The organism is Wenjunlia tyrosinilytica (genome assembly GCF_014646055.1).
GTDB lineage: Bacteria > Actinomycetota > Actinomycetes > Streptomycetales > Streptomycetaceae > Wenjunlia > Wenjunlia tyrosinilytica.
Genome location: NZ_BMMS01000008.1, coordinates 114,179 through 229,521, shown reverse-complemented (window position 1 = coordinate 229,521; position 115,343 = coordinate 114,179). Strand labels below are relative to the sequence as shown.

General features: G+C 70.4%; 98 protein-coding genes, 3 tRNA genes, 4 pseudogenes and 1 riboswitch (2 of these 106 running past the window's edge). Of the genes and pseudogenes, 53 read left to right on the top strand and 52 right to left on the bottom strand.

The window, feature by feature from the left end; all coding sequences use genetic code 11:
* The 4 genes and pseudogenes from IEY86_RS11585 to IEY86_RS11570 all read left to right on the top strand — a co-directional run.
* Positions 1-1,446, top strand: a pseudogene (locus IEY86_RS11585) (MDR family MFS transporter) (its annotated part extends 177 nt beyond the left edge of the window); the annotation flags it as partial.
* Between the two features lie 242 nt (positions 1,447-1,688).
* Positions 1,689-2,159, top strand: a complete 471-nt coding sequence (locus IEY86_RS11580) for a PPOX class F420-dependent oxidoreductase (RefSeq protein WP_189131488.1) — start codon at positions 1,689-1,691, stop codon at positions 2,157-2,159.
* A gap of 159 nt (positions 2,160-2,318) precedes the next feature.
* Positions 2,319-3,560 carry a hypothetical protein gene (locus IEY86_RS11575; protein ID WP_189131487.1) on the top strand — a complete coding sequence of 414 codons (1,242 nt, stop codon included), beginning with the start codon at positions 2,319-2,321 and terminating at the stop codon, positions 3,558-3,560.
* A 129-nt stretch (positions 3,561-3,689) separates the two neighbouring features.
* Positions 3,690-4,460 carry a hypothetical protein gene (locus IEY86_RS11570; RefSeq protein ID WP_189131486.1) on the top strand — a complete coding sequence of 257 codons (771 nt, stop codon included), beginning with the start codon at positions 3,690-3,692 and terminating at the stop codon, positions 4,458-4,460.
* Positions 4,461-4,523: 63 nt separating this feature from the next.
* Here IEY86_RS11570 and IEY86_RS11565 read toward each other — a convergent pair whose 3' ends face one another.
* The 3 genes from IEY86_RS11565 to IEY86_RS11555 form a co-directional block, all read right to left on the bottom strand.
* Positions 4,524-5,276 (bottom strand): TetR/AcrR family transcriptional regulator C-terminal domain-containing protein, encoded by a 753-nt coding sequence (locus tag IEY86_RS11565; protein ID WP_189131485.1) that lies wholly within the window; start codon positions 5,274-5,276, stop codon positions 4,524-4,526.
* Positions 5,277-5,523: 247 nt separating this feature from the next.
* A complete protein-coding gene (locus IEY86_RS11560) occupies positions 5,524-6,135 on the bottom strand; it encodes an ANTAR domain-containing protein (RefSeq protein WP_229698334.1) in 612 nt (203 codons plus the stop codon).
* Between the two features lie 270 nt (positions 6,136-6,405).
* Complete coding sequence (locus tag IEY86_RS11555; RefSeq protein WP_189131484.1) at positions 6,406-10,143, bottom strand: LamG-like jellyroll fold domain-containing protein; 3,738 nt, start codon at positions 10,141-10,143, stop codon at positions 6,406-6,408.
* A gap of 216 nt (positions 10,144-10,359) precedes the next feature.
* On the opposite strand from IEY86_RS11555, the gene IEY86_RS11550 reads away from it, so the two are divergent.
* Both IEY86_RS11550 and IEY86_RS11545 read left to right on the top strand, forming a co-directional pair.
* Positions 10,360-11,115: an RNA polymerase sigma factor gene (locus IEY86_RS11550; protein ID WP_229698333.1), complete on the top strand. Its 756-nt coding sequence runs from the start codon at positions 10,360-10,362 to the stop codon at positions 11,113-11,115.
* Between the two features lie 356 nt (positions 11,116-11,471).
* Positions 11,472-11,936, top strand: coding sequence for a hypothetical protein (locus tag IEY86_RS11545; protein ID WP_189131482.1), 465 nt, complete (start codon positions 11,472-11,474; stop codon positions 11,934-11,936).
* On the opposite strand, the gene IEY86_RS11540 is transcribed toward IEY86_RS11545, so the two are convergent.
* Positions 11,920-13,131 carry a L,D-transpeptidase gene (locus IEY86_RS11540; RefSeq protein ID WP_189131481.1) on the bottom strand — a complete coding sequence of 404 codons (1,212 nt, stop codon included), beginning with the start codon at positions 13,129-13,131 and terminating at the stop codon, positions 11,920-11,922. The two genes, IEY86_RS11545 and IEY86_RS11540, sit on opposite strands and share 17 nt — an antisense overlap.
* A gap of 263 nt (positions 13,132-13,394) precedes the next feature.
* On the opposite strand from IEY86_RS11540, the gene IEY86_RS11535 reads away from it, so the two are divergent.
* Positions 13,395-13,859, top strand: a complete 465-nt coding sequence (locus IEY86_RS11535) for a GNAT family N-acetyltransferase (protein ID WP_189131480.1) — start codon at positions 13,395-13,397, stop codon at positions 13,857-13,859.
* A 130-nt stretch (positions 13,860-13,989) separates the two neighbouring features.
* Here IEY86_RS11535 and IEY86_RS11530 read toward each other — a convergent pair whose 3' ends face one another.
* Positions 13,990-15,735 carry an acetate--CoA ligase gene (locus IEY86_RS11530; RefSeq protein ID WP_229698332.1) on the bottom strand — a complete coding sequence of 582 codons (1,746 nt, stop codon included), beginning with the start codon at positions 15,733-15,735 and terminating at the stop codon, positions 13,990-13,992.
* A 333-nt stretch (positions 15,736-16,068) separates the two neighbouring features.
* Between IEY86_RS11530 and IEY86_RS11525 the strand changes: the two genes are divergently transcribed.
* Positions 16,069-16,308 (top strand): hypothetical protein, encoded by a 240-nt coding sequence (locus IEY86_RS11525; protein WP_189131479.1) that lies wholly within the window; start codon positions 16,069-16,071, stop codon positions 16,306-16,308.
* Positions 16,309-16,387: 79 nt separating this feature from the next.
* On the opposite strand, the gene IEY86_RS11520 is transcribed toward IEY86_RS11525, so the two are convergent.
* Positions 16,388-16,903, bottom strand: a complete 516-nt coding sequence (locus IEY86_RS11520; RefSeq protein ID WP_189131478.1) for a hypothetical protein — start codon at positions 16,901-16,903, stop codon at positions 16,388-16,390.
* Between the two features lie 232 nt (positions 16,904-17,135).
* On the bottom strand, positions 17,136-17,300 hold the full coding sequence (locus tag IEY86_RS11515; protein WP_189131477.1) for a hypothetical protein: 165 nt from the start codon (positions 17,298-17,300) through the stop codon (positions 17,136-17,138).
* A gap of 601 nt (positions 17,301-17,901) precedes the next feature.
* On the opposite strand from IEY86_RS11515, the gene IEY86_RS36370 reads away from it, so the two are divergent.
* Positions 17,902-18,180, top strand: a complete 279-nt coding sequence (locus tag IEY86_RS36370; RefSeq protein WP_265804255.1) for a tyrosine-type recombinase/integrase — start codon at positions 17,902-17,904, stop codon at positions 18,178-18,180.
* A gap of 84 nt (positions 18,181-18,264) precedes the next feature.
* Here the strand turns inward: IEY86_RS36370 and IEY86_RS11505 are convergent.
* A tRNA-Arg gene (locus IEY86_RS11505) sits at positions 18,265-18,337 on the bottom strand.
* A 263-nt stretch (positions 18,338-18,600) separates the two neighbouring features.
* A tRNA-Ser gene (locus IEY86_RS11500) sits at positions 18,601-18,690 on the bottom strand.
* A gap of 270 nt (positions 18,691-18,960) precedes the next feature.
* Here IEY86_RS11500 and IEY86_RS11495 point away from each other — a divergent pair.
* Entirely contained in the window at positions 18,961-22,239 is a 3,279-nt protein-coding gene (locus IEY86_RS11495; RefSeq protein ID WP_189131475.1) for a PAS domain-containing protein, read from the top strand.
* 176 nt (positions 22,240-22,415) lie between these two features.
* Here the strand turns inward: IEY86_RS11495 and IEY86_RS11490 are convergent, their stop codons facing one another.
* From IEY86_RS11490 to IEY86_RS11480, 3 genes are all read right to left on the bottom strand, one after another.
* A complete protein-coding gene (locus IEY86_RS11490; RefSeq protein WP_189131474.1) occupies positions 22,416-24,059 on the bottom strand; it encodes a long-chain fatty acid--CoA ligase in 1,644 nt (547 codons plus the stop codon).
* A gap of 62 nt (positions 24,060-24,121) precedes the next feature.
* On the bottom strand, positions 24,122-24,697 hold the full coding sequence (locus IEY86_RS11485) for a SigE family RNA polymerase sigma factor (protein WP_189131473.1): 576 nt from the start codon (positions 24,695-24,697) through the stop codon (positions 24,122-24,124).
* Positions 24,698-25,039: 342 nt separating this feature from the next.
* A complete protein-coding gene (locus tag IEY86_RS11480) occupies positions 25,040-25,969 on the bottom strand; it encodes a DUF1906 domain-containing protein (protein WP_229698331.1) in 930 nt (309 codons plus the stop codon).
* 211 nt (positions 25,970-26,180) lie between these two features.
* Here IEY86_RS11480 and IEY86_RS11475 point away from each other — a divergent pair, with 211 nt between their 5' ends.
* The gene (locus IEY86_RS11475; RefSeq protein ID WP_189131472.1) at positions 26,181-27,089 is read left to right on the top strand and encodes an EamA family transporter; all 909 of its coding nucleotides are present in this window, start codon (positions 26,181-26,183) and stop codon (positions 27,087-27,089) included.
* On the opposite strand, the gene IEY86_RS11470 is transcribed toward IEY86_RS11475, so the two are convergent.
* The 12 genes from IEY86_RS11470 to IEY86_RS11415 all read right to left on the bottom strand — a co-directional run bounded on the left by IEY86_RS11470 (position 27,073) and on the right by IEY86_RS11415 (position 38,321).
* Positions 27,073-28,233 (bottom strand): lipid-transfer protein, encoded by a 1,161-nt coding sequence (locus IEY86_RS11470; protein ID WP_189131471.1) that lies wholly within the window; start codon positions 28,231-28,233, stop codon positions 27,073-27,075. The genes IEY86_RS11475 and IEY86_RS11470 overlap by 17 nt on opposite strands.
* Positions 28,230-28,673: a MaoC family dehydratase gene (locus tag IEY86_RS11465; RefSeq protein ID WP_229698330.1), complete on the bottom strand. Its 444-nt coding sequence runs from the start codon at positions 28,671-28,673 to the stop codon at positions 28,230-28,232. Before IEY86_RS11465 ends, IEY86_RS11470 begins: the two co-directional genes overlap by 4 nt.
* On the bottom strand, positions 28,670-29,641 hold the full coding sequence (locus IEY86_RS11460) for a bifunctional MaoC family dehydratase N-terminal/OB-fold nucleic acid binding domain-containing protein (protein WP_189131470.1): 972 nt from the start codon (positions 29,639-29,641) through the stop codon (positions 28,670-28,672). The genes IEY86_RS11465 and IEY86_RS11460 overlap by 4 nt, the downstream gene beginning before the upstream one ends.
* 179 nt (positions 29,642-29,820) lie before the next feature.
* Positions 29,821-30,852 (bottom strand): ribokinase, encoded by a 1,032-nt coding sequence (locus IEY86_RS11455; RefSeq protein ID WP_229698329.1) that lies wholly within the window; start codon positions 30,850-30,852, stop codon positions 29,821-29,823.
* Between the two features lie 130 nt (positions 30,853-30,982).
* Entirely contained in the window at positions 30,983-31,306 is a 324-nt protein-coding gene (locus tag IEY86_RS11450) for a hypothetical protein (protein ID WP_189131468.1), read from the bottom strand.
* A 175-nt stretch (positions 31,307-31,481) separates the two neighbouring features.
* On the bottom strand, positions 31,482-31,829 hold the full coding sequence (locus IEY86_RS11445; RefSeq protein WP_189131467.1) for a hypothetical protein: 348 nt from the start codon (positions 31,827-31,829) through the stop codon (positions 31,482-31,484).
* An 82-nt stretch (positions 31,830-31,911) separates the two neighbouring features.
* Positions 31,912-32,391 (bottom strand): hypothetical protein, encoded by a 480-nt coding sequence (locus IEY86_RS11440; protein ID WP_189131466.1) that lies wholly within the window; start codon positions 32,389-32,391, stop codon positions 31,912-31,914.
* A gap of 642 nt (positions 32,392-33,033) precedes the next feature.
* Positions 33,034-33,735 (bottom strand): histone deacetylase, encoded by a 702-nt coding sequence (locus IEY86_RS11435; RefSeq protein ID WP_308425129.1) that lies wholly within the window; start codon positions 33,733-33,735, stop codon positions 33,034-33,036.
* Between the two features lie 43 nt (positions 33,736-33,778).
* A complete protein-coding gene (locus IEY86_RS11430; protein WP_189131465.1) occupies positions 33,779-34,213 on the bottom strand; it encodes a nitroreductase family deazaflavin-dependent oxidoreductase in 435 nt (144 codons plus the stop codon).
* A gap of 565 nt (positions 34,214-34,778) precedes the next feature.
* On the bottom strand, positions 34,779-35,918 hold the full coding sequence (locus tag IEY86_RS11425) for an HTTM domain-containing protein (protein ID WP_189131464.1): 1,140 nt from the start codon (positions 35,916-35,918) through the stop codon (positions 34,779-34,781).
* Complete coding sequence (locus IEY86_RS11420) at positions 35,908-36,498, bottom strand: DUF5819 family protein (protein ID WP_229698328.1); 591 nt, start codon at positions 36,496-36,498, stop codon at positions 35,908-35,910. Before IEY86_RS11420 ends, IEY86_RS11425 begins: the two co-directional genes overlap by 11 nt.
* Before the next feature lie 305 nt (positions 36,499-36,803).
* Positions 36,804-38,321 (bottom strand): ice-binding family protein, encoded by a 1,518-nt coding sequence (locus IEY86_RS11415; protein WP_189131463.1) that lies wholly within the window; start codon positions 38,319-38,321, stop codon positions 36,804-36,806.
* A gap of 388 nt (positions 38,322-38,709) precedes the next feature.
* On the opposite strand from IEY86_RS11415, the pseudogene IEY86_RS36365 reads away from it, so the two are divergent.
* From IEY86_RS36365 to IEY86_RS11405, 3 genes and pseudogenes are all read left to right on the top strand, one after another.
* Positions 38,710-38,820: pseudogene (locus IEY86_RS36365) on the top strand (haloacid dehalogenase); the annotation flags it as partial.
* Positions 38,821-39,831: 1,011 nt separating this feature from the next.
* Positions 39,832-39,993 (top strand): hypothetical protein, encoded by a 162-nt coding sequence (locus IEY86_RS11410; protein ID WP_189131462.1) that lies wholly within the window; start codon positions 39,832-39,834, stop codon positions 39,991-39,993.
* Positions 39,994-40,515: 522 nt separating this feature from the next.
* The gene (locus IEY86_RS11405) at positions 40,516-41,175 is read left to right on the top strand and encodes an HAD family hydrolase (RefSeq protein ID WP_189131461.1); all 660 of its coding nucleotides are present in this window, start codon (positions 40,516-40,518) and stop codon (positions 41,173-41,175) included.
* Here the strand turns inward: IEY86_RS11405 and IEY86_RS11400 are convergent.
* Positions 41,156-42,442, bottom strand: a complete 1,287-nt coding sequence (locus tag IEY86_RS11400; RefSeq protein WP_189131460.1) for a helix-turn-helix domain-containing protein — start codon at positions 42,440-42,442, stop codon at positions 41,156-41,158. The two genes, IEY86_RS11405 and IEY86_RS11400, sit on opposite strands and share 20 nt — an antisense overlap.
* Before the next feature lie 292 nt (positions 42,443-42,734).
* Here IEY86_RS11400 and IEY86_RS11395 point away from each other — a divergent pair, with 292 nt between their 5' ends.
* Complete coding sequence (locus IEY86_RS11395) at positions 42,735-43,202, top strand: ATP-binding protein (RefSeq protein WP_189131459.1); 468 nt, start codon at positions 42,735-42,737, stop codon at positions 43,200-43,202.
* Between the two features lie 1,184 nt (positions 43,203-44,386).
* Here the strand turns inward: IEY86_RS11395 and IEY86_RS11390 are convergent.
* Complete coding sequence (locus IEY86_RS11390; RefSeq protein ID WP_189131458.1) at positions 44,387-44,815, bottom strand: GntR family transcriptional regulator; 429 nt, start codon at positions 44,813-44,815, stop codon at positions 44,387-44,389.
* A 143-nt stretch (positions 44,816-44,958) separates the two neighbouring features.
* Here IEY86_RS11390 and IEY86_RS11385 point away from each other — a divergent pair, with 143 nt between their 5' ends.
* The 7 genes from IEY86_RS11385 (at position 44,959) to IEY86_RS11355 (ending at position 50,790) form a co-directional block, all read left to right on the top strand.
* Positions 44,959-45,294 carry an SCO3933 family regulatory protein gene (locus IEY86_RS11385; RefSeq protein ID WP_229698327.1) on the top strand — a complete coding sequence of 112 codons (336 nt, stop codon included), beginning with the start codon at positions 44,959-44,961 and terminating at the stop codon, positions 45,292-45,294.
* Between the two features lie 77 nt (positions 45,295-45,371).
* A complete protein-coding gene (locus tag IEY86_RS37535; RefSeq protein WP_265804248.1) occupies positions 45,372-45,494 on the top strand; it encodes a hypothetical protein in 123 nt (40 codons plus the stop codon).
* Entirely contained in the window at positions 45,491-46,876 is a 1,386-nt protein-coding gene (locus IEY86_RS11375) for a zonular occludens toxin domain-containing protein (protein ID WP_189131456.1), read from the top strand. Before IEY86_RS37535 ends, IEY86_RS11375 begins: the two co-directional genes overlap by 4 nt.
* Before the next feature lie 35 nt (positions 46,877-46,911).
* Positions 46,912-47,607 (top strand): DUF2637 domain-containing protein, encoded by a 696-nt coding sequence (locus IEY86_RS11370; RefSeq protein ID WP_229698326.1) that lies wholly within the window; start codon positions 46,912-46,914, stop codon positions 47,605-47,607.
* A 137-nt stretch (positions 47,608-47,744) separates the two neighbouring features.
* Positions 47,745-49,202 (top strand): replication initiator, encoded by a 1,458-nt coding sequence (locus IEY86_RS11365; RefSeq protein ID WP_189131455.1) that lies wholly within the window; start codon positions 47,745-47,747, stop codon positions 49,200-49,202.
* Positions 49,199-49,396, top strand: a complete 198-nt coding sequence (locus tag IEY86_RS11360) for a helix-turn-helix transcriptional regulator (RefSeq protein ID WP_189131531.1) — start codon at positions 49,199-49,201, stop codon at positions 49,394-49,396. The genes IEY86_RS11365 and IEY86_RS11360 overlap by 4 nt, the downstream gene beginning before the upstream one ends.
* Positions 49,390-50,790, top strand: a complete 1,401-nt coding sequence (locus IEY86_RS11355; RefSeq protein WP_189131454.1) for a tyrosine-type recombinase/integrase — start codon at positions 49,390-49,392, stop codon at positions 50,788-50,790. The genes IEY86_RS11360 and IEY86_RS11355 overlap by 7 nt, the downstream gene beginning before the upstream one ends.
* Before the next feature lie 77 nt (positions 50,791-50,867).
* Here IEY86_RS11355 and IEY86_RS11350 read toward each other — a convergent pair whose 3' ends face one another.
* On the bottom strand, positions 50,868-51,080 hold the full coding sequence (locus IEY86_RS11350) for a hypothetical protein (protein WP_189131453.1): 213 nt from the start codon (positions 51,078-51,080) through the stop codon (positions 50,868-50,870).
* A gap of 139 nt (positions 51,081-51,219) precedes the next feature.
* Here IEY86_RS11350 and IEY86_RS11345 point away from each other — a divergent pair, with 139 nt between their 5' ends.
* Entirely contained in the window at positions 51,220-51,690 is a 471-nt protein-coding gene (locus IEY86_RS11345) for a hypothetical protein (RefSeq protein WP_189131452.1), read from the top strand.
* A gap of 219 nt (positions 51,691-51,909) precedes the next feature.
* Here IEY86_RS11345 and IEY86_RS11340 read toward each other — a convergent pair.
* Positions 51,910-51,996 (bottom strand) — tRNA-Ser (locus IEY86_RS11340).
* A 50-nt stretch (positions 51,997-52,046) separates the two neighbouring features.
* A complete protein-coding gene (locus IEY86_RS11335) occupies positions 52,047-53,543 on the bottom strand; it encodes a S1C family serine protease (RefSeq protein ID WP_229698325.1) in 1,497 nt (498 codons plus the stop codon).
* A gap of 271 nt (positions 53,544-53,814) precedes the next feature.
* A riboswitch (TPP riboswitch) is annotated at positions 53,815-53,926 on the top strand.
* On the opposite strand from IEY86_RS11335, the gene IEY86_RS11330 reads away from it, so the two are divergent.
* From IEY86_RS11330 to IEY86_RS11310, 4 genes are all read left to right on the top strand, one after another.
* On the top strand, positions 53,920-55,302 hold the full coding sequence (locus tag IEY86_RS11330; protein ID WP_189131450.1) for a purine-cytosine permease family protein: 1,383 nt from the start codon (positions 53,920-53,922) through the stop codon (positions 55,300-55,302). Its footprint overlaps the riboswitch before it by 7 nt.
* 4 nt (positions 55,303-55,306) lie before the next feature.
* Positions 55,307-56,146 carry a glycerophosphodiester phosphodiesterase family protein gene (locus IEY86_RS11325; RefSeq protein ID WP_229698324.1) on the top strand — a complete coding sequence of 280 codons (840 nt, stop codon included), beginning with the start codon at positions 55,307-55,309 and terminating at the stop codon, positions 56,144-56,146.
* 202 nt (positions 56,147-56,348) lie between these two features.
* Positions 56,349-57,158, top strand: coding sequence for an ATP-binding protein (locus IEY86_RS36360; protein WP_229698323.1), 810 nt, complete (start codon positions 56,349-56,351; stop codon positions 57,156-57,158).
* 64 nt (positions 57,159-57,222) lie between these two features.
* On the top strand, positions 57,223-58,200 hold the full coding sequence (locus IEY86_RS11310; RefSeq protein WP_189131449.1) for a DUF5926 family protein: 978 nt from the start codon (positions 57,223-57,225) through the stop codon (positions 58,198-58,200).
* A 448-nt stretch (positions 58,201-58,648) separates the two neighbouring features.
* On the opposite strand, the gene IEY86_RS11305 is transcribed toward IEY86_RS11310, so the two are convergent.
* Positions 58,649-59,431, bottom strand: a complete 783-nt coding sequence (locus IEY86_RS11305; RefSeq protein WP_189131448.1) for a hypothetical protein — start codon at positions 59,429-59,431, stop codon at positions 58,649-58,651.
* 225 nt (positions 59,432-59,656) lie between these two features.
* Positions 59,657-60,403 carry a bifunctional DNA primase/polymerase gene (locus tag IEY86_RS11300; RefSeq protein ID WP_189131447.1) on the bottom strand — a complete coding sequence of 249 codons (747 nt, stop codon included), beginning with the start codon at positions 60,401-60,403 and terminating at the stop codon, positions 59,657-59,659.
* 646 nt (positions 60,404-61,049) lie between these two features.
* Between IEY86_RS11300 and IEY86_RS11295 the strand changes: the two genes are divergently transcribed.
* Together IEY86_RS11295 and IEY86_RS11290 are read left to right on the top strand one after the other, a co-directional pair.
* A complete protein-coding gene (locus IEY86_RS11295; protein ID WP_189131446.1) occupies positions 61,050-62,471 on the top strand; it encodes a PP2C family protein-serine/threonine phosphatase in 1,422 nt (473 codons plus the stop codon).
* Positions 62,472-62,676: 205 nt separating this feature from the next.
* On the top strand, positions 62,677-64,182 hold the full coding sequence (locus tag IEY86_RS11290; protein WP_189131445.1) for an aminopeptidase P family protein: 1,506 nt from the start codon (positions 62,677-62,679) through the stop codon (positions 64,180-64,182).
* Between the two features lie 69 nt (positions 64,183-64,251).
* Here the strand turns inward: IEY86_RS11290 and IEY86_RS38485 are convergent.
* A pseudogene (locus IEY86_RS38485) lies at positions 64,252-64,395 on the bottom strand (ATP-binding protein); the annotation flags it as partial.
* Between the two features lie 413 nt (positions 64,396-64,808).
* Positions 64,809-65,082, bottom strand: a pseudogene (locus tag IEY86_RS11280) (ATP-binding protein); the annotation flags it as partial.
* A 193-nt stretch (positions 65,083-65,275) separates the two neighbouring features.
* On the opposite strand from IEY86_RS11280, the gene IEY86_RS11275 reads away from it, so the two are divergent.
* The 9 genes from IEY86_RS11275 to IEY86_RS11235 all read left to right on the top strand — a co-directional run bounded on the left by IEY86_RS11275 (position 65,276) and on the right by IEY86_RS11235 (position 75,210).
* Positions 65,276-66,061 (top strand): hypothetical protein, encoded by a 786-nt coding sequence (locus IEY86_RS11275; RefSeq protein WP_189131444.1) that lies wholly within the window; start codon positions 65,276-65,278, stop codon positions 66,059-66,061.
* A 123-nt stretch (positions 66,062-66,184) separates the two neighbouring features.
* Positions 66,185-66,958, top strand: a complete 774-nt coding sequence (locus IEY86_RS11270) for a YcnI family copper-binding membrane protein (protein WP_189131443.1) — start codon at positions 66,185-66,187, stop codon at positions 66,956-66,958.
* Positions 66,959-67,045: 87 nt separating this feature from the next.
* Positions 67,046-67,723 carry an SCO family protein gene (locus tag IEY86_RS11265; protein WP_189131442.1) on the top strand — a complete coding sequence of 226 codons (678 nt, stop codon included), beginning with the start codon at positions 67,046-67,048 and terminating at the stop codon, positions 67,721-67,723.
* Positions 67,720-68,289, top strand: coding sequence for a copper chaperone PCu(A)C (locus IEY86_RS11260; protein WP_308425128.1), 570 nt, complete (start codon positions 67,720-67,722; stop codon positions 68,287-68,289). Before IEY86_RS11265 ends, IEY86_RS11260 begins: the two co-directional genes overlap by 4 nt.
* Before the next feature lie 11 nt (positions 68,290-68,300).
* On the top strand, positions 68,301-70,196 hold the full coding sequence (locus IEY86_RS11255; RefSeq protein ID WP_189131441.1) for a copper resistance CopC/CopD family protein: 1,896 nt from the start codon (positions 68,301-68,303) through the stop codon (positions 70,194-70,196).
* Positions 70,197-70,421: 225 nt separating this feature from the next.
* Entirely contained in the window at positions 70,422-71,711 is a 1,290-nt protein-coding gene (efeB, locus tag IEY86_RS11250) for an iron uptake transporter deferrochelatase/peroxidase subunit (RefSeq protein WP_189131528.1), read from the top strand.
* A gap of 66 nt (positions 71,712-71,777) precedes the next feature.
* A complete protein-coding gene (gene pheA, locus IEY86_RS11245; protein WP_189131440.1) occupies positions 71,778-72,707 on the top strand; it encodes a prephenate dehydratase in 930 nt (309 codons plus the stop codon).
* A 416-nt stretch (positions 72,708-73,123) separates the two neighbouring features.
* Complete coding sequence (serS, locus tag IEY86_RS11240) at positions 73,124-74,401, top strand: serine--tRNA ligase (RefSeq protein ID WP_189131439.1); 1,278 nt, start codon at positions 73,124-73,126, stop codon at positions 74,399-74,401.
* The gene (locus IEY86_RS11235; protein ID WP_373286995.1) at positions 74,398-75,210 is read left to right on the top strand and encodes an HAD family hydrolase; all 813 of its coding nucleotides are present in this window, start codon (positions 74,398-74,400) and stop codon (positions 75,208-75,210) included. The genes serS and IEY86_RS11235 overlap by 4 nt, the downstream gene beginning before the upstream one ends.
* Positions 75,211-75,517: 307 nt before the next feature.
* Here IEY86_RS11235 and IEY86_RS11230 read toward each other — a convergent pair whose 3' ends face one another.
* The 4 genes from IEY86_RS11230 to IEY86_RS11215 are packed head-to-tail and all read right to left on the bottom strand — an operon-like array spanning position 75,518 to position 79,081.
* Complete coding sequence (locus IEY86_RS11230; RefSeq protein WP_189131526.1) at positions 75,518-76,237, bottom strand: ABC transporter permease; 720 nt, start codon at positions 76,235-76,237, stop codon at positions 75,518-75,520.
* Positions 76,238-76,243: 6 nt separating this feature from the next.
* A complete protein-coding gene (locus IEY86_RS11225; RefSeq protein ID WP_189131438.1) occupies positions 76,244-77,161 on the bottom strand; it encodes an ABC transporter ATP-binding protein in 918 nt (305 codons plus the stop codon).
* Positions 77,158-78,069, bottom strand: a complete 912-nt coding sequence (locus tag IEY86_RS11220; protein ID WP_189131437.1) for an ABC transporter permease subunit — start codon at positions 78,067-78,069, stop codon at positions 77,158-77,160. Before IEY86_RS11220 ends, IEY86_RS11225 begins: the two co-directional genes overlap by 4 nt.
* Complete coding sequence (locus IEY86_RS11215; protein WP_189131525.1) at positions 78,047-79,081, bottom strand: ABC transporter ATP-binding protein; 1,035 nt, start codon at positions 79,079-79,081, stop codon at positions 78,047-78,049. Before IEY86_RS11215 ends, IEY86_RS11220 begins: the two co-directional genes overlap by 23 nt.
* Positions 79,082-79,313: 232 nt before the next feature.
* On the opposite strand from IEY86_RS11215, the gene IEY86_RS11210 reads away from it, so the two are divergent.
* The 4 genes from IEY86_RS11210 to IEY86_RS11195 all read left to right on the top strand — a co-directional run bounded on the left by IEY86_RS11210 (position 79,314) and on the right by IEY86_RS11195 (position 83,946).
* Complete coding sequence (locus IEY86_RS11210; RefSeq protein WP_189131436.1) at positions 79,314-80,120, top strand: M24 family metallopeptidase; 807 nt, start codon at positions 79,314-79,316, stop codon at positions 80,118-80,120.
* Entirely contained in the window at positions 80,117-81,907 is a 1,791-nt protein-coding gene (locus IEY86_RS11205; protein WP_189131435.1) for an SDR family oxidoreductase, read from the top strand. Before IEY86_RS11210 ends, IEY86_RS11205 begins: the two co-directional genes overlap by 4 nt.
* Before the next feature lie 174 nt (positions 81,908-82,081).
* Positions 82,082-83,002 (top strand): metal-dependent hydrolase, encoded by a 921-nt coding sequence (locus tag IEY86_RS11200; protein WP_373286997.1) that lies wholly within the window; start codon positions 82,082-82,084, stop codon positions 83,000-83,002.
* Positions 83,003-83,028: 26 nt separating this feature from the next.
* Positions 83,029-83,946 carry a MerR family transcriptional regulator gene (locus IEY86_RS11195; RefSeq protein WP_229698320.1) on the top strand — a complete coding sequence of 306 codons (918 nt, stop codon included), beginning with the start codon at positions 83,029-83,031 and terminating at the stop codon, positions 83,944-83,946.
* Between the two features lie 85 nt (positions 83,947-84,031).
* On the opposite strand, the gene IEY86_RS11190 is transcribed toward IEY86_RS11195, so the two are convergent.
* A complete protein-coding gene (locus tag IEY86_RS11190; RefSeq protein WP_189131433.1) occupies positions 84,032-84,922 on the bottom strand; it encodes an LLM class flavin-dependent oxidoreductase in 891 nt (296 codons plus the stop codon).
* Positions 84,923-84,998: 76 nt separating this feature from the next.
* Between IEY86_RS11190 and IEY86_RS11185 the strand changes: the two genes are divergently transcribed.
* Positions 84,999-85,967, top strand: coding sequence for an HAD family hydrolase (locus IEY86_RS11185; RefSeq protein ID WP_189131432.1), 969 nt, complete (start codon positions 84,999-85,001; stop codon positions 85,965-85,967).
* Positions 85,968-85,979: 12 nt separating this feature from the next.
* On the opposite strand, the gene IEY86_RS11180 is transcribed toward IEY86_RS11185, so the two are convergent.
* The 5 genes from IEY86_RS11180 to hisC all read right to left on the bottom strand — a co-directional run bounded on the left by IEY86_RS11180 (position 85,980) and on the right by hisC (position 96,077).
* Positions 85,980-87,641 (bottom strand): sensor histidine kinase, encoded by a 1,662-nt coding sequence (locus IEY86_RS11180; protein ID WP_373286994.1) that lies wholly within the window; start codon positions 87,639-87,641, stop codon positions 85,980-85,982.
* Between the two features lie 547 nt (positions 87,642-88,188).
* Entirely contained in the window at positions 88,189-91,974 is a 3,786-nt protein-coding gene (cydD, locus tag IEY86_RS11175; protein WP_189131430.1) for a thiol reductant ABC exporter subunit CydD, read from the bottom strand.
* A 21-nt stretch (positions 91,975-91,995) separates the two neighbouring features.
* On the bottom strand, positions 91,996-93,123 hold the full coding sequence (gene cydB / locus IEY86_RS11170; protein ID WP_189131429.1) for a cytochrome d ubiquinol oxidase subunit II: 1,128 nt from the start codon (positions 93,121-93,123) through the stop codon (positions 91,996-91,998).
* Between the two features lie 20 nt (positions 93,124-93,143).
* A complete protein-coding gene (locus IEY86_RS11165) occupies positions 93,144-94,694 on the bottom strand; it encodes a cytochrome ubiquinol oxidase subunit I (protein ID WP_189131428.1) in 1,551 nt (516 codons plus the stop codon).
* A 297-nt stretch (positions 94,695-94,991) separates the two neighbouring features.
* On the bottom strand, positions 94,992-96,077 hold the full coding sequence (hisC, locus tag IEY86_RS11160; RefSeq protein WP_189131427.1) for a histidinol-phosphate transaminase: 1,086 nt from the start codon (positions 96,075-96,077) through the stop codon (positions 94,992-94,994).
* A gap of 322 nt (positions 96,078-96,399) precedes the next feature.
* Here hisC and IEY86_RS11155 point away from each other — a divergent pair, with 322 nt between their 5' ends.
* The 3 genes from IEY86_RS11155 to IEY86_RS11145 all read left to right on the top strand — a co-directional run bounded on the left by IEY86_RS11155 (position 96,400) and on the right by IEY86_RS11145 (position 99,976).
* On the top strand, positions 96,400-97,497 hold the full coding sequence (locus tag IEY86_RS11155) for a LacI family DNA-binding transcriptional regulator (protein WP_189131426.1): 1,098 nt from the start codon (positions 96,400-96,402) through the stop codon (positions 97,495-97,497).
* A gap of 256 nt (positions 97,498-97,753) precedes the next feature.
* Positions 97,754-98,917, top strand: a complete 1,164-nt coding sequence (locus tag IEY86_RS11150) for a metallophosphoesterase (protein WP_189131425.1) — start codon at positions 97,754-97,756, stop codon at positions 98,915-98,917.
* 174 nt (positions 98,918-99,091) lie between these two features.
* Complete coding sequence (locus IEY86_RS11145) at positions 99,092-99,976, top strand: hypothetical protein (RefSeq protein WP_189131424.1); 885 nt, start codon at positions 99,092-99,094, stop codon at positions 99,974-99,976.
* A gap of 75 nt (positions 99,977-100,051) precedes the next feature.
* Here IEY86_RS11145 and IEY86_RS11140 read toward each other — a convergent pair whose 3' ends face one another.
* The 3 genes from IEY86_RS11140 to IEY86_RS11130 all read right to left on the bottom strand — a co-directional run bounded on the left by IEY86_RS11140 (position 100,052) and on the right by IEY86_RS11130 (position 102,657).
* On the bottom strand, positions 100,052-100,525 hold the full coding sequence (locus tag IEY86_RS11140) for a hypothetical protein (protein WP_189131423.1): 474 nt from the start codon (positions 100,523-100,525) through the stop codon (positions 100,052-100,054).
* Between the two features lie 426 nt (positions 100,526-100,951).
* Positions 100,952-101,152, bottom strand: coding sequence for an NfeD C-terminal domain-containing protein (locus tag IEY86_RS11135; RefSeq protein ID WP_189131422.1), 201 nt, complete (start codon positions 101,150-101,152; stop codon positions 100,952-100,954).
* 23 nt (positions 101,153-101,175) lie between these two features.
* Positions 101,176-102,657 (bottom strand): YibE/F family protein, encoded by a 1,482-nt coding sequence (locus tag IEY86_RS11130; protein ID WP_189131421.1) that lies wholly within the window; start codon positions 102,655-102,657, stop codon positions 101,176-101,178.
* Between the two features lie 205 nt (positions 102,658-102,862).
* Between IEY86_RS11130 and thiC the strand changes: the two genes are divergently transcribed.
* Both thiC and IEY86_RS11120 read left to right on the top strand, forming a co-directional pair.
* Positions 102,863-104,692 (top strand): phosphomethylpyrimidine synthase ThiC, encoded by a 1,830-nt coding sequence (thiC, locus tag IEY86_RS11125; protein WP_229698319.1) that lies wholly within the window; start codon positions 102,863-102,865, stop codon positions 104,690-104,692.
* Positions 104,693-105,052: 360 nt separating this feature from the next.
* A complete protein-coding gene (locus tag IEY86_RS11120; protein WP_189131420.1) occupies positions 105,053-106,465 on the top strand; it encodes a flotillin family protein in 1,413 nt (470 codons plus the stop codon).
* Positions 106,466-106,528: 63 nt separating this feature from the next.
* On the opposite strand, the gene IEY86_RS11115 is transcribed toward IEY86_RS11120, so the two are convergent.
* The 3 genes from IEY86_RS11115 to IEY86_RS11105 all read right to left on the bottom strand — a co-directional run bounded on the left by IEY86_RS11115 (position 106,529) and on the right by IEY86_RS11105 (position 107,877).
* On the bottom strand, positions 106,529-106,723 hold the full coding sequence (locus IEY86_RS11115; protein ID WP_189131419.1) for a DUF5326 family protein: 195 nt from the start codon (positions 106,721-106,723) through the stop codon (positions 106,529-106,531).
* A 101-nt stretch (positions 106,724-106,824) separates the two neighbouring features.
* Complete coding sequence (gene tenA, locus IEY86_RS11110) at positions 106,825-107,484, bottom strand: thiaminase II (RefSeq protein WP_189131418.1); 660 nt, start codon at positions 107,482-107,484, stop codon at positions 106,825-106,827.
* Positions 107,485-107,559: 75 nt separating this feature from the next.
* Positions 107,560-107,877: a cupin domain-containing protein gene (locus tag IEY86_RS11105; protein ID WP_189131417.1), complete on the bottom strand. Its 318-nt coding sequence runs from the start codon at positions 107,875-107,877 to the stop codon at positions 107,560-107,562.
* Between the two features lie 129 nt (positions 107,878-108,006).
* Here IEY86_RS11105 and IEY86_RS11100 point away from each other — a divergent pair, with 129 nt between their 5' ends.
* The 5 genes from IEY86_RS11100 (at position 108,007) to IEY86_RS11080 (ending at position 112,419) form a co-directional block, all read left to right on the top strand.
* Positions 108,007-108,384, top strand: coding sequence for a phage holin family protein (locus IEY86_RS11100; protein WP_189131416.1), 378 nt, complete (start codon positions 108,007-108,009; stop codon positions 108,382-108,384).
* 259 nt (positions 108,385-108,643) lie between these two features.
* Positions 108,644-109,150 carry a low molecular weight protein-tyrosine-phosphatase gene (locus tag IEY86_RS11095; RefSeq protein WP_265804292.1) on the top strand — a complete coding sequence of 169 codons (507 nt, stop codon included), beginning with the start codon at positions 108,644-108,646 and terminating at the stop codon, positions 109,148-109,150.
* A gap of 322 nt (positions 109,151-109,472) precedes the next feature.
* The gene (locus IEY86_RS11090; protein ID WP_189131522.1) at positions 109,473-110,627 is read left to right on the top strand and encodes a cystathionine gamma-lyase; all 1,155 of its coding nucleotides are present in this window, start codon (positions 109,473-109,475) and stop codon (positions 110,625-110,627) included.
* A gap of 266 nt (positions 110,628-110,893) precedes the next feature.
* Positions 110,894-111,781: a LysR family transcriptional regulator gene (locus tag IEY86_RS11085; RefSeq protein WP_189131414.1), complete on the top strand. Its 888-nt coding sequence runs from the start codon at positions 110,894-110,896 to the stop codon at positions 111,779-111,781.
* Positions 111,782-111,945: 164 nt separating this feature from the next.
* Positions 111,946-112,419: an NUDIX domain-containing protein gene (locus IEY86_RS11080; protein ID WP_189131521.1), complete on the top strand. Its 474-nt coding sequence runs from the start codon at positions 111,946-111,948 to the stop codon at positions 112,417-112,419.
* A 188-nt stretch (positions 112,420-112,607) separates the two neighbouring features.
* Here the strand turns inward: IEY86_RS11080 and IEY86_RS11075 are convergent, their stop codons facing one another.
* The 3 genes from IEY86_RS11075 to IEY86_RS11065 all read right to left on the bottom strand — a co-directional run.
* Positions 112,608-113,306: a pyridoxamine 5'-phosphate oxidase family protein gene (locus IEY86_RS11075; protein ID WP_229698318.1), complete on the bottom strand. Its 699-nt coding sequence runs from the start codon at positions 113,304-113,306 to the stop codon at positions 112,608-112,610.
* Positions 113,307-113,398: 92 nt separating this feature from the next.
* Positions 113,399-114,982 carry a globin domain-containing protein gene (locus IEY86_RS11070; protein WP_373286996.1) on the bottom strand — a complete coding sequence of 528 codons (1,584 nt, stop codon included), beginning with the start codon at positions 114,980-114,982 and terminating at the stop codon, positions 113,399-113,401.
* 354 nt (positions 114,983-115,336) lie between these two features.
* On the bottom strand, positions 115,337-115,343 hold the 3' portion of the coding sequence (locus tag IEY86_RS11065; protein ID WP_189131412.1) for an HAD family hydrolase. Its footprint extends 620 nt past the window's final position; the window shows 7 of its 627 coding nt (coding positions 621-627); its start codon lies off the right edge, out of view; it ends in the stop codon at positions 115,337-115,339.

Sequence of the window (115,343 nt, the reverse complement as noted above, 5' to 3'; positions counted from 1 at the left end):
ACCCCGCTGTGGGGCAAGCTCGCCGACCTGACCAGCAAGAAGATGCTGGTTCAAATAGCGCTGATCGTCTATGTGCTGGGCTCGGCGGTCGCCGGGCTGTCCGACAACACCTCGATGCTGATCGGCGCCCGTGTCGTCCAGGGTGTCGGCGTCGGCGGTCTCACCGCCCTCGCACAGGTGATCATGGCGGCGATGATCTCGCCGCGGGAGCGGGGACGCTACAGCGGCTACCTCGGCGCGGTCTTCGCCCTGGGCACCATCGGCGGCCCGCTCGTCGGAGGCGTCATCGTGGACACCTCCTGGCTCGGCTGGCGCTGGTGCTTCTACGTCGGTGTGCCGTTCGCGGTCATCGCGCTGATCGTGCTGCAGAAGACCCTCAAGCTCCCCGTGGTCAAGCGCAAGGTCAAGGTCGACTGGGCCGGTGCCACGCTGATCACCGCCGCTGTCTCCCTGCTCCTGCTCTGGGTGTCGTTCGCCGGTGACCGGTACGACTGGATCTCCTGGCAGACCTGGACCATGACCGGTGGCGCCGTCGCCCTCGGCCTGCTCTTCGTCCTGGTGGAGTCCATGGCGAGCGAGCCGATCGTTCCGCTGCACCTGTTCCGCAACCGGACCGTCTCCCTGGCGACCTTCGCCAGCCTCATGGTCGGCGTGGCGATGTTCGGCTCCACCATCTTCCTCAGCCAGTACTTCCAGCTGTCCCGGGGCGAGTCCCCGACGATGGCCGGTGTCATGACGATGCCGATGATCCTCGGCCTCTTCCTCGCCTCCACCGTCTCGGGGCAGATCATCACCCGCACCGGCCGCTGGAAGGTCTTCCTGGTCACCGGCGGAGTGCTCCTGACCGCGGGCTTCGGGATGATGGGCACCCTGCGCCACGACACCGGCTACTGGGTGCTGGCGGCCTACATGTTCACCGCGGGCCTCGGCCTCGGCCTGACGATGCAGAACCTGGTGCTGTCCGTGCAGAACCAGGTGGCCCCCCACGAGCTCGGCGCGGCCAGCTCCGTCGTGGCGTTCTTCCGCTCCCTGGGCGGCGCGGTCGGAGTCTCGGCGCTGGGCGCGGTGCTGGCCAACAAGGTCACCGACTACACCGAGGACGGCTTCGCCGCCAAGCACATCGAGCTGCCCTCGGGCGGCTCGGGTGACGGCATCCCCGACCTGAACAAGCTGCCCGCCCCGATCCGCGGTGTGATCGAGGACGCCTACGGGCACGGCATCGGCGACGTGTTCCTCTACGCCGCGCCGTTCGCCCTGCTGGCGCTGCTCGGAATGCTGTTCATCAAGGAGGTGCCGCTGCGCACCCACCACGGACACCACCGGGCCGGCGGAACCGGGGAACCCGACTGGAGTGGGGAGAAGGCCGCACCCGCACCCGCACCCGCACCCGAGGCCGCACCCGAGGCCGCCGCCACCCGCGGAGGCAAGCGTGCCGCCGAGGCCGGTCTGCCCGCCGGCCACCCGGACGCCTGAGTCCGGGACGGCGAGTCTGCCGGACGGGCGACCAGCGGAGGCGCCCGTCCGGTGGGAGGAAACGATGCCCGGCCGCCTTGCTGGGGACAAGGGACACTCCCCGGGGCGGCCGGGCATCGGCCGGCAACGGCCGCGCTCCGCGTGGCGTTGCGCGTCCCAGCGGTCCAGGCAGAACCGCCTGTCGCACGAGCGCGGGACAGACGTAGGCTCGCCGCATGGCACCGAACATCGCGACGTCCCGGACCGTTTCCCTCACCGAACTGCTCGAGTTCGTCCGCCCCCGCCACCGCGCGATCCTGCTGACCACCCGCTCCGACGGCAGCCCTCAGGGCTCCCCGGTTGCCTGCGGGGTAGACGATTCCGGCCGGATCGTGGTCTCCACCTACCCCGACCGCGCCAAGGCCCGCAACGCGCGCCGTGACCCGTCCGCCTCCGTGATCGTCCTGTCCGACGACTGGAACGGGCCCTGGGTGCAGATCGACGGCATCGCCGAGGTCGTCGACCCACCGGAGTCGGTCGAGCCGCTGGTCGAGTACTACCGCAACATCGCGGGCGAGCACCCGGACTGGGACGAGTACCGGGCCGCGATGCTCAAGCAGGGCAAGTCCCTGGTCCGCGTCACCCCCCAGCGGTGGGGCCCGGTGGCCACGGGCGGCTTCCCGGCCCGCGTTCTCAACGAGGGATAGACCGCCGGCTCGGGACGCCTCTCGGCGGGACACCGCAGGTCAGGGCTTGGGGTTGTCCCGGGACGGGCGGAAGTGATTGCGGGACGCTCCCGTGTGCCGCCAGTCTCGCTCCCGGTGCGGGTGACCGCTCGCACGGGACCGAGACAGGAAGAACTCCGGATGCTGGGGATACACAGCAAGGTCAACAAGGGTGACGCGCAGGACCGGGCACTCGACGGTGGGACGGGGTCGGGGACGAAGGCCGGGCCGCGTCGGCTCCGGTCGGCAACGCCCATGGTCCTCGCCGCGGCGCTCGTCGCGGGAATGGCGCTCGGAGCGGTGGCCGTGACCCACCGAGGCGACGCCCCGCGTTCCCGGGGCACTGCGGACACCTCGGCCCGTGCGGCCGCCGACCGCTCGTCCGGCCACGCTCCCGCGACGCGGCAACTGGCCGCCGCCTCCGCCGCATCGGCCGCCAAGGGCAGGCTGGTGCGCAATCTCTTCCTCCGGTACCGCACCAAGGCCCAGTGCGACGTGTACCTCAACTTCCCCAAGAGCGGGGTGCTCGGGAATGCCCAGCCGGGATTCTCCGTGCCGTCCGGGGAGTTGCTGGTGTGGCGCTACAACGCGGACGGGGAATGGGCGGTGGTCACCCTGCCGGCCAGGAAGCGGGCGGGCACCTATCCGTGGTGGGGTTTCACCCGGCGCGGCTGCATCGGCACATCCGTCCGGCAGACCGATGTGTGGCGGGTGACGGGCAAGAAGCCGAACGAGAAGCGCACCACCGTGAAGTGGTACCCGGCGGGCCGACCGGTTTCGGACCGGATCAAGCAGGGGCGCAGCAACCAGACGCAGTCGCACTGGCGGGGCGTCGTCTTCAATGAGACCACCGCACCGATCGTGCGGCACCGGGTGCGCACCTGCGCGAACGCCACCCTGCGGGACCGGGCGAACTTCGTCATCGGCAATGTCCCTTCCGGGTGGCGGATCCATGTGACCGGCGAGCACCGCTCCAACGGGCACTGGGTGAAGGTGAACGTGCCCAACGCCAAGCGGTGGGGCTGGGTCGAGAAGCGGGTCATCACCTGCCGCCCGGCGGCCGACGCGGCGCAGGCCCCCCGCACGGCGCCCCCCGCCGCCACGCCGACGCCCACGCCGCCCGCGGCTCCGGCTCCGGCTCCGACTCCCGAGAACGGCGGGACGATGTGCCACTGGAAGGTGGTGTGGCCGGCGGCCGGTGTCTACGACGACCCCTCGCGCAGTGCGCCGTTGCTCAAGACCAAGCACAGCGGTGACGTGGTCGGGCCGTTCTGCGTCACGCAGGTCAACGCGTCCGAGAACGAGACCTTTGTGCAGGTGCAGACGGAGGCCGCGCCCGATGGGATCGGCTGGATGAGGATGCCTGCCCTGCGCCAGGTCTGACGACCGACTCCTGACAGCGGCTCCCGGGTCTGCCGACCCGGGAGCCGCTCTTGTGCTTCGGCACACGGGGCAGCCTTGTTGTCGTTAATCTGCCGGGGCGAACAGCTACTCGCTACCGGGAGGGCTCGGATGGCACAGGGCGACGCCCTGTCTCGGGAGGAGACCGCCGCGCTCGTGCGGCAGTTGATCAAGGCGACCGGCCTGCCCCTCAGGCAGCTGGCCAAGTCGACGGCCTACTCCGCCCAGTCGTGGTCGGCGTTCCAGCGCGATGAACGGCCTGTACCGGCCGAGGCGCTGGAGGCACTGGTGACGGTGCCGAGCACCTCGCCGGCGCTCCTCGAAGAGGCCGAACGGGTTCTGGAGCGGATGCGCGCCAAGCCCACTGCCGAGTCCGCGCCTGCGCCCCCGGCGACCGAACCGTTGTCCCCGCCGACCGATCCGGTCCCGCGGGCCGCACCGGCCGATCCGGTCCCGCAGGCCGCACCGGCCGATCCGGTCCCGCGGGCCGCACGGGCCGCCCGGTCCGTTGCTCGCCCCCCGCGCCGTGGCGTTCGGCCCCGCACCGCCGGTGTCGCCGTCGCCGTCGCCGTCGTGGCAGCGTGCGCTGCCGGGGTGTTCGCTCTCACGCAGATGCGGGAGGACAAGGCCGACGACCGCCGGACGCCGTCCCCTGCCGCGGGCCACCCCACATGCCAGGGCGTCCACTACACCGTTGACAGGCCGGGCAATGTGCTCGACGCGAACGGGCGCACCATTGGGCGGGTGGTACCGGGCGACCGGTTCACCCGGGACGACTCCCCGGCCCATCCCTTCCGGCAGTACCGCTACTACGGCACGGTCCCGGACCGCCACGTCGCCGGTTACGTCATGCAGGAAAAGCTCACGCTGACGTGCACATGAACGCCTTCGTGCTCGCGGGTCGAGCGTCGTGATCGCGGTCCTCGGCCGCACTTCGGCGAAGGACTAGCGGTGGCCTCCGTACCGTTCGGCCATGACCTCGATGCCGGCGATGACGCAGTCGAGGCCGAAGAGGAAGTCGCGTTCGCGGCCTTCCTCGAAGCCGACCGAGGCGCGTTCGCGCATGATGGCTTCTCGCTCCTCGAAGCCGGGGCGGCCGACGAGGCAGTCGGTGATCCTGCGGAAGAACTCGTCCTCGGTCAGGCCCGCGTCGCGGCAGCGTTCCACGTAGCGGCCTTCCATGGTGGCGTAGCCGTAGGCGAACTGGTAGACGGCGGACAGCGCGCCCGGGGCCTTCGGGCGGGGCAGACCGGAGTTGTCCATCACCCGTAGCGCCGTGGTGGACAACTCCATCGAGTTGGGGCCCACGTTGAGGTATTCACCGATCAGGCGCGAGGCCCAGGGGTGGGCGACCAGCACCCGGCGGAACTCGACGGCGAGCTGCCGCACGTCGTCCTGCCAGGGCGTGCCGGAGCCGGGGTCGGGCAGCCGCACCTCGCCGCTGACCGCGTCGAGGGCCATCTCCAGCAGGTCGTCCTTGTTGTCCACGTACCAGTACACGGACATCGCGCTCACGCCCAGCTCGGCGGCGAGGCGGCGCATGGAGAACTTGGCCAGGCCGTCCGCGTCCAGCAACCGTATGGCCGCGGCCACGATCCGGTCCCGGTCCCGTCCCGCCGGAGCCGCCTTGCGCGCCGGTTGGGCGCGTTCGTGAAGCCAGACGCTGGTCTGCGGCTCGTTGCTTCGGCTGCTAGCCACGCCCCACTCCTTCGTCGGCGGTGGGGCACCCGTCCCCAGGGTGCCCCACCGCCCATTGTCTTCCGCTCAATGTACGCAGGCCATGGATCAGGACTTCGCGGGGACGCCTTCGTGGCCAGGGGCGGGGCAGCGGCCCGGTCGGCGCGGTGGAGCGGGCCGGCGGCGACCATGCCGACGACGAGGACCGCCGCCGTGCCTCTGAAGGCGTGCCGTGAAGGAGGGGGTCCGGCACCGTCCGGGTGACGGGTCAGTTCGGGGAGCTGTTCGGGCTCCAGCCGTCCAGCCCGGTCAGCCGCCGGGCGATGTCCCGCAGCTTCACATTCTCCTGCTGCGAGGTGCGCACGAGTGTGGCGAACGCCTCCCGGGCGTCGAGCCGGAGCCGTTCCATCAGCACACCCGTGGCCTGCCCGATCACATCGCGGGTGCGCATCGCCTCGGTGAGCTGTTCTATCGTTCGGGCCACTTCCAGAGCCATCCGGACATGTGCCGCCACCAGCCGCCCCACCTCGAGGGCGGTGGCGTCGAACTCACCGCCGGCCTCGGAGTAGACCGTCAGGGTGCACTGCACCCGGGCGGCGGTCGGGAAGACGTAGGCCAGCGAGGACCGCTCGTCCTTGCGGGCCTGGCACTGGTAGTCGTCGGCCTCGGCCTCGCCGCCGCCGGTCCACGCGATGTCGGCGGTCTGCCCCTTGCGGTCCACGACGCGGATCTCCGCCTGCTCGGCGCCGGGGACAAGGTCGCGGGCCAGCCGCGCCCCGGTGTGCATCGTCGCGTTGAGCCCATTGGCCCTGTGCAGGACATCGGCCGCATCGGCCAGGTCTGCGGCCAGCTCGAGCTGGCCCGACTCAACGGTCGACATTTCGGGCATATTGGACGAATTCACCACGAACCTCACCGCATGCATGGCGCCATGGCCATACGAAGGAGAGCTCCGCAGCACATTCCCGACCGCGAGCACGTATCACCCGCCACTCTAGCCGCCCCAAGCCACGACGCCGAGGGCGGTCACCCTCCCCGGGGACCATCCGAGGGGAAGAACGAGCGCCACGACACAGCGGCCCCGTCCAGCGATGCGACGCCGGACGGGGCCGCCCCTGCCTCGGGGCTGGTTCGGGTGTCCGACTCCGGGCTAGCTCTCGGGACCGAAGTCGATGACCAGACTCGGCCTGCTCGCAGCCGCCGCGCCGTTGGAGCCGAACCACAGGTTGTCCGTCCCTGTGCCGGCCACCGCGAACGTCGCGTCACCGTCGAGGAGCGCCTGGACCTGTGCCGCGTCCAGTTCCACCGAGTACGCCGTCGACGGCTGCGTGGCCCCCGTCAGCGTGCCCAGCAGAGCACCCGTCGCCGACGGACGGTTCGTCCAGTTGACGGTCGACTCCGTCCAGCCGTTCCCGGCCACCCGCACGGTGTGCGGATCCGCCGAGCCCGCGAAGGTCTCGGACGTCGTGCTGATCCTCAGCCGTGCCGCCTTCACCTCGGTGCCCGGCGGAGCGGCGGGGACGGGGAAGCGCAGATAGGAGACATAGCCGGGCGTGCCGCGCGAGGCCAGGGACCCGGTCGAGCCGTAGTTGGTGCTCGCCGCGTTCTGGTTGACATACGCGTCCGCCGAGGGCACCACCGTCAAGGAGACCGGATCGGCGACCACGGTGGCCGACGCCTGCGCCGAAGGGTCGCTCGCGTTGTCCTCGGCGTCCCGGGCGACCACCCGGTAGTGCCAGGCACCGGGCGGGCGGCCCGAGTCGGTGTAGCCGGGGGACGTCGTGGTGGCGATCTTCGTGGCGGCCGACGGAGTGAAGCCGGACGTGGCCGAACGGTGCACGTCGTAAGCGGTCACCCCGACGTTGTCCGTCGAGGCCGTCCACGACAGGGCGACATCGCCGCCCGTGGCGTCCGCCGACAGGCCCGTGGGCGTGCTCGGCGCCTGGGTGTCCGCCGTCGAGTTGCCCAGGGCGTAGTGGGCTGCGATCCGGATCGCGCTCAGCCGCGTGGAGTAGACCGCGGCCTCGTCGACCGTTCCCTTGAAGAACGCGCTGGAGGGCTGGTTGGGCCAGCCGTTCAGGTTGTCCCCGCCGACCCGCCAGTAGCCGGAGTACGGCTGGTGGGTGCTGACCGGGTTGGTGCCGGCCTCGGCCCCGTCGACGTAGAGCGCCATGCCGCCGGAGCCCTGCGTGGCGACCACGTGGTGCCAGGCGTTGTCGTTGTAGGAGCCCGCCGTGGTGATCACGTCGGCCCGCCCGTTCCAGACCCCGAAGACGAGGCGGCCGCTGTCCGACATGTAGACGTGCTTGTCGTAATTACTGCTGTAGCCCGTCTTGTTTCCGCCAAAGCCGATCAGCTTGCCGCCGGTCGTGGTGTTCGTCTTGAACCACAGCTCGGCCGAGTACGCGGACCCGACCGAAGAAGTGTCGGACGCCGAGACGAGCCCGTTGGTGGTTCCGTCCAGGCCCACCGCGTGGTCGGAGGTCCCCTTGATCGCACCGGCGGCGCCGAGGGTCGCACCCGAGGAGTAGTCCGCCTTCGCCGAGTTGCCCGAGGCGTCCTGAGCGGTGGTGCCGCTCGCCTCTCCCAGACGCCAGTAGCTGTCGGGACCGTCGTTGAACACGGCCTGCCCGTAGGCGTCGGAGGGAGGGTTCGGCACGTCCGGGGTGCGCCCGGACAGCCGGTAGTGGTCGGCGATCTGCGTGGACGTGAGCGCCGTCGGGTACACGGCGGTCTCGTCCAGGGTGCCGCCGAAGAACGCGCTGGTGGGCTGGTTGGGCCAGCCGTTCAGGTTGTCCCCGCCGACCCGCCAGAAGCCGGAGTAGTCCTGGCTGTCCGCGACGGAGTTGCGTCCGACCCGCACCCCGTCCACGTACAGCGCCATGCCGCCTGAGCCCTGCGAGGCGGCCACATGGTGCCACTGGCCGTCGTTGTAGGCGTTCGCGGTCGTGAGGGTGTCCGGATGGCCGTTCCACACACCGAAGACGAGGCGCCCGCCGTTGGTCATGTAGACGTGCTTGTCGTAGGAGCCGCTGGTCCTGGTCTGGCCGTCACCGAAGCCGATGAGCTTGCCACCGGTGGTCGAGGTGGTCTTGAACCAGGTCTCCGCCGTGAAGGCGGACGGCCGGTCGTGCCGGCGCTCGGTGTAGACGTAGCCGGTCGAGCCGTCGGTGCCGAGGCCCGGGCTGGAGTCACCGGTGATCGCTCCGGGCGCCACCCGGCGGGTCAGCCCGCCGACGTAGAGGCCGTTGTCGTCGCCGGAGGAGTTGTCCCCCGCGAAGTTGCCGGATGCCTCGTCGTAGCGCCAGTACAGCTTGGCGCCGTCCGCCAGGACACGGCTCGGGTACGCCGAGGTCGTGGTGGCGACCTGCACCGATGCCGCCGCCGACAGGGCACTGGTGTTGGGACCGTCGCTCGCGGCCACCCGGTACGAATGGGTGCTGCCCGGAGTCAGCCCCGAGTCGGTGAACGACACCTGCGGACGCGACCACCAGCGGGAGTCCGCCGTGCCCGTCCACACCGGGGTGCTGCCGCCGTCGCGGTAGACCTTGTATGTCAGTGTGCCGTCGTCGGTGTCCGTGCTCGCGCGCCAGCGCACCTGCGCCTTGCCCGCCTCGAAGCTTGAGGCGCTCGCGACCGGGATCGTGGGGGCGGTCAGGTCCGGGCCCTGGCCGAAGCGGGTCAGCCCCTGCTGGGCGGTGCCGTTGACGGTGGTGAACTCGCCCGAGATCCAGAGGTAGTCGCTCGACCCGTCCCCGGACACGACGATGTCGCGTGGCCCGATCTGCTCGCCGATGCCGTCGTTGGTGTCCGGGAACCACGGCAGGAGTTCCGGGTCCTGGGTGCTCTGCGCGAGCAGGTGCTGGCGGCGCCCGTCCGGGTACTCGCCCATGCTCGAGCAGTCGTGTGCGTGCGAACCGCTGTAGAGGACGCCGTGGTGGACGGCGACGGCCTGGGTGGCCCCCAGGCAGGTGTCCCTCCAGCGCTGGTCGTACGTGCTGAAGTCGACGGCGATACGGCCGTCGAAGACGCCGCCGCCCGTGCCCTCGTTGCCCGTGTAGAAGCCGGTGGCGTCGGTCGTGATGTCCTTGACGACGGAGTTCTGCTCGATGAAGCCGAGCGGATAGGTGCGGTAGTTGTCGCCCGTCCCCGCGTCCACGACGGCCAGAGCGTGCGAGTCGGCGCCGTTGACCGTGAAGAAGTCGCCGCCGACGATCACCTTGTCCTTGCCTGGCGACAGCCCGAGCGCGCGAACGGACTTCTCGGCCGTCGGCGCCCAGGACTTGACGGCCCCGGAGGTGCTGACTGCGGCCAGGCGCTGACGGGCCTGCCCGCCGACGGTGGTGAAGTCGCCGCCGAAGTAGACCGTGTCGTCGGTGGACTGGATGGCCCGCACCGTCGCCGAGACCGCCGGGCGGAAGCCGGAGACCGGAGTGCAGGTGTCGATGTCGATCGCGGCCAGGCTGTTCACGGACGTTCCATTGACCGCGCTGAAGTAGCCGCCCGCGTAAAGGGTCTTCCCGTCCGGGGAGACATCCAGCGAGCGCACGGTCGCCGTTCCCCCACCGCCGAGGGTGAAGGAGAGCTCGCAGGAGGTGGGCGAGCCCGTCGCCGCGTCGAACGCTGCGAAGTTCGTGGCCGTCTGCTCGTTGGAACCGCTGGGCGAGCCGGGCGGTCTCACATGTGCGAAGGTGCCGCCCGCGAAGACCGTGCCCGCGTGCTGCGCCAGGGTCCACACGATGCCGTCGGTCTGCCACGTGGACAGAGCGTTGGAAGTGAAGGCCACCGTCGGTGCCGCAGCGGGTTCGGCCGCGTGTGCCGCTGAACCCACCGTCGGCGCGGTGGCCAGCGTGATCGCCGCCACCGCGATCATGCCGGTTCTGCGCATGGTTCCCCCCATGTGCTGTACCTCAGGCCTGATGCCTTCGGCGAAGCGTAGGGGAACTGGTTGCCCATTGAAATAGTCATATCCGATTCGCAAGGTACCGGGCGATACGGGCGAGACGATGACTTTGGCCGATCATGGTCGGGCCCGTCGTCCGTACCGGCCAGTGTCCTGCCCCGACCTTCCGCCCTGCTCAGCGGATGCTTCATCATGTCCTGGGTGTACGAGACACGTGCCGGGACCGTGGGCGACGACGACGACCTCGCCGCCGCCGTCCACGCAGCACGCGAAGGCGACGAGGACGGCTTCCGAGTGGTCTACCGGGCGCTGCAACCGGGCATTCTGCGGTACTTACGCACGCTCGTGGGCGAGGAGGCCGAGGACGTGGCCTCGGACAGCTGGGTGCAGATCGTGCGCGGGATGGGCTCGTTCAGCGGCGGAGCCGACGACTTCCGCGCCTGGACGACGACGATCGCCCGCAACCGCGCCATCGACCACCTGCGCAAGGTGCAGCGGCGGCCGGTCGCCGACACCCGCGTGGAGGACCTCGTCGGCACCCGGGCCGCGGTGGAGAACACCGCCGAGGCGGTACTGGAGTCCATAGGAACGGACGAGGCCGTGGCGCTGCTCGCGCGGCTGCCGCGCGACCAGGCCGAGGCGCTGGTGCTGCGCATAGTGCTCGACCTCGATGTCGAGACCACCGCACGGATACTGGGGAAGCGGACCGGCGCGGTGCGGTCGGCGGCCCACCGGGGGCTGCGCAGGCTCGCCAAGCTGCTGGGGGCGCCGAGCGCGTCGGGGGCTTCGGCGTCGGGGGCCAAGGGAACGGGGGCTTCGGGGTCAGGGGCCAACTCATCAGGATCTGCCGCGGGTGGACGGCGTGGCGCAGGATCTCCCGCAGTTGAAGGGAATTCAGGAAGTCCTGCGGAAGACGTGACAGGAACTGGTTCTAGAACGCTTAATGACTTGAGATGAGCGCACACCGTCCCCGGCGGCTCGAGCGGCGCCGAGCGTCAGCACAGGAGTTGCTGCGTGAAGCACGGCTCGACGGTCAGGCCGGCATGGATGCCCTCGCCGCGGTCCTCGCCGCAGCCGCAGGTCCGGGCCGCGAGAGCGAGTTGTCCGGCGAGAGTGCGGCGCTTGCCGAGTTCCGGCAGGTGCGGCGGGAGCGTGCGGCGGGCCGGTCGCCGGGGAAACGCTCGGTCGTCGGGTCCCGGTGGGTACGGGCAGCGGGGCGGTACCGGGGGAAAGGAGCCCAGGGCCGGTCCTGTAGTGCCCTTGCCGGGCGCCGGTCCCGGAGGCAGGCCCTGGAGCAGGGCCTTTCCGAGCCGGTGCGCACTGGCCGAAGACGGTCTCGAGGAACCGTCGGCGCCATCGCGCTGGCCTTCGCCTGCGCCGCCTCGATCGGGGTCGTCCTCGCCGGGTGGATGGGCGGCGGCCAGGCGCGGACCGCCATACCCGCGAGCGGCCATGCCTCAGCGCCAGGAGACCCGTCCCGACCGGTCCGCCCTCTGCTGGACCCGGTGACGCCCACGGGCCCCGGGACCACCGACGCCCGCGTCACTCCCGACGCCCGCGTCACTCCCGACGACCGCGGCGGTCCGGGCAGCGCCACCGGCACCCCACCGCCCTCACTCGCCGAGCTGTGCGGCTCGTATCTGCGCCTGACACCACCGCGCACCCTCCCCCGTGCCGACCTGGACCGGTTGATCCGGGCGGCCGGGGAAGAGCGGCGCGTCACCCGCTACTGCGAGGGGGTGGTCGGGGACAAGGGCCGGGTCACTTCAGGGCGCTGAGCGCGCTCCACTCCTCGAAGGTCGGGTTCCAGTCGCCGAAGCCGTTCCCCGTGGAGACGGTGGCCCTGATCGAGCCGGTGACCTCCACGACGTCACCGCGCACGGCCCGCTCGAAGAACCACTTGCCGTTGGCGCCCGACATCCCGACGCAGCCATGGCTCATGTTCACGCGGCCGAAGTAGCCCAGCGGCTCGTTCCACGGCGCCGCGTGCGCATACGTCCCGGAGGTCGTGAGGTGGACCGCCCACGGCACATTCTTGTCGTACGTGTCGGTGATGTTGACCGACTGGGAGGTCATATGGACCATCGACGCCTTGTCGAGGACGACCATCGTGCCGTTCCAGGTCGGGTAGCGGTCCTGGCCGCCGGAGACGGGGATGGTGCGGATCTTCGTACCGTCCTCGAAGATCTCCAGGGTGTGCTTCTTCAGGTCCACCTTGGAGACGCGGGCGGTACCGATGGTGAACGTGGTCGTGACATCACGGCGCAGATAGCGGCCCCCGCCGGTGTTCACACCGCTGAGGTGGGCGCGCATGGTCACCTTCGTGCCCTTGGCCCAGTACTCCTTGGGCCGCCAGTCCACCCGCTCGACACCCGTCAGCGGATCGCGCACCCAGCCCCAGGAGCCCTCGACCTTGGGGGAGGTGGTGACCGACAGGCTGCGCTCGACCGCCGCCCTGTCCTTCACGGGCTGCTCGAACGCAATGGAGACGGGCTGGCCGACGCCCACCACCGCGCCGTTGGACGGGACGACATTGACGCTGTTGAACAGCTGCGGCGTCCTGGTGGTGAAGGTCTTGCGGGCCTTGGTGCGGTCACCGGCCGCGTTGGTCGCGACGACATTGACGACGTAGGTGGTGCCGGGCGTCATCGTGCGGTTCGAGTGCCAGCTCTGCCGGCCCTTGCCCCACGCCCCGGTCACCTCGGCGCCCTCACCCTTGGCCGGGGCGACCTCGACCGACGTCAGGGAGCCGTGCTCGACGGCCACCTTCACCGTCTGCCCCGGGTCGACGTCCTTGGACTTGGCGCCGCCCGGTGTGACGGTCACCTGCGCCGCGGTCCCCTTGCCGGCGTTGACCGACTTCGCCTTGCCGTCCCCCGAACCGGACCCGGACGAGCACCCGGCCAGCAACGCGACACCGACGAACGAAGCCGCGAGGACGCGCGCGCCGCGCCCCGAATCCTTGAAGATCAACAGACTTTCCTTCCCCCGAACCCCCCAGTTGGGTCTTGCTCCCGTACTGACGCCAACGGGTGGGGAAAGGTTGCAGCCGCCGCGGTCCTACGACATGCGCGGTACGAGGTCCGGGAAGAGGGCCCGCGGGGCGCGCTGGACCTCGTCGCTCCTGGGATCGGCGCGCCTCGCCGACTGCTACGAGCACCCGGTCGCGATCAACGCGGTGCAGGACGGGGACAAAGGTAGGTGGAAGCGGGAGTTCCCCGAATTAGCCTGCGCCCATGTCCGCGAACCCTTTCGTACCCGACGGCTTCACCGCCCCCCGCGAGCTGGCGACCGACCGTTTCCGCCTCGAGCCCCTGGGCGGGCAGCACAACGAGGCAGACCATGCCGCATGGACCTCGAGCATCGACCACATCCGCTCGACCCCGGGCTTCGAGAGCCGGGACTGGCCCCCGGCCGAGGGGATGCCGCTCGAGCGGAACCTCGACGACCTGGTGCGGCACGCCGATGACTTCGAGCGGCGCACCGGCTTCACCTACACCGTCCTGGAGCCCGGCAGTGGTGACGTCATCGGCTGCCTCTACATCTACCCCTCCAGGAAGAAGGAGGGCGAGGTCGATGTGCGCTCCTGGGTGCGGGCGGACCACGCGGAACTGGACGCGCCTTTGTACGAGGCGGTCAGCGACTGGCTGGTGAGGGAGTGGCCCTTCCCGGCCGACGCGGTCGTGTACGCCGGCCGCTGAAGCGGCGCGCCGTCGCCGGGGCGCGGTGGCAAGGGCGCGGTGGCGGGCATGCGGTGGCGGGCATGCGGTGGCGGGCATGCGGTGGCGGGCGTGTGCGGTGGGTGGCCGCCGCCGCCCGGGCTTGAGACCGTTACAACGCGGACCGCATCCGGTACTCGGGGCCTCCCCGGGTTCGGGGTGCGGCCCGCAGCGCCGACCGGCGCACCTTGCCCGTCGCCGTCCGGGGGAGCGCCCCCATGAACTCCACCACCCGCACCCACTTCTCCGGGGACAGCTCCCGCCTGACCAGGTCGAAGACGTCGGCCGCCAGCTCCTGGTCCGCCGACCGCCCCTCCTCCAGGACGAGGAACGCCTTGGGAGTCCAGCCCGCGACCGAATCGGGGAAGGCCACCACCGCCGCTTCCACCACCGCCGGGTGACGGACCAGCACATCCTCGAGCTCCAGCGGAATGATCAGCTGATCGGACGACCGGAACACATCCTCCGCCCGCCCCGCGTACCGCCAGCTCCCGTCATCGGCAGGGACGGCCAGGTCCCCCGTCCGGTACCGCCCGCCGGACCGCGCCCGGGCCGTCCGCTCGAGGTCTCCGGCGTACCCGGACATCAGGCCGAGCGAACCCTCCCGCAGCTCGACGACGATCTCCCCCGGCTCCCCCGGCTCCCCCGTCTCACCTGGCTCGCCCGAAGACTCACCCGGCTCTCCGAACAGCGAGGACGGCGAATCGAGCAGCCCCACCGGGCATCCCGGCAGGGGCCAGCCCATCGACCGCAGCGCCGGGTCGGGGGACCGCCCCGGTGGCACACCCACCTGCACCACCGTCTCCGTTTGCCCGTAGCCCTCACGGACCCGCACATCCCAGGCCTCCAGGACGGCCTCGACCAGCCGAGGGTCGAGCCGTTCCCCGGTCGAGACCGCCTCGCGCAGCCACTCGGGGCGCTTGCCCAGACGTTCACGGCCGATGGCGTGCCAGACGGAGGGTGGCGCACAGCACGTGGTCACCTCGCGCGTGCGCAGCACATCGAGCACATCCCGCGCGTCGAGGATCCGGTCCGGCAAGGTGACGCCCACGACGGTGGCCCCGGCGTTCCACGGCGCCAGGATCGAGCCCCAGACATGCTCGGCGGTGCCGGGCACGGCGGCGTTGAGATGCCGGTCGCCCGGCCGCAGCCCGTTCCAGTACATGGTGGTCAGCTGTCCGACGGGGTAGCCGCCGTGGGTGTGGACGACCATCTTGGGGCGGCCCGTGGTGCCGGAGGTGAGGAAGCACACGAGGGGGGCGTCGGAGGGGGTCGGCCCGTCCGGCTGGAAGGTCTCCTCGATGGCCCGGCAGTCCTCGTAGCGCTCCCAGCCGCGCACCTCGCCGCCCACGGCCACGCGCGTCCACGGCCCGTTTCCGAAGCGGGGCGCCGAGTCGGCGGCGGCCACGACGTGCCGCACCCCGGCCCGGGCGATCCTTTCCGCGAACTCGGCGGCGCTCGCGTCGACGCGCGCGGGCACGGCGACGGCCCCGAGCTTGATGACAGCGAGGGTGGCTTCCCAGACCGCCGGGCCCGACCCGGGAGCGAGCAGCACCGGATCGCCGCGGCGGACACCGAGAGAGCGCAGATGGCAGGCGACTTGACCCGAGCGCTCGGCGAGCCGGGTGAACGACACCGTCTCGTCCCCGTGCTCACCGACGAGGTGCAGGGCCGTCGCCCGGCCCTTCCCCTCGGCGAGGCGGTCGAACCAGTCGAGCGCCCAGTTGAACTCCGTCAGGGCGGCCAGCTCCCGGCACGGAAACGCCGACCGCGCGGCGTCCAAGTCCTCGGGATGCGCCAGCAGCACATCGCGCGCTCCCCGGAACACCGCGGCGGCGCCCCCGTTCCCCCGTTTCACTGCCGTCCCCCGACCGGCAGCGCGTCTTCGGTGGCCAAGGCTCCTCCGCTCTGCGGCCGTCCGCCCCGTGGTCCTGTCACGGATGGGGTGGCGGCGCGGTTCAAGGGCTTCTAGGGCTCAACGGCTCAACGGCTCAACCGCCTGACGGCTGGACGGCTCGACGGCTTCCACGGCGTCAGGGGCGGAGCGGGGCGCCGGCGAAGCGGCGACGCTCGGACGGGTTCTCGCCGAACCAGCGGCCGAGCTGGTGGACGGCCTCCTCGAACACGAGGTGCGCGAAGTCCGACGGGCACTGAGGCCCCGGGCGACACTCAGCTCACCGGTGCTGTCACCGTGCCGGGAGAAGTCGAAGGCGAAGGCGCGGCAACCGTCGGCGACGAGATCCTCCATGGGCTCGACGAGCCGTTCCTCGCTTCCCTTGCCGGCCCCATGGAGCACCAGTGCGCTCCTTGGCGCGCCGCCCTCAACTGCTTCGCCTCGTACTTCTCCTCGGTCCGGTTCCGCGGCAAGGCAGCTGAGCCTCTGGCCGTCGCATTCGAAGAAGAACCGCCGTCGCATCCGCACCCCCCGTAGGCGCCTTGCATTCTAGGTCGAACGACGACCGGGCGGCCCCACAACCGTGGGACCGCCCGTTGTCAGGATGCGGAAGCGATCAGAGGTTCAGCGCTCCGGCCGACGGCAGCGCGGGAAGGGCGGGAAGGGCGGCGGGCAGATCGCCTGCGGAGGGGACCGCGCTCTGCGAGGCGTGACCACTGGCGGGGGCGAACCGGGTATCGGCTGGAGCCTGGGCCCGGGCGCTGTCCCGGGTGCCCTGCTCGACTGTGTGGTGGATCGGTGCCTGGTCGGCCGTGCCCACCTGGTGGATGGGAGCCGGGACCGCGTGCGCCTCGTCACCGGCCGGGGCCGACTGCTCGGCGTGACCGGGATGCTCGGGCCGGGGGTGGTGCGGCGTCGGCCGAGTGCCGCCGTCGCCCGAACCCCCGTGGGACGGGAGGGGGACGGACACGCCGGTCACCTCGTGGACGAGCCCGGTGACCTGACGCGGGCCCTTGTCCGCGTTCTCGACGACGGGCTTGAGCGTCCGTTTCGCCGCCTCCCGGACCGGCCGCTTGCGCGCGGGCTCGTGAACCGCGTGGTGCCGCACCTCGTCGACTGTCCTGTGCAGCACATCGGACGCCGACTTGCTCGGTGCTGCCGCCCGGGTGATCTCCGTGGGGACTTCGACCTGGGGTGCGCCTCGGCAGGATTCGAACCTGCAACGTTCGGATCCGTGACTCGGAGTAGATCGGTCATCGACGGCCGCTGGTCGTCGCCTGGCCTCCGACGGCGGCAGCGCTCGTGATTGGTTGCCGTCGTTGCCGTAATTCGCCGCTGTACTGCGGGTCAGGTCTGGCGCCGACTCATCGGATGTCGCGGTCCGCTCGCTGGTCGGCGATCGCTGCTGCGAGTGCGAGAAGCGCCTCGACTTGAGCAGCCGCAATGGCCCACTCCGGGTGGGCACGGCTGTACTTCATTCCTTCGAGCAGCTCTCGAGCGTTGTTCGCATGCGTGTCGTAGTCCGCCATGCTGACCCCAGTGTCCGTGGTCCGTACGTACCGTAGCCGAACAGCTCTGTGGAGTCGGCATGAGGCGAGACTAAATGGCCCAAGCCAGCACGGGGTCGCAAGACACACGGCTCCGAGGGCCTCTTCAAGGCCCCACGGCGATGCGATTTCTTACCGTTTCTGGTGATGTTGGCCGGTCGAAGACCTGCTCATGATCTACGACCGAGACCTAAGACGGCGAGCACGCCCGTCAGGAGACCGCCGAGCGAACCAGCCGTACTGCCGCTGTCCTGGTTTCCGATCACGACGAGCACGACGTGGGCGGCCACGGCGATGGATATCAGCAACACGATGGCCCACCAGGGGGCTGGTGGGCCTCCGGGCGACGACTGAGGCTCGGACGAGTTGGGTGCGGGACTCGATGACATCCGTGTGACCCTCCGTTCCATCGGGGCCGCCCTGCGCGTGGCGATCCCAGCATTCTCCTCTCGACAGTAATAAATGACTAGCCCATTCTGACTATTGACAATTCGACAGTTGACGTTCCAGCAGGCTCTTGTCACTCCTGGACCCCCCAACTCCATGCCCACGCCGTTCATCCGACAAGGCGGGGTCGAGTGGAGTGCTGCCGTTACGGTGCCGCCGGTGGCGTCGCCTCGGATGCTCAGGCCGAAGGCAAGCGTGGCGCGTCTTCAACGGGCAGACCGGCGCACGGGTGATCCGGCCGCACGACACCCGGCACACATGCAGCTCGCTCCTCGTCGCCCTGGAGGTGCATCCCAAGGTCGCCCAGAAGATCCTTCGCCACTCCAAGATCGCCATGGCGCTGGAGGTCTACGCCCACGCCACCGACGAGCAGACCCGCGAGGCACCGCGGAAGCTCGGTGACCTCTTCGGCTGATCATCAGCGGTTGCCGTACTTCGCTGCCGTCACGGCACGAAGAAGCCCCCTCGGAGTGATCTCCATGGGGGCTTTGACCTGGGGTGCGCTCGGCAGGATTCGAACCTGCAACCTTCTGATCCGTAGTCAGATGCTCTATCCGTTGAGCTACGAGCGCTTGCTCTGCCTCGCTGCGGTTTCTCGCCACGCGGCGTTGCGGGGACAACATTACATGAGGGGCGCCCCGACATGAAATCGAGTATTCGAGGGGCCGGGGGCCGGGTCGCAGGCCGAAAGGGCAGGGGAGGTGTTCGCTCTGAGCGAACAGAGGGCCTTCGCTCGATGGAGGGAACCTCGGGTCGGCACCGGCCCCACGAGCGGGCATGCCCGGACATGCCAGCAGCCCCGGACGGAGTACCGACCGGGGCTGCTGGCAGAGCGCGGAGGCTCCGGGATTTGAACCCGGGATGGGCGGTTAGCCCAAACCGCATTAGCAGTGCGGCGCCATAGACCAGACTAGGCGAAGCCTCCAGCACGCGGCCGCTCGCGCGGCGCGTGTCCAGATGATGGCACAGCCACTTGGGCCGCTACCAATCAGGACCCTACGGTACTAGGCAGGCCATAGGCTCGGCAAAATAGTTGTGCATGCCGGGAAAGATCCCATGAGGGCTTCGAAGAGGTCCCGGGGATCTACGGCCGCCCGGCGGCGCATCCGCCGTACACTCCCCTAGTGACATGCCTGGGGGGAACGGCACGATGAGCCGTCGGCGCAGTGGTCAGAGCTAGAGAGGACGCGTCTTCGTGAGCAGCAGGCCATCCCGAGGCGCTGCTCGCCTCGCAGCCATACTCGATGCCCTCCCGGACGCGTTGTTGCTGGTCAACTGCAACGGCACCGTGGTCAACGCCAACGCGATAGCCCTCGAGAGCTTCGAGGCTCCGGGGACCGCGCTGGTCGGGCGAGGGCTGCTGGATCTGCTGCCGTCGTTCGACAGCAAGCGGATTCCAGGGTCCATGCGGCGAGCCGACGAGCAGCCGGCGGGGCGTACCCGGCCGACGCGGATGATCGCGCGCCGGACCGACGGGGTCGAATTCCTGGTCGAGGTGACCAGCGCGAACCTCGAGGACGGACGCACCCCCTACGCACAGCCCGACCACTACACCGGCGACGAGTTGTTGATGCTCGTTGTCCGCGATCTGACCGGCACGCTCGACACCGAGGCGGAACTGGCCAGGCAGCAGCGGCAGACCGAGATGATCCTTCGGGCCGCCGCCGAGGGTGTCGTCGGCGTGGACACCGAGGGCAGGGTCGTGCTCGTCAACCCCTCCGCCGCGCAGATCCTCGGCTACCGGGCGAGCGACCTCGGCGGGCAGGAGCTGCACCCGCTGATCCAGCACTCGCGCCCCGACGGCACCCCGCTGCCCGTGGACGAGTCGCCGCTGAGCGACACGCTGCGCTCGGGCCGCAAGCACCGGGTCCGGGGTGTGGTGCTGTGGCGCAAGGACGGCCGGTCCGTGCCCGTCGACCTGACCACCGCGCCGGTGAGGGACGGGGACCAGCTCGTCGGAGCGGTCATGACGTTCACCGACCGGACGCAGCTGGACGCGGTCGCGCGCAGGAACGACCAGCTCCAGGCGGTCCTGGACTCCTCCTTGCGCGGGCCGTTGGAGGAGCTGCGTTCCGAGCTGGCCGGGCTCGCCGCCGATCCCGCGGGGCAGCTGTGGCCGGAGGCCAACCAGATCCTGCACCACCTCGCCGCCGGCTACGCGCGCATCACGACGCTGATCGACAATGTCTCCTCGTTCCAGAAGCTGGAGAGCGGCGCCGAGCCGCTGAAGCGGCAGACCGTCGGCCTCGACGAGGTCGTCGCCGCCGGTGTCGAGGGCGCCATCGAGCTCATCGGCCCCGGCCGTGCCCAGTACGCGGTGCACGCGCCGCCCGTGGAGGTCTCGCTCGACGGCCAGCGGATGGCTCAGGCGCTGGCGCACCTGATCGCCGACACGATCGGGGTGGACGCGACCGGGACCGCCGGGACGGGTGACTCCACGATCGTCGTCGCGGCGGCGCAACGCGGGGATGTGGCACGGATCGAGGTGCGCGGCCCGCAGAACGGCGGCCACCCCGTCCACCTGCCCCTGGCTCGCGGGGTCGTGGAGCGGCACGGTGGTGTGCTCCAGGTCCACGAGGTGCCGGGCGGCCAGGGCAGTGCCTATGTGCTCGAAGTGCCCATCGGGGTCGAGGGTGACGGCGGTGGCGGTCCGGGCGGCGGCGGCCCGGGCGGGGGCGACGGGAACGGCCAGGGCGGCGACGGGACGAACGGCGGCAACGCCATGTCGCCCGGCAATGAGACCACCGTCATGCCCGTGCCGTCCGAGCCCATGCGCGGAATGGCCCGCAACGAGGACTCGGCAGCCGGGACGCCGCAGGAGATCACGCCGCAGCGCCCGCCCAGGCAGCGCCAGGCGTCGCCGGAGTCGGCACTCGCTCTTCCCGCCGGACCGCTTCCGGCCGGACCGCTTCCCGCCGGACCACTTCCCGCCGGACCAGCCGGTCGGCTGATGCCGGTGGCGGCCCCGGCGCTGTCGGCGGCGGCCAATGCCCAGCACGCTCGGCGCAATCAGCAGCCCCAGACGGGGCAGCCCCTCGAGCAGTCGGACCAGCCGACCGGGCGTCGGCGCGCGCTGCGCCGCACCGGGGAGAACCCCGGCCAGGGTCCCGGGCAGGGGCAGAGCGCGCTACCGGAGCTGCCGCCCGCCGGCGGCTCCGCCTCCGAGGTCGAGCACGCACGGGCCGACGCCGGGAACGCGGCGCAGCTTCAGCCCGCGTCCCCAGGTGGGACCGGTCGGCGGGCGCGGCGTGCACTGCCGGAGGCGGCGGAGCCCGCGGTGTTCCCGCAACAGCAGTCGTACGAGGGGGACATGAGCTCCCTCGGGCAGGGTGTGGCCTTCCCACAGCCCAATGACGGCTCGAACGGCGGGCAGAACTCACTCGTTCCCGCGCCCTCGGGCAGGCGCCGCAAGCTGGCGGCTCCGGGGGAGCGGCCGGAGGCTGCCGCCCGGCTGAGGCAGGCGCAGGCCCAGGCGGCGCAGGCCCAGGCCCGGCCGGAGGCTCCGGCGGCGCCTGCGGCGCCTGCGGCTGCGAACCCCGGGGGCCACGCGTCCGTTCCGGCGCCGAGGGAGAGCGACACCAACGGGCGTGGCTTCGCCGAGCCCTCGGGAGAGCGGGGCGGCGCGAGTGACAGCCAGGGGCGCGCTTTCACGATAGGAGCGCCCGCGGAGGGCGCCGAAGGGCCGGAGCACCTGGACGAGTTGGCCTCGTGCGCCGAGGACGAGCCGGACCCGCGCAACCCGCGGCGTCTGCTGGTCTGGCCCGAGCCCGACGCGTCGACGCACCGGGCGCTGGTCCACCGCGGCTACGACCCGGTGGTCGTGCGCTCCCGCGAAGAGGTGGCCACGCACTCCAACGACTCGCAGGCGGCCGCCGCTGCGGGGCCGGCGGCGCTGTTCGTGGACCCGCTGACCGGGCCGATCACCCGGACCGCGCTGCAGTCGCTGCGTACGGCGGCGGTGGCGGCCGAGGTTCCGGTGCTGGTGACCGCAGGGCTGGGGCAGGCGACGCGGGAGGCGGCCTACGGGGCGGATCCGGCGGTGCTGCTGAAGGCTCTGGCGCCGCGCGACAGCCAGCGGCACCCACCGCGGGTCCTGCTCGTCGAGGGGCACCAGGACATCGCGGCCGCGTTCACGGCGACGCTGGAGCGGCGGGGCATGCAGGTGGCCCGAGCGGCTTCCGACGCCGAGGCCGTGACCGTGGCCGATCAGGTGCAGCCCAACCTTGTCGTCATGGACCTGATGCTGATCCGCCGCCGCAGGGTGGGGATCGTGGACTGGATGCGCGCCAACGGGCAGCTCAACCGCACCCCGCTGGTCGTCTACACCTCCGTCGACATCGACCCGGCGGAGCTGCCGCGTCTGCGTTCCGGTGAGACGGTGCTCTTCCTCGCCGAACGCTCCACCAGCGGTGAGGTCCAGGGGCGGATCGTGGACCTGCTGGGCAAGATCGGGGCTCGTCGGCCGGGGCGGTAGGCCCGGGAGAGTAAGCCCGGGAGAGACGGAGACAACGGCGAGGCGGGCGCGAACGGGGTCGGCGCGCCGGAGCGCCGCAGACAGAGGCGAGGCGGTGACGCGACGGGGGAAGTCCCGTCACCGCGTCCCGTGACCGATGTCGTGACTGCCTTCCGCGACCGCCTTCCGTGACCGCCCTACAGCTTGGTGACGTCCAGCGCGCCGTCCGCGTACTGCTTGCGGATCACCTTCTTGTCGAACTTGCCCACCGAGGTCTTCGGCACCGACTCGATGATCGTCCAGCGCTCGGGCACCTGCCAGGCCGCGACCCGCTCGGCCAGGAACGCGCGCAGCGCGGTGAAGTCGGCCGTGGCGCCCTCCTTGAGGACGACGGTGGCCAGCGGCCGCTCGTCCCAGCGGTCGTCCGGCACCGCCACCACGGCGGCCTCGACGATGTCGGGGTGCGCCATGAGGTGGTTCTCCAGCTCGACCGAGGAGATCCACTCGCCACCGGACTTGATGACGTCCTTGGCCCGGTCGGTGAGGGTCAGATAGCCGTCGGGGCTTATCGTGCCGACGTCGCCCGTGCGCAGCCAGCCGTCGCGGAACTTGTCCTCGGGCTGGTCGTGCTCCCCGCCCGCTCCGCCGTAGTAGGCCGCGGCGATCCACGGCCCGCGCACCTCCAGCTCACCGGCCGCCTGCCCGTCGTGCGGCATGACCTCGCCGCCGGGGCCGACGAGCCGGGCCTGGACGGAGGCGGGGAAGCGGCCCTGGGTCTGCCGGTACTCCCACTCGGTCTCGACGTCGAGCCCGGAGGGCGGGTGCGCGACACAGCCCAGGGGAGAGGTCTCCGTCATCCCCCAGGCGTGGATGATCCGCACACCATGACGCTCCTCGAACGCCCTCATCAGCGAGGGCGGGCACGCCGATCCGCCGACGATGACGCGCTTGAAGGAGGTCATGTCGCGGGGCTTCGCGTCGATCTCGGCGAGCAGCCCGTTCCAGATCGTGGGGACGGCACCGGCGATGGTGGGGCGTTCGGCCTCGATCATCTCCGCGAGCGGGCCGGGCTGCAGGAACCGGTCCGGCATGAGCAGGGAGGCACCTGCCATGAACGCGGCATGCGGCAGCCCCCAGGCGTCCACGTGGAACATCGGGACGACCGGCAGCACCTTGTCCTGCCAGCTCAGCCCGAAGGACTCGGCGGAGTTGACCTGCATCGAGTGCAGATAGATCGAGCGGTGGCTGTAGGCCACACCCTTGGGGTCGCCCGTGGTGCCGGAGGTGTAGCAGAGGGCGCCCGCGGTCCGCTCGTCGATGTCCGGCCAGGGGTAGCTGGTCGGACGGCCCTCGATGAGCTCCTCGTAGTCGTGGACGCGCGGGCGGCAGCCCTCCAGGACCGAGCGGTCGCCGGGGCCGACCACCACGATGTGCTCGACGGAGTCCAGCTGGGGCAGGACCGCCGCGAGGATCGGCAGGATCGTTCCATTGACGAGGATGACGTGGTCGGCGGCGTGGTTGACTATCCAGGCGAGCTGGGCGGAGGGCAGGCGCAGGTTGAGGGTGTGCAGGACGGCGCCCATGGAGGGGACGGCCAGGTACGCCTCAAGGTGCTCGGCGTTGTTCCACATCAGCGTGGCGACCCGGTGGTCTCCGGTGACACCGAGGTCGTCGCGGAGGGCGTGGGCGAGCTGTGCGGAGCGGGTGCCCACCTCGCCGAAGGTGCGGCGCCGCGGCCCGGACTCGGTCCAGGTCGCCACCTCGGCGCCGGCATGTACGGTCGATCCGTGCTGGAGGATTCGGGTGACCGTGAGCGAAACGTCCTGCATGGTGCTCAGCACGGGTTCTCCTTCGAGTGGGGAGCTGCTCGTGCCGTGATTCTTGCCGCCGGGGGACCGGCTTGTCAGCAAGCCGCTCGATCCAGGCCCGTGTCCCTCTCGAATCCGGGGCGCAGGCCGGCGTCGCAGCGCAGTTTCGCCAGGGCACGGGAGACCGCGCTCTTGACCGTGCCGACCGTCGTGCCCATGACCTCGGCCGTCTGGGCCTCGGTGAGGTCCTCGTAGTAGCGGAGCACGACCATGGCCTGCTGGCGCGGAGGGAGCCTGCGGACGGCACGCCACATGGCATCGCGCAGCGCCTGCTGTTCAGCCTCGTCGGGTCCGGGGTGCGGGACCTCGGGCAGTTCGTCGGTGGCGTACTCGTCTATTCGTCTGCGGCGCCACTGCGAGGTGCGGGTGTTGACCAGGACCCGGCGCACGTATCCCTCTATCGCGCGCTTGTCGTCTATGCGGTCCCACGCCTGGAACGTCTTGGTGAGCGCGGTCTGGAGCAGATCCTCGGCATCGGCGGGATTCGGAGTGAGGGAACGGGCCGTGCGCAGCAGGACGGGGCTGCGGGCCTGCACGTAGTCGCTGAACGCCATGGCTTCCCCGACCTGGGAGGGAGCCGGGGAAGCGCTGGTGAGCGTCGCGTTTGGCATACCCCAACGCTAGGAGCGGGGCTTACCTTCGCGGATCGCCCGGAGGTGCCGAACGGGAGTCAGCCTCAAGTCGTACCCCACGGCGTGTCCCATGCACCCGGGTAGGAGACGAGCCCTCGCCCTCTCGGGGTCGGTGGCAGGGTCGCGGCCGGGCTCGGGGTCGGGGTCGGCTCAGGGTGCGCCGGTTCTTCTCGGTGCGCCGTTTCTCCTCGATGTGCTGTTTCTCCTCGGTGTGCCGGTATTGGTGGTCACTTGGAGGTGTCGCTTTCTTCGGGCTGTCGCTCCTTCGGGGTGTCGCTCCTGCGGGCTGCCACTTCTTTGGGCTGTCACTTCTTTGGGCTGTCACTTCTTCTTGACGATGGCGACGGGGGCGTCGACACGGTTGCGGTCGATCAGGAGGGTGCGGCCGCCGTGGCGCTCCTTGACGTTGCCCTTGTACTGGTGGACGCGCCGGTGGGGGATCCAGCGCGACCGGCTCACCAGCGGTTCGGTGAGGGTGGCGAGGCTGTTCCAGCGGGCGAACCAGAGGACGTCCGGCAGGTTGCCCTTCCCCGCCGCCAGGGCAGCCGCCATGTGCATCACTCCGGCGCTCGCGCTGCTGTAGAAGCCGGTGAAGTAGCCCTTGGACCGCACGGTCTTGTTCCACGCCTGGGTGTAGGAGAGCACTTTGCGCGCGCAGGTGAGCTTGGTGACGCCATAGCCCTCGATGTCGAGGTAGAGCGGGCTACGGCGGTCGATGCCGAGGGCGCGGGCACGGCTGACGGCGTCGAGGGCCTCACGGCGTCCGTCCCGGGAGGGGTGGGTGATGGGGTACTTGCGCTTCTTCGACGACCAGGCGCACGGCGGCTGCGACCCCATGTAGAGGGGAAGGATCCTCCAGCCCAGGCGGTCCGCCGAGCGGACCCAGGCACGGGTGAGGCGGGGCTGTGCGCAAGCTCTGGCGCGGCCGCCGAAATAGATGCCGACGGCCCGGTACGGGGAACTGCGGCGCCAGGCGGTGAGAACGCCGAGGGAGGGGGCGGTGCAGGTGTCGAAGCCGCGGCCGCTGTAGATACGGGCGCCCTTGGCCCTCAGATCGCCGGTGGTGCGGGCCGGCTTGGGCCCTTGGCGTGCATCGAGAGTTCGGCTGGCGTCGAGAGCTTGACGGACGTGGAGAGCTTGGCCGGCTGGGGTGGCGTCGATTGTGGTGGGTGGGGCGGTGCTGGGAGTGGCGGTGAGAAGGCAGGCCATCGCCGCGAGAATCAAAGCGGCACGGGCCGTGAATCTACGCATCCTGGTCATAACGGTCAGTTAATAACACTACGCGAAGCGTAACGCGGAGGCTCGCCCAGCAGCGCTCGGCGCACCCCTCGTGTGCCCAGCCGACGGCGTTCACGGCGTTCAGCTCCCTCCCGGCGCCTGCCGCACGGCCGCACCAACCGCCCCTGTCTCACCCCTCGTAACGCCTTTGCAGCACTTACGCTCCTTACCTCACACTGGCCAGATGTCCACGCCCAACTCCGCCGCACTCCCCCGGTCCGTCCAGCACAGCTTCCGGTTCGGGATCCCCGCGCCGGTGCTCTGCCTGGTCTCGATGCTGGTGGTGCAGCTGGGTGTGGCCCTTTCGCAGCCCCTGTTCCGGCCGCTGGGTGTCGAGGGCGTGACATTCATGCGGCTGGCCTTCGCCGGGCTGGTGCTCACGGTTGTCACCCGCCCCAGGCTGCGCGGCAAGAGTCGGCGCGACCTGGCCGCCGTGGCACTGCTCGGTACGGCCAGCGGTGGGATGGCTCTGCTCTTCGCCGCCGCCATCGACCGGATCCCCATGGGGACGGCCGCGACCATCGAGTTCCTCGGCCCGCTGTCGGTCGCGCTCGCGCTGTCACGGCGGCTGCTCGATGTGGTGTGGGCGGTCCTCGCGGGCGGTGGAGTGGTGCTGCTCGCGCTGATCGGCGAGGGTGCGGGCGGTGAGGCGCTGGACCCGGTGGGGCTGCTCTTCGCCTTCGCCGCCGCGGCGTGCTTCTGCCTCTACATCGTGCTGACGCCGAGGGTGGGCAAGGTCTTCGACGGCTTCGAGGGGCTGGCCGTGTCAATGGCGGTGGGTGCGCTGGTCATGCTGCCGTTCGGCATAGGTCCGGCGATGCACGGGCTGACCACCGAGCCCTCGCCCGTCATGCTCGTCGCCGCGGCCTGCGGGCTGGCGCTGCTGTTCCCCGTCATTCCCTACGCGCTGGAGATGGTGGCGCTGCGGAAGATGCCGCGCAAGGTGTTCAGCGTGCTGGTCAGCCTCGAGCCGGGCATCAGCGCGTGCGTCGGCGTGGTGGTGCTCGGCCAGATCCTCGGTGGGGCGGAGCTCGTCGGTATCGCCTGCGTGGTCGCGGCGAGCATGGGCGCGACGTTCACCGCCCGCGACTGAGCACCAGCGCCGAGGTGGGCACCCCCGTTCCCGCCGTCACCAGGACCCTTTCGGCGTCCGGCACCTGGTTGACGGACGTGCCCCGCAGGAGCCGGACGGCTTCCGCGATCCCGTTCATCCCGTGCAGGTACGCCTCACCGAGCTGTCCGCCATGGGTGTTGAGCGGCAACGCGTCCTCCGCCACGAACCCGGCCGCCTCCCCCCTCCCGCAGAAGCCGAACTCCTCCAGCTGCATCAGCACGAACGGCGTGAAGTGGTCGTACAGGATCGCCGCGTCCAGGTCGGACGGCGACAGCCCGCTGGAGCACCACAGCTGCCGCGCGACCACGCCCATCTCGGGCAGCCCGGTCAGATCGTCCCGGTAGAAGCTCGTCATCTGCTCCTGCCCCCGTGCGGCCCCCTGGGCGGCGGCCGTGACGACGGCCGGCGGATGGGGCAGGTCGCGGGCGCGGTCGACCGAGGTGACCACGAGGGCCTGACCGCCGTCCGTCTCCTGACAGCAGTCGAGCAGGCGCAGCGGCTCGACGATCCAGCGCGAGGCGGCGTGATCGGCGAGCGTGATCGGCTTGCCGTGGAAGTGGGCGGCGGGGTTGTTGGCGGCATGGCGCCGGTCGGTGACGGCGACGTGGCCGAACGCCTCGGGAGTGAGGTTGTAGGTGTGGAGGTAGCGCTGGGCGGCCATCGCCACCCAGGACGCGGGCGTGAGCAGGCCGAACGGCAGGCCCCAGCCGAGCGCCACCCCTTCGGCCGACGGCTCGCGCCGTTGGACGCCGGACCCGAATCTGCGCCCGGAACGCTCATTGAACGCCCGGTAGCAGACCACGACGTCGGCGACTCCCGCCGCCACCGCCAGCGCCGCCTGCTGGACGGTCGCGCAGGCCGCGCCGCCGCCGTAGTGCACACGGGAGAAGAACGACAGGTCGCCGATCCCGGACGCCTGCGCGACGGTGATCTCCGGGCTGGTGTCCATCGCGAACGTCACCATGCCGTCCACATCGCCCGGCGTCATCCCGGCGTCGCCCAGTGCCGCGTGGACGGCCCGCACCGCGAGCTCGAGCTCGCTGACGCCCGAGTCCTTGGAGAACGCCGTCGCCCCGATCCCGACGATCGCGGCCTTGCCGCCGAGGCTGTTGCGCTCGCTCACGCTCCTTCCCCCGCCCGTTCCCCGACGGTTTGCCGGACGCCCTGTCCAAGATCGACTCGAGCCGTGCCCGTGACGTGGTTCCCGAGGCGGTTCCTTCCGGTGAACTCGATGTCGGCGGCTGTTCCTCGTACTCCGGTCACCCGTCCGGTGAGCACCATCTCGTCGCCGGGGTGGTTGGGGGCTCCGAGCCGGATGGAGAGCTTGAGGATCTGGGCGTCGGGGCCCGCCCAGTCGGTGATGAAGCGGCCGACCAGACCATTGGTGGTCAGGATGTTCATGAAGATGTCGGGCGAGCCCTTCGCCCGGGCCAGCTCGGTGTCGTGGTGCACGTCCTGGTAGTCGCGCGAGGCTATGGCGCCCGCGACGATGAGCGTGCGCGTGATGGGTATGCGGAGCTCCGGCAGCTCCTGGCCGACGACGACACCCACGGCGGCGCTCACCGGGCTTTTTCCGGCTCGCTCGGCCCGAACACCGGAAGCGTCAGCTCATCGCCGTAGCCGCGGAACTCGACCGCGACCGGCATACCGATACGTACCTCGTCGTGCGGCACGCCGACCACATTGCTGACGATGCGGACGCCCTCGGTGAGCTCGATGAGCGCGACCGCGTAGGGGGGATCGAAGGCAGGAAACGGTGGATGGTGCATGACCACGAACGAGTACACGACGCCCGTGCCGGCCGCCTCGACCGCCTCCCACTCCATTGAGCCGCAGGCGTTGCAGCCGGGGAGCCAGGGGAATCGGAGTGTGTCGCAGTCGCGGCACCTCTGGACGAGCAGCTTGTGCTCGGCGACGCCGGCCCAGAAGCCCTCATTGTCCCGGTTGATCACCGGGCGGGGGCGCCCGGCCTGCTGTTCCTTTTCCCGTTGCGGCCTCTTCTCCTTTCTCTGCTCGGGTCGGTACTTCAGGATGCGGAAGCGGTGGGTGCCGACAAGCTCGGCCCCGACACGGACGTTCATACAGGTGGTGACGAAGTGCCCCGCACCGAGCGCCGTCCGCTTCCGCGACGAGACGGACTCGATGACCGCGTCGAACCGGATGCGTTCTCCGGGGCGCAGCGGTCGTAGGTACTCCTGCTCGCAGTTGGTGGCGACGACCGCGGAGAAGCCCTCGTCGTCGAGCAGGCCGAGGAGTTCGTCATAGGCGCCGGTGCGGGTGCCCCGGGGACCGGACAGCCCGGCCATGGTCCACGCCTGGAGCATGGCGGGTGGGGCGATCAATCCTCCGAAGCGGGTGGCCTCGGCGGCTACGGGGTCGGTGTAGACGGGATTGGTGTCGCCCATGGCCTCGCACCAGTGGCGGATCATGGGCTCATTCACGGGGTCGGGCCCATACGCCTCGGAGGCGGCGGGCTCGCCCACATAGGCCTGGAGCTTCTCGTCGAGGCCGCGCGGGGACGACTGCTGCATTACCTGACTGTCCGTCAGATCTGTGGCGGGTGTCAAGGTCGGGATCCTTTATCCACAGGCTGTGGATAAAGGATCGGCATGCGGGATTCCGGCTCGCCGGGTGGGGGCCGTGGGAACCCGTGCCCACTCGGTGGGGCCGGACAGGGGGCGGGCAGGGGGACAGGGTTTGCTCGGCGAGGTCAGGGCGCACCTGGGGCGTCGCCGGGTTCGTGCGGCAGCTCCTCGGCCCTCGGGTAGGAGCTCTGCGCGCCATGACCGAGCACCGCGGCCGCGCCCACCCGCACCGCCCAGTGGGCAGCGGCGACCAGGTCGGGGGCGAGGCACAGCCGCCAAGCGAGCGCCCCGGTGAACGCGTCCCCCGCCCCCGTGGTGTCGACGGCCCGCACGGGTACCCCGGGGATGCGCACTCGACGGTCCCCCTCGGCCACGAGTGCTCCACGCTCCCCTAGCGTCACCACCGCGGACCGGACCCCGAGCCCCAGCAGCCTTCCCGCCAGGTCTTGCACACCTGCCTCCGGCGGCTCCTGCGCACCTGCCTCCGGCGGCTCTTGCACACCTGCCTCCGGCGGCCCTTGGCCGCCCTCCGCCGCGGACCCCTGCCGGCTTCCCCTCGCCAGGAGTCGCGCCTCGTGCTCGTTGACGACCAGCGGATCGCAGAAGGGAAGCACCTCGCGCGCGAAGTCCTCGTCGAGGAGACCTTCGGGCGGCGAGGGGTTGAGCAGGAACCGCGCCCCCACACCCTCCGCCGCCCTCGCCGCCGCCAGGACCGCTTCCATGGGGATCTCCAGTTGCGCCGAGACCACACCCGCCTCCGGGATCCGCCGCACCGCCTCCCCCGCCTCGGGCCCGGTGACCCGTGAGTTCGCCCCGGGCGAGACCACGATCGCGTTCTCCCCCTTGCCTCCCACCACGATCAGCGCGACCCCGGTGGGCGCGCCTTGCTCCCGCCCCAGCTCGGAGCAGTCCACCCCCTCCCGCTCCAGCGTGCCCACCAGCAGATCCCCATGAGCATCCCGACCCACTCGCCCGACGAACGCGACCCGGGCTCCCAACCGAGCCGCGGCGACGGCCTGATTGGCCCCCTTCCCACCCGGGTGCACCTCCAGGTCGGAACCGAGCACCGTCTCCCCCGGCGCCGGGTGGCGGCTCACCCGGACCACCAGGTCGGCATTGGCCGAGCCCACCACCACGACGCCCTTGTCCGCGCTCACCGCATCCTCTGCATTCCTATGTGCCTCCCACATTCCCGGCGGGTCGGCCGCGCGGCAGCTCCCCGTACCACCGCGCTGCCTTCCCTCACCGGTCAGTGGGGCCGCCACCCCCCGGTTGCCCCTGGCGGAGCTACAACCGCCAGGGGCCGAAATCGATATCGACGTTCGACTGGCGTACCCCCACGACGCCCGTGTTGCCGGTCACCCCCGTCGTATTGTTCGCGTTCGAGGCGCCGGTGCCGACGGCCGCCTGCTGCGTCGCGTTGTAGTTGCCGCTGTTGGCCCCGCTCACATTCCCGCTGCCGGTGTTGGAGACCACTGCGGCGTTGGAGCTGTTGCCCGCGAAGGCCCCGTCGTCGGCCACGGCGGTGCCCGTGCCCGCCAGGAAGAAGGCAGCCGCGATGGGTGCTGCCGTGATGAAGCCGACGACTCGGGCGCTGCGGATGCTTGGCATGGGTGTTTCCTCCCCAGATCGGATGTCGGTGCTGAGTGGCGCAGCGGCCGGCCGGCCGCTGCGCCGTCCGGACGACGACGTCACAAAGTGAGGTTGCCCAGCCCAAGCGCCAAGATCCGCCCCGACCCCCCATTTCCCTCGCAAGCGTGAGGAATCCGGCGCAAACCTGATTCCTCTACCCTGCCTGCGAAAATCTCCCCGAGTTCAGCACCTCGAGCTTGCGCTGCAGGGCGCGCAACGCCTGCCCGGACACCCCCGGCACCCGGCGGCGCAGCGCGACCAGCTGCGGTCCGAGCCGCAGCGCGGCCTCCACATCCCGCAGGCGCTGCCAGACGTGGTGGGCGTTGTCGACGGCGCTCGTCGCCTCCGGGTGGTCGGGGGCGTGCCAGGCGAGGCGGCCCTGGGCGGCGGCTATCCAGCGTTCCGCTGCCCGGACCAACTGCCCCGACTCATAGGCGATCTGCGCCTGCGCCTCGATCACGTGGACCATCTCCATCGAGGCCATGCCGCTGGTGCGCAGCACGCACTGTTCCCAGTTCGCCGCCAGGGCTGCGGCCTCGGTGTAGCGGCGGGCGTACAGCGCCTGCCCGATCGCGGCCCGAGGGTCATGGGGGGACGACGAGCTCTCTGGAGGAGCGGCGGACGCGGCCGCACCGGTCGGCGCCGACGAGCCCGTTGGCGCTGCGGCCGGTGGCATCGACGTGGACATGGCCGCTGTGGAAGCGGTTCCCGTGAGGGGCGGCATCGTAGGTATGGGAGGCAGCACCACCGGGAACGGCAGAGGGGTCGGCATGGCCGTTGCCGGCGGTGCTCCCGCTGGTGGCGTCGGCGGTGCTCCCGCTGGTGGCATCGGCGGTGTTGGCGCTGGTGGCATCGGCGGTGTTGGAACCGCCGTTGTTGGAACAGCCGTTCTTGGCGCTGATGTTCTTGGCGCCGCCGTTGCTGTCGGCATTGCCGGCGCCGCCGTTGCTGTCGGCATTGCCGGCGCCGATGCTGCTGGCGCCGACATGGTCGGCCCGAGCGTCGCCGACGCCGGAGTTGTGGTCGGCTCGAGCAGGACAGCGTTTGCCCCCACTCCACCGCACCCCGCCGCGTGCAACTCGATCGGCCCCGGCCTCGTTGCGAAGCCCCTCAGCCGCCCGGCCATCGCCCGGGTGTATCCGCCCAGGGGCTCGCCTCCGCGCCTCGGCGGCGGAGCAATCGTTCCCCAGACCTCCAGCCCACCAACGAGAACAAGGGGGTCGAGCTGTGAAAACGCTTCCCGCTCCGCCACCAGATCCACCACGACCGTCGTCGAGCCGGGTGCGCGCCGTGACAGCTCCGAACCCAGCCACTCCCACGGCAGAGCCGAGTAACGCACCGAATTGGGCGTCGTATTGGCGAGCGCGATGTGGGGGCGGCGCTGTTTGCGGTCGAAGACGAGTTGCCCGACCACATGGATCAGCAGTGGCCCGGTCGCCGCGGCCGCCGTCCGCAGATAGCTGAGGACGGCCTGCGGATCGGCGGGATCGACCAGGTGCACGACGTCGACGGGCGCCCCCGTGCCGACGAGCGCGGAAGGCGCTACCGCGGCCAGACAGGCGAGGGAGTCGATCTCCTCAACGGCCCTTATCCGTCTACTGGTTGGAGCAACGGATATCAGCAACGCGCAACCGCGTCCGGCGCTCTTGTCCACCACCCCGCCAACGACCATGGCAGCACCGTATCCGCTGCGCGTGACCACGGCATCACACCGCGGGATCCACCGCCCTTTCGATGAGGGTGACAATCGACTCCGGCGTCCACTCCCGGTCCGCACCCGGCCGCGTCGCCAGATACCCGGCGATGCGGTGCACACCCCAGCCGTGCGCTTCCGCCAAGCCCGAGACGAGGTGCCTGAGATAGGCGGCGGAAGGCGGGTTGAGATCCATCTCCTCAGCGCGATGGGGTGCGGTGAACGTCAACACCGGCCGCCCGTCGATCGATCCGGCGGACACCAGCGTCTCGTACCGCCCGGGGCCCAACTGCGCACGCCCGTGCGTGAGCACCTCCGACAAGTCCAGGTCCACGCCGGGCTCCCGGCGCATCTCCTGCCGGGAGACGTCGGAGAACTGAGACGGCGTGATGAGGTAGGCCCGCGCGGGCATCTCTCCTTCACCCTGCGGGTCGTAAAAAGCCATCCCGCCGGTCCAGACCGTCGACTCCAGGGCGAAATACATGGTCCCCGGCAGCACGACGGACAGCGAACGCTCGGGCCGTCGCCGATCACGGCATCCCGGGTAGGAACGGGCTCCGCCTGCGGGCGTCCCACCGCGGATGTAGCAATCGAACCTCGACAGATGCATGTTCGACCCGTACGCCGCGTACCAGACGCGGCCCTCCTCGGGGTCGGTTCGCGGTTCGAGAACGGTGCCGGGTTCGGGACCGGCCACGGTGTGCCCGACTGGCATGGAACGCCTCCTTGGACGCTGCCGCGGTGCTGCGGTGCGCGCGTCAGGACCGTTCCAGCACGATCACGGGGATCTCACGGTCGGTCTTGGCCTGGTAGTTGTTGTAATCGGGCCACTTCTCGGCCATGAGCTCCCAGAGCGCCGGCTTCTCCTCGGCAGCCGCGGTACGCGCCCGAGCAGGGAACTTGTCGGCACCCACCTGGACCCGGACCTCGGGATTCTCCGCCAGATTCAGATACCAGGCAGGAGGTGCGTCGGCGCCGCCCTTGGAGGCCACGACGACATACCGGCCGCCGTCTTCCCGGTAGATGAGCGCGGTCCGCCGAGGCTTGCCGCTGCGGCGCCCGATGGTGGTGAGCAGGAGGATCGTGTTCCCCCGCCACTCATGACCGTCCGCGCCGTCGGATTCGACATAGCGGCGGATGTGGCCGTTGACCCACTGGACGGGGCTGTCATGGGGCTCGCTCTCGCTGGCCATCGCGTACGCCTTCCCTCTCGACGACGAAACTCTCCCGCTCTGCCTACCCCGGCGCCCGCGCCCGTGACCACCAGCGTTCAGGACGTCTTGAAAGGTGGGCACGCGCTGCTGGAAACGATCGCACGACCGACGTCACCAACCGGCGAAGAGCAGGGACGAGGGAACCTTTTCAGCCGAATTCTCATATTCTGGACGGCCGCGCAAGGCGCTCCTGCCAGGTGCAGGGCCCTCGGAGACGTGTTTTGTCTCGCCGCGACGAGGCGTCATTCCTGAGACGTCCAGTGGCTCGCCGCCTGCCGGGAGCACCACGTCGTACGCGTACTCCATGTAGCCGCCCCAGGTCTCGGCCCTCACCTCGGATGAGCCGTGGTCGCGAACGAACCACGTTCCCGGGAAGACCGTGTGCGGATATCGGGGCATCTCGATTGCGAGCCAGAGCATCGCTTCGCCCGATGGAGTGGCGCGGACCACCGCAAACTTCTGACCCGAGGGTGCAGCTCCTGCCTGCCCCGGTCGCCCCATCGCAGAGGTCACCGCATCTCGACTCCACACTCGCGCGCAGCACTCACCCCGTCGATCCGGCCTGCGGCGGTACGAGCGACGTGCCCGCCTGGGGCGAGCCGCGCATCCCGGCGACAGCCGTCCGGCGGAAGGCGCGCCCCACACACTGGCCGAGGAACCTGTAGAAGCGGTCGGGGAGGAACACGGCATCCGCGATGATCATCGCGCCTGAGAAGATCGGGAGCCCCATGAGGACCGCGATGCCCAGATGCATGCCGAGCAACATGGCCAGGACGACGTACTTGAACCTGCTGAACAGCATGAACGGGCAGGCGACCTGGAGGAGCACGGTCAGGTACGTGGCGACGGCGACCAGCAGCTGATGGCTGTCCACCATGTGCGACAACGCGGGCCATGGTTGGAACAGGTCGAGGTTGAGGACGTAGTGGAGCGCGGTCCCGTTGCCCCAGGAACCGCCCTGCACCTTGTACAGCCCGGCAGAGCCGTAGACGAAGCACACCTGAGCCGCGATGACGAACATGCCGCAGTTGTGCAGCGTCGTCACCAAGAGTCGGCGGGCAGAGCCCATGGGACGCCAGAAGGCGGGCGTTTCCCGGCCCGCCGACCCACTCCCGGCATCGGGTGCGCGAGTGCGAAGACGGGCTCTGCGCGCGTCGAGGGACCAGCGCCTGCCGCAAGCGGTGAAGGAGAGGTACACGGCCATGAGGAGGATGAGGTTGTCTCCCCCGTCCGTCATGAAGATCGACCTCGCGTGGAACGAGGCCACGACGACCGCGAACAGGACGGACACGGCCCTGGTCCGCCAACCGAGCACGAACAGCGCTGACGTGACGAGGGCAAGTGCGTAGCAGACCTCGAAGTATGCGCGGCTGTCGGAGACGGTGAGGATGCTGTACCAGCCGGTCTGGTCGAACAGCTGGGTTGCCAGGGCGGGCGTCCACGGTGAACCGGGACCCCAGACCTCGTCGCGGTGCGCGAACTCCCTCAGCAGGAAGGTGAAGTAGAGCAGCCCGTACCCGATGCGGAGCACGGCCGCCGCGTAGAGGGACACGGCGTGCTCGGTCAGTTGGGTGCGGAGCTCGACGAGGCGGTTGTGCAGCCGCTGCGCGACGGCGTCAGCACTCCGCGGCGCGGCGGACGACGGCGAGGTCGGCACGGCAGATGGTGCCTGCTCAGTTGCCATTGGGTTCCACCTTCCACCAGGGCAGGTACCTGGTGTCCACAGGGGGCGTCGATGCGTTCGGGCGGGGGGTGCCCGCTGCGGGGGGCGCGGCGATCTGTCGTGTGATCACCCGCAACTGGACGGCCTCGAAGGTCCCGGGACGGTGGGCGGCGACGCGCTGCACGGCGATGTTGCGCAGGTACTTCTGCAACATCACAGCCCGCTCCGAGTGGGGCTGATCGTCGGTGCCATACGCTTCGAGGTAGGCCGTCCAGCCCCGACGGAGCATGTTCTGTGTTGTGTGGCTCGGGACGACATTGTGCTTGACGGCGGAATCATCGACGGCGCTCAGATCGAACCAGTCGCTGACCTCAGGGGTGCCGCCCGTCGACGTCCGCATGGTCCGTACCGAGATCTGCCGGGTGACCGACTCCGGATCCGGGGCGAAGAGCCGCCAGTTCTGTTCGAACAGCGGATAGACCCACGCGGAGATCTGTTTGCTGTAGCGCTGTGAGATCTGGTTGGAGGGGGCCACATGCAGAAATACCAGCAGCACGTGAACGAGCGACAGTGCAAGGCACAGGGTCATGCCGATACCCACGGCCGCCCTCAACAACCGTGGCAGTTCTGAATATCCCGCAGCCGGAGAGGATTCCGAGGGCGAGTTCACACCTCTCGGCGCAGGGCCGGGAGTAGCCGTGTCGTCGGCGAGTGCGCAACTCGGCCCCTTCATATCCACTGTCTCCATGCCACCCAGCACGTGGCCTCCCCATCCTGGCTGTTTTCGCATCTTCTGTTTCTGGGCTGTTTCGGTTGCGGCGGTGCACGGCGGATCGTTATGAGGATCCGCCGCGCACCGCCTGTCACACGTGATGGGCTGCGTTCACCCGAGTCGAGTGCTACGGCTCATGAGTCACTGGCGGCGTTGTCACAGGGGTCGCAGTGCTCGTCCGACTGGCCGTCACCGTTGGGCTTGGCGTCGTCACTGCGGTGCTTGTCGCCATGCTCATCTTCGCGACCGCTGGACTTGCCGTGGTCGTCACGGTGCTCGCCCTGGCGATCGCCGTTCGAGCCGTAGCCGACGTCCGAGGCGTGATCGCCGTGCTCGCCCTGGTGGTCACCGGACTTGCCCTTGTCGTCACCGTGCTCACCCTGGTGATCACGGTCCGAGCCGTAGCCGGCGTGCTCGCCCTGGTGGTCCCCGGACTTGCCGTGGGCGTCACCGTTCTTGTCCTGGCGATCGCACTTGCCCTTGTCGTCACCGTGCTCACCCTGGTGATCGCTGCCCGGCCCGTGGTCGCCGTGGTGATCGCCTTGCTCGCCATGGTGATCGCCGCCCGGCCCGTGGTCGCCGTGGTGATCCCCTTGCTCGCCGTGGTGGTCGCCGTGGTCGTGGTCACCGTGGTGGCCACCGTTGCCGCCGCCAATCACGCCACCGTTGCCACCGTTGCCACCGCCGATCGTGCCGCCCGTGACGGCACCGGTGGTTCCACCGGTTGCGGTTCCACCGCCGATCAGACCACCCAGGACCCCTCCCAGGACTCCACCGGTCGTGGTGCCACCTAGGACCCCACCGGTTGTCAAGCCGCCGAGCACACCGCCAAGGACCCCGCCGGTCGTGGTACCACCCGTGGCGGTGCCGCCGATCACGCCACCCAGGACTCCACCTGTGGTGGTAGTAGTGGCGCACGTCGACCGAGTGATCGTGTTGGTGTCCATCGTCACCGAGCCATTACGGGCCAGCGCACGGCCGACGAGGGTCGCCCTGGTGTTCAAGGTGATCGAGGTCAGGGCCAGGATGTTGCCCACGAAGTCTGTGTCGGTGTCGAGAGTGGCGGAGCTGCCGATCTGCCAGAAGACATTGCACGGCGCGGCGCCATTGACCAGGAGCACCCGGCTGGCCGGTGCCGTCGTCAGAGCCGATCCGATCTGGAAGACCCAGACGGCGTTGGGGTCGCCCTGGGCGTCAAGCGTGAGGGTACCCGTGAGCCCGGCTGAGCTGGGCGCGGTGTACACGCCCGGGACCAGCGTCTGGCCACCGAGGTCGGTGGTGATGACCGAGTCCGTCGGCTGGCTGGCGGCATTGTTGTAAGCGGTGGTCAGGTCGTTCTGGGCCTGAAGCGCGACGGCGTCCATGTTGTGGATGGCACCGTTCACCAGACCGGGCGGAAAGCCGCTGATTGCGGACCCCGGGCTCACTCCCAGGTCTCCGTTGACGACGGATGGGCCGGTATTGGTGACGGACTGTCCGGCCAGAACCGCGAAGCTGTCCGCTGTACCAAGGGGAACAGCTGTTGCGATGGCGTGTGCCTGCGTCGGCGTCACCGCGACCGCGCCGAAGGCAATAAGCACGATCGCTGCAATCGCTGCAATCCCCGCGTAAAACGTGCGCCAATGAGGCGCACCAGAGATCTTCGGTGTCATCTTGGGGCCTACTCTGTGGGTGGCGGTTTACGGTTCCGGAAAGTGTGCGACGAACCGCAACCCCCTCCCCAGCAGACACGGGCGTCGACGGCCTACGTTGCAAATCTGCAGGAAGGAGGCTGAAGGCCACATTAACCGACAGACAGCATCAATATCTGAAGCATACGAGTGAATTCAAAAAAGGAAATGCCATTTGCGATCACGGAATATCACGTAAGCACATTACCCATGCTTGCAGATTGTCTGATCATTCGAATATCGAGGGTCGGCCGCGGACACACAAGCAGAATGGCCTTCGCCTCCGCGTCGTCAGCAGGCGTCGTCTGCCTGCTTGTGACCAAGTGGGTCTCGGCGTGCCGTGTTCTAGGCTCTCCGCACGCTCCGGGCTGTGGTGTTCGATGTCGGTGAGTGCCTGGTGGACGAGTCTCGTGAGTACGGGACCTGGGCCGATTGGCTGGGTGTGCCTCGTCATACCTTCTCGGCGATGTTCGGGGCCGTCACCTTGGCGGCCGCCAAGCCACGTACGGGACAGGACTCAGGGGAGGCCCTGCTTGCCTGCGCCCCCGCCCGCGTCGGTACTGCGCCTACTTGCCTTGGTGATCGCATCTACCCTTGGCTGGTTCTCGCTCCGGGCACTCGCTCCGCGGCCCGCCAGCCCCCGCCACGGGCTGCGTTCCAGGACGCATGATCCGTGCAGGATCGGGCACCGGATCGCCGACCGGCTGAGATGTTCTTTCACTGCCTTGCGGTTCCTGTCCCGCTCAGCACGAGCAAGGTGTACCGGCGCCTAGGGCGCCCTCGGCATCGTCACCGCCGAACTCGCCGGCCTGCCCCTGTGGGTACCGGGTCGGCGCCGCACTGGCTACGGCCAAGGGATGGGTGGGCGGGCGACTCGGCCGCAAGGGCACAGCCGGCGCACTGCCCGCCGTAGACCCGGCCTCGCACGGCGGGGTCGGGCGACCTCGCAGGACCCGGGGGTCTACATCAGTCCGGCGCAGATGTGCCAGGACACCCAACTCGGAGTGGCGGCCGCAGGCCGTACCCGCCGGGCCACTGGGATGCCGTCCGCATCCCGACAAGGCTCGCCGAACCGGCACTCGAACTGCTCGACGAGTCAAACGGGGCAGTGTTCGAGGACTGGTGGTTCGAACGGATCCACTGGCTGGTCCCACCTGGGGCCCTGACGGGATGGCAGGCACCCCGGGACGTCACGGTGTGCGGCACGTCATGGTTCGTGACCATGCCCCCGACGACGCGATCGAGAGGCCCCACATCGTGCGGTGCGCCTGGACGACGGGACACGGCTGTGAAGGGGGCACGGTGCCTGTTCGGCGCGCCCAAGCCGGAGTTGAGCAACCGCGAGCGCAGCATTCAGCGGATCCTGAATCCGCCCAGGCGCACGCTGTACGCGCGTGCCCGAGGGGACCGCCACGCGCATTGCCACGGACGACTACGTGCTGCGGCTCGAGGAGGTACTGGACGCGGGCGGGCTCCTGGCGGAGCGCTGCCCATGTTGGAGGCGGATCGACGCAGAGCCGAGGCGAGACCGGTGTACGTCTTCGTCGTCGAGGGGGCGGTGGAGGAGTTGCCGGAACCGATCGCGACGAAGCTGCTCAGGCGGCTGGCGAAGGGCGCGAGCGCTGCCCCGGCCGTCCCCTGGGCGGAGGGGTAGGACGCCCCGGTCTCCCCCACCCCGAGGAAGATCCCCGCCCCCCGCAGGGTGGCGCTCCAGGCCCGGCCGGGGGCGCCTTCCGTCCGGCGATGGATTCATGATCCATTGCGTTGCGGCCGAGCAAACGATCACCACAGCTGCACGAGACGGCGAGACAGCGCCTGGCGAGCGAGATGACTTGCTGGCCAGACGCTGTCCGAGGCGGAGGGTGTGGGATTTGAACCCACGGTGACATCGCTGCCACGACGGTTTTCAAGAGGGCGCGGGCTATGATGATCAATGCGGCTGCGACCTGCGGGAACGCGCTGCCTCGACTGCTCAGAGTGGGGGCCTGGTCCACTGGTGGTCCACGATCCTCCTTGGAGCTGGAGGATTGATACCAGAAAATTCCTCCCTGGCGGCCAACTCACCCACCTGGGTCACGGCGCATACGCGGCCGGTTCACCAGATCACTGCACGGATGCGGGCCTCGAACTCGATCGCCGCGGTTCGTGCCGATCAGGGGTGTTCTAGGCTCTCCGCATGATCCGAGCTGTGGTGTTCGATGTCGGTGAGTGCCTGGTGGACGAGTCCCGCGAGTACGGGACCTGGGCCGACTGGCTGGGTGTGCCTCGGCATACCTTCTCGGCGATGTTCGGGGCCGTGATCGCTCAGGGGCGGGACTACCGCGAGACGTTCCAGGTGTTCCAGCCGGGCTTTGATCTCTACGCGGAGCGGGAGAGGCGCGCTCAGCAGGGGCAGCCGGAAACGTTCGGTGAGGAGAACCTGTACCCGGATGTGCGGCCTGCCCTGGAGGCGCTGAGGACGGCCGGGCTGTGGGTAGGCATCGCGGGCAATCAGACGGTCCGGGCCGGCGGCATCCTGCGGTCGCTCGCCCTGCCCACCGACTTCATCGCCACCTCGGACGACTGGGGGGTGTCGAAGCCCGACGTCGCCTTCTTCTCCCACGTTGTGGCTGCTGCCCCGTGCGAGGCGGACGAGATCCTGTACGTGGGTGACCGGCTGGACAACGACATCCGGCCCGCAGCGAAAGCAGGGCTGCTGACTGCCCTGATCCGCCGCGGGCCGTGGGGCACCATCCAGGCCGATCACCCGGACGCGGAAACGGTGGCGACCATGCGTATCGACAGCTTGGCCGAGCTGCCCGGCCTGGTCGCTCGGTTCAACGCTGAAGGCCGCTGACGGTCGCTCCCCATCCATACATCCGGTCGTCCAGCTCGCGCACGCTCGGCTCGTTGCGCCACTGGTGGAGCTTCTTGCGCACGTCGCGGATGCGGTCCATGCCGGTGGCGTACCAGGTGATGCTGAGCTGGTTCAGGGCCTCCCCCGCCCATCGGCAGGCTTCCTCGACGTTCTCCGCAGCGGCCTCCACCGCGGCCAGGTCGCCGAGGACGATCGTGCGCTGCTTGCCGTGGTCGGCGGGGAGCTGGTCCAGCACGGCCATCAAGGTCTCGCGGGCCTGGCTGATGTGGCCTGCCACGAGCTGGGTGTTGCCCTTGAACGCGGCCAGGCGCACGGGGCTGAACCAGTCCATCCACGCGGGCACTCGCCCTTCGGGGCCTTCCTTGAGCACGTCTTCGGCGTGGCTGATCAGACGCAGGGCGGTGCGGGTGTCTCCGCAGCGGGTCTCGCATTCTGCTTCGACGGCGTCCAGCCATGCCCACAGGGCCGCTGGTGCGGGCCCTCGTCGTGCGTAGGCCCGTGCGGCGGCCATGCGCTCCTCGGCATCCTCCTTGCGCCCGGCCCACCCGGGGATGAACGCGGTGTGGGCCAGGATCGCGGAGCCGAGTAGCGCGTCGTCGGCCTCGCCTGCGGCCTGGAGCGCGCGCACGAATGAATTGCTGGCCGCGTCCGGCTTCTGCTGGTCGAAGAACTCGATGCGTCCGGCGAGCAAGTAGGACTCGGCCAAGGCCGCTGCCAGCGTGACTCTGCTGGCGCCAGCGGTCTCCGCCATCAGAGAGGTACCGAGTCGCGCGTGTTCCACCACTGCGGAGTGGAGTTGGGCTGGCTCCACCGACCAGTACAGGCGACGGTGAGCGGCCGTGATCGTGGCGAAGTCGGCGCCCACCGTCGCGGGCTGGGATGCCGCCTTCGCGGTGGGCAGGGGCGGCGCGGCGAGTCCAATTGCGGCGGCGGTGCCGCTGGCTGCCGTTCTGCGAGGAGTCGAGTCCGCGTGCTCGGTGTGGCTGTCGCCGCTCCAGGGCGGAGTGAACCCGAGTTCGTCCATCGACTGGCCGAGCAAGTGGACCAGGACGCGCTGGTGGTCGGGTTGTGGCCAGGGCGGGTTCGCTGACTCCCAGCGTCTGACCTGGCGCACGCTGACGTGCAGACCGCGGATGCCGACCTGCGGGGCAGCGTGCTTCAACGCTTCGGCCAGCGCCTCCTGTGAGGAGTAGCCCGCAGCCTGACGGGCTGCCTTGAGCTTCGCGTTGCCTATGGACCGTGCCATCCCTACCTCCGACTTGCGGCTACCTGTGGCCCAAGGTAGTCCGCCGTGGGACCAATTGAGGACTCCTCCAATGGCAACTTCCGATAGAAGTCCTATATAAGTCCTCTAAGAGTCCCCTAACCGGCCTTCTGTGGGACCTGTTGGAGCGTCAGCATTGCTCGCATCACACCGTTGTCCCGTGAGGTGGTGCGTAATGCGCAATGCAGTGACCACAGAGGAGAAACTGCCCGTGCGGCTGGCTGGGCACGGTCGCTGTCTTGCTCCACCTTGGCGTGACGTCTGGCCGGGCCGGTTGAACTCCCAGGCGGTCTACCGGGGCGGCGTTCTGCACGTGGACAAGTGCAACGCTTCCTTCAACGCCCGGCTGTTCGTCGTGGCGGCCCTGGCCGACTGGGGCCTGTGGGCGATGCGGGCGGACGTGGTGCTGTGCGCCTCCGAACTCGTGGGCAACGTGGCAAAGCACGCGTTACGACCCGCGTCCGGAAGGGACGACGACCGGTTGGCCTCGATCGGGCTGCGCTCGTGGCCTCATGAACTGTTCCTAGAGGTCGGCGATCACGACCCCCGTTTCCCTGCTGCGGCTGAACCCCAGACGCCCGGGGCCGACCTGGCGGACGGTGGCCGTGGTCTCCAGATGGTGAGGGCTCTGGCCGATGGCCTGTTCTGGAAGCGCGCGGATGACGGGGGAAAGGTCGTCTACTGCCGCTTCGCCCTCGCGAGTCACGGGGTCGGGGGCGTGGCTGGGGGTGCGCTTGCATGAGGCAGTGGCTTGCGGTGCTCCTCTACGCGGCCGTGTGCGTGGCGGTCATGGTGCTACTGGCGCGAATGAGCGATCCATGTTGTTGAGGGCCGCCGATCAAGCGCGCGACCGTGGGGGCGCCCCGCTGTCGCTCTGACCGACAACAAGCGCAGACACGAAAGCCGGACCACCCCTTGGCCCTGGAAAGCTCGGGGTGGTCCGGTTGGGATCCCGTCAGGACCCCGGTGCCGATGGTACCGGGGCCTGACGCACGCCTGTTCGGGCGTGGTTGCTGGCTCCGCCGTTGAGACAAGCGAAGGAGAGTGGCGATGGTGTTGGTCAGAGTGGTTCTGCGGGACCACAGCCAAGGGACCACGGCGCGAGGCGAGGGCCGCATGCCGGGTACGGCACACGTAGTGACCACAAGGCGGCATGTCCGGCTGGCGTGCCCCGTCGCCGGGTACGGCTCCCAAGTCTCCGCCGTGATCTGGGCCTTGAACTCAACCCAACCCGCTACCCGCTCGACGTGGACGCCGGGCTGTTGTCGCCTGCGGCCGGTCGGTTCGGTGGACGTCAGGGGTCACCGCGGATTCGTAGGCCGCAGCCCTGGTGTCGGTGCGCCTCCGGTGATGCCTGCTCGTCGTGCAGTCGCACCACGGGCTGATGCGGGCCTGCGTGGGCTGTTCGGCGCTTCTGCGCTGATCACCCCGAACCGTTGCCGATCTGCGCGCGGAGTGGAGGGGGCGCCGCCAAGCGGGGCGGTAGACAGGAGCGGGCGGCGACCCAGCCGCCCGCGCGCGCGACCCGCGCAAGCGGGTCGCCTTGATCCAGTAGAGAAAGTTTGAACGCGTCCACGTCGGCACTGTTCCAGCGCCGCTGCGACGTTCCGGCGAGGACAGCTCACCAGGTCGCGCAGTCCACCCGAGGGCTGACGGTGTATGAGTGCGCGGGCCCTCCTGGAGAAAGACGCCGGTCTCTATCGCCGATACGCGGCCGGACCAAAACCAACTTCATGCGGTGTTGTGGGCTCACGTCCGGCGGAAGCAAGGCGCTTCTGACGGCTCGATACAAGCGCGGCCCGGAAGAACGGCACGAAAGGCACGGGGTGCAGTTGAACGACATGACGAGCGGCCTTGCAGCGGTCAAGGCACTGCTTGCGCAGATCGGGGGCGAGATCGCCGACCTGGAGGACAGGCTCACCGTGGTCAGCGAGGCTCTTGCCGCCGTATCCGTGTCAACTCCGACTCCACCTCGGCAACCCGATCGCTGAGGCTCTTGACCTGCTGGAGAGTTGTGTTCAGCAGGTCCATGACCTCGCTCCACTCCGCGCCCGGCTCGGCAGTCGCCGCGTTCGCCGACTCGGGGCCGGCGGCCGTGTCAATTTCGCCTCCGGCCTTCTCCGGAGCGTTGCGGACGTAGCTGCCACGTCCTTGAACGGAGTAGATCAGCCCTTCTTCGCGCAGGACGCGAAGGGCACTGCGGACGGTCATGTTCGCGATGCCGAAGCGTTCTTCCAGCTCACGCGCGGACGGTAGGCGGTCGCCCGGCTTGATCCGGCCGGATGTGATCTCTTGCCGCAACACATCGGCCGCCAGCAGGTACGGCGGGCGTGAGTCGTCGGTCGGCAGCTTCATGGGCCGAGGATAGCCCGCGTTAGCACACCCAGCACACCCATCCAACCTAGATCTAATAGCTAGCTTGGGTTGACATAGCTAGGTCAGCTAGGTACTACTTGAGTCCGGTCGAACGAGCGACCGGTGAGACGAGGAGAAGAGAAGTGGCTAAGCCGTTTGCGCGAGTGGACGTCAGCGAGTCCCTGTTCATGATCGCGACGCTGCCCGTGCCGAAGGTCAAGAACCAGGAGACAGGGGAGGTCGCTACCGACCGGGCGACGGGGGCGGCGATGTACATCGTCAACCTGCTGGAGACCTCGGGCGGTCAGGCTCAGGTTCTGAAGATCACCGTGGCTGAACCGGGTCTGCCGGAGGGGCTGGCTCCGGGGATGACGGTTCGTCCCGTCAAGCTCATCGCGAGTCCATGGGCGAACGTGTTCGGGGACCAGGTCAACTCTGGCCTGTCCTACCGGGCTGAGGGCCTGGAGCTGGTCAAGTGACTCCGCCTGCGCCGCAGCGCGCTTACCCCGTCGCCCGGTCAGAGGGGGACTCCGATCCCCGGTTCACATTCGGCCTCGTGTCCAACGTGGCGAAAGTGCTCCAGGCCCACGGTTACCCGCCGCTCGTCGTCGGGGCTGACCTGCTTGAGCTGCACATAGCGCTGTTCCATTTCCTCTACGGCAAGGAAGGCGGCAAGTGAATCCAGAGCACGTTGTGGAGGTCGCCCCGATCATCGTCGGGGCGGCCCTCGCCCTCATCCACCTGGTTTCGCTCGCCCGCTACATAGCGGCGGACCGGGAGACGCGGGCGAGCATCCGGCAGGCGTTCCGTATCCGGCGCGGCTGGACCCGGCTGGCGAAGATGCAAGGGCTGTCGGTGACCGACAGGACGCCAACGCTGCTGGCGTCGCTGACCACGAAGCAGGGGCAGACTCCCCAACCTCGCGAGCTGACGCCGACGATCAAGACGGCGGTTGACCGCTATGGCGTCATCGTCACGACGAACACGCTCCCTCGGGTGGGGCTCGATGAGATGCAGAAGGCGGCGCCTCACCTGGCCAACGCCTGGCGGTGCGCGCGTGTCTCGGTCACGCCCCTGGCCCCGGGGAGGCTTCGCATCCGGGCAGTGCGCTCGGATCCCCTGACGCTTCCCACGACGCTTCGGCCGAGTGGACAGGCGCCGGAGGATCTGGGGTCGTGGGACCTGGGGGTGGACGAGTACGCCGAAGCGGTCGCGCTGCGGATGGCGAACATCCCCGGCATCACCGTCGCGGGCCTGCCCGGCTACGGGAAGACGAGCCTGATCAACGGCCTCGTCTGCCGCATGGCGCCCTCTGACGCGATGCAGTTCGCCGTAGCGGACGGGAAGGTCTCCACAGCGGACGAGGGCGACTACGCCGACATGGTCAAGCGGTGCTTTGCCTTCGTCGGTGACGATCTGGCCCATGCGAACGGCTTGTTCAAGAAGCTGGTCGAATTGCGGCGCGAGCGCTCCTCGAACGTCCGGCGCCTGCTGGGTGTGGCGAACATGTGGCACGTCGGCCCCTCTGCTGCCTGGCCGCTCGTGGTCCTGATCATTGACGAGGCGCACACGTACTTCCGCGACTACAAGGGCAGCGACGCCGCCACCAAGCGACTTGCCGCGCTGTCGGCGGAGAACGCCCGGCTCGTGGAGGACCTGGTCAAGAAGGGCCGTTCGGTCGGCATCGTGGTCATCCTGGCCACCCAGAAGGCGACCGGTGACGCGATACCCACCTTCATCCGGGACGTGTGCCCGGTGGGGTTGTCCTTTGCCCAGAAAACCGCTGAGGCGGCTGTTGCCGCTCTGGGGGAGGACATCCGGAACTGGCCGGACGCCAACCCGATCAACCTCCAGGACCCGGCTTACGTCGGGGTCGCCTCGATGGTCTCCCAGGGGCGGGCGGGCTTCACACGGGTCCGCATGCCGTACGTGGCGGACGCCGACGCGGCCACGGTCGCGGCCAATACCGCTCGCCTGACAGCCGATCCGGTGGAACTGCTGTCCCGGATGCTCCCCGGTCCACCGCTGTCCAAGGACGCCACCAATGTGCCCGCCTCCTAGAGCACGCCCCCACCTGAGAGAAAGGAGTACGCCTCATGGCCGCGATGACCGCCTCACCGCCCAACGGGGCCGGGCACGACCGGTTCACCCGGCACACCATCACCGCGGTCATGGCGGTCATCGCCGCTCTGGCCTTCGTCTTCTCCTTCGGCAACGTCTGGGCCCTGGCCCTGCGCCTCGGCATCCCACAGCCGATAGCCCCGCTCGTCGCCCCGATGGTGGACCTGTCCGTGATCGGGCTCCTGGTGGCGCTGCACCACCTGTCGGTGCGAGGTGTGCCGGAAGCTGAACTGAAGCCCGCAACCCGCCTGATGCACCTGTGCGGCCTTCTCACCCTGGCCCTGAACGTCGCCGAACCAATCACCGCAGGACACTACGGCCGCGCCGCGCTGGACACCGTCGCCCCTCTCCTGCTGTTGGGCTGGGGGAAGGTCGGCCCCGCGCTTCTGCGCCACCTGCACGCCTCGGGCACGCCTGCCCCCGAGCACGTTCCCGCAACAACCCGAACGACGGAGCCCACGCCCGTCCCCGCCCAGGCTCCGACTTCGGCGAGCGCTCCCGATGCCGCGCCCATGACCGCACCGGATCCGCTGCTCAAGGCGGCCCGTCGCATCGCCGCCGAGCACCACGACCGCCATGGACAGCAGATCACCCCTGCCCAACTGCGCACACGGCTCGGCGTCGCCCCCGCCCTGGCCGACGCCGTTCACGCCCAGCTCGCGACCGGCTGACACCGCCGCACCGCCGGCGCTTCCACGACCCGCCATCAGGCCATGTCGTCATGCCCCGAGCAGGAACCGAACAGCCGCCAAGCCAACTCGTTCCTGCCCGGGGTGCCCTCCCGAACCACGGAAGGACAGCACCCACAATGACAGCCCCTCTCGACCTGCGTCAGGTCGTCAGTCCCTACCTCCGGGATCTGATCGAGCTGGCCAACCTCGATCGCTTCGACCGTGTCCGCGAACAGGTCGAACGCGTCGGCGGCTGCACCCGTCCGATACAGCTCGTCGGCTCGACGGTGACCCTCGACGCCGCGACTCGTGACGTGCTGCACGCCTACAGCACCGCCGACGAACCGACCGGCCGCCTCCTGGTCGCATGCGGAAACCGACGCGCCACCCGCTGCCCCGCCTGCTCCCGCCTGTACGCCGCCGACACGTACCAACTGATCAAGGCTGGGCTTACGGGCGGGAAGGCCGTGCCCGAAACGGTCCGCGCCCACCCGCGCGTCTTCGCGACCCTCACCGCGCCCTCGTTCGGCCGGGTCCACAACCGCCCGACCACTGCGACGGGCAAGCTCCTGCCCTGCCGCTGCGGTGAGAGCCACACCGCCGATGACTCGACCCTTGGCACGCCGGTGGATCCGCAGACGTACGACTACTGCGGCGCAGTCCTGTTCAACGCACACGCCGGAGCCCTGTGGGCACGCTTCACCACATTCCTGCGGCGGGAGATCGCTGCCCGCGCGGGACTGGCTCAGAAGGAGCTGGCCAACGTTCTGCGGCTCTCCTTCGCGAAGGTCGCCGAATACCAGAAACGCGGCCTGGTCCACTTCCACGCCGTGGTCCGCCTCGACGGCCCGCAGGGCTCAACGGCGCCCCCACCCGCCTGGGCAACGGCCGAGCTGCTGACCGACGCCATCGAGTCGGCGGCGGCCCGCGTCGTGCTCACGGTCGAGTCGGACACGGTCGGCGTGCGGGAACTGCGCTGGGGACGCCAGATCGACGTACGCGAGATCGCGGGGGCCACCGCGGATTCCGACCTGACCGACCGCGCCGTTGCGGCCTACGTCGCGAAGTACGCCACCAAGGGCGCCGAGGGCTCCGGCACGGTCGACCGCTCCCTGTACTGCCACCTGTGCAACGGACGCGGGATGACCACTCCCGTCTTCGACGGCGACCCGATCGAATGCCGGTCCTGCGGCGGTACCGGCATGGCTGAATCGCTGGCCTGCCTGGCGGTGGAACGCCATGTCCGGCAGATGATCCGCACCTGCTGGGACCTCGGCCGACTCCCCGAGTTCGCCGATCTCAAGCTCTGGAAGTGGGCCCACATGCTCGGCTTCCGAGGCCACTTCTCGACCAAGTCCCGCCGCTACTCGACAACGCTCGGCGCGCTCCGGGAGATCCGCCGTGCCTGGCGCACCGAGCAGACCCGCAAACGCCTGGAGCTCCCGGAGCCGAGCGACGCGACCACCCTCGTCCACTCGGACTGGCGCTACCTCGCCTCGGGCTACAGCCCCGGCGAAGAACTCCTAGCCGAAACCGTCCGCCGCGAAAGCGCCATGGCTCTCCAGCTCAAGCACGAAGGGGAGGAATGGCGATGACCACGCCTGGGCGCAACCAGACGCTCAAGCTGCCCGAAGTCCTCGCCGAGCTGCGCATGTCGCGGGCGGCCTTCTACCGCATGCGGGCACGCGGCAAGGGGCCGAAGTGCCTCAAGCTGCCGAACGGCCAAATCCGCGTTCGCCGCTCCGAACTCGACGCCTGGTTTGCCAACTGCGAGGAAACGGCGTGCTGACCTACGACGTGAAGATCTGGAGCATTCGCCACCGAGAGGACCGGTCCAAGCCGTATCAGGTCCGCTGGCGCGTGGGACCCCAGCCCCATGCAAAGAGCTTCAGGATCAAGGCTCAGGCGGAGGGGCGCCTTGCAGAGCTGATGACTGCGCTCCGCAACCGCGAACAGTTCGACGTTGCGACCGGCCTGCCGAGTTCCGAGCTGCACGCGATGCAGTCGCCTACGTGGTTCGCGCATGCCCGCGCATACGCTGCGATGAAGTGGCCGAAGGCGTCGGCGAAGCACCGGGCGGGTATCGCTGATGCCCTGGCGACGGTCACACCGGCTCTGGTGGCGGACAAGCGCGGCGGCCCCGATCCGTCTGTACTGCGGACGGCCTTGTACTCCTGGGCCTTCCGGTTCAGCGTTGGCGATGACGGCAAGTTGAGGCCGCGTTGTGAGGCCGAGACGCCTCCGGCCGAGATCAAGGCTGCTCTCGAATGGATAGGGCGGAAGTCCCTGAAGGTGAGCGACTTCAACACTCCTGCCGTCGTACGCAACGCCCTGGAGGCGCTGTCCCTGCGGCTCGACGGCAAGACCGCCGCCCCGAACACGATCCACCGCAAGCTCACCGTGCTGAGCAACGCCCTGCGATACGCAGTGGAACGCCAGCTACTGGGCTCGGTGCCGCTGGGGACGGTGGACTGGGAAGCACCGGAGACAGACGACGAAATCGACTTCCGCTACGTCCCTGGGCCCCGCCTTGCAAAGAAGCTGATCGCCGCTGTTGGTCGTCAAGGTAGGCGCGGTTGGCATCTTCGCGCCTTCTTCGGCTGCCTGTACTACGCGGGGATGCGACCGGCAGAGGTGACCGCGCTGAGCCTGAACGCGTGCACCCTGCCCGAGTCGGGGTGGGGCGAACTACTCCTCGCCGACAGCACTCCCCGTGTTGGCTCGGGCTGGACGGATTCCGGGGAGTCGTTCGACTCGCGGGGTCTGAAGCGGCGGGCCAGGAAGGCGACCCGTCCGGTACCGATTCCGCCCGTGCTGGTGGCCACGCTCCGCGAGCACCTGACGGAGTACGGGGTCGCTGACGACGGCCGACTCTTTCGCGCCCACCGTGGCGGGCATGTGCTGTCCAAGGAGTACGGAGAGATCTGGAAAGCGGCCCGGCTGGCGGTGCTCAGCCCTCGGGAGTGCAAGACGCCCCTCGCCGAGGTGCCGTATTCCCTGCGTCACGCTGGCGTCTCCCTCTGGCTCAACTCCGGCGTCGCTCCCGCCGAGGTCGCCCGCCGAGCGGGCCACAGCATCGCCGTCCTCTTCCGGTTCTACGCCAAGGTCATCCACGGCAGCCAGCAACGCACGAACGAGCAGATCGAGCAGGCCCTGAAGGAAGCCGACGAAGCGGGAAGTTGATCGACGGTTCTCAGGTTCCGTAGACGGCGGTTGCCCCGCTCGCTGCACCCGTAACTGTGCAACAAGCGGGGCAACATTCACATGTGCATACCACCCTCACGACGCGGCGCCACAACGAGAACCAGGATCACGATGATCGTGAGCAGGTCAGTGGCGGAACCGACGGTGTCAAGAAGGCTGAGCATCACGCAAAGGGCCACAGCCGTGGTGAACGTGGCTGCAGCCGTAGTGCTGACCATGGGACGAAGCCCGGGGCCCTGGACAAAGGAACTAGGCTGGAATTGGTTCATCTGACGTCTCCATGACTTGATGACCTTCGACGGCTCCCTGATTGGCTCAGGGAGCCGTCTGCTTGCCCAACCATCATGAGAGTCACCACAGCAAGCCGATGTCAGCACCAGGCTGACATCGGCCTGGCAGCATGCTGCTATGAACCCGACTGCCGAAGACCGTGTGCGCAACCTCCTGATCGCGCTCTCCGAAGAGGCGTTGGAGCTGGCTACCTCGGCTTTGATGCTTGCCCATCCGATCGACGGCCCGGCCTTCGGGCTTCGCTTCATCCCCGAGCTCAGCCAAGCTGCTCGCCGTTTAGAGCAGTTGACAGTGGCTGCACTTCGACAGAGCGGCGTCTCCTGGGATGTGCTGGCTGAGCGCTACGGCGTAAGCCGCCAATCGATGCACCGGCGCTTGAGTGAGGATGTAGACCGTCAACTTGAGCAGGCGCAACTGTTTCCGGATATGAACCAGGAGCACGCGGAAAGACTCTTGGAGACGGCCTCCGCCTTGGCCTCATTTTTGCAAGAGAGCCTGGTCGACGATTGGGAGGCTGGCCCCAATGCCGCAGATGCACGACGTCGGCAACCACAGTCGTGGTGGCGAGAGAGGGAGGCGGACGGGTGAAGAGCCGCCGCACCTAAACCAACGCCTCGGCACTGTCCAGCACCCGGGCTTCGGACGCTTTCCGAGCGGGAGACGCTAGCCCGAATCTGGTCCACGCCTGGTCCACACAGGCTGGTCAACAATGGGATACCGGCGAGTACGGATGAGACAGGTCACATGCTGAAGGGGTGCCCCATGACACGGGGCACCCCTTCTGACCTGCGCTGTCTCTGACCTCAGCGGAGGGTGTGGGATTTGAACCCACGGTGACATCGCTGCCACGACGGTTTTCAAGACCGTTCCCTTAGGCCGCTCGGGCAACCCTCCTGCGGGCGTCACTGCTGGTGACGGCGCGGAGGTCAGCCTAACGGGGAAGGTCAGCCGTTGTCGCCCTCCCTCGAACCCAGGGTGAGGTCGGTGGTGTGCTCATTGCCGCTGCGCTCGTAGGTCACCTTGACCTTGTCGCCCGGCTTGTGGGTCCAGATCTCGCTGACGAGCTGGGGGCCGCTCTCGATGGTCTTGTTGTCGAGTTTGGTGATCACGTCGCCCGGCTTCAGGCCCGCCTTGTCGGCGGGGCCGCCCGGGGTGATGGCCGGGGTGCCGTTGATGTCCTTCGGGGAGATCTGGGCGCCCTTGCCTTCGTAGCTGTCGTTGCGCAGGACCAGCATCGCCGCGTAGACGGGCTTGCCGGTCTTGATGAGGGTGTCGGCGACCCACTTCGCCTGGTTGATGGGGATGGCGAAGCCGAGGCCCACGCTTCCGGCCTGGCCGCCGCCCCCGAAGGGGTTGTTGCCGCCGCCGTCGGCGGACTGGATCGCCGAGTTGATCCCGATGACGCGGCCGGAGGAGTCGAGCAGGGGGCCTCCGGAGTTGCCGGGGTTGATGGAGGCGTCGGTCTGGATGGCGCTCATGTAGGACGGCTGCGAGCCGTTCTCGCCGCCGGCCGCGACCGGGCGGTCCTTGGCGCTGACGATGCCGGTGGTGACCGTCCCGGACAGGCCGAACGGAGCACCGATCGCGATGGTGGCGTCGCCGACCGCGACCTGGCTGGAGTTGCCGAGCGTCAGGGGCTTCAGCTTGGCGCTGCCCGGCTTGTCGAGCTTGATCACCGCGACGTCGTAGCCCTTGGCGCGGCCCACCACCGACGCCCCGTAGCTCTTGCCGTCGGAGAACGTGACGGACAGCTTGCCCCCGTCCGCCGCGGGCTCGACCACGTGGTTGTTGGTGAGGATGTGGCCTTCCCTGTCGTACACGAAGCCCGTGCCGGTGCCGCTCTGCTGGCCGCCCTCGGCCTTGATGGTGACGACGCTCGGCAGGGCCCGATTCGCTATCCCGGCGACGCTGTCCGGCTTGCGGTTGAGCGCGGCGGGGTCCGCCGACGAGGAGACGGTGGTGCTGGTGGTGCTGGAGTCGGAGTGGTCGGCCGCGACGTAGCCGAGTCCGCCGCCGATCGTGCCCGCCAGCAGGGCGGTGGCCGCCACGATGGCGACGAGTCCGCCCCGGCCGCGGCCACGGGGACCGGGCGGGTTGTGCTGGCCCCAGCCGCTGTGCGGCGGGGGCGGAGGCGGGCCGCCTGCAACGGCGAAGGGCGTGCCCTGGCCGTACGTGGGATTCGGCGTGGGCGCGACATGCGGCACGTTCGGAGCGTGGGGGTGCCCTGGCGTCTGTCCCGGGCCCGGGCCGACCGGGGGCTGCTGGGCGTCGGCAGGCGTGGGCCGGGCCCCGGGAGGCGTCGGCGGCATGGCCGGGTGCGGCGGAGTCGGCTCGCCCGATGAACCCGCTCCGGAAACAGTGGGCATCTGAGCGGTGTGGTCCGTGCCGGGCCCTTCAGGCTCTTCCGCGCCCGTCGGCCAGTTCTCGTGCTCGGTGCTCACAGCTCTCTCCTTCGTCGCACAGTCGCACTCGGTCGCGCAGTCATCCGTCGACTGCCGACCGTCCATCGACCAGACTCGACCATCCGTCGACGGAGGTCCGCCGACCTTCGCACTCAAGAGTCCCCCAAGGGCCGTCGGACCACCGTAAGCAGCCGACTACAAAGGGGCCACCCGACTTTATCTCCACCTGATAGTTACATTTGGGCTGAATGGCGCTCAGCGGGTAGTGGCGCTTGGCCGCGTTCAGGCGAACGCCTACCATGCAGCGATCGAACGCACACGCGGGAGCTCGGACGAATCCGGGCTGAGAGGGCACAGACAGGGTGCCGACCGCCTGAACCTGACCGGGTAATGCCGGCGTAGGGAGCAAGCCGCGATGACGGCACCACCATCTCTTGACGCGCCCAAGATCGGTGCGGCGGACCCGCGGCACCCCGAGGCCCCGCTCGTCCTGGACACCGAGCCCCCGCGACCGCTCGGATTTCGCGACCAGGCGGCCTTCTGGGCGAATCTCGGCGTCAGCCTCCTCGGCTTCTCCGGTGCCGCCTGGGTCCTGACCCCCTCCGGGCATCCCCAGCTGTCGCTGCTCGCCGCGATCACCGCGACCGTCGTGGGCACGGTCGTCGGCACCGCCATGGTCGCCGTCTCCGGCATCCTGGGCACCCGCACCGGTGCTCCCGCCATGGCGATCCTGCGCGGACTCTTCGGCACGAAGCTCTCCTACCTGCCGACCGTGCTCAACATCATCCAGTGCGTCGGCTGGGGCGTCTTCGAGCTCACCGTCATCACCCTCGGCGTCGAGGCCATGACGGACGGGAAGGGCCCCCACTGGCTCTACGTCCTGCTGGCCGGGGCACTCACGACGGCCCTGACGATCAAGCCGCTGGGCTCCGTACGGCTCCTGCGCCGCTACGTCACGATCGCCGTCGGCGTCTCGATGCTGTACTTCACCGTGCAGCTGCTGCGCCAGGACACCCCGTCGCTCAACGAAGGGTCGTGGAGCGGTTTCCTGCCCGCCGTCGACTCGGCGCTCGCGGTCGCGGTCTCGTTCGTCCCCCTGGCCGCCGACTACACGCGCCACTCGCGCTCCACCGCCAAGTCGTTCTGGGGCACCCTCGTCGGCTACTCGACCGCACAGATCTGGTGCTACCTGCTCGGACTGCTGGCACTGCTCCAGGTGGGTGGTGACGCGGACAAGATCTTCGACACGTTCCTCGGAGTCGGCGCCGGATGGGTGTTCTTCGCCGTCCTGGTCGTCCGCGAGGTGGACCAGTCGTTCGCGAACGTCTACTCCACCGCGATGTCCGTGCACAACCTCCTGCCGAAGGTCGACAGGCGGGTGCTCTGCCTGGGTATAGGCACGCTGGTCACCGTTCTGGCGATGATGGTGGACGACTTCTCGACCTATGAGAGCTTCCTCTATCTCATCGGGTCGGTCTTCGTGCCGATGTTCGCGGTCACCGCCGTCGACTTCTTCCTCGGCAGCGGACGGCGCGGCTGGGACATGTCGCAGGACGCACCCGTGCGCTGGGTGATGCTCGTGCCGTGGGCGCTCGGCTTCTCCGCGTACCAGCTGATCAATCCGACGCAGCTGACCGGGTGGGCCGACTTCTGGCCCAGGTTCTGGGCCGACGCCCAGAACGCCACCGGAATCCACGCGACGGTGTGGACCTCGGCCTCCCTGTTCTCGTTCTTCACCGCGGGTTCGGCCACCCTGGCCCTGGCCGTCATCGGCAGGCAGCGCGCGGTGGCACGATGATCGGGTGACCTCCGTGCCCCTCCCCCATGGCCTCGCCCACAAGAGCATCCAGGTCGTCGCCCACCGCGGCTCCTCGGAAGACGTGCCCGAGCACACCCTCGCCGCCTACCGCAAGGCGATCGAGGACGGGGCGGACGCCCTGGAGTGCGATGTCCGGCTGACCGCGGACGGGCACCTGGTGTGCGTGCACGATCGGAGGGTGAACCGGACGTCCAACGGCCGCGGCGCCGTCTCCGCGCTGGAGCTGGCGGATCTGGCCGCGCTGGACTTCGGGTCGTGGAAGCCGGAGGACGACGCGGAGGCCACCGACGACACCCGGCTCACCTTCGAGGGGGGCGAGCTGCGGTCGGTGCTCACACTCGAGCGGCTGCTCGAACTGGTCGCCGACGCCGACCGCCGGGTGGAGCTCGCGATCGAGACCAAGCACCCCACGCGCTACGCGGGGCAGGTCGAGACGAAGCTGCTGGAGATGCTGCGGCGCTTCGGCCTCGACCGACCCGGGCCGGGGGAGTCCTCCGCGGTGCGGGTGATGAGCTTCTCGTCCCGCTCACTGCGGCGCATCCAGGCGGGTGCCCCCGAGCTGCCGACGGTCTACCTCATGCAGTACGTCACACCGCGTATCCGGGACGGGCGGCTGCCCGCGGGGGTGCGCATCGCCGGGCCGGGGATACGGATCCTGCGCTCGCATCCGGGTTTCGTCGCCAGGCTGCACCGCGAGGGACACCGGGTGCACGTATGGACGGTCAACGAGCCCGGGGACGTCGAGCTGTGCGTCCGGCTGGGTGTGGACGCCATCATCACCAACCGCCCGAAAGAGGTTCTGCGGCAACTGGGGCGGGGCTGACGCGGGACGCCGGCCCTTGCCCGAACGGGCGATACGGGCCGTGAACAGCCTGGCGGAAGCGGCCAGTCCTTACAGGTAGTGCGCGGGCGCGTTCGGAACGTGTTCGACCTCTGGTCTGATCCAAGAGTTCCGGACAGGGCAGTTTCCGCCACGTGGCGGCGGGGCATTCACTCCGTGGCGTGGGGTGAAGGAGGTCTCGGGGGTGGCGTTCGTGGTGGCGCAGGAGGTGCCGACGACCTCGACCATGGCCCTTCCCCATGGTCCGGCGGGTGTTGGCACGGCGCGGCGCAGGCTGCGCGAGGAGTTGACCGAATGCGGCGCTCCGGATGCCGTTGTCGATGACGCGGTGCTCATCCTGTCCGAGCTTCTCAGCAACTCGTGCCGGCATGCCCGGCCGCTGGACGGCCCGTGCGCCGTCAATGGGCACCACGTCCGGCAGGACCGGCGTCGGCTCAACGGAGAGCCGCGGCACAGCGAGCCGCGGCACAGCGAGCCGGGGCACAGCGAGCCGGGGCACAGGGAGCCGGGGCACAGGGAGCCGGGCCACGGCGAGCCAAGGCAGGGAGAGTCAAGGCAGGGAGAGCCGGGGCACGGCGAGCGGGGGAGCAACGGGGAGCGGGGGAGCAACGGGGAGCCGAGGAACGAGGAGTCCCGCAGCGAGGACGCCGCCGAGGGCGGTATCCGCTGCGGCTGGATGGTCGGCGACGACGGACTGCTCACCCTCGAGGTGACCGACGGCGGCGGACCCACGCGTCCGATGCCCTCGAGCCCGTCGCTGACGGCCAAGGGCGGGCGCGGTCTCGGCATCGTCGGACAGCTGGCGCTGAAATGGGGGGTCCGAGACGCGCCCGGCGAGGTGACGGTGTGGGCGGTGCTTCCGGTGCGCGCCCGGCACGCCCGCAGGCACGGCTTCCCGGGTGCGGTGGCAGTACCCTCGGTAACCGTTCCGGCCATGGGGGAGACCGTCGGGTTCGACCGTGACTTCGACGATCCCTTCGACGACCTGGCCTGAGCGGCGGCCCAGCGGTACTAGGCTCCGGGCGGTACCGTATCCGCACCGGGAGAAGACTCAAGCCATGGCCAAGAAGCGGCAGAACACCAAGGCCCGTGGGGCGCAGCCGTCCACCAGGATCACGGACGGTGAGATCCCGGTCGTCGGCGCACGGGAGCCCTGCCCGTGCGGTTCGAACCGCCGGTACAAGGCCTGCCACGGCCGTGAGGCGGCCCACGCGGTGCAGCATCTGGTGCGGCGCCCGTTCGAGGGACTTCCGGGCGAGTGCGACTGGGTGGCGCTGCGCGAGTTGGTGCCCGCGGCGACGGCCACGCTGACCCTTGCCAAGGGAATGCCCGAGGATGTGCCGTCCCTGACGCTGGCCACGGTGCTGCCGATGGCCTGGAACGCGATCCGGCGCGACAACGGCGCCGTGCTCCTCGGCCTGCAGAACGACGCCGCGTCCGGCGACATCAGCCGCGACCTCGCGGACACCCTCCAGCGGGCGCTCACCGCGGAGCCGGGCTCGCCCGTCGCAGGCGAGCGGCCGTCGGGCGACGGTCCGCGGCTTCAGGACCTGCTGGACACGAGCGCGACGTTCGAGCCCGTCGTCCACAGCGGTTTCGAGTTCTGGCTGGAGGACGCGGAGGCGGCCACCGGCGAGGTCGCGGCCTCGCTGGAGCGGGCCAACGCCGCGGCGATCCCGACCGTGCGGCTGACCGGTGTGGAGGCCGCCTACTGGTGCTCGACGCCGGAGAAGAACCACCTGCGCTGGGTGGTGTCCCATCCGGAGGAGAAGCTCCTCGACGCTCTGGCGCGCCTGCACGCGGCCGGGGCGTCCAGCCTGGGCGAGGACACCCGCCTGGTGGGCTCGTTCCGCGCGCACGGTCTCGTCGTGCCGGTGTGGGACCTGCCGACCTCGATGCAGGCTGACGAGGTCGAGAAGCCGGCCGCGGCATTCGCGGAGCGGCTGGGTGAGGCCCTGGCGGTGGACGCGTCCCTGACCGGTGACGAGCGTCGTGCCCGCAGCGGTCTTTCCAACCGGCAGATCACTCTCAGCTGATCGCGGCTGATCGAGTTCGTCTTTTCTCGCCGAGAAGGCGGTCTATCGGCCGTACCCCGCTGCCTCATGCCTATGAGGGACCGCTCTCTCCGTGAACTTGGGCCTTAGCAGCACGGTGCGTACCAGGGCGAATTCAGGAGCCCGCCTTAGGTGCCCGGAGGACGTGAGACCCGTCACAACTAGCGTCTCCAGCACGTCATTCGACGTAGAAACCATCCCTCCAGAATTTGCGAACGGGCGATCTCTTGTTACCGTTTGGACAGCCCGGTCGCTGGTGCATCCCCCGTCGCCAGCGGCCGGGCCCTTCCATGTCCGGTCCTTCTCCGGACCCGGCGGCTCCGTCAAGCGTTGCGCCGCCTCGAATGCAATTCATATGGGAGCCTCCGCCTTCGTGGCGGACTGCTTCTCGGGGATCCGCTTCGGGGCCGCTGCGGGGCCTACGTCGGCCCTACTGCCCGGGAGCGTTGCTCCCCGAGCGCATCAGCATCCGGGAGCCGTCCTCCGTCGCCACTTCGGCGACGGCGCTGTCGAGCCCGGTGGCCCCCGAGGCCGACGCGGCCGCCCCTGCCGACTCCGGCGCCCCCGCCTCGGACCCCGAAGACACGCCCGGCGATGCCTGCGACGGTGCCGGCAACGACCTGCGGCGGGGCGTCTCGCATGTTCCGCTGGACCTCGCGGCCGCGACCGAGCAGTGCACCTGCACCGTCCGACCGTCCTCACGCATCAGGGTGAGGACCATGCGCAACGGGTCACCGGTCGCGTTCCGGTAGTACGAACGCGCCCAGGTCCGGCCTGCCTCCGTGAGCACACAGGTCTGTGTCTTCAGGCCCTCCGGCGAGGTGACCTCCGGGCCGCAGGACGCGCCCGCAGTCCGACCGTCGTTGGCCTCGTCCGTCCTGCCTGCCTCCCCTGCCTCCCCTGTCTCGCCAGGCTCATCCGTCTCGCCAGCCTCGCCCGCCTCATCAGTTGCACTCAGCGGGGGCAGGTCGAACAGGGACAAGGAGTGGGCGGCGGATTCCACCGGATCGGGATGCTCCGCCGAGGCGATCCGCGATGCTTCCCCCGGCTCTGCCGGGACCGCGCGCGGGGAGGCCTCGACGGCGCCACCGGAGCGGTGCTGTCCGATGGCGTCGAAAGCGGGGCCGGCGCTCGCCGCCGCCAGCGGGAGAGCGGCGGCCAGGAAGACCACGCTCGCCAGTGCGACAGTCCGCAGATTCGCCGAGCGCTCCATGGGGGGCCTGCCCTGTATGTGTGATTGATCCCGCTGTGCCGGAATCGTGGAACCGAAGATCCCGAGGGTAGCGCGGGCAAGCACGATGAAACGCCGCGCGAGCACCCGTTTGCAGTACTCAACGCGCCGTCAGACCGCTTTTGGCTCAAGGGTGATCAGCGATGGCCGGGCTTGAACGGCGCGGCCACCACGAACGAGTGCGGCAGCCGGTCACCCGTGCGTGCGTCAGAACGCCAGGCGGCTGCCGTCCGGCTCACTCGCGCTCGCGGCCACCAATGTGGTGACCACCGACTCGATCGTCGGCAGCCAGGGCACCCCGTTGGCGGCCGGAGGCCGTTCCCAGCGCAGATTCCCGCCCGCGGTCTCCGACGGCGGCAGCACGATGTAGCCGCCGCTGCCGTGGTAGCGCAATGAAGTCGGCACCCAGTCCTGCTGATCGAGCAGTTCGCCCAACTCATCGAGTGAGTAGGGCTGCACGAGCAGCATGAAGCGTGTCGGCGAGGCCACCACCGGGCCGAGCGGAACGCCCACCCGGTCGAACGCGGCCAGCGCCCGTGCCCCGGCCGGCGCGGGCAGGCTCACGGCGGCCACCTTCGTACCGGTGGCGAGGACGATGGGCGCGTCGGGGCGGTTGGTCCACCACCAGCGGACCATGCGCGGGTCGCATGTGGCGGCGAGCAGTCCGGGGTCCTGCGGATGCGCGCCCGGCACCACGCAGTCGGGGCGTGGGCAGGAGCAGAGCTCCTCGCTCCGTGGAACCGGCGGTGGGCTCTCCCGGCTCCTGCGGCTCCCGCGGGCGCAGGAGACGAGGAACGAGCGGATCGACCCACGGGCCCCTCGGCTCTGCCACGCCTGGCGGGTCTGCAAACCCGCCCCCGGCACCACGGGCCACTGCCACTGCTCGGCGTAGGTCAGCGCGGCGCCGAGCAGCGCCGACCTGGTCCTGCGTCGCCTTACGAGGATCTCACGCATGTGCGCTCGTTCCTTTCCGCTAGCGCTCAAGGATCATCCGCACGTAACACCAACGACGCCACGTACCGCCGCACCGCCAGGTACCAGGCAGCGCATCACGCTCCGCACGTGGCTCGGAACATGGCGCGGGGTGGCGCACAGGTGGCGATTGGCGGCTGTAGCCCCCTGGGTGTTTCACACCCTGCCACTCGGGGGATGACACGGGGTTGCCTGTCTATTGTGGCCGCCCGGTCGAGCATGGCGCATTGTCTGTTTAGACGCACGGGCGGCCCTACCAGTTCCGCCCAATGGATGACGGGCTTGTGCTGCGGCTTCCCCTCCGCTGCCCTCCCATCGTACGTACCCGTGGCCATCGATATGACGCGTAGTCGAAAAGGTCTGGACTGCACAGAATTGACGCAATCGAGTGGCTTTTCAGCCAACCATGATCGCCCTCGACACCAGCCCCGCGACCTGGGCAATCCTGGACATCCCAGAGTGGGTGCGTGTACAAGTGGAGAGGTTGATAGCGGAGCAGCACAACATGGGGGTTTGCGATGCTATTGCAGGAAACAGACCGATACGGCCAGGTTCCCAATAACCCCACAAATGCCCCCAAGAGGGATATTTGCTCCGCGGAGACCAAATGCACAGACAGACCTGTGCCATGACCAGCGCGCACTTCTCCGAAGTGGCTGGAATTGACGCTTCCGCACAACCTCCTGCGCAACGCCCCGCCCCTCGGGACACCACCGGTCGGCCCGTCGAGCAGCTCGCCGCCGTGCAGGACCGACTGGCGTCCTGGTTGTCCGATCTCACCACCCTGCACGAGCTGACCGAACGCCTCGCCAGGACCGACTCCCTCGACACCACCCTCCACGAACTGCTGCAGGCCGGGGCCGCCCTCGTAGGAGCCCAGCGCGGCGTGGCCGTCCTCGAACCCGCCGACGGACAGGGCCCCAACACCACCGTCGGCCTCGGGCTGGAACGGTCGGACATCGGCACCCTCGAGACGGTCCCCCGCGAGGCCGCCGTATACGGCCGGGCCCTGGACGCCGAGATCCCCGCATCCTCCCGCCAGACGCCCGCAACGGAGGGCGCGAGCGGCGAGACGCCCCCGGATCTGCTCCACCCCGACATCGCCGCGGACCTGTCCCTGCCCCCGCGGCACCGCGAGGTCGCCTCCCAACTCGGCATCGGCGCCAGCTACGCGCTGCGCCTGACCGCCGAGACCACGGGCACACTCGGCGCCGTCGTGTGGATGTACGACGAGCCCGCCGAGCCGACCGAGCGGCAGCGGCACCTCGCCGGTCTGTACTGCTCGTTCGCCGCCGAACTCCTGGCCAAGCACCTGCGCCTGGCCCGGGCACAGCGCGATGTGCGGACGCTGCGCGAGGGGTTGCTGCCCGCGCGGCTTCCACGGGTGCCGGGAGTGTGCCTGGGCATGCGTCACCGCAGCGGCACCGCCGGCGGCGGCCACTGGTACGACGCGCTCGCCCTGCCCGAGGGCGCGCTCGGCCTCTCCGTCGGCGCGGTCACCGGCACAGGACCGGGCGCCGCCGCCGTCATGGGGCGGCTGCGGGCCTCGTTGCGTGCCTACGCCGTCATGGAGGGCGAGGACCCCGTCGCCGTCCTGTCCGATCTGGAGCTCCTGCTCCAACTGACGGAGCCGGCCCGGTCGGCCACTGCGCTGTTCGCCTACGCCGAGCCCGCCCAGCACCGTCTCGTGCTCGCCGGAGCGGGGCACTGCCCGCCGCTGTTGGTGGGGGAGCGGCGCGTGGAGTTCGTGGAGACCTCGCTGTCCGCGCCGCTGGGGATGCTCAGCTGCTGGGAGGCACCCAGCGTGGAGATGTCGCTGGAGCCGGGCGAGACGCTCGTTCTCTACACCGACGGCCTGCTGCACCGCGGCGGCGGCACCCTGGACCAGTCGTTCGCCAGGCTGCACACCGCGGCCGCCCGGGCGCCGCGCGAGACACGTGAGGATCCCGACCTTCTCTGCGAGCACCTGCTGTCCGCCTGCCTGCCGGATGACGCCGACGCCGCCGAGAGCACCGAGGACATCGTCCTGCTGGCCGCCCGCTTCGAATGAGGCCGGCTCCCTGCGGCCCGTTCGCGCTGAGGCCCGCTCCCCCTGCGGCCCGTTCGCGCTGAGGCCCGTTCGCACTGCGGCCCGTTCCCACCGCGCCGACGCCGGCGAGGTCAGCCGCGGCCGCGGCCCGTTCCATTCCGCGCGGATCGATACGGGATGGGCCCATACGTACGATGGGCAGGCGTACTCAACGAGGAGGCAGAACGTGACCGAGGACCACGCGGCCCAGCAGTCCGAGACCCTTGACACCGGCGAGCAGGAGCAGCCGATCAAGGGGCGGAAGAACGGCCTCTACCCCGAGGTCTCGCCCCAGCTCGCCGACCTGATGAAGTCCGGCTGGGCCGATACCGAGCTGCGCGACCTCGAGCCCATCGAGCAGGCGGGGCTCGCGGCCGAACGCCGGGCCAGGCTGTCCGCCCGATTCCCGGGCGAGCGTCTGATCGTCCCGGCGGGCAATCTGAGGACGCGGTCCAACGACACCGAGTACCCGTTCCGCGCGTCCTGCGACTACGTCTACCTCACCGGTGACCAGACCCAGGACGCCGTGCTCGTCATGGAGCCGTCCGCGTCCGGCGGCCACGAGGCGACCGCCTACCTGCTGCCGAGGTCCAACCGGGAGAACGGCGAGTTCTGGCTCGACGGCCAGGGTGAGCTCTGGGTCGGCCGCAGGCACAGCCTCGCCGAGGCCGAGCGGCTGCTGGGTCTGCCCTGCCGCGACGTGCGCAAGGCCGGTGACGAGATCAAGGCCGCCGCCGCCGTGCCCACCCGGATCGTCCGCGGCCACGACGCGGCCCTCGAAGCCGTCGTGGCCGAGATCACCGGTCCTTCCGAGGACACCGAGGAGCGCGACCGGGAGCTGAAGACCTCTCTCGACGAGCTTCGCCTGGTCAAGGACGAATGGGAGATCGGCGAGCTGCAGAAGGCCGTGGACTCCACGGTCCGCGGCTTCCACGACGTCGTGGCCGTGCTCGACAAGGCCACGTCCACCTCCGAGCGCTACATCGAGGGCACCTTCTTCCTGCGCGCCCGCGTCGAGGGCAACGACGTCGGCTACGGCACCATCGCCGCCTCCGGTGCCCACGCCTGCACCCTCCACTGGGTGCGCAACGACGGCCCGGTCAACCCCGGCGACCTGCTCCTGCTCGACGCCGGCGTGGAGACCAGGACGCTCTACACCGCCGACGTCACCCGCACCCTGCCCGTCGACGGCACCTTCACCGACGTCCAGCGCCGTGTCTACGACGCGGTGTACGAGGCCCAGGAGGCGGGCATCGCGGCCGTGAAGCCGGGCGCCGCATACCGCGACTTCCACGACGCCTCACAGCGGGTGCTCGCCGAGAAGCTCGTCGAGTGGGGGCTCATCGAGGGGCCGGTCGAGCGTGTGCTGGAGCTGGGTCTGCAGCGCCGCTACTCCCTCCACGGCACCGGCCACATGCTGGGCCTGGACGTGCACGACTGCGCGGTGGCGCGGACCGAGACGTACGTAGACGGGACGCTCGAGCCCGGGATGGTGCTCACCGTCGAGCCCGGCCTGTACTTCCAGTCCGACGACCTGACCGTGCCGCAGGAGTACCGGGGCATCGGCGTGCGGATCGAGGACGACATCCTGGTGACCGCCGACGGCAACCGGAACCTCTCCGCCGACCTGCCGCGCCGCGGCGACGAGGTCGAGGCCTGGGTGCTGAGCCTGCGCCCCAGCGACAACGTCTGACATTCGAGCGCCCGAGTGGGGCGCTCCGAGGCAGAGCCGCGCGGGGGCTCCGGGCGGGTCGCCGCGCGGCTACGAGGCCTTCAGCAGGGCGTCGTCACGCCACTTCAGCGCCTTGTCGAAGCTGACGACGGCGCCGCGCGGCGGGTAGTTGCGGAACTGGACGTGGTCGGCCAGCGCCTCGATCAGATACATCCCGCGGCCGCTCTCGGCGGAGAGCGCGGCGAGGTCCGCGAGTTCCAGGCTCCGCTCGAGGATCACGGACGTGGGGCTCGACGGGGCGTTCGGCGGGGCACCTTTGACGCCGTTCGACGCGGCACCGCTCGCTCCCGCGCCGCTCGCTCCTCCGCCACTCGCTCCCGCGCCACTCGCTCCGGCGCCCGGAGCAGCGGCACCGTTCGACGCGGCACCGTTCATGGCGGCACCCGACGCGAGACCGTTCGACGTGGCACCGTTCGCGACATTTTTCGCTTTTGGGAGAATTGTTCCGTTGGGCCCGGCAGCGCTCCTCGGCCCCGCCCGGTTCGCACCGGTGCCGGTGGCACGGGCGCCATTGACCCCTGAAGCACCGGGCCCGGCGCCGGTTCGGTCGGCGCCGGGCGAGGTGTCCGGGCAGGTCAGGAGCGGGCTGCCCTCGGGGAAGCCGGGGCCGGAGTCACGCACTTCGATGCGGCATCGGTCCCCGTCGATGCGTGCCGTGACGAGGTATCCGTCGTCGGATCCCGAGCGGGCGTCGGCCGCGTGCTCGACGGCGTTGGCACACGCTTCGGACAGTGCGACCCCGAGTTCGTAGCTGATGTCGGGATCCACTCCGGCGGTGTCCATCGTGCCGAGCAGAATGCGTCGGGCGAGCGGGACGCTCGCAGCCTCGCGCCGCAAGTGGAGGGTCCACCAGATGCTCATGCTTCAGCCTCCTGGCTGCGGCTCGACATACCACTACGTATTGCCGGATGGAAGTGGTGCTAAGCCTGTTTTGGCCTCCTCACCGCCCGTTCGGCGGATGCGGAAGGCGGCTGCGGACGTGTAGGGCGTACGCCCCCACAGGTTGACCCCGCCCTCTGCGCCACCCATAGCCAGGTGAGAGGATGACCGCGCCATGCCCACCTTCACTCGCGCCGCAGTGGACCTGCGACTGACCAGAGCCGCGGTGTTCTCCGCGGTCTGCGTCGTGCTGGCCGCCGCCGGGCACGGCGCGGCGTCGGGCGGTTCCGTGCCGCTGTGGGCCCTGGCGGCGGGCTGGCCGGCCGTCTTCGCCGTCGCGGCGTCCCTCGCCGGGAGGGAGCGCTCCCTCGTCGGCATAGCGGGGTCCCTCCTCGGCGGGCAGTTGGTCCTGCACACCTTGTTCCGCGTCGGTCAGAACGTGGGCCACGGCGCCGCTCGGAACCAGGTCACCACGGGACACTCCCATCCGCTGTCCCAGCTCGAGCTGATCGCGGCTCGGCTGCTGTGCCCCACCGTCGGCCACACCGCCCCCTCGGGAGCGGTGCCCGGCGGTGCGCACACCGAGGACCTGGGTCATACCGCGCTCAACTCCGGCGCCTACAGCACCACCGCGCCCTCCGAGATGTGCGGTGTGCTCTCCTCCGCCGCGCCGATGATCATCGGCCATCTCGCCGCCGCCCTCGCCGCGGGCTGGTTCCTCCACCGGGGCGAGGCGGCGCTGTGGCGGCTGGTGCACCTGACCGGGCGGGCCGCACAGGTCGCCGGGTCCGCGCTGCGGTCGGCGCTCGCGCTGGTCCGGGCCATGCTCGACGGGACGCCGGGCACCGCTTCCCCGCGAGGGCTCGCCGCGGCCACCGCCGAACCGGCCGGTCCGCGCCCCGCACTCCTCCAGCACTGTGTCGTCCTGCGCGGTCCGCCCGCGCTCGCCCTCGCGGCCTGACCTCCGCCTGCCGTCTCGGCAGCACGGGTCCGGGGCCGCGGCAGCGCTTCCCACCTGGGATCCCCACGACACTTCCGCACGCCGGTCGATCGGCCGCGCGTGCCCGCTCCGGATGGAGTCCGCATGAAGACCCGTATCGCCACCGTCGGCCTGATCGCCGGTTCCGCCGTCCTCCTGCTGGCCGGCCCCGCCTTCGCGCATGTCACCGTCAACCCGGACGAGGCCGAACAGGGGGGCTACACCAAGCTGACCTTCAAGGTCCCCAACGAGCGTGACGACGCCGCGACCACCAAGGTCGAGGTCAACCTTCCCACCGACCACCCGCTGGCCTCCGTGTCGACCACCCCGGTCGCCGGATGGAAGGTGCAGGTCACCAAGGCGAAGCTGGACAAGCCGATCAAGACCGACGACGGCCAGGTCACCGAGGCCGTCACCAAGGTCACATGGTCGGGAGGGAAGATCAATCCAGGTGAGTTCCTGGAGTTCCCGATCTCCGTGGGACCGCTTCCCACCGACACCGACAAGCTGGTCTTCAAGGCGCTGCAGACGTACGCGGGCGGCGAGGTCGTCCGCTGGATCCAGGAGCCCGAGGAGGGCCAGGCCGAGCCCGACAACCCCGCCCCGGTGCTCACCCTCACCAAGGCCACCGGTGAGGGCCACCACGGCGGCGCCGCCGGTGCCTCGGACGACCACTCCGCCGACAAGGCGGGAGACACCGCCGGAGGCGACAAGGCAGCCGGAGGCGACAAGGCAGCCGGGGGACACGACGAGGCCTCCTCCGACACCAGCGACACCACGGCACGCACACTGGGCATCGTCGGCATCGTCGTGGGAGTGATCGGTACCGGGATCGGCTTCGCCGGTCTGCGCCGCCGCAACAGCGCTCCCTCGGCCTGACGGCCCCACGCGGGCGGGCCCCGGCACGGCCAGGACGGGCCGGGGCTCCCCGCGAGCCATGAACCCATGAAACGTCAAGGGACTCCCATGCTCCCCAGCAAGACCCTGCGCCTCGCCGCCGCCACCGTGAGCGCCCTCGCCCTGGCGCTCACCGCCGTCGGCTGCGGTTCCTCCGGGGCCGGTACCGGTTCCTCGGACTCACCCGCCGAGATCTCCGTGGACAAGGCCAACACCCCTTACCAGGGGACCCCGCTCGAGCAGCCGTTCGCCAAGCCCGACGTGACCTTGACCGACACCAGCGGTAAGCCCTTCGACCTGCGGACGCGGACGAAGGGCAGGGTCACCCTGCTGTACTTCGGCTACACCCACTGCCCCGACGTCTGCCCGACGACGATGAGCGACCTGGCACTCGCCAAGCAAGCGCTCCCCAAGGCCGACCGGAAGAAGGTCGACGTCGTCATGGTCACCACCGACCCGGACCGGGACACCCCCGGGCACCTGCGGACGTGGCTGGACGCGATGGACAAGTCGTTCATCGGTCTCACCGGCAGGTTCGAGGACATCAAGGCGGCCGCCAGGACCATCGGCGCGGATGTGGCCAAGCCGAAGAAGGAGAAGGACGGCAGCGTCACCGTCGAGCACGGCGCCCAGGTGGTGGCGTTCTCGGCCGCCGACGGCAAGGGACATGTGCTGTACACGGCGGGCACGTCGCTCGCCCAGTTCAAGCACGACATGCCCCTGCTGGTGAAGGGCGTCAGGCCGTGAGCTCCACGGCGGACGGGACGAAGGCCGAGGCAGTGGCGCAGGCGGGCGGCGACGAGACGAAGCCGGCGCCCGTGAAGGACCGGACCGCGTGTGCGGGCGCGCTCGTCGCGGTGGCCGCTCTCGCCCTGCTCACCGGCTGCGGCTCGTCGGGGGCCGGCGGCTCCGGCGACGGCGCGGGCGCCAAGCCCCGGCTGAGCGTCGAGGACCCCTATGTCCCCAGGCCCGCGTCCGCCGACATGGCGGCCGGATACCTGACCGTGCGCAACACCGGCAAGGCCGCCGACCGCCTCACCGAGGTGACCAGCGACCTCACCGACGACGTCACGATGCACCGCACCTCCGGCGCCGGGATGGAACAGGTCGACGGCTTCGAGATCCCCGCGGGAGGCAGGCTCGTCCTCAGCCGCGGCGGCAACCACTTGATGCTGATGGGCCTGTCCGCCCGGCCGGAGGTGGGTGAGAAGGTGAGGTTCGAACTTCACTTCGCGACGTCGGGCACGATCGGTGTCAAGGTCCCGGTCGAACCCATGACGTACCGGCCCCCGGCCGAGAAGACCGGCAGTTGAGGAGCCCAGCGATGGCGTCCGTGTCCGCCCCCCGGCGACCCGCGCGTGCGCGCCGCGCCGGAGCGCTGCTGGTGGTGCTCGGCACCGCGATAGCCGTGCTCCTCGCCTCCGCGCTGCCCGCGTCCGCGCACGCCGCCCTGATCGGCACCGATCCCGCCCAGGGCTCGATCGTGCAGACGGCGCCCCAGCAGGTGACCCTCACCTTCTCCGAGTCCGTGATCGTCTCCGCCGGCTCCGTGCGCGTCCTCGACCCGGAGGGCAAGCAGGTCGACGACGGCCGCGCACGGCACGCGGACGGCAGGAACGGCACCGCCCGGGCGAGACTGCACGCGGGGCTTCCGGACGGCACCTTCACCGTCGCCTGGCACGTGGTCTCCGCGGACAGCCACCCGATCTCGGGCGCGTTCACCTTCTCCATCGGCAAGCAGTCGGCGACCAAGGTCTCCGTCCAGGCGCCGACGGTCGGCGGCGGAGCGGCCGGAGGACTCTACGACACCGCCCGGTACCTCGCCTACGGAGGCTTCGCCCTCCTCGTCGGGGCGGCCGGCTTCACCCTGGTGTGCTGGAGCAACGGCGGGGGGCGTCGGCCGATGCAGCGACTGCTCCTCACCGGCTGGTCGGCCCTCCTCGTCTGCACGATCGCCCAGCTCATGCTGCGCGGCCCCTATGAGAGCGGGAGCGGTGTCGGGGACGCCTTCGACCTGGAAGCCCTGCGCGCCACCCTCGAGACCAAGCCCGGCGCCGCGCTGGCGGTGCGGCTGCTCCTGCTCGCGGGGGCCGGGGCGTTCCTCGCGGTCCTGGTCGGGCAGTCCGAGCGCAAGGCGCAGCGGGACGTCCGGCTCGGCCTGATCGTCGCGGGCGAGGTCCTCGCGGTGGGGCTGGCCAGCACCTGGGCGGTCATGGAGCACGCCTCGGTCGGCTTGCAGACGGGTGTGGCCATCCCCGTCGACGTCGTCCACCTCGTGGCGATGGCGACATGGCTCGGCGGCCTGGCGGCGCTCCTCACCGCCCTCTACGTCCCCGACGGGCCGCAGATCGAGACCGAGGCCGTGGAGCGGTTCTCCAAGATCGCTTTCACATGCGTCGTCCTGCTCGTCGGCACGGGTGTGTACCAGTCGTGGCGGCAGGTCGGCTCGTGGAACGCCCTGGGCTCGACCCACTACGGCAAGCTGCTGATCGCCAAGCTGGTCGCGGTCGCCGCGTTGCTCTGCGCGGGCTGGTACTCACGGCGCTGGACCAGGCGGATGCGCACGCTCTCGGTCGCCGACTCGGACTCGTCGGAGCCCGTCACCTTCAGCGCGGAGGTGAAGAAGCCCGCCGCCAAGAGCGGCAACCCCGCCCGCGCCGCCGAGCTCGCCCGCCAGCGCGCGGCGATAGCGGCCGCCCGCGCCAAGCGCGAGCGCGACGCCAACCCGAACCGGTCCATGCTGCGCGGCTCGGTGGTCGCCGAAGTCGCCATCGCCGTCGTGGTGCTGACGATCACTACGCTGCTGACCACGACGGAGCCCGCCCGGACCGTGGAAGAAAGCGGTGCCCAGGCCGCGAACTCCCTTCCCCGGCCGGCCAAACCTGTCAATGCGGTGATCCCCTACGACACCGGCGGCAAGAACGGCAAGGGCACGGCTACCGTCGACCTCGATCCCGCCCGCAAGGGTGACAATGTGCTGCATGTGCGACTCACCGACACCAAGGGCGCTCCGGTCGACGTGGCCGAGCTGAAAGTGGCGTTCACGCTGAAGAAGAAGGCTCTCGGCCCGCTCGCCGTGGGCCTCGAGCACATCGACGTCGGCCACTGGACGGCCGGCGGGGTTCAGCTCCCCCTGTCCGGCACATGGGAGCTGTCGGTGTCGGTGCGCACCTCCGACATCGACGAAGTGACCGAGACGAAGAAGATCGAGATCGGCTAGATCGTGCCAGACCAGCAAGTGGACCAGAACCCGAACGAGACCGGCGACGAGGCGGCGGACCGGGCCGGAGCCCGGGCAACGGACCGGGCCGGGGATCAGGCGACGGACCGGGCCGGAGCCCAGGCAACGGACCGGGCCGGGGATCCAGCGGGCCCGGCCCGGGATCAGGCGACGGTCGAGTCGGCCGGCGCCTCGGCCGACCCGTCGGCGGACACCTCGGCCGCGCTGCCGTCCCAGGCGTCCGCCACCCGGGCCACGCCGGCGGCGGACCACACGGACCGGGCCCCCGGCGACCGGCCGGACGAGCGCAGGAAGCTGTCGCGCCGCAGCGTGCTCGCGGCGACCGGTGGCGCGGGTCTGGCCGTCGGCGCCGCGGCGGGAGCGGGCGGCCACGCGCTCGCGGCCTCGGACCGGCCGCTGGAACTGGCGTCCATCGGCTCGACCGCCGTCCCCTTCCACGGCACCCACCAGGCGGGCATCCTCGACCCAGCCCAGGCGCGCGGGCACCTCGCCGCGTTCGACCTCAAAGCGGGTGCGGGCCGGGCCGAGGCGACAGCCCTGATGCGCCGCTGGACCAAGGCCGCCTCGGCGATGACCGAGGGCCGGGCGGCCGACAGCGACAACCAGGTCGCGCTGGACGCGGGGCCGGCCTCGCTGACGGTCACCTTCGGCTTCGGCGCCTCCTTTCTGAAGAAGCTGGGCCTGCCCGTCCCCACCGCCCTCACCCCGCTGCCCTCGTTCTCCGCCGACGCGCTCGACCGCAGGCGCGGCGACGGGGACCTGTTCGTGCAGATCGGCGCCGACGACGCGCTCGTCGCCTTCAACGCGCTGCGCACGCTCCAGCGGCTCGCTCGGGAGGTGGCGCTCCCCCGCTGGCAGATGAACGGCTTCAACCGCTCCCCCGGCGCCACCGCCCGCCCCATGACCACCCGCAACCTCATGGGCCAGATCGACGGCACCAACAACCCCGAGCCGTCGGACCCCGGTTTCGCCGCCAAGGTCTTCGTTCCCGCCAAGGGCGAGCCTTCGTGGATGGCGGGCGGCTCGTACGTGGTGGTCCGCCGGATCCGGATGCTCCTCGACGCCTGGGACCACCTGCCGCCGGACCGCCAGGAAAGGGTCATCGGGCGGCGCAAGACCGACGGGGCACCGCTTTCCGGCGGTTCCGAGACGACCAAGGTGGACCTGGGCAAGCAGAAGCCCGACGGGTCGCTGGCCATCGCCGGCGACGCCCACATCCGGGTGGCGGCGCCGGAGGCCAACGGGGGAGCCACGATGCTGCGGCGCGGCTTCTCGTTCCACGACGGCTTCGCCGCCGACGGGGCGCCGGACGCCGGGCTGCTGTTCGTCGCCTGGCAGGCCGATCCGCGGCAGGGGTTCACGCCGGTGCAGCGCAAGCTGGACCGCGGCGACGGGCTTTCGCGGTTCCTGCGGCACGAGTCGAGCGCCCTGTTCGCGGTCCCCGGTGGCTGTGCGCCCGGCGAGTACGTCGGGCGGCGCCTTCTCGAAGGCTGAACGCCCAGGCGGCCTCGAGCGGCGATCGTTATCGTTGCGAGTGCCGATACGACAGGAGCCGCACCGATGTCGCCCAGCAGCAACTTCACCTACCTAGGGCCCGAAGGAACGTTCACCGAGGCCGCTCTGCGGACGCTCCCCGAGGCGGCGACACGGGTCCTGGTGCCGATGGTCTCGGTCCCGGCGGCGCTGGACGCGGTGCGCAGGGGCGAGGCGGGCGCCGCGATGGTGCCGCTGGAGAACTCCGTCGAGGGCGCGGTACTGATCACGCTGGACGAGCTGGCCACCGGCGAGCCCCTGACGATCGTGCGCGAGGTCTATCTGCCGATCGCCTTCGCGCTGCTGGTGCGGCCGGGGACACGGCTGTCCGACATCAAGACGGTGACCGCGCACCCCCACGCGCAGCCCCAGGTGCGCAAGTGGCTGGCGAAGAACCTGCCGAACGCGCAGTGGGAGCCCTCGGCCTCGAACGCCGACGGGGCACGGCAGGTGCAGGAGGGCCGGTTCGACGCGGCGTTCGCGGGTGAGTTCGCCGCCGCGACGTACGGGCTGGAGCCGCTGGTCACCGAGATCCACGACGCGGAGAACGCGATCACCCGCTTCGTGCTGGTGGCCCGGCCCGCGAGGGTTTCCGCGCCCACCGGAGCCGACAAGACCTCCCTGGTCTTCCAGCTGCCGGACGACCACCCGGGCGCCCTCCTGGAGCTGCTTCAGGAGTTCGCCGTGCGCGGGGTGAACCTGACCCGGATCGAGTCCCGCCCCACGGGCGAGGGCCTGGGCAGGTACTTCTTCTCCATCGACTGCGAGGGCCACATCGGCGAGCAGCGGGTGGGGGAGGCGCTCAAGGGTCTGCGCCGGATCTGCCCGGACGTGCGCTTCCTCGGGTCCTATCCGCGGGCCGACGAACTGCCGTCCAAGCCGCGCCCCGGGACAGCGGACGCGGACTTCACCCGGGCGTCCGACTGGCTCGCCCGCTGCCTCGACGGCCGGGTCTGACTTCCCGACCTCGGTAATCCACAGGCACACCCAAGTTATCCACAGGCCCAATGGAGGCTGGGGACAAGTCGACACTGCCATCCCATGCAGTCGACAAATCGCTCTGCGGCGACGCTCCCGACATTGAGTGGCATATGCGACCTTCGTCAGCGCGATGATGCCGATTAACTCTTCAGGGAGGCCATTTGCCACTCGAAAGAGAGTGTGAGGGGGGTTTGAGGTGGGCATCATGCGCGAGCAGTCGCACGGCGGAGGGACCCGTTCCACCTTCCACAGAAACTACACACACCCTGTGGACAAAGTGCTATAGCCGCAATCAGCCTGTGGATAACTCTTGAGCGGCCCTCAGCCGGAACACAGCACGAAGCCCCCCGTCCGGGGAAAACCGGTGGCGGCGCCCCGGTAGCCTGGTGGGTGTGATTGACCTTCGCCTGCTCCGTGAGGACCCCGACCGTGTCCGCGCCTCCCAGCGCGCCCGTGGAGAGGATGTCGACGTCGTCGACGCCCTGCTCTCCGCCGACGAGCGGCGCAGGTCGTCCAGCGTCCGCTTCGACGAGCTGCGCTCCGAGCAGAAGGTGCTCGGCAAGCAGATCCCCAAGGCTCAGGGCGACGAGAGGGCCGAACTGCTGGCGCGGGCGAGCGAGCTCGCCGCCGCGGTGAAGGCCGCCGACGCCGAGCAGGACAAGGCCGCCGAGGAGGCGCAGAGCCTGCTGCTGCGGCTCGGCAACGTCGTCCACCCCGACGTGCCCGTGGGCGGCGAGGAGGACTTCGCCGTCCTCGAGACCGTGGGCACGCCGCGCGACTTCGCCGCCGAGGGCTTCGAGCCCAAGGACCACCTCGAGCTCGGCCAGTTGCTCGGCGCGATCGACGTCGAGCGCGCCGCCAAGGTCTCCGGCTCGCGCTTCTACTACCTCACCGGTGTCGGCGCCCTGCTGGAGCTCGCCCTGGTCAACGCGGCGATCGCCCAGGCGACCGAGGCCGGGTTCATCCCCATGCTCACCCCGGCGCTCGTCAAGCCCCGCGCCATGGAGGGCACCGGCTTCCTCGGCCAGGCCGCCGAGAACGTGTACCACCTGGAGAGGGACGACTTCTACCTCGTCGGCACCTCCGAGGTACCGCTTGCCGGCTACCACATGGACGAGATCCTCGACGCGGACAGGCTGCCGCTGCGGTACGCCGGGTTCTCGCCGTGCTTCCGCCGGGAGGCGGGCACCTACGGCAAGGACACTCGGGGCATCTTCCGTGTCCACCAGTTCGACAAGGTCGAGATGTTCTCGTACGTCGCGCCGGAGGACGCCGAGGCAGAGCACAAGCGCCTGCTGGACTGGGAGAAGCAGTGGCTGACCGGCCTCGGTCTGCCGTTCCAGGTGATCGACGTGGCCACGGGTGATCTCGGCGCCTCGGCCTCGCGCAAGTTCGACTGCGAGGCGTGGATCCCCACCCAGGGCAAGTACCGCGAGCTGACGTCGGCGTCGAACTGCGACGAGTTCCAGGCGCGGCGGCTGTCGATCCGGATACGCGGGGAGCGCGGCACCCGCCCGCTCGCCACCCTCAACGGGACGCTGTGCGCGGTGCCGCGCACCATCGTCGCCCTGCTGGAGAACCACCAGCTGGCGGACGGCTCGGTGCGCGTGCCCGAGGTGCTGCGGCCCTACCTCGGCGGGCGTGAGCTGCTCGAGCCGGTCGCCAAGTGAGCCTGCGGCCCCTGCCCTTCCGTCTGATAGCGACCGATCTCGACGGGACTTTGCTGCGCGGGGACCACACCGTCTCGGAGCGTTCACGCGACGCGCTCGCCGCGGCCACCGCGGCGGGCGCGGCCCACATCGTTGTCACCGGCCGTCCCGTCTCCCGCACGCGGTACATCCTGGACGACCTCGGCTACGAGGGCCTGGCGGTGTGCGGGCAGGGCGCTCAGGTCTACCACGCCGGCGAGCACCGGCTGCTGACCTCGGTCACCCTGGACCGGCAGGTGGCCGTGCTGGCGCTGTCCAAGCTGGAGGCCGAGGTGGGCAGGGTGACGCTGGCCGCGGCCCACGACGGACTGGACGGGCAGATCCTCGTCGGCCCCGGCTACCGGTTCATGGGAGTGCTGCCCACCGTCCCCGTTCTCGCGCGAGACGAGATGTGGCAGGCCCCGATCAGCAAGCTCTACATCCAGCATCCGCGGCTGAGCGACGACGAGCTCGCGGCGGCTGCCCAGCGGGTCGCCGGAGACATCGTGGGGGTGACGATGGCCGGCGAGGGCATCGTCGAGATGCTCCCGCTGGGGCTGACCAAGGCGACCGGGCTCTCACTCGCCGCCCGGCGGCTCGGCCTGGGCGCCGCCGACACCATCGCGTTCGGCGACATGCCCAATGACATCCCGATGTTCGGCTGGGCGTCCCGCGGGGTCGCCATGGCCAACGCGCACGACGAGCTCAAGGCCGTCGCCGACGAGGTCACCGCCTCCAACGAGGAGGACGGCATCGCACTGGTCGTGGAGCGCTTTCTCGACGGGCACTGACCCTCTCGTCCCGGGGCTCAGCGCTCCTCCTCGACCCGGGTCACCAGCCGCGTCGGGTCGAAACGCAGCGCGGCCACCAGGAGCACCGCATCGCCAGTGTGCAGAACACCGCCATCGCGACGATCGACCGCTGGGTGCGGATTCCTGCGGACAACGCCGCGCAGTGCAGGGCGATTACCGACGTCCGGCCGAGTTCGGGGGGCGGGCGTCTTGGAAGCGCTACTTCTGGATAGCCGCTACCGCAAAGCCGTTCCACCCCCTCACCCGCGAGGGTGAGGGAGCGCAACCCGCGAGGGTGAGGGAGCGTCTACTCCTCACCCGCGAGGGTGAGGGAGCGCAGCTTCTGTCCCGCGAACCAGGTGGTGCCGACCGTGACCACGACCATGAGGACGAGCGCGGTGGGCAGGCCCACGTCCGAGTCGACCACCCCGTTCGCGGCGATCTTCTCGGCGAGCGAGAGCGACCACTGCTGGACGCTGAGGGTCTTGGCTCCACTGATCAGGCTGCCCAACAGCCCTTCCCACACCAGCGCGTAGACCAGACCCACGACCACGGCGTGGCGGGTGACGACGCCGAGGAGCAGGAAGATCGCGGCATAGGCGACAGAGGAGGCGGTGGCCGCGATCCCGAAGGCGATGGCGATCCGCTGGCTCGTACCCGACAGGGCGAGACCCGCGATGAACGTCGGAACGGCCGCGAAGGCCACGGTCACGCAGATGGCGACGACGAGCTTGGTGAGGACGATCGTCGGTCGCGTGATGGGCTTGGCCAGCAGGTACACGATCGAACCGTCGTCGATCTCCGGGCCGATGGCCCCCGTTCCGGCCATGACGCCGATGATCGGGACCATCGTGCCGAGGGCGAATCCGGACAGGATGTCGGCGCTGGTGCTGTCGTCCTGTCCGGACAGGGCACGGACCGCGACCGAGATCACGATCAGCAGGACCGGCAGGGCGACGAGCAGGATCGTGCGGCGGCGGCCGAGCAGTCCCTTGAGGGTGAGGCGGGCGACTGTTGGATGCATCAGGGTTCCTTACGCCGCGACCAGGTAGGAGAAGACGCTCTCGAGGGACTCGTCGGACGGCGAGACCTCGTAGAGCCGGATGCCCGCTTCCTTGGCGACGCGCGGCAGCAGTTCGGTGAAGCGGCGGAAGTCGATGGCCTGGATGCGCAGGGCGCGCTCGGTCCAGTCGAGTTCGATGCCCGCGGTGGAGGCGTCGGCGATGAGCGCCGCGGCCAGCTGCCGGTCGTCGGAGGAGCGGACCAGGTAGCGGTGCGGCCGGTCGGTCATCAGCCGCCGGATCTCACGGAAGTCGCCCGAGGCGGCGTGCCGTCCGGCCACGACGACCTCGATGTGGTGGGCGAGCTGCTCGACCTCCTCGAGGATGTGCGAGGAGAACAGGACGGTGCGGCCGTCGGCGCCCATCCGCCGCAGCAGGTCCATCAGCTGGAGCCGCTGGCGCGGGTCCATGCCGTTGAACGGCTCGTCCAGCAGGAGCACCGAGGGCTCATGGACGAGGGCCGAGGCCATCTTGACCCGCTGCCGCATGCCCTTGGAGTACGTGGAGATCTTGCGGTCCTGGGCGTACTCCATCTCCACCGTGGCCAGGGCCCTGCGCGCGGCGGCGCCGGGGTCCGGCAGGCCGTGCAGCTCGGCGTTGGCCAGGACGAACTCCTTGCCGGTGAGGAAGTCGTACATGCCCTCGCGCTCGGGGACGAGGCCGATGGACCGGTACACCTGCTCGTTGCGCCAGATGGTCGCGCCGTCGAGGGTGACGGTCCCCGTGGAGGGGGCCAGGAAGCCGCCCATCATATTGATCAGCGTGGACTTCCCGGCGCCGTTGGGGCCGAGGAGGCCGGTGACACCGGGGCCGATGTCCATGGTGACGTCGTTGACGGCCACCACGTTGCCGAACCACCGCGAGACGTGGTCGATGGAGATGGTCGTCACGACAGGCCGACCTTTCGGTAGCGGAGCAGGAGCAGGCCGAACGAGCCGGCGATGGCGCCGAGGAGTACGAGGACGAAGACCGTGCCGGCGAAGGCGTTCGGCGGACCGGCGGGGGAACTGGGCTCCGCGCCGAGGGCCCAGCTCTGGACGCCGTCGATCAAGGTGACCGGGGAGAACAGTCCGAGCCAGCCGGCCACGGTCTCGTTTCCCTGTTCGCCGGCGATCGCCTGGACGCTGCTGACGGCGCCGTAGCTGATGGTGAACAGGGCGATGATCGCGGCGACACCGAATCCGCGGCGCGGGGTGAGGGCGGCGATGACCAGGCCCAGGCCCGCGTACAGCAGCGACAGCAGGAGCGCGGCGAGCAGCGCCGCCGCGAAGTCCTTGGTCTGCGTGCCGAACGAGAGCTTGGCCAGCAGGGCGCCGATGTACAGCACGACCAGCGGGGCCGCCGTCAGGATGAAGACGGCGCCCGTCATGGCGGCGAACTTGGCGAAGACGTAGTCGATCCGCTCGATGGGCCGCGAGAAGTACAGCGGAACGGTCTTGAAGCGCAGATCGCGCGAGACCGCCTGCGGTGCCTGGGCGGCCAGGAAGATCCCGATGACGGCCTGGAGGTAGATCGCGTAGCTCGTGTAGTCCAGCGGCAGGTCCTTCATCTTGGTGAACACGGCCACCGCCACGATGATCCCGGCTGGCATGCACATCACCGCGAACAGGATCATCGGCAGGACCTTGGACTTGGCCGAGCGGCCGAGGCCGTAGGCGCCGCGCAGGCTCTGCACGAGCAGGGAGCGGGTCGCGTAGGAGCGGCCCAGACGGGGGCCGTCGTAGTGGCGGTATCCGATGTTGTGGATACGGCCCTTGGCCGCCTCGGTGGCGGGACTAGTGCTTGACGGCACCGGCATCGCTGCGGCTCCCTTCGTGGGTCGTGGTGGCGTCGGCGGTCGTGCCCGTGCCGGGGATGCCCACGGCGGTCGCTCCCGCGCCCGCGGCGGCGGGAGCGCCGACCTCGTCGGGGCGGAAGAGCTCGGCGATGCGGTGGCGGCGCTGCTCCATGCGGACCAGGCCGAGGCCGAGCCCGGTGACGGCGTCGCGCACGGTGTCGAACGTGGACTCGTCGGCGATCTCGACGAGGAGGAGATGACCGTCGGCGAGCGCGGTGAGCCCCGCTGCCTGGAGCTCGCTCAGCACCGCGTCGGCGCCGTGCGGGTGCTGCTCGCTGTCCGTGACCTCGACCGCCAGGGTCTGCGTGGCCTGGGTGAACTCGGCGGTGGACTGCGAGCGCAGCAGCGTTCCCCCGTCGATGACGACGACGTGGTCGCAGGTGCGCTCGAGCTCACCGAGCAGGTGCGAGGTGACCAGGACCGAGATGCCGAAGTCGGTGTGGACACGGCGGATCAGGCCGAGCATCTCGTCACGGCCGACGGGGTCCAGACCGTTGGTCGGCTCGTCGAGGAGGACCAGTTCGGGGTCGTGGACGAGGGCCTGCGCGAGCTTGACCCGCTGTTTCATGCCCGTCGAATAGCCGCCCATGGGCCGGTAGCGCTCCTCGTACAGGCCGACGTGGCGCAGGGTGTCGGCGGTGCGCTCACGTGCGGCGCTCGCCGGCAGCCCCGACATCCGGGCCATGTGGACGACGAACTCCGTGGCGGAGACGTCCGGCGGCAGGCAGTCGTGCTCGGGCATGTAGCCGACCCGTTCACGGATCCGGGATCCCTCGGTCACCACGTCCAGGCCGAGCACGCGGGCCCGGCCCTCGGACGCGGCCGACAGGCCGAGAAGGATCTTGATGAGGGTCGACTTTCCGGCTCCGTTCGCCCCTACAAGGCCCACGACTCCGGGGGCGATGTCCAGGGTGAGCCGGTCCAGAGCGGTCACCCGTGGGTACCGCTTGGTGAGGTTTTCGGTGGCGATCACAGACACGCTTCGACGGTAGTGGCCCCGGGCGGTCCTGGCGTCAGACTTGAGGCTCGGTTGTGGACAAGACCGGTAGTCCTTTCAGCCAGTCACCCGTAAGGGTGGCTTGGCCGCGATGAGGCCGTTTGCGGTTGACGAACCCATTGACATTGCCACGGAGCGTTGTCACATTCACTGATGTCAACGTTTGGCGGGTCGAGGACCGGCGGGTGCCGGTCGCGAGGGGGCAGCCATGGCAGACGGACTTCGAGGCTTCCGGGATGTGCAGCGTCTCGCCTACGAGTGCGCACAGGCGATCGCGGCCCGGCTGAGGCCGGGAGTCACCGAGAGGCAGGCGGCGCGGGCGGCGCGGCGCTGGCTGGTGGAGCGGGGTGTGCGGGACTGGTTCCATCTGCCGTTCGCGTGGTTCGGAGACCGGACGGCGTTCGCGGGCTTCAAGCTGCCCACGCAGTTCTTCCCGACGAACCGGCGCCTCGAGCCCGGTATGCCGTTCATCCTCGACATGGCTCCCGTCCTCGACGGCTGCACGTCGGACATCGGCTACTCGGGCTGCCTGGGCCCCAATCCGCTGCACGACCGGCTGACCGCCGACCTGCGCGAGCACCGGGATCTCGTCCTCAGGGGCGTGCGGGAGCGCCGCCCGCTGAGGACGATCTACGAGGACGTCGACCGTCTGATGGCCCGGCAGGGATACGAGAACCGGCACCGCGCCTATCCGTTCGGGGTCATAGCGCACCGGGTGGACCGGGTCCGGCAGCGGCGGTTCAACCCGCACATCGCCGGGTTCGGCACCCAGAGCCTGCGCGGGCTGGCCAAGGACGCCGTGCGCGGGCACCGGGACGGGTGGTCGCCGCTGTGGAGCCCCCACAAGTTCTCCGACCATCCGCCGACACCCGGCCTGTGGGCCGTCGAGCCGCATCTGGGGTTTCGCGGGGTGGGGGTCAAGTTCGAGGAACTCCTGGTGGTCACGGAGACGGACGCCTACTGGCTCGACGACGAACTGCCGCATGTGCGGCGCTGGGAGGGATCAGCGGCATGACGCGCTTTGTCGAATCCGCGGGGGTGCGGCTCGCCGTCGCCGAGTGGGGCGCCGATGCGGCCGGGGAACGGCCGACCGTACTGCTGTTGCACGGCTATCCGGACTGCAAGGAGGTCTGGAGGGAGGTGGCGGGCGAACTCGCCGAGCGCTTCCACGTCGTCGCCTACGACGTGCGGGGGCACGGGGCCTCGACGGCGCCGCGCCCGCAGCGTGGCGGATACCGCCTGGAGAAGCTGGCCGACGACTTCGAGGCGGTGCTGGACGCGATCGGCGCCGACCGCCCGGTGCACCTGGTCGGACACGACTGGGGATCGGTCCAGGGGTGGGAGTTCGCGACCCGCCCACGCTTCGAGGGACGGCTGGCGTCCTTCACCTCGATGTCGGGCCCGAGCCTGGACCACTTCGGGCTGTGGATCAAGGAGCGGATGGGGCACCCCACACCCCGTCGGCTCGCCCAGCTCCTCGGGCAGGGCGTCCGCTCCTGGTATGTGTACGCGCTCCATACCCCGGTCCTGCCCGAGCTGGCGTGGCGCGGGCCGCTCGGCAGGCTCTGGCCCAAGCTGCTCGCCCGGGCGGAGCGGCTGCCCGCGGGGAGCTGTCCGACCACGTCCCTTCCCGAGGACGCCGCCCATGGCGCGTGGCTCTACCGCGACAATGTCCGGGAGCGCCTGCTACGTCCTCGCGAGGACGCGTATGCCCGGATCCCGGTGCAGCTGATCACGCCGACGGGGGATCCCTTCCTCTCCGAGCACCTCTACGACGGCCTCGACCGCTGGGCGCCCCGGCTGCGGCGCAGGACGGTGGCGGCCAAGCACTGGCTGCCCAGGACCCGGCCACAGCTGCTGGCCCGCTGGATCACGGACTTCGTCGACGACGTGGAGCGCGGGCGCAGTTCGGGGGAGTCGGCCGTGGAAGCGCCGCGGTCGCACGCACCGTTGAAACGGGGCGCGCTGGGGGCGGCGGCCGAGCGGTTCGCCGGCCGGCTCGTCCTCGTCACCGGCGCCGGCAGCGGCATCGGGCGTGCCACGGCGTTCGCGTTCGCCGAGGCGGGGGCCCGCGTGGTCGCGGTGGACCGCGACGGGGACAGCGCCGCCCGCACCGCCGAGCTCGCCCTGCTGAGCGGAGCGCGCGAGGCGTGGGCGCAGACGGTGGACGTCGCCGAGGAACAGGCGATGGACAAGCTCGCCGACCGGGTCCACACCGAGTACGGCGTCGTTGACGTCCTCGTCAACAACGCGGGCATCGGGATCTCCGGCCGCTTCCTCGACACCTCCGTCGAGGACTGGCGCCGCACCCTGGATGTGAATCTGTGGGGGGTCATCCACGGCTGCCGACTGTTCGGCAGGCGGATGGCCGAGCGCGGCGAGGGCGGACACATCGTCAACATCGCCTCGGCCGCCGCCTATCAGCCGACCAAAACGCTGCCCGCCTACAGCACGAGCAAGGCGGCGGTGCTGATGCTCAGCGAATGCCTGCGCGCGGAGTTCGCCGCCGCCGGGATCGGGGTGAGCGCGATCTGCCCCGGCTTCGTGAACACCTCGATCACCGCGACCGCCCGGTTCGTGGGAGCCACGAACGACGAGCAGGAGCGGCTGCGCCGCAAGGCCTCGCGGATGTACCGGCGGCGCAACTACCCACCGGAGAAGGTCGCGGACGCCATTGTGCGGGCGGTGATCAAGGACATACCGGTGCTGCCGGTCACCCCCGAGGCACGCACCGCCCGAATGCTCGGCCGTGTCTCTCCCGGGGCGCTGCGCGCGCTCGGCCGCATCGACTCGCCGCTGTAGTCCTCACGCCGTAGCCGCAAGGAGCCCGCCATGCCCAGCGCAAGCCCCACCGAGCCCGAGCCCGCCGAGCCCTATCAGCCCTATCAGCCCTCCGAGCTCGAGTCCGCCGAGCCCACCGAGTCCACCGAGCCCGTCGAGGCCCGGCCTGTCGCGTCCCGGCTCACCGAGTCGCTGCTGTCCGCACACGAGCGCGCCGCGTCCGAGATCCCCCGGACGCCGATCAGACCGCGCAAAGTGGCGTTCGAGTGGCGGCGGACGCCGCTGCACTGGATACCGGACGAGCCCACTGCCACCCATGTGATCAATGTGCTGCATCTGCTCCTGCCCGCGGGCGAGCGGTGGTTCGTGAAGGTCTTCAAGGAAGCACTGCCGCTGATCACCGACGAGGCACTGCTCAAGGACGTCAAGGGCTTCATGGGCCAGGAGGCCACCCACTCCGTCCAGCACTCCCATGTGCTCGACCACCTCAAGGACCAGGGCCTCGACACCACCGGCTACACCAGGCACGTCGAGTGGATGTTCAACGTCCTGCTGGGCGAGAGGCCGCTCCTGCCCATACCGGCGGGTGAGTGGCTGCGGTTCCGCCTGGCCCTGATAGCCGCCATCGAGCATTTCACGGCAGTGCTGGGCGACTGGGTACTGGCCGCCGAGGAGCTGGACCGGGCGGGGGCGGACGAGGTGATGCTCGACCTGCTGCGCTGGCACGGCGCGGAGGAGGTGGAGCACCGCTCGGTGGCGTTCGACCTCTACCAGCACGCGGCGGGGCCCGGTCCGGCCCGCTATCTGCGCCGGGCCGAGGCCATGGCATTCGCCTGGCCCACACTGGTCTACCTGTGGATCACAGGAGCCCGCTACCTCATGCGCCACGACCCCGAGCTGCGAGGAGGCGGGTACCGGCTGAAGGAGCACCGCACGGCCGCGCGCAAGGGCCTGATACCGAGTTGGGCGGAGTTGCACCTGTCCATGCCGCGGTACCTGCGCAGGTCGTACCATCCCTCGCAGGAGGGCTCGCTGCGCAGGGCCGTCGAGTACCTGGCCACCTCCCCTGCGGCACGGGCGGCCGCGGGCGCCTTGGCCCGCGAGGCCATCTCCTGATCGGCCATAGGCAACTGGGGGACCGTTTGTCCGAGTACCGCATCGAAGACCTCGCCCGAGAGACCGGCGCGACGGTGCGCAACATCCGCGCCTATCAGGACCGCGGGCTGCTGCCCAAGCCCGGCAGACGCGGCCGTATCAACGTCTACGACGACACGCACCTGGCTCGGCTGCGGCAGATCGCCGGCCTGCTCGAGCGCGGCTACACCCTGGCCAGCATCAAGGAGCTGTTGGAGGCATGGGACAGCGGGCGAGGGCTCGGCGGGGTGCTGGGCCTGCTCACGGAGGTGGAAGGACCCTGGTCGGACGAGACTCCGGTCAGGCTCGGCCGCGAGCAGCTGTACGAGTCCTTCGGAGGCACCAGGGACGAGGAGGCCATCACCGAAGCGGTCGCCCTCGGCGTCCTGGAGCCGGAGGACGACGACACCTTTGTCGTCCCCAGCCCGCAGCTGCTGTCGGTGGCGGCCGAGCTGTTCTCGGCCGGAGTGCCCCTGGAGGCGATCTCCGGGCATCTTCGGGAACTGCGCGCCCAGGTCGAGCACATCGCCCAGCGGTTCCTCGACTTCACCTCGGAGCACGTCTTCCAGCGGTATCTGGACCACCCGCCCTCGGACGCGGAGGCGAGGGAGGCGGCCGAGCTGATCCGCCGTCTGCGCCCGCTGGCCCGGCAGAGCGTGGACGCCGAACTGGCCCGGGCCATGCGGCTTCTGGCCACCCGTCACCTCCACCACGCTCTGGGCTCGGCCGTGGCCGAGCCCAGGCAGAGGGTGATGCGGGCACCCGCTCCCCGGCGGCTGAAGGTCGACTTCGATCCCGTCCCGCACGGCACGGAGGTCGACCCGCTGAGCGAGGGGGAGGCCGCCTCCACCGTCCATGTCGAGGTCACCATCTCGGATGAGACCGCGGCGCTGCTGCGCACCCTCCTCGACAAGGCATCGCCCTGAACCCCGGCCCGCGCCCCGCGGCCGTGCCCCCGTAAAAGCGCCGCGCCGCGGGGCGCCCCACCACACGTGAAAGTGAAGGAGGACGTCAGCCGAGCTGCTTCAGCCCCTCGGTGGCAACGCGCTCGAAGACCCCCATGTCCGCCTCGAACATCGTGCCCGGCACCGGCCAGTGCACGATGATCTCGTCGATGCCCAGCTCGGCGTACCTGCCGGCGAAGTCAACGAAGGAGTCCAGGGAGGCCAAGGGCTCCTCGGGGGTGAAGGCCGTCAGGAGCACCTTGTCCAGCTCGTCCGGATCCCGGCCGGCCTTCTCGCAGGCGGCCTCCAGCTTGTCGATCTGGGCACGGATGGCGGCCGGGCACTCGCGCGGGGTGATCGTCGCGGCCAGCTTCGGGTCACCCGTGGTCACCCAGCCCTGACCGTATTCGGCGGCCAGGCGCATACCCCGCGGCCCATTGCCCGCCACGGTGAAGGGGATGCGCGGACGCTGCACGCAGCCGGGGATGTTGCGCGCCTCGTGAGCGGAGTAGAACCGCCCCTCGGAGGTGGTCGCGTCCTGGGTGAGAAGCCGGTCGAGCAGGGGAACGAACTCGCCGAACCGGTCGGCCCGCTCGCGCGGGGACCACTCCGGCCGACCGAGCACGCCGGCGTCGAAGCCGTTCCCGCCCGCGCCGATGCCGACCGTGATGCGTCCCCCGGAGACGTCGTCGAGGGTCAGCAGGTCCTTGGCGAGGGTGACCGGGTGCCGGAAGTTGGGATTGGTGACCATGGTCCCGAGCCGGATCCGCTTCGTCGCGGCGGCGGCCGCCGTCAGTGTGGGCACCGCGCCGAACCACGGCCCGTCGCGGAACGGGATCCGCCACGACAGGTGGTCATAGGTGTAGGCGGTGTGGAAGCCGAGTTCCTCGGCGCGCTCCCACACCTCCTTGCCCTCGGCCCAGCGGTACAGGGGAAGAATCACAGTGCTCAGTCGCATGCCGTGAGCCTAAGCGGGCGGTGACAGGAGTGCGGCCGCATGACGCTCCTGTGTGCCCGTGCGCGAGGATGGTCGGGTGACCTTCGCCTACCCCCCTCCCCAGACCCCGGAGTCGGGCTCCCGGACCGCGCCGTCCGCCCCCCTGCCCTCGGCCTTTGCCCGGTCCGCGCGCACCCGGCTGATCGCGACCGATCTCGACGGGACACTCCTGAGCAGCGACCGGACCGTCTCCGCACGCACCGTCGCCGCGCTCGCCGCCGCGGAGGAGGCCGGGATCGAGGTGTTCTTCGTCACAGGGCGCCCGGCCCGCTGGATGGATGTGGTCAGCGAGCACCTGGCAGGCCATGGGATCGCCATCTGCGCCAACGGCGCCGCCGTCCACGACCTGCACCGCGACCAGCTCATCGAGGTCCACCCGCTCGCCCCCGAGGACGCCCTCGCCGTCGTGGAGGCGCTGCGTGCCGAACTGCCCGAGGTGGCGTTCGCCGTGGAGCGCACCGACGGCTTCTCGTACGAGCTCGACTACCCGGTTCCGGACGGCTGGCCCACCCCCGACTGCGCGATCGCGCCCGTCGAGGAACTCCTCGGGGACCGCGCCGGCGCCCCCGTTCTCAAGCTGCTCGCGAAGCACCCGTCGATCGACCCCGACGGCTTTCTGGCCACGGCCCGCAAGGTGGCGGGCGACCACGCGGAGTTCACCCGATCCAGCCCGGTCGCCCTGCTGGAGGTCAGCGCCCTGGGCGTGAGCAAGGCGACCACACTCGCCCGTTGCTGCGTCGAGCGCGGCATCACCCCCGACGAGGTCGTGGCGTTCGGCGACATGCCCAACGATCTGGCGATGCTCACCTGGGCCGGGACGTCCTTCGCCGTGGCCAATGCCCATCCCGAGGTCCTGGCCGCGACCAGCCACCGCACCACGTCCAACGACGAGGACGGCGTCGCCAGGGTCATCGAGGCGATCCTGGAGGCCGACAACGGCGGCGAGCACAGCGGCGCGCACGCGGGCGGCGGGGGCGAGCACAGGGCCCGGGGCGGCGCCAAGTAGCAACGGCGCGGGTCAGAACGGGGCCTCCCACACCAGCACCGTCCCCCGTCCTTCGGAGCCCGTGCCGTACGAGCTGGAGCCGCCCAGTTCCTCGGCCCTGCGCCGCAGGTTCCGCAGCCCGCTGCGCCGCCCCTCCTCCGGGATGCCGACCCCGTCGTCGGTGACCGTGAGCCGCACCCCCGGCGATCCGTCCGGGAGCTGGACGGTCGCGTCGACCCGTACCTCGATCCGGGTGGCCCCGGCGTGCCGGGCGGCGTTGGACAGCGCCTCGCGCAGCGCCGCCACGAGGTTCTTCGCGGTCAGCTCGCCCACCTGGGTGTCGACCGCCCCCGTGAACGCCACGGACGGCTGGTAGCCCATCGTCACCGACGCCGTTCCGATCTCCCTCAGAACGCGAGTGCGCAGTCCGGCCGGGGCATCGGCGGGCCCCTGCTGGAGGGCGAAGATCGCGGTACGGACCTCCTGGATCGTGGCGTCGAGTTCGTCCACGGCCCGCCCGATCCGCTCGCCCAGCTCCGGCACCTCGCTCAGCCGCTGCGCGCCCTCCAGCATCATGCCCGTGGCGAACAGCCGCTGGATGACGAGATCGTGCAGGTCACGGGCGATGCGGTCACGGTCCTCGTACACCGCGAGGCGTTCTCGGGCCCGCTGGGCGTCGGCGAGGACCAGCGCGAGCGCCGCCTGCGACGCGAACTGCGTGGCCAAGGTGCGCTCCGCCTCCGTGAACGGTGGCGCGCCCACCCCCCGCGGCAGGACGAGCGTCCCTATCACCCGGCCACCGCTGCGCAGCGGAAGCATCATGCTCGGGCCGAAACGGGGCGCCAGGTGCGTGGTCATACGGGGATCGGTGCTGGCGTCGGAGACGAAGACGGGTTCACCGCCACGCAGGGCGGCGGCGACGGGCACATCGGCCCCGATGCGGGTTCCCACCGCCCCCTCGGAGGCCGGGCCGGTGGCGCTGACGACCTCGAGATCACCTTCGCTGGTCGGCAGGAGCACTATCCCCGCCGCGGCGTCGGCCAGGCGCCTGGCCTGCTCCGCGACGACGGTGAGGGCGTCACCCGCCCCATTGCTCGACAGCAGGGCGGTGGTGACGGCGGCGGACCCGTCGATCCAGCGTTCGCGCTGGCGGACGGTCTCGTACAGCCGGGCGTTCCCGACGGCGATCCCGGCCGCCGCGGCGAGGACCTGCACGATTTGGAGGTCCTCGTCGTTGAACGAGTCGCCGTCGCGTTTGTCGGTGAGGTAGAGGTTTCCGAAGATCTCGTCCTGGACCTTGATCGGCACGGCGAGGAACGGCCCCTTGGGCGGATGCCCGTCCCCGATCCCCTCGATGGTGCTCTTGTCGATGCCGTGGGTGATCAGCTCCGAGAGGCCGTGCCCGTCCGGCCCGACGACTCCCAGCGCCGCGCACTCGGCGCCCACCAGGTCGGACGCGGTCAGGACGACCCGGTCGAGCGTGGCCCGCAGCTCCAGCCCGCTGCCGACGGAGAGCACGCCTTCCAGCAGCTCACGGGTGCGCTCAGTCGTGGCCGCGGCGGCGAGGAGGCGCTCGGAGACCTCGGTGACCAGGTTCTCCAGGCCCAGCCCGGACAGGTCGGGGGAGGCCAGCTCGGGAAAGGCCGCCTCGGCGGCCGCCTGGGCATCGGCGTGCTCGTCCGCGGGCGTGTCCACCTGCCTGTCCCCGCCCTCGTCCGGCGCACGAGGGCTGCCGTCCGGCGCCGTCGACGTTCCGCCCTGGGCCCTTCCCGTTCCCTCCGGCGCCGTTGGCGTTCCGTCCGGGGGCCCTCCCGTTCCCTCCGGGGCCGTCGGCGTTGCATCCGGAGCCCTTCCCGTTCCCTCCGGGGCCGTCGGCGTGCGACCGCTGCCGTCCGGGCGATCTCCGACGTCCGACCGAAGGCCGGTGGTTCCCGTAGTACGGGTGGTGTCCGTGGTACCGGTCGTGTCCGTAGTGCCGGAGGTGTCCGCGGTGTCCGCGGTGTCCGTGTCCCCCCGTGGGTCACCGTCCCCCCGGCCGTCCCAGCGCGTGGGCGCGGCCTCCTGGCCGCCCGCCTCCCCGCCAGCGACCTTTCTGTCCGCCTGCGCTGGAGCGGGCGTGCTCTTCTCGGCCGGTCCCGTCTGCTCCACGGACCGCTCCGGCTCCGTCGGATCCGTCCCTGCGATGTCCGCCATACCGCGAGCCTAAATACTCCGGTTTGCTGCGGAAAGTGGGACTTCGCCCTCAGCCCGGCAGTGAAGGCAGCAGATCCGCTGCTCTTTCCCGTTCCCACAGCGAGCGCAGCGGCCCTTCCACGTCCACGAGCTCGTCCCAAATCCCCCGCTGGACAACGCGTCCCTCGTCGAGGACGACGATCTCGTCCACCGCGCCGGGGGAGGCCAGGCCGGCCAGCCGGTGGGTGATCAGGAGGGTCGTGCGGCCCTCGGTGGCCGCCAGCAGATCCTGGGTGAGGGCGTCGGCGGTGGGCAGGTCCAGGTGTTCGGCGGGCTCGTCGAGGACCAGCACCGGGAAGTCGGCGAGGAGGGCGCGGGCGAGCGCGAGCCGCTGGCGCTGCCCTCCGGACAGCCGGGCGCCGTGCTCCCCCACGAGGGTGTCGAGACCGTCCGGGAGGCCGTCCGTCCACTCCAGGAGGCGGGCACGGGCGAGGGCGTCGCGCAGATCGGCCTCGGCGGCCTCGGGGCGGGCCAGGCGCAGATTCTCGCGGATCGAGCTGTCGAACACGTGCGCGTCCTGCGCGCACAGCCCCACGACGCGCCGCACGTCGTCACCGTCGAGCGAACGGGCATCACGGCCGCCGAGGGTGACGGTGCCGGACTCCTGGTCCAGGAAGCGCAGGAGCACATGGGCCAGGGTGGTCTTGCCCGCCCCGCTCGGGCCGATCACCGCGATACGGCGGCCGGGCGTGAGATCGAGGTCCACGTCGACGAGCGCGGGGAGGCTCTGGCCGCGGTGCCGGGCGCTCAGGCCGCGCACGAGGACCGGGAGGGGGTCGGCCGGGAGCGGCTCGGGGACGGACGGCTCCTCGACCGGCTCGGGGGCGTCGAGGATCTCGTTCACCCGCTCGGCGGCGCGACGGCTGCGCAGCCGGTATTGAGCGGCGAGCGGCATCCCTGCGACCGCCTCGAACGCGGCGAGTGGAGTCAGGACGACAACGGCGAGGAGCACTCCGTTCAGCCGCCCGTCGTGGACGGCGGCGACCCCCGTGAACGCGCACGCGGCCACGGTCACACCGGTCACAAGCGCGGTCAGCCCCGCGCCGAGGGCGGCGGTCGCGGAGGAACGGGCGGCCAGACGGGTCAGCAGGGCGTCGGCGTCACGAGCGGCCCTCAGGGAGGCGGGCAGGGCGCCGGCGGCGGTGAGCTCGGCGGTGCCGGTGAGGAGGTCGACGACGTTGGTGGACAGGGCGCCCCGCGCGGGGGCCAGGCGGCGCTCGGTACGCCGGGAGACGGTCGCGGACAGCCAGGGAACGAGCGCACCGGCGGTGAACAGGCCCGCGGCCAGCAGAACCCCGGCCTCCGGTAGCAGCCACCCGACGAGAGCGGCCGAGGCGGCACTCACCGACACGGCGGCGGTGGCCGGGAGCAACCAGCGCAGGAAGTGGTCCTGCAGCGAATCGACGTCGGAGACGAGCCGGGAGAGCAGGTCGCCACGGCGGGCCTCGCCGAGACCAGCGGGAGCGAGGCGTTCGAGGCGCCGGTGGACGGCGACGCGAAGGTCGGCGAGGACGCGGAACGTGGCGTCGTGCGAGACAAGCCGTTCGGCGTAGCGGAACACCGCCCGCCCGATCCCGAACGCCCTCGTCGCGGTGACCGCGACCATCAGGTAGAGCACGGGCGGCTGCTGAGAAGCACGGGAGATCAGGTAGCCGGAGGTGGCCATGAGGCCGACCGCGCAGCCGAGGGCGAGCGCCCCGAGCAGCCCGGCGAGCAGGAACCGGCCCCGCAGCGCGCCAACGGCGACAATGTGTCGCCGTTTTCCACTTCGCCGTTTTCCACTTCGCCGTTCCCCACCGCGCCGCCGTTCCCCACCGTGCCGCCATTTCCCACCGCGCCGCCATTTCCCACCGCGAGGCTCGGGAGCCGAGTCGGTGGCGCGACCGCGCACATCACCGGACCGGGGTGCCTCCCGGACCGCGGCCTTCTGGCGGGTCCGGGCGGGCGCGGGCGGTACGGCGAACGCCGCACCCTCGGCGAACGCCGCACCCTCGGCGACCGGAGCCCGGTCCGCAACCGCGGCAGGAACGCTCACCGTCTCCCGCACCGCACTTCGCTCCGCAACCGCGGCAGGGGCCGTCACCACATCCGCAGCCGCAGCCCCGGTCCGGCCCTCGCCCACGCCTACGCCCAGGCCCCTGATGTCCCCAACGCCCCCAGCGATCGTCAACACCCGGTCCGCCACCCCCAGCAGCGCCGGCCGGTGGACCACCAGAATCACCGTGCGCCCCCGCGCCAGCCGCCGCACCGCTTCGACGATCCCGGCCTCGGTCTCGCCGTCGAGGTTCGCCGTCGGCTCGTCGAGCAACAGCAGCGGACGGTCGGCCAGGAACGCGCGGGCCAGCGCGACCCGCTGGCGCTGCCCGGCCGACAGGCCCGCGCCGCCTTCTCCGAGCTGAGTGTCAGTGCCGTGTGGCAGGGTGTTCGTGAAGGCCAGGAGACCGGCGTCGCGCAGGGCGGAGTGCACCTGCTCTTCGGTGGCGTCGGGGCGGGCGAGGCGGACGTTGTCCGCCACAGTTCCTGCGAAGAGATATGGGCGTTGGGGCACCCAGGCGATGCGCGCTCGCCAGGCGTCCGGGTCCAGTGATGCGAGAGATGCGCCGCCTACGAGCACCCGGCCACCCGAGGGTTGGACGAAGCCGAGAAGCGTGTGGAGCAGGGTGGATTTGCCCGCGCCGCTGGGGCCGGTGAGGGCGAGGGTCTCGCCGGGTTCGAGAGTGAACGAGGTCGGGGGCAGGGACGGTTCGGTGCGTCCGGGGTGGCGGACCGTCAGCCCTTCGACGGTCATGGGGACCCGCGTCGGGTCGGGAGCGGGGCCGGGCTCGCTTCCCCGTTCCGGCAGCGGCGTCTCCAGGACCGTGAAGACCTGCTCCGCCGCCGCGAGGCCCTCGGCGGCCGCGTGGTACTGCGCGCCCACCTGGCGCAGGGGCAGGTAGGCCTCAGGAGCGAGGACGAGGACGACGAGCCCGGTGTAGAGGTCGAGGTCGCCGTGGACGAGGCGCATCCCGATCCCCACGGCGACGAGCGCCACGGAGATGGTCGAGAGCAGTTCGAGAGCGAAGGAGGACAGGAAGGCGATGCGCAGGGTGCGCAGGGTCGCCCGGCGGTAGTCGTCCGTGATGCGGCGGATGGACTCCGCCTGGGCCTTGGCCCGCCCGAACACCTTCAGCGTGGGCAGCCCGGCCACCACGTCGAGGAAGTGTCCGGACAGCCGGGCCAGGGTGCGCCACTGCCGGTCCATGCGCGCCCTGGTGGCCCAGCCGATGAGGACCATGAACAGCGGGATGAGCGGCAGCGTGAGCGCGATCGTCAGCGCCGACACCCAGTCGGCGGTGACGATGCGGGCGAGCACGGCCACGGGGACGACGACCGCTAGGCCGAGCTGGGGGAGGTAGCGGGCGAAGTAGTCGTCCAGGGCGTCGATGCCCCGCGTCGCCAGCGTGGCGAGCTCGCCCGTGCGCTGGCCGGTCAGCCACGCCGGGCCGAGGTGGGCGGCGTGGTCGAGGAGCTTGGCGCGCAGCTGCGACTTGACGGTGGCGCAGGCGCGGTGGGCGGCGAGTTCGGTGAGCCAGGCGACGGCGGCGCGGCCGGCCGCCACGGCTACGAGTGACAGGAGGGAGGTGCGCAGATCGTGGGTTGAGGCGTCCTGCTGGAAGGCCGATACGACGATGTCGGCGATGAGCATGGCCTGGGCGACGACCAGGCCCGCTCCGAGCAGGCCGAGCAGGACCGACGCCAGGAGGAAGCGGCGGCTGGCTCGTGCGTGCCGGAGCAGGCGCGGGTCGACGGGCCTCACGGGGCTCTCCGTTGTTCGGGGTTACTGGGACTGGTGGGACTCGGGCTCGGCGGACCGGGGCTTCACGGACTCCGGCTCGGCGGACTCGGGCTCGGTGGACTCCGGACGGGCGGACTCGGGCTTCGCGGACTGGTGGGCGCGGTCGGCTTGGGCGGGACCGGGGATGTGCTGGGTGCCGATGCGCTTGCGGAACACCCAGTACGTCCAGCCCTGGTAGCAGATGACGAGGGGAGTGCCGATGGCGGCGGCCCAGGTCATGATCCTCAGCGTGTAGGGGGTGGAGGAGGCGTTGTCGACGGTGAGGCCCCAGCTGTCGTTGAGCGTCGACGGCAGGACGTTCGGGAAGAGCGCGAGGAAGAACATCGCGGTCAGCGCCGCGATGGCGATGCCGGACCAGGCGAACGCCCAGCCGTCCCGCCGCCGCGCGTTGGCCACCAGGGCCGACAGGAGGGCGGCACCCGAGAGGATCGCCGCGGGGAGGCTCTTGAGGTTGCCGTTGTCGATCTGGGTCCAGATGAGGAAGGCGAGCGCGAACACGGCGGTCGGCAGCCCCAGCGTGGTGGCCATGGTCCTGGCGCGGTCGCGGATGCCGCCGAGTGTCTTGAGCGAGGCGAAGACCGCTCCGTGCAGGGTGAACAGGCTGAGGGTGACGAGCCCGCCGAGGAGCGCGTACGGGTTCAGCAGGTCCAGCAAGGTGCCCGTGTACTCCATGTGGGGGCCGATCTTCACCCCGCGGGCGAAGTTGGCGAAGGCGACACCCCAGAGGAATGCCGGAAGGAGGGAGGTCCAGAAGACGGCGTGCTCCCAGTTGCGCTTCCACCGCGCGTCGTCGCGCTTGCCCCGGTACTCGAAGGCGACGCCGCGCACGATCAGGCACAGCAGGATGACGAGCAGGGGCAGGTAGAAGCCGGAGAACAGCGTGGCGTACCACTCCGGGAACGCGGCGAAGGTCGCGCCTCCGGCGGTGATCAGCCACACCTCGTTGCCGTCCCAGACCGGGCCGATGGTGTTGATCAGGACGCGCCGCTCGCGCTCGTCCCGGGCGAGGAGCTTGGTGAGGACGCCGATACCGAAGTCGAAGCCCTCGAGGAAGAAGTAGCCCGTCCACAGGACGGCTATCAGGATGAACCAGACGGTGTGCAGTTCCACGGTGTCTCTCCCAATCCGCCTCAGTAGGCGAAGGCCAGGGGCTTGTCCGACTCGGCGTCCGAGCCACCGCCCGGGCCCGGGCCCCCCTTGGCGTCCTCGTCGTCCTCGTCGTCCTTGCCGGGGTCCCGGAGGTCGGCCGGGGTGAGTTCCGGGGGACCCGCCTTGGCGTACTTGAGCAGCAGCCTCACCTCGACGACGGCGAGGACCGCGTACAGCAGCGTCAGAAGGATCAAGGAGGTGAGCATTTCGCCGACGGAGACACCGGGGGAGACGGCGCTGGAGGTGCGCAGCAGTCCGTAGACCGCCCACGGCTGGCGGCCCATCTCGGTGAAGATCCAGCCCCAGGAGTTGGCGATGAGGGGAAAGGCCATGGTCAGCAGGCCGACGCGCCAGAACCACTTACCGAGTCCGTCACCGAGGCGGCGGTTTCTGGTGAGCATCGGACGCGGCACGTCGTCCGCGCCCGTCCGGTGCTCGGGGGCCACCCAGAGCTTCTTGCGGGTCAGCCACAGCCCCGCCGCACCGAAGGCGAAGGAGGTCATGCCGAAGCCGATCATCCAGCGGAAGCCCCAGTAGGTGACGGCGATCACGGGCCGGTAGTCGCCGGGGCCGTACTTCGCCTGCTCGGCCTTGTTGACGTCGTTGATGCCGGGGACCGAGGAGGAGAAGTCGTCCTTGGCGAGGAAGGAGAGCAGTCCGGGGACCTCGATGGCGACCTTGTTGTGGCCCTTCTCGACGTCGCCGTAGGCGAAGACCGAGAACGGCGCAGGCTTCTCGGTGTCCCACAGCGCCTCGGCGGCGGCCATCTTCATCGGCTGCTGGTCGTACATCACCTTGCCGAGCCGGTCTCCGCTGATCGCGGTGCCGATACCGAAGACGACGGCCACCACGAGCGCCAGCCGCAGGGAGGTGCGCATGACCCTGATGTGCTGCTTGCGGGCGAGGTGGTAGCAGGCGATACCGGCGATGAACGCGGCCGCGGTGAGGAAGGAGGCGGTGAGTGTGTGGAAGATCTGCACCAGGGTGGTGTTCTGACTGATGACCTGCCAGAAGTCGGTCATCTCGGCTCGGCCGGTCTTCTCGTTGATCCGGTAGCCGACCGGATGCTGCATCCATGAGTTGGCGGCGAGGATGAAGGAGGCGGACAGGACCGTGCCGAGGGCGACGATCCAGATGCAGGCGAGGTGGACCTTCCTCGGCAGCCGGTCCCAGCCGAAGATCCACAGGCCGATGAACGTGGACTCGAAGAAGAAGGCGAAGAGCGACTCGAAGGCCAGGGGAGCCCCGAAGACGTCTCCGACGAAGCGCGAGTAGTCCGACCAGTTCATCCCGAACTGGAACTCCTGGACGATGCCGGTCACGACACCCATGGCGATGTTGATCAGGAACAGCTTGCCCCAGAACTTGGTGGCCTTGAGGTAGTGCTCCTTGCCGGTGCGCACCCAGGCGGTCTGCAGCACGGCGACCAGGGACGACAGGCCGATGGTGAGGGGTACGAACAGGAAGTGGTAGACGGTGGTTATGCCGAACTGCCAGCGAGCGACGTCGACCTGGGCCAGAGCCAGTTGCACGGGACGCCCTCCTTACGTTTGCGCAGAAAGAACCAGTTCGCCGCCTTCACTCTCACTCGCCCCGATCGGCACGACGCGTCACCCGAGCTTGTGAATGTGAACGCTTTCACAAGCATCATCGCACAGGGGCTCGACAGCCGCGAAAGGGGGGTCCCCGTCGGTCCCGACCGGCGGTCGCCACGGGCCCGCCCCCTGCCTCCGCACCTGCCCGGACATGGGAAAGCGCTCTGCCGAGGTCCCACAAGACCCCGGCAGAGCGCTGCCCACCACAGCCGCCGAAGCCGCTGCGGCTCGCTCCTACAGCTCCTTGCGGAATGCCTCCGCGACCCTGAGCACGACGTCGTTCGCCTCGGGCTCGCCTATCGTCACACGCACGCCCTCGCCCGCGAACGGCCGCACGATCACGCCCGCCTTCTCACAGGCCGCCGCGAAGTCCAGGGCGCGGTCCCCCAGCCGGAGCCAGACGAAGTTGGCCTCGCTCGGGACCACCGTCCACCCCTGCGCCAGCAGCCCCTCGCGCACCCGTCCCCGCTCGGCGACCAGCGACTCGACGCGCACCAGCAGCGCCTCCTCCGCCCTCAGCGAGGCCACGGCCGCGTCCTGCGCCACCTGGCTCACCCCGAACGGCACCGCCGTCTTGCGCAGCGCCGCCGCCACCGGCTCGTGCGCCACCGCGAAGCCGACCCGCAGCCCGGCGAGCCCGTACGCCTTGGAGAAGGTCCGCAGCACGCACACGTTGGGCCGGTCGCGGTAGATCTCGAGCCCGTCCGGCAGCTCCGGGTCGCGCACGAACTCCTTGTACGCCTCGTCCAGCACCACCAGCACTTCGCCGGGCACCCGGTCGAGGAAGTGCTCCAGCTCGGCCCGGCGGATGCCGACACCGGTGGGGTTGTTCGGGTTGCAGACGAAGATCAGCCGGGTCCGGTCGGTGATGGCGCCCGCCATCGCGTCGAGGTCGTGCTCCTCGGTGGCGGTCAGCGGCACCTTGACCGACCTGGCGCCGGAGATCTGCGTGATGATCGGGTACGCCTCGAAGGAGCGCCAGGCGTAGATCACCTCGTCTCCCGGGTCCGCCGTGGACTGGACGAGCTGCTGTGCCACACCCACGGAGCCTGTGCCGGTCGCGATGTGCTCCGCCGGGACGCCGAAGTGCTCCGCCAGCTCGGCGACGAGCTCGGCGCAGACCATGTCCGGGTAGCGGTGCATCGTCCCGGCCGAGGCGACGGCCTTCTCCAGGACGCCGGGCAGCGGCGGGTACGGGTTCTCGTTGGACGACAGCTTGTAGGCCGGCGCGCCGTCCGGACCTGGGGCGGCGGGACGGCCCGGCTTGTAGGTCGGGATTCCGTCGAGCGCCTGGCGCAGCCTGGGCTGTTGCTCACTCACTGTCGCGTGCCTCCTCGTCGCGGCTCTGCTGTGACCAGCCTATGAGGGGCGCGCATGGCTGGACAGGTGCTCTATGCCACAGCGCACGCTGGTGGCGCGCGCTGTGGCGCGCATCACTCGTACAGGTGAGTTGATACCGATCCGAGACCTTGTGTTCTCACCCGCCAATCCGACAGTTGGAGAACGAACCATCGATCTTTGAGCCGGATCTACCACTGGAGAGAAGGCCAGAGTGGTCCGATCACCTTGCAGAAACCTATCTCCATCCCCCCTTAAGCCCCATCCCGCGTCCAACCGGCCGGAGCCCTACTATCGGCTCGCCATGACAGCAGCAGGCAACCACCAGGCGAGTCGGCCATCGGGCCGACGGCTGGAGCGGGCGGGTATTCGGGACGTCGCCGCGGCGGCCGGAGTCTCGATCACCACTGTCTCCGACGCGCTCAACGGCAAGGGCCGCCTTCCTGAAGCCACCCGTCGCCATGTCCGCGAGGTCGCCGACCGGCTGGGCTACCGCCCTTCCGCAGCCGCGCGCACCCTCCGCACCGGGAGGTCGGGCCTCATCGGCCTCACGGTGACGACGTACGGCGAAGAACCGTTCACCTTTACCGAATTCGCCTACTTCGCGGAGATGGCACGCGCCGCCACGTCGGCCGCGCTCGCCCGGGGCTACGCGCTGGTCATCCTGCCCGCCTCCTCACGGCACGACGTGTGGAGCAATGTGGCACTCGACGGCACCGTAGTCATCGACCCCTCCGACCACGACCCCGTCGTCGCCGAGCTGGCCCGCCAGGGCGTCCCCGTCGTCAGCGACGGCCGCCCCGGCAACTGCCCGGTGCACGCCTGGGTCGACAACGACCACGAGGCCGCCGTCCTGGGCATCCTCGACCACCTCGCCGACGCAGGCGCCCGCCGCATCGGCCTGCTCACCGGTACGAGCACCGACACATACACCCGCCTGTCCACCACCGCCTACCTCTCCTGGTGCGAACGCGTCGGCCAGGAACCGGTCTACGAGTCCTACCCGGCACACGACCCGTGCGCCGGCGCCGTGGCCGCCGACCGCTTACTCGCCCGGCCCGACCGGCCGGACGCCGTCTACGGGCTCTTCGACCCCAATGGCACCGATCTGCTCGCCGCCGCCCGCCGGTACGGCCTGCGGGTGCCGGAGGACCTCCTGCTCGTATGCTGCAGCGAGAGCGACGTCTACGCCACCACCGAGCCCCCGATCACCACGCTGTCCCTCAAGCCCGGCCGCATCGGCACCGCCGTCGTCCAGCTCCTCATCGACGCCATCGAGGGAGTGGGCGGCACCCAGCCCGTCCAGCAGGTGATGCCGACCGACCTGATCGTGCGAACGTCCTCACAGCGTCGCCCGCCCCGGACTAAGGTCAGCCCGCCGAGATCCCCCGGCGCCGGCTGAACGGTTCGGAACCCGCGGCCGAACCGGCCGCGGGAACCACTGAAACACCTCGTGAAGACACGCCAACACACACATCCCACGACAAATTTCGCCACGATTGTCGGCAGCGCCCCGATTGACGGACCCCAGGTGCGTCACAACCGAACAGCGTCATTCCTATGATGGGCGAATGACACCGGTGGAGCCACCTCTGACCACGACAGTCGACGGGCGTGGATCACCCGGTGCGCACCGCGGCGCGAGGGTGGAGGGGTCGATGACTCAGGGGGCCGGTCCAGGACCCGTTGTCCGGACAGCAGTGAGCTGGCCTCCCCCCACGGCGGCCACGCCCACCGATGTACCGCACGGGCACGTTCCCGTGGCGCCGCGTGGCCCGGGAACGTCCCCGGGCCACGCGGCGCCGCCCGCCCCCATGGCACCGTCCGCCCCCACGCCCACGGCTCCGCCGGCCCCCGCCCCCCCGTCCGCGCCCGCGCCCTCCGTGCCCTACACCCCCACCGAGCCCAATCTGCCGCTGGACCCCGCGCTGATACAGCGCCAGGAGACGCCGACCATGCGGCTGACCCCCGTACCGGAGGCCGCGGTGCCGACGACGGGACGGCCGGGGCCGCTGTTCGTCGTCGGCGACGTCCACGGCTACCTCGACGAACTGCGCTCCGCCCTCTACGCCACCGGCCTGGTCGACGCGGACGGGCACTGGTCGGGCGGCAACGCCAGACTGTGGTTCCTCGGCGACTTCACCGACCGGGGGCCCGACGGCGTCGGCGTCCTCGACCTGGTGATGCAGCTGTCGGCCGAGGCCGCCTCCGTCGGCGGCTACGCCAAGGCGCTCATGGGCAACCACGAACTCCTCCTGCTGGGCGCCAAGCGGTTCGGGGACACCCCGGTCAACTCCGGTGCGGGCACGGCCTCGTTCCTCGCCGCCTGGCGGCTCAACGGCGGCCAGCCGAGCGACATGGAGCGCCTGGAGGACCACCACATCGCCTGGATGACCCGCCTGGACGCGGCCCACCTCGAGGACGACCATCTGCTGCTGCACTCCGACACCACCGCCTACCTCGAGTACGGCGAGTCCATCGAAGCCGTCAACGACACCGTCCACGAGGTCCTCCAGCGGGCGGACGCGGACGAGTGCTGGGAGCTGTTCCGCAAGTTCACCAAGCGGTTCGCCTTCCGCGGCGACTCCGGCCCCACCGCCGTCCGGGAGCTGCTGGCCACCTACGGAGGACACCGTGTCGTGCACGGCCACAGCCCGATTCCCTACCTCCTCGGCGAGGTCGGCTCCGAGAACGGCGACGGGGACGGCGCTCCCGTGGTCGCCGGGCCGCACATCTACGCCGATGACCTGGCCGTCGCGATGGACGGAGGCGTGACAATGGACGGCCGACTTCTCGTCGCGCAATTGCCACTGAGAGGCTGACGCGGGGAAGGCGAACGGCCAAATTCTGGAAACACTCTGTCACCTCGTCACCTCCCGGCTTTACCATCAAGGCATCTGTCCAGGCTCTCCACTCCATCCGCCCGCCGAGCCGACCCCACCGGGGTTCCGCAGAGCCCTGCATCGGCAAAGCCCCGGGAAACGGAGCATCGGGGGATGTACATGAACAGCGCTCCGCACCTGCAGAGCGAGGACCGACCGGAGTTCGAGAGGGTCCTCGACGAGGCCCTGCACGACGAGGACACTCGTCTGGCACTCTCGAGCTCCGCCACACATCTGAACTCCGAACAACTGCGCACCCTGGCACTCGGGGCGACGTCCACCATCGCCGCGTGCGCCGCCGCCGAGTACCAGCAGTACCTGAAGATCCGCGAGCAGGTCAGAGAGGCCACGGCCGGTGTCACGCACCGGGACACGGGCCCCGACGAGACCGTGGAGCCGGGCACGTCGGGCGAGGCCGCCGCCGGTACGTCGGGCGCCGGCCTGCTGTCCGTCGTGGCCGTGCTGACGCCGATACTCGCCGGGACGGCCGCCGTCATCTTCCTCGTCACCGGCTACGCGCTGGAGCTCATGGACCCCGATCCGGCGATCGCCCGGCCCCTGCGCGGCGCGGGCTGGCTCTTCGCGGCCATAGCGGCCGCGGGGATCGTCGTCGGAATGGTCGCGCTCCTGCTCACGGCCATCCACAACCCCGCGGCGGACGCGGAGAGCGTACGCGTCATGCGCTCCCCCGAGGTGGCGGCCGCCCGTGACGCGTGGCGCCGGGCCCTGCTGGAGCGGGGCGTGCGCCCTTACCTCCACCAGGTCCTCGCGGCGAGCGCGGCGGGTGAGCTGCCCGCACCCCACGGTGCGGCGGAGACCGTCCGCCGGACTCCGCCGCTCGGCTACTCACGGCCCGGCTTCTCCAGTCCCAACCCCGACGACCCGAGCACCCCGCGCCGCGGCCCGGAGTTCTCGAGTCCGGACTACTCCAGTCCCGACTTCTCCAGCCCGGACTTCGACACGGGGTCCCCCGACCACCCGGGAGCGGACCGCGCATAACCCGCATTTCCGGATGCGTGATTGCCGGAGGCACATACCGAAATGCAAATGACCGCCGGGCGAAAACAGCTCCGATTACCAGCTCAACAGTCGCGGATCCACGATGTCCTTGGGATTCGGGGCGGGACGGGGCCCGGTCGCCTGAGCGTGCCCGGCCGCGTGAGGGTGTCCGGGCACCTGAGAGTGAGCGCCGGCGGCGGGGCCCTGGCGGCACGCCGTGCCCGTCGGCGGGGTATGGAGAGCCGGGGTATGGGGAGCCGGGGTGTGGAGGTACGGCGTACCGGCCGCGGGGGTATGGGCATAGGACGTGCCGGCCGCCGGGGTGTGGCCGTACGCCGAGGCGACATGCCCGTAGGCCGGACCGCTCGTCTGGGTGCTCGTCGCGGAGTGCGCGGCATGCTGGAGCCAGCGCACCACGGCGCCGACCGCTGCCTCGTCCATCTCGGCGAGCTGACGGATCGCCCCCAGATCGCCCGGGGCCGGAGGCACACCCGTCCTGGTCAGCGCGACATGCAACATCAGCCGGTGCTCATCGGTGGTGGCGGTCACGGCGATCCCCTCTCGATGGTCGTCGGTCGGTCGACCGTTGTCCGCCGCCCGGGGTCGGTTGACCGCCGGACATGGCCGGACATGGGGTTTGACTGGTCCCCGCCGTCCTCGGTTGCGGCCCCTCGCCGGTATCACCCGTTCAGCCCTGCCTCAGGGCCGGGCCATCACCCCATCGGCGTACACCGCGCCCGCCTCCATGCTGACGCGGCCTGCCCGCGCTGACGAGCGCGGTGCGGCGGCCCGCGGGACAGCGGCAGCCGGGCGACGAGCAGCGGGCGAAGGCGGCCAACGGGGCGACGGCCAACGGCCAGGAGGCGGCGGCGTGTTGGGACTCGGCCGCTGAGGCGTCCCAGGCACTCACCCGACCACCCGATCACCCGAGGGCGCTGACGCAAGGTGCTCACCCCAGAGCGTTACGCGACGGCGTTACGCGAGGGCCTGCGTCACATACACCGTCCTCGGCGGCTGGTACTCCACGACGACGATGAGCGTGCCCACGTCGATCCGTTCGCCCGGGGTCACCGGGTACGCCAGGAAGGCCTCCGCCCCACCGCGCACCGAGACCATGACCTCGCCCACGAGGCCGGGACCCACCGTTCCGGTGACCCGCCCCTCACTGCCCACCATGTGCGGAGGCTAACCGACGACACTCATTGCGTGCGACGCCGCCGCCCGCCCCCGCCCCGCCGGACGGGCCCGGTGGCGGCCCCCTTGCCCCCGTCCCTGCCCCCGCCGGCCCTGCCCCCACTCTCCCTGCCCCCACCACCGGTGCCACCGCCCTTGTCGGCGGCGGCCAGCAGCGCGGCGAGCGCCGTCGTCACCGGCACCGACGCCACCAGGCCGATGCTGCCGACCAGGGTCCGCACGATCTCCTCCGCCACGATCTCACTGGTGGCGACCGTTGCCACACCGCTGCGGGCGATCGAGAACAGCAGGAGCAGGGGGAGGGCGGCGCCCGCGTAGGCCAGCACGAGCGTATTGACCGTGGAGGCGATGTGGTCGCGCCCGATCCGGATGCCGGCGAGGTAGAGCTGACGGGCGGACATGGCGGGGTTGGCCGCCTTGAGCTCCCACACGGCCGAGGTCTGGGTGACCGTCACATCGTCGAGGACACCGAGCGAACCGATGATCACACCCGCCAGCAGAAGGCCCTGGATCTCGATCCCCGGATAGAGGGCGTGCACCAGGCCGGTCTCGTCGGAGGTGTTGCCGGTCAGACGCGCCCAGTCGATGAACCACGACCCGAGCAGGCCGATCAGCAGGAGCGAGATCAGCGTGCCCAGTACCGCCACGGACGTTCGCGCCGACAGGCCGTGGCACAGGTAGAGCGCGACGAGCATGATCGCGCTGCCACCGACGACGGCGACGACCAGCGGGTCGGAGCCATGGAGGATCGCCGGGAGGATGAACATCGTCAGGACCAGGAAGCTGATCGCCAGCGCCACCAGCGCCATGACGCCGCGCCACCGGCCGACGACGATCACGGCGAGTGCGAAGATCCCCGCCAGAAGTGCCGTGGGGAAGCCGCGCTCGACGTCGCCGACCGAGTACTGGAGCTCCTTGGGGGCCTTGGGGGCGTAGGCCAGGACGACGCCCTGGCCCTCGTGGTAGCGACGCAGCTGGTCGGGGCGGACGATCTCGGTGAACGTGCGGCCCCTGTCCTTGCCCGAGGTCACCTTGATCGTGGCACGCACGCAGGTGCCGGAGTCCGCCTTCGACGTCGGCGAGGGGCCGGGGGTCTGCCCGGGGGTGGCCCCCTGCTGTTCGCTCCCCGTTCCGGCGCCCAGCTCCTGGCAGGGCTTCTCCTCCACCGTGACGACCCGGCCCGACTGCGTCTCCTGGTCGAACCCCACCCCGGTGTGCGGATGCGCAGGCGCCCCGCCGGGCCACAGCACGATCAGCCCCGCCACGACCGCCGCGGCGAACGGGATCAGCACGGCGGCGATCACCTTGCGCAGATGCGTGGAGACGGGTTCCGCCGGACCGTGGGCGTGCCCGTGCCCGTGCCCCTGGCCGTGGCCGCGCCCCTGGCCCTGGCCGTGGGAGTGGGAGTGCCCGGCGAGCCCCACCCCGGACGCCGGCGAGCCGGTGTGCGGATGCCCGTCATGACCTGGATGTCCCTGGTCGCCCACGTCGTGGCTCCTCTCCGGCTCCCGCTCGAGTCCTGTCCGATCATCGGGCCCCCTGGCGCCCTCGCCAAGCGACCCGCTAGTTTTGGGGCGCCTTTGCAAGAACCGCGGGAGCTCGGAGCACCGGGCTGAGAGGGCGCTGACACATCTTCGCTGCGCCGACCGCTGAACCTGTTACCGGGTAATGCCGGCGTAGGGAGTAGGTCTCATGACCATGCAGGACGATGCACGCATGCCCGAAAGCGCTCCGCGGGACTCCGCGGCGCGGAACGCGCGGGAGAGCGCTCAGGAGCCCGCGCGGAAGATCGGGTGGCACAAGGGGTACCTGTCCGGCTCGCGGCCGGACGTGCGGGTGCCCGTCCGCCGGGTGCACCTGACCAACGGCCGTGACGTCACGCTGTACGACACCTCCGGCCCGTACACCGACCCGGCCGTCGGCACCGATGTGCGCCGCGGCCTCGCGCCGGTTCGCGAGGGCTGGATCGTCGGGCGCGCCGACACAGAGGAGTACGCGGGCCGCCCGGTGCGCCCGGAGGACGACGGGATCAAGCACACCTCGCCCCGCGGGGGTCTGCGCAACCTCGACGCGGTCTTCCCCGGCCGCCCCCGGCTTCCGCGCCGGGCCCGCGCGGGGCAGGCCGTCACCCAACTCGCCTACGCGCGGCGGGGAGAGATCACGCCGGAGATGGAGTTCGTCGCGCTGCGCGAGAATGTCCCGCCCCAGGTCGTCGCCGAGGAGATCGCGGCCGGAAGGGCCGTGCTGCCGGCGAACGTCAACCACCCGGAGACCGAGCCGATGATCATCGGCAAGCGCTTCCTGGTGAAGGTCAACGCCAACATCGGCAACTCCGCGGTCACCTCCTCCATCGAGGAGGAGGTCGAGAAGATGACCTGGGCGACGCGCTGGGGCGCCGACACGGTCATGGACCTGTCCACGGGCCGCAATATCCACACCACGCGCGAGTGGGTGCTGCGCAACTCGCCCGTCCCGATCGGCACCGTGCCGCTCTACCAGGCGCTGGAGAAGGTCGACGGCAAGGCGGAGGAGCTGACCTGGGAGGTGTACCGGGACACCGTCGTCGAGCAGTGCGAGCAGGGCGTGGACTACATGACCGTGCACGCCGGTGTCCTGCTGCGCCATGTGCCGCTGACGGCCCGCCGCAAGACCGGCATCGTCAGCCGCGGCGGCTCGATCATGGCGGCCTGGTGCCTGGCGCACCACAAGGAGAGCTTCCTCTACACGCACTTCGAGGAGCTCTGCGAGATCCTGCGGGCGTACGACGTGACCTACTCCCTGGGCGACGGCCTGCGCCCGGGCTCGATCGCCGACGCCAATGACGAGGCTCAGCTGGCCGAACTGCGGACGCTGGGGGAGCTCAACCGGATCGCCAAGGCGCACGACGTGCAGACCATGATCGAGGGCCCGGGCCATGTCCCGATGCACAGGATCAAGGAGAACATCGACCTCCAGCAGGAGATCTGCGACGAGGCCCCCTTCTACACGCTCGGCCCCCTGACGACGGACATCGCTCCCGCCTACGACCACATCACCTCCGGTATCGGAGCCGCGATGATCGCCTGGTGGGGCACGGCCATGCTCTGCTACGTGACGCCGAAGGAGCACCTGGGCCTGCCCGACCGGGACGATGTGAAGACCGGTGTGATCACCTACAAGATCGCGGCCCACGCGGCGGATCTGGCGAAGGGCCACCCGGGCGCCCAGGAGTGGGACGACGCGCTGTCGGACGCCAGGTTCGAGTTCCGGTGGGAGGACCAGTTCAATCTGGCCCTCGACCCCGACACGGCCCGCTCCTTCCACGACGAGACCCTTCCCGCGGAGCCGGCGAAGACGGCCCACTTCTGCTCGATGTGCGGTCCGAAGTTCTGCTCGATGAAGATCAGCAGGAGCATCACCGAGCAGTTCGCCCCCGATCTGGCCGCCACCGCCGACGACGAGGAGATAGAGGCGGGGATGCTGCGGAAGTCCAAGGAGTTCGCGGCGAGTGGCAACCGGATCTACCTGCCGCTGGCGGACTGACACGGGGGCGCCGGCCGGAACGCCGCCGGGAAGCCACCGGAGCGCCGCCGGAAGGCCACCGGAACGCCGCCGTGAGGCGGTGGGTGGCGTTCCGGCCGCCCCGGCTCCCCCGGCCGGCCCCCGCCTCGCCCGGCTCGCCCACCTCGCCGAAGGCCCTGTGCCGAGCACTCCTCGAACACCTGACCGTGCCTCAAACTCCTTGGCCCGTCATTGTTTCGGCCCAGCACTGCACCAGTACCTCGCCAGAACCCGCCCGGTCCTTCACCTCCCGCCTCCCCCGGCGGACACTCACGTGCGTAGGCCTCGCCCGGCCCGCGTCCGGCGGGCGCGCGGAGGAGGCCGTGAAGGGGGCATGAGCCGATGGTTGTCGGCGTCCTGGCGGGGGCTGGCCTCGCCGCAGTCTTGGTCCTGATCGGCATCTTCAAACTCATGTGGCGGGTGGCCGAGCCGAACGAGGCCCTGGTCATCTCCGGGTCCAAGCACCGCACGGACGGTCTCGGGGAAGGGATGGACTTCCGCATCGTCACCGGTCGCGGAACGCTCGTCATGCCCGGGGTGCAGGTCGTGCGCAAGCTCTCGCTCGACCTCAACGAGGCCGCGCTGTCCGTGGACTGCGTGACCCAGCAGGGCATCCCCGTGAAGGTGCGCGGAGTCGTGATCTTCAAGGTCGGGGACGACTACGTCTCCATAGCCAACGCGGCCCGGCGCTTCCTGGACCAGCAGAAGCACATGGCCGAGCGCGTCCACAACGTCTTCTCCGGGCATCTGCGCTCGATCGTGGGCGGGCTGACCGTGGAGGACATGATCCGTGACCGGGAGAAGCTGACCGGGCAGACCCGGGTGGCCTCGGGCACGGAGATGGAGAAGCTCGGGCTGATCATCGACTCGCTGCAGATCCAGGAGATCGAGGACCCCACGGGGTACATCAAGAACCTGGCCGCCCCGCACACCGCCGCCGTGCGCCGGGACGCGCGGATAGCGCAGGCGGAGGCGGACCGGCTGGCCACCGAGGCCGAGCAGAAGGCCGCGGCGCGGATGGCGGAGGCGACGAGGGACAGCGAGATCCTCCAGGCCGGATTCCAGGCGGAGCGGGACACGGCGTCCGCGACGGCGCGGGCGGCCGGTCCGCTGTCGGAGGCGCAGGCACGGCAGGAGGTCGTCGTCCAGGAGACCCGGGTCGCCGAGCTGGAGGCCGCCCGCCGCGAACAGCAGTTGCAGGCGGATGTGCGCAAGCCCGCGGACGCGGCCGCGTACGAGCGGCGGACGCTGGCCGAGGCCGACCGTGACGCACGGATCTCCGCGGCGCACGCGAAGGCCAAGGAGACGGAGCTGTCGGCGACCGCGGAGGCCGCGGCGACACTCGCGACGGGTGAGGCGGAGGCGGGCGCCGCCAAGGCGAAGGGGCTCGCCGCCGCGGAGTCGGCGAAGGCGAAGGGCCTGGCCGAGGCGGAGGCGATCAAGGCCAGGGCGGCGGCTCTCGCGGACAACCAGGAGGCGGTCGTCGCCCAGCAGCTCGCCGAGAAGTGGCCGGAGATCGTCCTGGCCGGCGCCGAGGCGTTCAGGAACGTCGACCACATGGTCGTACTCAACGGCGCCGACGGTATGGCGGACATGTTCGCCAAGGCGCTGACCATGGGTGGCACGGGGCTGGGTCTGGCCCGGCAGCTGCTGTCCACGATGAATGGCGCCGAGGCCGCCAAGGCCCCCTCCGCCAACGGCGTGGCGGCTCCCCCGCCGGTGCAGCGCGTGCCGCTGCGGGAGGAGAAGGAGTAGCGCACGGACAGGCGCCGGGTGGCGGCCGCCGACAAGGGCGGCCGCCACCCGGCGCCCGCGGTCCTATGCCCGCTTGGAGAACTTCCTCGCCGCCAGGATCACGGCGGCGACCACCGCCACGAACAGCAGCACCTTGAAGAGCAGAAAGACCAGGACGCCGATGATCTTCATGATCACGGAGCCGAAGACCAGCAGGGCGAGCACCGGGATCACGCCCCAGCGCACCCATCCCGGCAGCTCTTCGAACAGCTTCTTCATCTCGTCCGGCCTCCTTGTCGCCTGCCTTCGATGCTACGGGCGGGGGGCGCTTCCCCGGGCACACCCGAGTCCCCATAGGTCCCGGATTCGCCCCCTACGGGTCACACCGGCCAGGACTCCTTCCGCCAGGCGGCGTCCCAGAACATCCACTCGTACCTGGCGGTGGTGGTGAAGTGCTCGACCGCCCCGCGCCGCTGCGCCGGCGAGCAGTCCTGCCCGACCCGGTCGGCGATGCCGAGCACCCTGCGGACGACGGACTGGAACGCCTCGTCGCCGTAGGCGGCGATCCAGCGGGCGTAGAGGGGATCGGGCGAGGACTTGGCGAGCAGTTCGGTGCCGACCCTGGCGTAGATCCAGTAGCAGGGCAGCACGGCGGCCAGTCCGTCGGTGAAGGAGCCCCCGTGCACCGTGGCCAGCAGATAGCTGGTGTAGGCGCGGGTGGTCGGCAGCACGACCGCGTCCTCGGGCCGCTCGCCGCCGAGCTCGGCCATGAACCCGGCGTGCATCTCCTGCTCCGCGGCGATGGCCCCCACCGCGTCGTCGGCGAAGGAGCGCACATCGTCCTCGGTCGGCGCCTTGGCCGCGCACACCGCGAGCGCGCGGGCGTAGTCGCGCAGGTAGTGCGAGTCCTGCACGACGAAGTGGCGGAAGGCGTCACGGGGCAGGGTCCCGTCGGTCAGCCCCTGGAGGAAGGGGTGGCCGAGGATCGACGCGTAGGTCGACTCGGCGCTCGCCCACAGTTCTTCGGACAGCGATCGCATGGTTGGCGCTTGCTCCTTCTACGCTCTCTACGCTTCGGACCGGCCGTGCTCGGGCGGACGCGGCGTTGGGACCGGCTACGCCTCGGGCGGGGAGAAGACCACCATGACCCGCAGGTCCTCCGTGATGTGGTGGAAGCGGTGCGGCACCCCCGCGGGAACGTAGACCACACTGCCGCGCGCCACATGGGCGGTCTCGGAGCCCACGGTGATCGAGGCGCGGCCGCTCACCACCAGGTAGATCTCGTCCTGCCCGTGCGGCTGCTGGGTGTCGAGCTCTCCGGGGGAGAGCGCGTACAGCCCGGCGGACATATTCCGCTCGTTGAGGAATCGCAGGTAGTTGCCCCGATTCGCGGAGCGCTCCGCCTCGAGGTCGTCCAGCCGGAACACCTGCATGGCCTGTGGTCCTTCCGTGCCGACGGGCGTCGTACCCGTCCCGGCACGCCTCTGGCGACATGCCGCTGGACTCATTCAATCGCGGCCGCTTGATCGACGTTCCACCACCCGGCCTGCCACCATCGGCGCATGAAGAACTTCCTCGTCAAGACCCTGGCCAACGCCGTGGCCATCGGTGTGGCCACCTGGATCGTCACCGGGATAGCGCTGACCGGCGGCAGCACCTGGGACAAGTCGCTGACCCTGGTGCTCGTCGCCCTGCTCTTCGGGCTCGTGAACTTCCTCGTCAAGCCCGTCGTGAAGCTGTTCTCTTTCCCCCTGTTCGTGCTCACCCTCGGTCTGATCACCTTCGTGGTGAACGCGCTGATGCTCTGGTTGACCTCGTGGGCGTCCGGAAAGCTCTCGGTGGACTTCCATGTGAGCGGCTTCGTGGCCGCGTTCTGGGGCGCCCTGATCGTGAGTGTGGTGTCGTGGGCCCTGAACATGGTCCTGCCGGACGACGACTGAGCGGGCACCGGCCGGTTCCGGAAGAACGGCCGGGCAGGGCACAACTCGGGAGCGCCGGGAGCGGCCATCGCCCATGATGGAAGGCATGACCGCCCCGTCCCCGCGAGGACTGCGCCGCGCCTCTCGAGCCCCCGGAAAACAAGATCGCAAGGACCAGAGCAGCGACCAGCGCGACGACCAGCCGGAAGACCGGCGCAAGGACCGGGGAAGAGGCCGGAGAAGGGTCACCGGACCACCGAAGAGACCCCCGGCCTACCGGGTGTGCTTCGTCTGCACGGCGAACATCTGCCGTTCGCCGATGGCGGCGTCGGTCTTCCGTGCCCGGGTGCGCGAGGCCGGGCTCTCGCACCGCGTCGAGGTGGACAGCGCGGGCACCGGCGGATGGTTCGAGGGTGAGGGCGCGGATCTGCGGACCGTGGCGGTGCTCGCCCGCAACGGCTACGAGGACGAGCACACCGCCCGCCAGTTCCGGCCCGAGTGGTTCGCCGAGCGGGACCTGGTCGTGGCGCTGGACGAGGGGCACCTCCTCGCCCTGCGCCGGCTCGCGCGCGGACCCGTCGAGGTGGAGAAGGTGCGGCTGCTGCGCTCGTTCGACCCCGGCGCTGCCGAGGACGAGATGGACGTGCCCGACCCCTACTACGGCGGTATCGAGCGCTTCCAGCTCTGCCTGGACCTCATCGAGGCCGCCGCCACCGGCCTCATGGACGAGGTCCGCGGGCGGCTGGCGGAGGAGCCGGGGAACGGGGACGGCGCCGACCCCCTGTGAGGAGGGGTCGGCGCCGGGCCGGGCTGTCTCACGCACAGTCCGGCGGATCAGCCGAGCTTAGGCAGGCACGGCGGCCCCGCGCACCCGATATTGGCCCCGCGCACCCGATATTGAGGTCATCGTCATCGCCATTGAGGCCATATTGAGGCCATCGTCGTCGAGGGCATCTTTGGCGCCCAAGGCGCGGACGCACACCCGCTGGGAGACAATCCTCGCCATGGAAGCGGAACGGGCACCGGGGCAGCCGCCCCACGCGGACGGGACGGGCAGGACGGACGGGAGGGAAGAGGCGGACGGGAGAGACGGGGCGGACGGGACGCTCATGGGAGACGGCACTCCGCTGGGGGACGGCACCCTGGCCGCGCACGCGGGCCTGCCCCCGGCCGAGCCCAACCGCCCCACCCTGCCGGGGCCGGTCTTCGCCGCCCACTACCACCTGCCGGGCGAGCCCACCGGGCCCTACCGGTACGGGCGGGACGAGAACCCCACCTGGACCCTGCTCGAGGACGCCATCGCGACCCTGGAGTCCGGCGGCGCGGGCGGGGTCGGGACCGTCGCCTTCGCCTCCGGCATGGCCGCCGTCTCCGCCGTCCTGCTCAGCCAGGTGCGCTCCGGTGACACGGTCGTCCTGCCCGACGACTGCTACTACACCGCCCGCAAGCTCGCCGAGCGCCTGGAGTCGTACGGGGCCCGGGTGCGGCTGGCGCCGACGGCGGGCGACGCGCAGCTCGACGTCCTCGACGGGGCCCGGTTGCTGTGGATCGAGACCCCGTCCAACCCCGGCCTCGACGTGTGCGACATCCGCCGCCTCGCCGACGCCGCCCATGCCGCGGGCGCCCTCGTCGCCGTCGACAACACCCTGGCCACGCCGCTGGGCCAGCGCCCCCTCGACCTCGGTGCCGACTTCTCCGTCGCCAGCGGGACCAAGGCGCTCAGCGGTCATGGCGACCTCCTGCTCGGCTACGCGGCCGTGCGGGACCCCGCGCTCGCCGAGCAGCTGAGGCTGTGGCGCAAGACCGTGGGCGCCATCCCCGGGCCGATGGAGGCGTGGCTGGCCCACCGCTCCCTGGCCACGCTTCAGTTGCGGGTGGACCGCCAGAGCGCCAACGCCCTCGCGCTGGCCGCCGCTCTCGTGGAACGCCCGGAGGTCACCAGGCTGCGCCACCCCGGTCTGCCCGGGGACCCCGCGCACGCCCTCGCCGTGCGCCAGATGCGCCGGTTCGGGTCCGTGGTCTCGTTCACGCTGCCGGACCAGGAGTTCGCGGAAACGTTTCTGGGTGCGCTGCGGCTCGTGGGTGAGGCCACCAGCTTCGGCGGGGTGCGCAGTACCGCGGAACGGCGCGGGCGCTGGGGCGGGGACGCGGTGGCGCCGGGGTTCGTCCGCTTCTCGGTCGGCGTGGAGGATCCGGGGGACCTGGTCGCCGACGTCCGGCAGGCTCTGGACACGGCGGCCCGTACGTGGTCGGCCGCCCCTTGAGCGGGTTCGGCGCTTCCTCGGCAACGGGCCGTTGGCTGCGGCCCGTTGGCGTGGATACGACGGGGCGTGCGGGACCTCCCCCCTCGTGGCCCCGCACGCCCCGGTGCGCCACCTCCGCGCGGATCGGCCGACGTCCGAGAGCGGCCATGATCAACGCGCGGAGACTCGCGGGTCCAACGGTAGTTGACTCTGAGTCAGTGTCCAATCACGGTTAGGCCTAATAGCTATCGATATATTTATAGTTCGCTGTTCGAGGAGGCGGCGCTGTGGACCTGACCCTGTTGCGGACCTTCGTCGCCGTGCACCGGGCGGGCTCCTTCACGCGGGCCGCACAGCTTCTCGGACTGTCCCAGCCCGCGGTCACCGGCCAGATACGCAGCCTGGAGCGGCAGATCGGCCGCCCCCTGTTCCTGCGCCTGCCCCGCGGAGTGGCCCCCACCACCGTCGGGGACGAACTCGCCCACAAGGTCGCCCCGCACCTCGACGCGCTGTCCGAGATCACCGAGGCGGACCTCGGCGCTGACGCCGTCCGCACCCTCCACCTGGCCGGGCCGCGTGACTTCACCTCCGCCCGGGTGCTGCCCGCCCTCGCCGTGCTCGTCGCGGACGGGCTCGGACTGCGGGTCTCCCTCGGCCGGGACGAGGAGAACCTCAACGGCCTCGCCGCCGCGCACTACGACCTCGTCGTCGCCACCTCACGGCCTCGCGGGCGGCTGTTCACCGCCACGCCGCTGTGCGACGAGGAGGATGTCCTGGTCGCCTCCCCCTCGTGGGGCGAGCGGCTCGACCCGGCCGTGGCCGAGGGCGGTCCGGGCGTCCTCGAGGGGGCACCCGTGATCGACTTCGACGAGGACCTGCCGTTCGTCTCCCGCTACTGGTCGGCCGTCTTCGACACCAAGCCCTCCGTCGCCGGATCGGTCGTCGTACCGGACCTCAGAGCCGTCCTCCACACCGTGCGGGCGGGCGCGGGCGTCGCCGTCCTGCCCAGCTACCTGTGCCGCGACGACCTGGCCGCGGGGGGCCTGGTCGCCCTCCTGGAGCCCGCCGTGCCGCCCCTGCGCACGTTCTTCCTCGTGACCCGCATCGGCACGCTCACCCAGCCGCACATCGCGCTGGGGCACGAGCGGCTGCTGCGGGCGGCGGCCGAGTGGTAGGCCGCGGCGAGGCCGGTGGCCACCGTCACGTTTCACACCCCCTGGACCAAGGCACATTCCCATCCAGTGCCGCCCACGCGACCGGAGGAGCGTCCATGCACGTCGATGGAGCCGCAGCCGAGCAGCCCGAGGAACGCGGGGGCACCGCCCGCCCCGCACCGCCGATGCGGCCCGTGGTCAAGCGCACCGCCCGCGCGATCGTGCTGGACGGGCCCGACCTGGTCCTGATCAAGCGCACCAAGCCGGACAGCGACCCGTACTGGATCACTCCGGGCGGGGGCATGGAGCCCGAGGACAGCACGGTCACCGACGCGCTGCACCGGGAGATCGACGAGGAGCTCGGCGGCAAGGTCGTCGATGTGGTCCCGGCGTTCGTGGACACCGTCGAGCACACCGCCGAGGACGGCCGCAGCGGAGTGAAGATCCAGTTCTTCTTCGTCTGCCGCCTGGCGTCGATGGACCCCTCACGCAGGCACGGACCCGAGGTGGACGAGCCCGTCGGGCAGTACGAGATCGTGCGCATCCCGTTCACGCGTGCCGGGATCGCCTCCGTCGAGGTCGTTCCGCCGTCGCTGCGTGCCTACCTGTCCGCGAACATCGAGGGGGTCAGGGCGCTGCTCTGCGACGACCTGGGGTGAGCGGGGCCCGGGCCGGGTGAGCGGGGACGGGTGAGCGTGAGCGGGTACGGGCCGGCGTGAGCGGGGACGGGTGAGCGGGTACAGGCCGGCGTGAGCGGGGACGGGTGAGCGGGTACAGGCCGGCGTGAGCGGGGACGGGTGAGCGGGTACGGGCCGGGTGAGTCGGATCGGCCGGGGCGGGGCAGCCTTCAGCGGAACCACCCGCTGAACGGCTCCGGCTCCTTCTGCCGGGGCTCGGACTCCACCGGCTCCGGCTTGCCCAGCGCGGCGAGCCGGTCGGCCGCGGCGCCGAAGAAGTCGCCGCCCTTGCGCTTGACGTCGTCCGTGCCCCAGGCACGGCCCCCCTTCGTGGGCTGCCTGGCCATCCGCGGGATGTGCTTGGAGCAGTGGATGTAGGCCTCCTCGACCTCGATCTCCACCCATGCCTGCGGGCGGCGGCCGGGGACCGGGTCGAACGGCAGCAGCGGATGGACGGAGCGGATCTGCCCGTCCGTCAGCAAGGTGGCACGGCCGTTGATGTGCAGGCCGATCCGGTCCCGCTCGAAGTCGATGAGGAGCATGCCGACGTGCGGGTTCTCCCGGATGTTGCCCAGGCTCGCCATCACGCCGTTGCCGCGGTACTCGGCGTAGGCAAGGGACTTGGGCCCGAAGACGTGGAGGAAGCCCGGCGGCCCGGCTCGGAAGGTGCTGTCGCACTCGCCCTTGGCGTCGGCGGTCGACAGGAAGAACATCTCCTGGCAGGCGGCGAACTCGCGCATGCGGGGGTTGAGATGGTCCAGCACCTGGTCCTCGTAGAAGCGCTCGGCACGCGCGACCGTGCCCAACTCCTCCTGGAGCGCGTGCTCGGCCGCCGATCCTGGACGGTGTGCGCGGTGATCGAGGTACAACGTTTCCCCTGGGTGTCGCGGTCCTTGGGCAGGCACGCCGCCGCCACGGATCGGAGGGAGGGCCGGCCATCGGGCCGGCGCCGCCGAGCGGCTCAGCCTTCCGTCCCGACCAGGTCTCCCACGAAGTCGTGGCGGATCCGGTGGGACGGTATGCCTATCCCCATCAATGTGTCCACACTGCTGCGGATCATCGCGGGCGGTCCGCTGAGGTAGGCGTCGAACGAGTGCCAGGGCCCGTACTGCCGCACGATGTCCGGCAGGGGGCCGGAGAGCCCGCGCGTGGGCGCGTCCGAGACGACCGGCCGGACGGACAGCCACGGATGCTGCTGCGCCAGGCGCAGCATGGTGTCCAGCTCGTACAGGTCGACATCGCTGCGCGCCCCGTAGAAGACCTCGACCGGGCGCCTGACGCCGTGCTCGGCCACGTCCTCCACGAGGGCCTTGATAGGGGCGATGCCGGTGCCGCCGCCGAGGCAGAGCAGGCCGTTGGGCGAGCGGTGGTCCACCACCATCGAACCGGTCGGCGGACCGAGCCGGATCACATCGCCGGGACGGGCCCGGTGCACCAGCGCCGAACTGACCCAGCCCGCGGGCACGGCCTTGACGTGGAAGCTCAGCAGGCCGTTGGGGCTGGGGGCGCCGGCGAAGGAGTAGTTGCGCCACACCCTGGGCCACCAGGGCGTCTCCAGCGTCGTGTACTGCCCGGCCAGGAACGGGTACGGCTGGTCCGGACGGACGGTGATCACCGCGATGTCGGAGGTGCGCACCTCGTGCGAGACGATCTCGGCGTGCCACCACGGCGGGGACTTGTCCTCCTCGGCGGCGGCCGAGTCGATCATGGTCTGGGAGATCGCGGTGTAGGCGCGCACCCAGGCCGCCTCGGTCTCCTCGTCCCAGACGTCGCCCGCGTAGCGGCTCAGCGCGGCGATGAGCGCCTCGCCGACGGCGGGGTAGTGCTCGGGCCGGGTGCCGTACTTGCGGTGGCCGCGGCCGAGGTGGGAGAGGTACTCGCCCAGGGTCCTGCTGTCGTCGACGTGCTTGGCGGCGGTGAGCAGCGCCCGCAGCAGGCGGTCGCGCTGGTGGTCCATGGAGGCCGGGAACAGCTCGCGCAGGTAAGGGTGGTTGACGAACAGCACCGCGTAGAAGTACGAGATCACCTTGTCCGCGACGGGTCCGATCGCGTCCATCGTGCGGCGGATGCGGATCGCGTCGGGCGAGGGCTGCGCAGAGCCGGCGGCTGCCGCCGGCGGGCGGATGTCGTCCAGGGACGGGGGCTGCGACGGCGGCGCGGGGTGGGGCCGCTCGGGCGCTGTGCCGGACGCGGGTGCCGCGGGGGACGGGTGCGCTGTCCCGGGTGCGGGATTCGGCGCGGTGAGCGCGGTGGGCCTGATCGCCGCCGCGAGGTCGCGGTGCCGTGATATTCGCTGCCGCGGCACGGAGGGGGGCTCGGCGCTCGGCGCGGGACGGTCGGCCGGTGGTTCGGTGTCCCGCGACCCGGGGTCCTGCGACTCGATGTCGTACGACCCGGTGTCCGGCTTCGCCGGGGCGAACCAGCTCCAGTTGCTGTCCGCCGTGTCCTCGGTCCGGGGTTCCTCAGGCTTCGGGACCACTGCCGACTGCTCCTGTTCCCCCTCCGATTTCCTCGCTTGCGCCGACGTTGTGGTCAGAGCGTCCATCGTCTGCCTCGCCTCGAGCATCTCACTGTCTGCTTCCTCACCCCCCGAAGTGGGAAGGAACTCCCAATTCGTTCAGGCATGTCGGGCGTGTCGCAGCGCAAAGCGTCGCACGAGTGCGTAGCGCATCGGACATATTGCCGGAAGTCCAGTGAAGCGGGTCTCCACGCCCGTTAGGATCGGTTGACTCGTGGTTGCTGCCTCCGCGTCGCTGCTCGTCTCCGGTGTTCGACTCCGGTGTTCGACTGAGGTATCCGTCTCCGGCGATCGATCGCAAACGACCCTACCCGGCCGAGGAGAATGCACAACCCCAGGCTGTTGGCGACCGAACTCGGCTAATCCGTTTCGTATTTGCCCTCATCGG

What these genes read in the sequence shown, in the direction of transcription:
- IEY86_RS11515 (WP_189131477.1), bottom strand. Translation starts at nt 17,300, where the DNA reads ATGGCGGACTACGACACGCATGCGAACAACGCTCGAGAGCTGCTCGAA.
- IEY86_RS11190 (WP_189131433.1), bottom strand. Translation starts at nt 84,922, where the DNA reads ATGCGACTGAGCACTGTGATTCTTCCCCTGTACCGCTGGGCCGAGGGC.
- IEY86_RS11305 (WP_189131448.1), bottom strand. Translation starts at nt 59,431, where the DNA reads ATGGAGCGCTCGGCGAATCTGCGGACTGTCGCACTGGCGAGCGTGGTC.
- IEY86_RS11295 (WP_189131446.1), top strand. Translation starts at nt 61,050, where the DNA reads ATGACCAGCGCGCACTTCTCCGAAGTGGCTGGAATTGACGCTTCCGCA.
- IEY86_RS11575 (WP_189131487.1), top strand. Translation starts at nt 2,319, where the DNA reads ATGCTGGGGATACACAGCAAGGTCAACAAGGGTGACGCGCAGGACCGG.
- IEY86_RS11360 (WP_189131531.1), top strand. Translation starts at nt 49,199, where the DNA reads ATGACCACGCCTGGGCGCAACCAGACGCTCAAGCTGCCCGAAGTCCTC.
- IEY86_RS11430 (WP_189131465.1), bottom strand. Translation starts at nt 34,213, where the DNA reads ATGGCCAGCGAGAGCGAGCCCCATGACAGCCCCGTCCAGTGGGTCAAC.
- IEY86_RS11155 (WP_189131426.1), top strand. Translation starts at nt 96,400, where the DNA reads ATGACAGCAGCAGGCAACCACCAGGCGAGTCGGCCATCGGGCCGACGG.
- IEY86_RS11425 (WP_189131464.1), bottom strand. Translation starts at nt 35,918, where the DNA reads ATGGCAACTGAGCAGGCACCATCTGCCGTGCCGACCTCGCCGTCGTCC.
- IEY86_RS11120 (WP_189131420.1), top strand. Translation starts at nt 105,053, where the DNA reads ATGGTTGTCGGCGTCCTGGCGGGGGCTGGCCTCGCCGCAGTCTTGGTC.
- IEY86_RS11365 (WP_189131455.1), top strand. Translation starts at nt 47,745, where the DNA reads ATGACAGCCCCTCTCGACCTGCGTCAGGTCGTCAGTCCCTACCTCCGG.
- IEY86_RS11475 (WP_189131472.1), top strand. Translation starts at nt 26,181, where the DNA reads ATGTCCACGCCCAACTCCGCCGCACTCCCCCGGTCCGTCCAGCACAGC.
- IEY86_RS11485 (WP_189131473.1), bottom strand. Translation starts at nt 24,697, where the DNA reads ATGCCAAACGCGACGCTCACCAGCGCTTCCCCGGCTCCCTCCCAGGTC.
- IEY86_RS11115 (WP_189131419.1), bottom strand. Translation starts at nt 106,723, where the DNA reads ATGAAGAAGCTGTTCGAAGAGCTGCCGGGATGGGTGCGCTGGGGCGTG.
- IEY86_RS11410 (WP_189131462.1), top strand. Translation starts at nt 39,832, where the DNA reads ATGTTGGAGGCGGATCGACGCAGAGCCGAGGCGAGACCGGTGTACGTC.
- IEY86_RS11415 (WP_189131463.1), bottom strand. Translation starts at nt 38,321, where the DNA reads ATGACACCGAAGATCTCTGGTGCGCCTCATTGGCGCACGTTTTACGCG.
- tenA (WP_189131418.1), bottom strand. Translation starts at nt 107,484, where the DNA reads ATGCGATCGCTGTCCGAAGAACTGTGGGCGAGCGCCGAGTCGACCTAC.
- IEY86_RS11205 (WP_189131435.1), top strand. Translation starts at nt 80,117, where the DNA reads ATGACGCGCTTTGTCGAATCCGCGGGGGTGCGGCTCGCCGTCGCCGAG.
- IEY86_RS11350 (WP_189131453.1), bottom strand. Translation starts at nt 51,080, where the DNA reads ATGAACCAATTCCAGCCTAGTTCCTTTGTCCAGGGCCCCGGGCTTCGT.
- IEY86_RS11090 (WP_189131522.1), top strand. Translation starts at nt 109,473, where the DNA reads ATGGGAGACGGCACTCCGCTGGGGGACGGCACCCTGGCCGCGCACGCG.
- IEY86_RS11480 (WP_229698331.1), bottom strand. Translation starts at nt 25,969, where the DNA reads ATGCGTAGATTCACGGCCCGTGCCGCTTTGATTCTCGCGGCGATGGCC.
- IEY86_RS11555 (WP_189131484.1), bottom strand. Translation starts at nt 10,143, where the DNA reads ATGCGCAGAACCGGCATGATCGCGGTGGCGGCGATCACGCTGGCCACC.
- IEY86_RS11580 (WP_189131488.1), top strand. Translation starts at nt 1,689, where the DNA reads ATGGCACCGAACATCGCGACGTCCCGGACCGTTTCCCTCACCGAACTG.
- IEY86_RS11570 (WP_189131486.1), top strand. Translation starts at nt 3,690, where the DNA reads ATGGCACAGGGCGACGCCCTGTCTCGGGAGGAGACCGCCGCGCTCGTG.
- IEY86_RS11345 (WP_189131452.1), top strand. Translation starts at nt 51,220, where the DNA reads ATGAACCCGACTGCCGAAGACCGTGTGCGCAACCTCCTGATCGCGCTC.
- IEY86_RS11310 (WP_189131449.1), top strand. Translation starts at nt 57,223, where the DNA reads ATGGCCAAGAAGCGGCAGAACACCAAGGCCCGTGGGGCGCAGCCGTCC.
- IEY86_RS11460 (WP_189131470.1), bottom strand. Translation starts at nt 29,641, where the DNA reads ATGCAGCAGTCGTCCCCGCGCGGCCTCGACGAGAAGCTCCAGGCCTAT.
- IEY86_RS11220 (WP_189131437.1), bottom strand. Translation starts at nt 78,069, where the DNA reads ATGCCGGTGCCGTCAAGCACTAGTCCCGCCACCGAGGCGGCCAAGGGC.
- IEY86_RS11535 (WP_189131480.1), top strand. Translation starts at nt 13,395, where the DNA reads ATGTCCGCGAACCCTTTCGTACCCGACGGCTTCACCGCCCCCCGCGAG.
- IEY86_RS11145 (WP_189131424.1), top strand. Translation starts at nt 99,092, where the DNA reads ATGTACATGAACAGCGCTCCGCACCTGCAGAGCGAGGACCGACCGGAG.
- IEY86_RS11370 (WP_229698326.1), top strand. Translation starts at nt 46,912, where the DNA reads ATGGCCGCGATGACCGCCTCACCGCCCAACGGGGCCGGGCACGACCGG.
- IEY86_RS11135 (WP_189131422.1), bottom strand. Translation starts at nt 101,152, where the DNA reads ATGGTGGGCAGTGAGGGGCGGGTCACCGGAACGGTGGGTCCCGGCCTC.
- pheA (WP_189131440.1), top strand. Translation starts at nt 71,778, where the DNA reads ATGTCGCCCAGCAGCAACTTCACCTACCTAGGGCCCGAAGGAACGTTC.
- IEY86_RS11100 (WP_189131416.1), top strand. Translation starts at nt 108,007, where the DNA reads ATGAAGAACTTCCTCGTCAAGACCCTGGCCAACGCCGTGGCCATCGGT.
- IEY86_RS11270 (WP_189131443.1), top strand. Translation starts at nt 66,185, where the DNA reads ATGAAGACCCGTATCGCCACCGTCGGCCTGATCGCCGGTTCCGCCGTC.
- IEY86_RS11210 (WP_189131436.1), top strand. Translation starts at nt 79,314, where the DNA reads ATGGCAGACGGACTTCGAGGCTTCCGGGATGTGCAGCGTCTCGCCTAC.
- IEY86_RS11435 (WP_308425129.1), bottom strand. Translation starts at nt 33,735, where the DNA reads ATGCCAGTCGGGCACACCGTGGCCGGTCCCGAACCCGGCACCGTTCTC.
- IEY86_RS11560 (WP_229698334.1), bottom strand. Translation starts at nt 6,135, where the DNA reads ATGTCGACCGTTGAGTCGGGCCAGCTCGAGCTGGCCGCAGACCTGGCC.
- IEY86_RS11255 (WP_189131441.1), top strand. Translation starts at nt 68,301, where the DNA reads ATGGCGTCCGTGTCCGCCCCCCGGCGACCCGCGCGTGCGCGCCGCGCC.
- IEY86_RS11400 (WP_189131460.1), bottom strand. Translation starts at nt 42,442, where the DNA reads ATGGCACGGTCCATAGGCAACGCGAAGCTCAAGGCAGCCCGTCAGGCT.
- IEY86_RS11070 (WP_373286996.1), bottom strand. Translation starts at nt 114,982, where the DNA reads ATGGACGCTCTGACCACAACGTCGGCGCAAGCGAGGAAATCGGAGGGG.
- IEY86_RS11080 (WP_189131521.1), top strand. Translation starts at nt 111,946, where the DNA reads ATGCGGCCCGTGGTCAAGCGCACCGCCCGCGCGATCGTGCTGGACGGG.
- IEY86_RS11150 (WP_189131425.1), top strand. Translation starts at nt 97,754, where the DNA reads ATGACTCAGGGGGCCGGTCCAGGACCCGTTGTCCGGACAGCAGTGAGC.
- IEY86_RS11275 (WP_189131444.1), top strand. Translation starts at nt 65,276, where the DNA reads ATGCCCACCTTCACTCGCGCCGCAGTGGACCTGCGACTGACCAGAGCC.
- IEY86_RS11405 (WP_189131461.1), top strand. Translation starts at nt 40,516, where the DNA reads ATGATCCGAGCTGTGGTGTTCGATGTCGGTGAGTGCCTGGTGGACGAG.
- IEY86_RS11450 (WP_189131468.1), bottom strand. Translation starts at nt 31,306, where the DNA reads ATGCCAAGCATCCGCAGCGCCCGAGTCGTCGGCTTCATCACGGCAGCA.
- IEY86_RS11265 (WP_189131442.1), top strand. Translation starts at nt 67,046, where the DNA reads ATGCTCCCCAGCAAGACCCTGCGCCTCGCCGCCGCCACCGTGAGCGCC.
- IEY86_RS11390 (WP_189131458.1), bottom strand. Translation starts at nt 44,815, where the DNA reads ATGAAGCTGCCGACCGACGACTCACGCCCGCCGTACCTGCTGGCGGCC.
- thiC (WP_229698319.1), top strand. Translation starts at nt 102,863, where the DNA reads ATGACCATGCAGGACGATGCACGCATGCCCGAAAGCGCTCCGCGGGAC.
- IEY86_RS11300 (WP_189131447.1), bottom strand. Translation starts at nt 60,403, where the DNA reads ATGCGTGAGATCCTCGTAAGGCGACGCAGGACCAGGTCGGCGCTGCTC.
- IEY86_RS11330 (WP_189131450.1), top strand. Translation starts at nt 53,920, where the DNA reads ATGACGGCACCACCATCTCTTGACGCGCCCAAGATCGGTGCGGCGGAC.
- IEY86_RS11105 (WP_189131417.1), bottom strand. Translation starts at nt 107,877, where the DNA reads ATGCAGGTGTTCCGGCTGGACGACCTCGAGGCGGAGCGCTCCGCGAAT.